The sequence below is a fragment of the Companilactobacillus suantsaicola genome, assembly GCF_004745525.1.
Taxonomy (GTDB): Bacteria; Bacillota; Bacilli; order Lactobacillales; family Lactobacillaceae; genus Companilactobacillus; species Companilactobacillus suantsaicola.
Map to the genome: position 1 here is coordinate 1 of NZ_RKLY01000006.1, position 104,846 is coordinate 104,846.

Below are 104,846 nucleotides of genomic sequence, written 5' to 3' on the forward strand. Positions count from 1 at the left end.
TGAACTTTTACAATATCCGGCTTTTCGTCCATTAAAAATACCTCACCATTTATTTTGATGAGGTAATCATATCGCTTATTGTGGACCGAGAGAATACGGTCGGTTATTTACTGCTTACATCCCTAAATCACCATGCATGGCTTCTGTAGCATGAACAAAAAATGATGGGGTCCCAGTACTTGCAAATGTTGCTGCTAACTTTTTACCAATATGACCAGATTTGCCAACACCCATAAAAATTAAGTGTCCTTTTAAATCTAATAAACGACTAACAATCTGCAAATAGTTTTCTTGATTGTGACTAATAAAGTTTTTAACATCAATAATAGCTTCTGCTTCTTCGTCCATTACTTTCTCAAAAACATTTATAGCTTCCATGATTTTCTCCTTTTGAAGTTTTATCTCACTCCAACTGTTAATAAAATATTTGCAAAGACACGGGTCTCGCCAGTATTAATCCCTAGTTTCAAATTAGTAGTTTTCTTACAAGCATCATAAAATTCCTGTCTACCGAGTTTTGATAATTCGTTTATTCCTAAAATTTGTTTAAACTCACCATAAATTTCTGGTTGTTCACCTTCACCTGGTGTCATTACTTCGGCTTTTTCAAAATTTATTTGCGTATTTAAAGTTTCCAAAACATCCGTTACTTTTGGTAAATCAGGCTTCAAAGCTAAATATATTTTTTCAGTTGCATCATTGACGTCAGAGTCTAATGGATAATTACCGTCTGTGATCAATATTTTATCTCCGTGTCCACAGTTTGCGATTGCTCTTAAAATTGCTGGATGTAATAAAGTAGTTGTTAACATTTTTATGTATCTCCTTAAATCTAGAAATCGTTTTCTATTAAAGTAATAAATTTAAATCATTAATTCGTTTAATTTCCGTGGTTTTTTAACAAATCAATCAATTCTTATAGAAAACGTTTTCTTTTTTACAATCCAGAATTTACTATCTTATGTAAGCGCTGTCAATACTGTTAGATAGACGTTATGACCACCTAGATTTTTCTATTTCTAGTAAATAAAATGATGATTTTTTCTAATTATGATATTATCTTCGTATAAACGTATTCACAGAAGGTATCTGATGAAAAAAGCTACAATAAAAGATGTTTCTGATTTATCTGGATATTCAATTTCGACAGTTTCAAGAGTACTGAATGGAAATTACCCCGTAAAAAAGCAGACCAAAGAAACTATCTTAGAAGCTATCAATAAATTACACTTTACTCGAAATTCTGTAGCGAGAAATCTTCGAACTAATAAAACTAATATTATTGGTTTAGTCGTTGCAGATATTAATAATCCTTACTATTCCAAAATTGCTAAAGCTTTGGATGACGGCCTTTTTAAAAGAAATTACAGTCTTTTAGTCTGTAACACTGATGAATCTGAGCAAAAAGAATGTAAAATTTTAGAGACACTCATCGATAAGGGTGTAGACTTCATTATCATTTCTCCAGTTAGTAAGAACGCTGAACTACTTCGAACTATAAAAAATAATGGCATTAACGTAATAATAATTGATCGGAATATCGGAGTAAGCGATTTTCCGTTCGTTGGTAGCGATGATTTTAAAGAAGCTAAAAAATTGACTGAATATTTAATCACCCGGGGACATTCTAAAATTGCATTTATTACTGGAACCCAAAAGGCGACCACTTCACAAGAGCGTTTGTTTGGATTTCGAGCAGCTTTGGTAGAAAACCACTTAACATTTTCAAACGAAAGTTTAATAGAAGGATTGTACAAAGAAGAAATGGCATATGAAAATATCACTAAATTCTTAAAAAGAAATCAACATAACATTCAGCCCTACACTGCTATTTTCAGTTCAAATAATTTAATGACTCTAGGCTTAATTAAAGCCGCAAAAGAGCTAAGTATCTCAATTCCTAATGATTTATCAATTGTTTCCTTTGGCCAAATTGAATTACAGGATATCATTCAACCAAATGTAACTTGTATTAAACAAAATATTGACTCAATGGTTGAATTAATCTTCAAAAATATTGATCAACTAGCTGATGATCCAACTGCAACTATCAGTAATGATTTCATTGCTAATTCTTTTTTACTGGGAAATTCTGTAAAAAAAATCAAATAAAAAAATGCTGTGCAGAAATTAATCTGACACAGCATTTTTTTATAATTTAGTAGTCTTTTTAGTTTGACCTTCCCAATCGCTAAAACGGTCCTCTAACCACTTAACGTCAGTAAAGCCATACTTCTTTGTTAATTTAATTGCAGTACGAACACAAATATTCTTACTATCTCCATACAAATAAACTGGAAGATCTGGACGCAATTCGCTCTCATTGTACTTTAATTGCGTATATGGGAGGTTTCTTGCTCCAAGGATATGTTTTGCATCGAATGCATTTTTTTCTCTCAAATCAACAATTTGAGCTTTTCTCATTGTTTTTTCAAAAGTCTTTTGGTCAATTGAGCCACCCATTTGTCTACCTTTATACCAGTAGTACAACCAAGATCCTACCCAATAAACTATGAAACCAATGACAATAACATACAAAACTGCATTTAATACTTGCATTAACACAAACCCCTAATCAACTTTAATCAATGAAGCTGCACCAATAACACCAGCACCGTTACCAAGACTAGCAAGTCTTAATTCAGTTGAATCTTTGATAGTAGCAAATTCGTTAGCACGCATAGCTTTATCAACTTTGTTCAACAAGAATTCACCAGCAGCTGAAACGCCACCACCGATAACGATATATTTAGGATTTAAAGTATTGGCGATGTTACCAAGAACAAATCCAAGTGAATCACAAACGTAATCAGCAACTATAAGTGCCAAATCGTCGTCTTTCTTAGCTAAATCGAAAACATCTTTGGCTGAGATATCTTGTCCATCATCAAGCATAGCTTTAAGTTCTGAACTACCAGCGTATTCTGATGCACGGTCTCTAGCAACACGAACGATACCAGTTGCTGAAGCGATTGTTTCTAGACAACCTCTCTTACCACATGTACACATAAATCCATTAGGATCAACTGTAACGTGGCCAATTTCACCAGCAGCACCGTTTTGACCTTGAATCAACTTACCGTTAGCGATGATACCACCACCAACACCTGTTCCAAGTGTTACGAAAACAACATCGTCAGCATTATTACCAGCACCTTGCCATCTTTCACCAAGTGCTGCAACGTTAGCATCATTTTCAATTACGACAGGAAGACCTGTACCTTTTTGAATATCGCGAACTGGGTAAACTTCGTCAGTCCAGTTAAGGTTAAAAGCACCTTTGATCGTACCTCTTTCATGATCAATTGTACCAGGTGAACCTAAACCAATTCCGTCAAATTGATCGATATTCATATCGTACATCTTAATGTGATGATTGATTGAATCAATGATATCAGGAATAATCAATTGTCCATCTGAAAGAATATTTGTTTCAATACTCCATTTTTGTTGAATCTCACCTTTATTAGTAAGAATAGCAAATTTAATTGTTGTACCACCAAGGTCAACACCGATTAACTTTTTCTCTGTCACTTTGATCTGTCCTTTTCTTTCTCTTCTTCTTTTCTATGCTCGCGTTTTAAGACCAATTGAGCACTAATAAAAGTCTTTTTGTCGATCATTTGACTCTCATACAAGCGTTTAACTTCTATGAACATTAATTCTATATCCCAAATGCGTTTACCAACATGGACATAGGTTCCAAATCTTTTCAGCAGTTGTTGAACGTCATAAAGAGTCGTAAAACTCATTCTATCATCCATAAACTATCATACCTTTTGTATACATATAGTAAGAAACAGCTACAACTAATACTAAAGCCAATATCCGAATGTAAATTTTTGGACGCTTGATACTAGGTAGACTCAAAGCATATGCTAGCAAGAACCCACCAACAGCACCACCGAGGTGACCCCAAATATCAATCCCTGACATTGTCAGGTCCATCAACAAATTAATTACGATCAATCCTAGAAAGCTTTTTCCCAATTCAGTTAAAAAACGATTCTCACGATAAATCATAGCTAATGCCAAAAAGGCCGCAAACATTCCGAATAAGGAAGTACTAGCACCAGCTGAAATAGCATTACTGTCCCCAAAAGCAAAACTAGCCAAATTACCAGTAATACCACTCAAGAGATAAATTACTAAAAAGCGCCAATGACCAACCATGGGTTCCAATATTTGACCAACATATAACAGTGTAAACCCATTCATGAAAATATGGAAGATGCCAATATGTAAAAATATCGGTGTAAATAATCTCCACCACTGACCAATTTGAATACTATTATTAGTCTTTGCACCTAACATCATTAATGTATTAATGTTTTGTGAGCCACCCATTAACGTTTCAAGAAGAAAAACCGCAATGGTAATAATTAAAAGAATCCATGTCACATATGCGTTACTTCGTCTATTAAACATTTTCATTACCCGAAGTGATAATCTTATCGACTGGCTTATCTAAAACATAAACCGGCCATGGAGTTTGGGAATAATATTGCTGTGACAAAGCCAAAGCTAACGTTTTAGTAGGAAATTTAGCCAAGTAACGGTCAAAATAACCGGCACCAAAACCTAAACGATTCTTATCAGCCGAAAAAGCCAATCCAGGAACAATCAACAGATCCGGTGGATCCATTAAATTGTTGTCATATTCTTTAGGTTCTCTAACACCAAAATTATTTTCAGTCAATTCAGTGTCTTTAGTATATTTAACAAAAGTCATTGAATAATCTGGAAAAGTTTTTGGAACATAGACTTCCTTACCCATTTCAAAAGCTTGATTGATAATTGGAAAAGTTGGTATTTCATCATTCATACTCAAAGTAATTCCAATAGTCGGAGCATTTTGAAAATCTAAATCGTTAAAAAGCTGAAAATAAATATTATTGATCTCTTTTTGAGCCTTATCAGATTTCATAAACTGACTGACTAAATCGATCTGCTTTTTTCTAAAGCTTACTTTATCCAACTAATCACTCCCAGTCCTAGTAAAAAAAAACAACAGGGATTTTAACCTGTTGTTTATTTTGTTTCACGATGCAATGTAACAGTACGTTCGCGTGGACAATACTTCTTAAGTTCAAGACGATCAGGATTGTTACGTTTGCTCTTGTTTGTTAGATATGTACGTTCATGACATGAAGTACATTCCAATGTTATATTAACTCTCATTTTAGGAACATCCTTTCATAAATACTTAACTAAATTCAACTAATTAAATATATCATTTTTTCGGATATTTTAAAAGGTCAAATTAGGATTATTTCTGTCCTGTAAGTTTAAAGTAGTCCGTATAGATCTGTTTTGCAAGTAATTGGGCATAACTTCCCTTTTCAGAAGTTAGATTAGGAAAGACGATAGCCATCGCAATATTAGGATCTTCATAAGGTCCAAACGTTACCAAACTTGTGGTAATCGTTTCTGGTGGATCTGTGGAAGGATTTTCTGGATTGTAATAGAAAGATTGAGCTGTACCAGTTTTAGCAGCAACAGAAGGTGAAATATCAGCTAGACGCGTTGCTGTTGTCCAATAACCACTACCATGAACAGCCGCATACATACCTTTTCTAACGACATTCAACTCATCTTGGGTAAAACCAACCTTGTTCAAGATGGAAGGCTTCGTAACTGATGTTAGTGCACCTTTAGTCCCATCATTTTCAGTCTTTTGAATTGATTGAACAACGTATGGTTTCATTCGATAGCCACCGTTAGCAATCGTGGAAATATATTGAGCCATTTCAATCAACGTATAGGCATCGTAGTTACCATAAGACAAATCCAGTGCTGAACCAGTCTTTAACGCACCATCACTATTAGTTGTGGCACCTTCGATACCAGTTGTTTCACCAGAAATATCAATACCTGTTTTGACACCTAGTCCAAATTGATTAAAGTAACCTCTCAATTTTGAGAAAATGTCTGAATCCATATGAATATATGAATGTGGCGTATATTTTGCATTAGCTTCTTTCATTGCCAGAGCCATCATGTACTCATTAGATGAAAATTGTAAGGCTTGAACCGCACTCAAACTGCTAAATGTACCAATTGGGTAAACAGATTTCTTAACTGGTGTACCTGGTAAGTAAATTGGATTATCAGCTAAAGTGTTATTTGATGGTGAAATAACGCCATCCATCATCGCACCTAAAACTGTGGCACCCTTAACTGCAGAACCCATAACAAAGGTTCGGTTGATAACACCTAAAGCATCTTCAGTCGTCTTACCCGTTTGCGGATTATTGTGAATTCCTGCCATGGCCAAAACTGCCCCGGTCTTTGGATTCATTGCAACGACGTAAGCACCATCAGAATATTGAGTAATACCAGCTGATTTAGCAGCACTATACTGTTCTTCCAAAGCACTTTGAACTTGCTTTTGGAACTTCGAATCAATCGTTAAATTAAGGTTTCCACCTTTTTGGCCCTTATATACGACTTTACTCTTCTTAATTTGATTATTTGAACCAACTTGAACGTCACGGATACTCTTAGTACCAGAAAGAATTGATTCATAACTCTTTTCTAGGTAACTAGTTCCGACACGATCATTTCGAGAATATCCAGAAGCTAACATCGTGTTCAATTCACTGTCAGGAATACCTTGTTGCTCAGTTGATACCCCACCAATGATACTTTCGATTGATTTACCTTGTGGATACTCTCTTTCCCAGTTACTACCAATACTTACACCGGGCAATTCTGTTAAATGTTCACTAACTTCAGCAATTTCTCGAGCGGTTAGATCCTTATCTTTCAAAAAAACTGTTGAAAGCGAATAGGCCGAACTCATTTTTTTGAATAAAGTTGCCCTTTGAAGGTCTTTATCATTCAAATGAATACCTTGTTTTTCGATATATTTAACTTCATTGGCGTAAATTTTATTAGCCGTCAGAGCATCCCCATTTGAGTCAACTCGATATGACTTAGGCATTTGTTTCGTAACCTTAGTCGACATACCAGGTTCGGCTAAAATGTAGTCAGCTTTGTCTCGACTACTCAAATTTGTTGTTTCAACTGTTAAATATTTGGTTAGTCGGTTAACGATTTGATAGATATCACTCGACTTGACACTACCACTTTTAGTATATGTGATAGCATTTTCGGTTGAATTACCCACCAAGAGTCTACCTTTTGAATCATAAATCATTCCACGTGGAACACTGCCTGTCATTTCTGTCTTGTCTGTTCGATCAACCTCAGCCTGGAACTTACCACCATAAACTATTTGGAGATATGCTAATTGACCAACCAACATTGCAAATAAGACAAAGACGATAAAGAACAGCAAGTTTAACCTAAATGGAATGGTAGACCGTGCCTGACTACCTGTTCTCTTCTTGATTATATCTAGTATTCTTCTCATATTATCCTTCAAAAAAGCGAATAGTTATTCATTAGATTTAAAAATATATTTTGGTCCATCAAGTTTAGGATCATATTCCACTAACAAGTCATATCTCTCAAAAAACCAAGTATCACTGTCAGTAATGAAATAAGTGATTCCATTGATCACTGTACTGGACTCTGGATTCACTGGTTTTTCCTTACGCATAGCAATTGAAAAGCCCTCATGAACCATTGTTTTACCATAGACCTTGCCATAGAAATGGATCCCATCCCCAGGTACCAAGTCTAATTCTTCTTCAAACCACTTTGTTGCTTCATCCGTCAATTCTATTTTCATAACATTCACCTCAATATTTTATACGGTAAACATAACAGAAAACGTATTCATTACGCAACTTCAACGGACTTAACAGTCAAATCATAGCTACCAACTGGCGTTTCAACCGTTACAACGTCACCAACACGTTTGCCAATCAAAGCTTTTGCAATTGGTGAATCATTTGAAATCTTACCTGCATCAGGATCTGATTCAGCAGCACCAACGATAGTATAAACGTCAGGTTCTTCGCCGTCTTCTTGAACAGTTACTTTCTTACCGATTGAAATTTCATCGCTAGCTACTTCATCAGTATCAATAACATTGGCATAATGAAGCATGTCAATAATAGTTGAAATACGTGACTCAACGACACTTTGTTCATCCTTAGCAGAAGTGTATTCAGAATTTTCCGATAAATCACCAAAACTTCTAGCAATCTTAATCCGATTGATAACTTCTGGACGTTTAACTTTCTTTAGATTTTCCAATTCTTCTTCCAGCTTTTTCTTTCCTTCAGCTGTCATAGGATAACTTTTATCTGCCATTTTTATAACTTCCTCGTTTCAAAATCATTTATTTATATTCTAATTTTAAAATGTCATCTAATCAACCAAGACTAGATGACATTTTATTATTATTCAATTATACCTTATTGTCCGGTACTTGCATAACCACTCTCATGTTCAGCAAGTGTGTGTGAATATGTAACTTTACCTGTCTTCAAGTTTGCATAGAAGTAGAGATAGTTTTGACTTCTATCTGATGGATTCAATGTAGCCTCGATTGACTGAAGACTTGGAGTATTGAAAGGTCCAGGTCCAAAACCAGTATTCTTATACAAGTTATAAGGTGATTTTACACTAGTATCTTTATTAGTTAATTTAGTCTTATGGGTATTTAGAGCATACATAACTGAAATATCTGATTGTAATGGCATATCGATAGCCAAACGGTTAAAGAAGACACCGGCAATCTTTTTACGATCAGTCTTTGTGACACCTTCTCGCTCGACTAGTGAAGCTAACGTCAAGATATCTTGAACTGTATAACCCTTTTCCTTAATAGTTGAATAATAAGGTGTTAATTCATCATTTTCCTTTTCAACCATTTGGTTAACAATTTCTTTCAAACTAAAACCTTTATAAACATTATAAGTTGCTGGGAACAAGTAACCTTCCAAATGATAACGAACATTCTTTTGCTTCATAGTTGAATCAAGTAATTGAGGATACTTCTTTTGAAGTTCTTTCATATACTTTTCATCTTTCATTAAAGCTAAGAATTGTTTCTTCGAATACTTAGTACTCTTAGCAATCTGAGTCCCAATCTGATCAATTGTAACACCTTCACGAACTAACACCGTATTTGATGCTGTTCCGGTTGGTTGAGCACTACCACCCTTTTGTAGCTGTTTAACAATTGAACTCAAATCCCAAGACTGTTTGAATGTGTAATATCCAGCTTGAAAATTAGTATAATTTTGCGCTTTTATGTAAAAATTGAAAACAGTGGCACTCTTAATAACCTTATCTTTTTCCAATTTTTTCGCAATATCTTTACTTGAAGAACCAACTGGAATATTGACGACAATATCCTCTTTGCTATTCGCATTATATGGTTGGAGTGAGCTATTCACATAATTAAAGCCAATTATCGCCACGACAACTGCCAAAACAGCAATCACACCAACAATCCAGTAAGCAATATGGTTTGCTACTGAACGTTCATTGGCGCGAGTTTTGATTTTGTCATCCGACTCTTGCTTTAATGCTTCTTTTTTTTCATCCTTTTGGCTCAAGACACAGCCTCCCGAGTTAATTTATTAGAATTATACCATTAGTTACGGAATAATTATCTAATTTCCACATTAAATTTTTGAACTAAACTGTCTTTAACTAGAGAGAATGCTTTTTCAACTTCCTCATCAGTCAACGTATCATTAGGGTTCAAAAACTCTAAATGGTATGCCAGTGATTTATAGTTGGTCTTAATATTTTTACCTTCATAAACATCAAAAATAGTTACATTGTTCAAGTATTTGCCACCATTAGCATAAATATCGTCGATGATTTCGCCATTTTGGACATCACTCTTAACTAAAATAGCAAGGTCACGACTGATACTTGGATACTTAGGGGCACTTTGTGATTGAACATTTCTAGGATTCAAGTCGAATAAAGCATCGATGTTTAATTCAAAAACAAACGTATCATCAACACTTTGACTCTTTTGATACTTAGGATGTAGTTTCCCAATCAAACCAACAACTTGACCATTTGCCAAAATCTTGGCTGTTTGACCAGGATGTAAATTGGTATAGTCACTAGTTGCGATATATTCAAATTTTGCATCAGCGTTAGTGAAACTCAATAATTCGTCAACGATACCCTTGAGATAATAAAAATCAGTCTTTTGAGCTTTCGTATTCCAAGAACCATTGACAACATTTCCACTAACTGCTCCACCAATGTATTCAACTTCTTCTGGACGAGCAACACCTTTTTCACGGTTAAAGATTCTAGCTTGTTCAAAAATGCCAAGATCATTTTCATTACGAGCTTGATTATAAGCCACATTACGAACTAGTCCAGGAATTAAGCTGTTGCGAAGATATTCGTGGTCTTCAGTCATTGGGTGCAATAGTTTAGTATATTCAGAATGAATTGTATTAAAATCATCAACTTCTTTTTTGCTCAAAAGTGAATAGTTGATAACTTCATCCATCCCTTCACCCAACAAAACATCGCGTAACTTATTACTGAACTCACGCTTCTTACTGTATCCGCCACGAGTTTCCATACCGGCAGGCAAAGTATTTGGTAAGTTTTCATAACCGTAAATACGATTTACTTCTTCAACGACATCGGCTTCAATTGCCATATCCCAACGACGAGTTGGAACTGTGACAGTTAACTTATCACCTGTTACTTCACTTTCAAAACCAAGTCGATCTAAAATCTTAACGATTTCATCAGTTGAAAGATTCAAGCCCATCAAATGATTGATATGCTTGATACTACCGTCGATGACAGTTGGTTCTGCTTTAGTATAATTACCAACGATTTCCTTGGAAATTTCTTTAGCTGTACTGAATTGATCGACTAATGAAGTTGCACGAACCAAAGCTTCGGAAACGATGCCGTTATCAACACCTTTTTCAAAACGGTTAGAAGCATCATCTCGAAGGTCATGTCTTTGAGCTGCCTTTCTAACACTAGCACCATCAAAGACGCCAGCTTCAAGCACAACATTCTTAGTATTTTCATCAACACTCGCTAGTTTGCCATTAACGATTCCTGCTAAGCCTAGTATTTTGTCACCTGAAGTAACGACTAAGTCATTGTGATTCAAGACCTTATCTTCATCGACTAATTGTAATTTATCACCATCATGGGCTTTCTTTACAGTCAATTCACCTGCTAATTTATCTAAATCATAAGCTTGGATTGGTTGACCATATTCGATCATCACATAATTAGCCGCATCGATCACACTGTTTACTGGACGAATGCCTTGATTCCAAAGTCTTCTTTGAACCCAAAGAGGACTCTTACCAACAGTAATGTCTTTTAATTCACGAACTAGATAGTCAGGTACTAAAGCTTTTTCTTCAACCTTAACTGACAGATTATTTGAATCCTTGACCTTAGTATCATCTAATTCAGGCTTTTTAAAACTAGGTTTTTCATCGTAAGTAGCACCAATTTCCCAAGCAGCCCCACGCATACCCAAAGTGTCAGCACGGTTAGGTGTGATGTCAATATCGATCATTTGATCCTTTAAACCTAATAAGTCGTAAACTTCTTGACCTGGTGTTTCTGGTTGGTCGAAAACATAAATACCATTTTCAAATTCCTTAGGCATGTATTGTGCGGGAACTCCAACTTCATCAAGACCACAGATCATCCCATTTGACTCTTGACCACGTAATTTACCACGCTTGATTCTAACGCCATTTGGCAAGTGTGATCCGTGTTTTGCCACGATAACGTATTGATCTTTGGCCACATTAGGAGCACCACAGACGATTTGAATATCTTCATCTTCACCAACATCAACTTGGCAAACTTTTAAATGGTCTGAATCCGGATGTGGTGTCACGCTAGTGATATGTCCAACTACTAAGCCAGTTAACTCTTCACCTAATTTGACGGGACCTGATTCGATACCTGTCAAAGAAATTTTATCAGCCATTTCCTCCACTGTATGAGTAACAGGGATGTATTCTTTTAACCAATCAATCGAAATTTTCATTTTCTTAATTTACTCCTTTGAATTGTTCTAGGAATCTGACGTCATTTAAGTAGAAATCACGAATATCATTGATTCCATATTTAAGCATGGCAAAACGTTCTGGTCCAAGACCAAATGCCATTCCACTGTATTCATTAGGATCAATTCCTGACATTTTCAAAACATTAGGATGAGTAAGACCAGCACCTAAAACTTCGATCCATCCAGTGTATTTACAAATACGGCAACCTTTACCACCACAGTTGAAACAAGAAACGTCAACTTCAACCGAAGGCTCAGTGAATGGGAAGTAACTTGGTCTAAAGCGAATTTCACGTTCATCACCAAAGACGTGGCGACAAAGTGCTTCTAGTGTTCCTTTAAGATCAGCCATACTGATATTTTTATCAACTACTAGGCCTTCAATTTGGTGGAATTGATGTGAATGAGTGGCATCATCATCATCACGACGATAAACAACACCTGGTGAGATCATCTTCAAAGGACCTTTAGAAAAGTCATGAGCTTCCATATCACGACCTTCTTGGGCAGAAGTTTGAGTTCTCATCAACAATTCATCTGACAAATAGAAAGTATCTTGCATATCACGGGCTGGATGATCCTTAGGGATATTCAATCTTTCAAAGTTGTAGTGATCTTCTTCAACTTCATAACCTGGAGCCACTTCGTAACCTAAGCCGATAAAGAATTGTTCAATATCTTCGATTGTCTGGTTCAAAATATGTTTTGTACCTTGAACTTGCTTAGTTGCAGGTAATGTAACGTCAATTTTTTCTTCTTCTAGTTGATGAGCAACTAGTTTTTCATTTAATTCAGTCATTTTTTCTTCAATGGCTGCTTGAATATCATTTTTAACATTGTTAGCTAAAGTACCAATTTCTGGACGCTTTTCAGCAGGAACATCTTTCATTCCACGTAAGGCCTTAGTAATCGGGCCTTTCTTACCTAACAAATTTACTCGTAAATCATTTAATTCTTGAAGTTTTTCGGCACGTTTTGCTTCATCGATACCATTTTCTCTCAAGCTTTTTAACTTATCATCTAATGACATATTTTCCTCCTGCACTGCTTTATTTTCGAAGATTTTGAGCACTAAAAAAATCCTCATCCCAAAATAAGGGACGAGGACTCGCGGTACCACCCTAGTTCATGTAAAAGACATGCACTCAAGCGGTTATATAGTGACCAACTTTTAAACTCAGAAAGTGAATTCATCATTTCATTCATTAAGTCTTCTCAGTTATCGACTCTTCCTGTCATGAAATTCGTGATTACTATTTTTCATCAAAGTTTAATTTTATTTTCATATGGTTAATTATACAAAATCTCAAAAGTTTCGCAAGTTTTTACAAAGTTTGTAATCCATACATCAAGACTCCGGCAGCCACAGCCACATTGAGTGATTCAGCTTGACCAAGGATTGGAATATAAATATTTTCATCGGCTTGGTTTAAGACGTCTTGACTAACGCCGTGAGCTTCATTTCCCATGATCAAAGCAAATTTATCTTTCTTAGCCAATTCATTGTATGGTTTAGCTTGATCGTTAACTTCTGATCCATAAATCGTTAAATCAGATTCTTTAGCCAAAGTTATTGCATCATTAATATTCATTCGATAAATTGGTAGGTGGAATTGACTTCCTTGCATGGAACGTTGAACTTTTGGTTGATAGAAATCAGCAGTATCTAAACTTGTGATTACACCGTCGTAACCGGCAGCGTCTGCTGTACGAATAATCGTACCAACATTACCTGGGTCTTGAACATCATCCAACATGACCCATTTACCATTAATTGCTGAAATTTTATCAGTGTTATTAACTTTTAGGACGGCAAAGATTCCTTGAGGTGTTTTCGTTTCTGATAATTCTTTAGCTACATCTTCAGAAATGGAAACGGCAATGTCGTGATATTTCTTAACTAGACGGTCTTCAGTATACTTTTCAGTAACCAATAGTTTTACAAATTCTTGTTCGTATTGATCAGCTTCACGTACTAGATGGAAGCCTTCTACGACATAGGTTCCTGTTTTACGAATATTTTTAGTTAATGCTAATTTCTTTAATTGCTTGATTTCATCATTTTTTTTAGATTCAATATATTTCATAAGTCCCATCCCTCTTGTTCTATAATATAAATATTAACACATTAGATGATTTGAGGTGATCAGTAGTGAAACATCTTTCGATTAATGTCGACGGTTTAGTTCAGGGTGTCGGTTTTCGTTATTCAACCCTGCAAGTAGCTGTCGATTTAGGCGTCACAGGTACAATCAAGAATGAGTTAGACGGTTCAGTCTCAATTGAGGCCGAAGCTGAACAAAAAATTCTTTATATTTTCTTAAATCGGGTTAAATCTTCACCATCACCCTTTGGAAAAGTTAACAAATTGGACTATACTTTTTCTGACGACTTGCAACATTACAAGAAATTCACCGTGATTGGTTGAAACGTCAAATTAGTTAACGTATATTACTGTATATACATTAAAAGGGTGGTTTATTTAATTGAAGAAAAAATACGTCAAATATCTATCAGTACTGTCACTAGCTATCGTACTGACACTAGTTTTGACGGGGTGTGCGCAATCAACAACGAATTTACACGCTCCAACTAGTGGGCCATACGGATTTATCTATAAATGGCTTGGAACTCCGTTTCAAAATTTAATTCTCAAGACAGCGCAAACAATTGGTGGGACTAACGCTTATGCTTGGGGAATCGTCATCATTTCCTTCATTGTTCGTATCGTGCTTGTACCGTTGTCATTAAATCAACAATACAAGTCCACAACACAACAAGAAAAAATGCGTGCTGTACAACCTCAATTGAAGCTGATTCAAAAAGCTCAAAAAAAGGCCAAAGATCCTGCAGCACAACAACAAATCAGTGCTCTGATGATGGATGTTTATAAAAAGAATAATTTGAGTTTGACCGGTGGTATGGGCTGTTTACCACTACTACTACAAATGCCAATTCTGGTTGGTATTTATCAAGCCGTACAATATTCTAAACAAATCGGTACTGCAACATTCATGAGTATTCCTCTTGGTAAACCAAGTATTTTAATTGCTATCGTGGCTACTTTATTCTATGTAGTTCAAGGTTGGATGTCCTTACAAATCGTTGCTCCTGAACAAAGGAAACAAATGCAAACGATGATTCTCATGAGTCCAATGATGACATTCTTCATTTCAATGATTTCTACAGCTGCCTTAGGTCTTTACTTCTTAGTTGGTGGTGTTGTAATTGTAATTCAACAATTGATCACTAACTTCGTTATTACTCCTAAGATCAGAAAGAAAACTGATGAGGAACTTTCTAAGAACCCTGTTAAGGTCGTCGTTACTCAAGAGATGCTCGATGGTATTCTCGGTGGTAATAGCAGTGTTTCTCCTGCCAACAGTGCTAAACAAGCTGAAAAACAAGAATTCCATGAAAGTATTCGTGAATTAAACAAGAAGAGACAACAACAAAACAAAAAGTAAATAAAAAGCTGAAAAATCGAATTTGATTTCTCAGCTTTTTTTGTAGGTGGTAATATGCCGTCTTCCGCAACAAACTCGATTTTGGCCGGAACAATGTGGGCACGACTTGAACCTACCGCAAAGAACGCGGCATTTCCAAGCTCGGCCTTTCAGTAAGTGCTAAAGCACTAACTGAAATTTCACATTTGAGCCAAATCGAGTTTGCTGCTCCAGACTGAATAGTGAATCTATGATTTATTTCTTTCTAATATTTTAAGAATAGTAATTCTCTTCAAAGTTGTTTGGTGTATTGTGACGATAAAAAAGAAGCTGTATTAATGCAAATCGCATTAGTTCAGCTTCTTTATTTAATTTTAGATTTAAATATGAGTTAAATAGAACCATATTCGAAGCTTAAGCTCGACTACATCGATGGTTTGGAATGAACTACATAGCCATTTGGATAAATTGTCCAATCATCCCCACTATTGCCTGAGTTTGAATCCCCGGAATTTCCACGTATCCAATAAACTGAATCGCCATTTTTATCTTTAACTGTATCAGTGCTTCCGCTTGAGTGATTGATGACTACTGAGTAATTACTATCACTGGATTGATTTTGACTCTTGATTAAATTGATAGCGTCTTGTGAACTGTTTACGCTAGTGGAACTACTATCATTTGTTTGTGTTGTACTTGAATCAGCTTCGGAATTGTTACTTGAATCATTTTCTGTATCCGAAGTAGTATCAGGTTCACTTGAAGCATTTGCCTCAGTTTCATCGGTTTCTTCTTTTTTATCATCAGACTCTGTTTCTTTTTTCTTGGTTTTCGACTTATAAGATTTTTTCAAAGTCGTATTCGTCAAATTTGATGAGCGTGACACTAACTTACTAGTTTCACTGTATGCTAATTTATTTTTACTGTTTCGATACTCAAATAATCCGACCGTTTGAAAATTTGTTGCCGAAAGATTCGTGAACAATCCTTTAATATTTTTAGTGCTATTTGATTTAATTGAAATTTTACCGCGTTTTGAGGCACTAGTTTTATCATTTTGTCCGTGCACTAGCATAATATCGGAAAATACTAAGCCAACATTTTTATTTGTCCGATTGATCACTTTCAAATCGACGTTTGAAGCTGAACTATTTCTCGTGAATTGAAAAGTCATTTCATTTTTTTCTGAATCACTTAAATTTACATATTCTACAGTCTTATTGGTAGTCTCATTAGTTAATATTGTTTTTTCATCACTACTGGTGCTGACTTTTGAACAGCCACTGACGACTAGAACTAGCGCTAGTAAGATCAATAATCTGAGTTTTTTCAAGGCGCTTCCCCCCTAATAAGATTAATAATAATATACCCTTTACAACAACGAAAAAAAAGGGTTGTACGATAAAAGTGCCCAATTAGTGACCACTGGTGTCATTTTTTTCACAAAAAAACCGCCCCTACACAGAGAGCGGCTCATATCAAGTTAGGGAATTACTTGCCCAACTTAACCTTGTTTGTCATGTTTAACTCGTCATCGAAGTCGTCAATCACTGGTTCACCAGTCGTCGCTTCAAGATTCGTGATGCTCCATCGTGCGGCCAAGTTCTAACTGATTCCTATCAACAACCACTAAACTAACGATGGCTTTACCCCAAGCCTAGCGTTGGCTTAAGTTTAAAATTAGTTTTGCAATGGCTGTGGCATCTGGTGGACACGTTATTGCTTGGGAAACGGGGGTCAATTCGGGTTTACTCGTGACCCAAACTGCTTGCTGAGCACAAGCTAACATGTTCCGGTCGTTTTCATCATTGCCAAAAGCAATATAGTGTTCGAAACCAATGTCGGCCAAGGCGTGGGCCTTATTAATACCTTGAGCGGTGATATCTAAACTGCCTTCACCACTATGCTCAATGACGACTAGATTTAGTGTTATGAGTAATCGTTTGATCTTTGCGCGCAACGCCGGAGCTAGGTTTAGTAAAATAACTTTAACTGGATCATTTAAGGAAGCTAATGACTGACGTTGGGCTAATCGTTGGGGGTCAAGTTGACGTAAAATTGGGTTATCATTGGAAACATGACAAGCATAATTCCACGTGCCGTCCATAACATAATCCAAGTGGTGCCTTTCTATGAGCTGCTTCAACTGTTGAACAGCAATCGGTGGTAATGGTTGGAGCACACTTAACTTTCCAGAAACCTGGGTCATAACACCGTTACCACCAATTAAGGGCTGCTGGTCAAGTCCTGGGATAATGGGCAGTAAATCACGAATTGGTCGGGCAGACGCAAAGGCAACTTTGTGGTGATCTCGAATTAAGTTGGTTAACACCTGTGTAATGGCTGGGGCGATGGTCCGACCATCAAAGCTTAACGTACCATCAATATCAAAAACAAAATTCATGATAAACTCCTTAGATGAAATTCAGCGAGTGTCCAGTAATCTCACTTTTTCCAGTAATAGATAAGATTGAGTATACATGTAATAGTATTAAAAGACTATCTTTAATTTTGGTGTTGCAATAGAAACCGATTTAATAACAGAAAAGACACAACAACTTGATTTGGCCATTGTGTCTTCAGAAACTTATTATTTTGGACAAACACGTGCTCGTTATCCAGCACATTCTGAAATGCTACAGTGTTCAACATCCAGCTAGGCCGGAACGCCTCCACAATGGGGCATAGGAGTATAGAAAACACCCACCAACTCTGCTAAGAAGTCGGCGAACTTCTTCAGTTTTCACTAATATTGCCATTTTTCATACCTGTTTTTCAGGTTACTATCCCTGATTCACATAACCCCCATGTAGTTTCCGCAAAGCCACACCATACTAACTGTAACAGGTTGGCAAAAACTACTTAACGTAATCTTGCGTCTTCTTTAGCGTCCACATCGGGCAGTACAACTGGTATTTACCCGGATTAAACCGAGTATATAGATAGGCCATTCAATCCCTTGGGATAACCCACCAAGTACTCTTTGCTTTTTCCATTTACCTTAGTGACATATGTGATAAAGGGCACCCCATCACCCAAATCATGTGTCCCAAACAGCCAAAAAAAGTAGATCAACAAAATTAAGATCTACTTTTTAGTCATTTTTCTTTGTTTCATTTTCATCGTCTTTTTCATCTTCTTGAACTAGTGGTAGTTCAATCTTAAAGACTGTTCCTGAACCTACAACACTTTCGACTTCCAAACTGCCATGATATATTTCAATCAAGCGTTTAGCGATAGAAAGCCCTAATCCGTTACCTCCACGTTTTCTAGAGCGTGCTTTGTCAACTCTATAAAAACGATTAAAAATCCGTTTAAGGTCGTTTTTTGCGATTCCTAAGCCATAATCTTGCACAACCACTTCTAGCAAAGCTGAATTAGTTGAAGCCGCAAAATTGATTTCTTTGCGTTCAGTTGAATATTTAAAGGCATTATCCAACAAAATAACTAAAACTTGCTCCAGGTGATTTCGATAAATTCTAACTTTACTACCCTCACGGATATCATCATCAAAATTGATCACAAAATCTGGATGCAACATTTTAAAGTCATTATAAACTTGAGTAAACAAAGACTTCACTTCAGTCGTTTGCTCCAAATAAGCACTGTCAATTTGTTCAACTCGCGTTAAATCTAACATTTCCTGGATCAATGACTGCATTCGTTTCAACTCTTGTAAAGATGAGTTGATTGAATCATTCAAAACTTCCGGATCATCTTTGCCCCAGCGTTGCAACATACTTAAATGTCCTTCCAACACTGCGACCGGTGTTCTCAATTCGTGAGAAACGTCTTCAACAAATTCTTTTTGTTGATTGGTATAGGCCTGCATTCTATCGAGCATCTTATTGATGTTGACTGTCAAATCATACACTTCATCATTACGTTTCCGGAGTTTGATTCGTGAATCGGAGTCAGGCTTTTTATTCAGGTCATCAATGGTCTTATTGATTTTTTTCAAATCATTCAAAACTGATGTCACCGCAAAAAAGCTTAACAAGACACCAAGTATGAAAACTACTACCCCACCAACGACCAATTTCGTAGTAAAAGTATTGATCTCATTCACAGATGCCACGTGTTGAACGGTTCGCATCGCCAAGACAGCCACAAAAATGTAAGCCATCAAAATAACGATTGAAATTATTGCTGTCCACTTGAATCTAATGGAAATTCTCATCGTCTCATCACATATCCTTTACCACGAACGGTTGAAATATAACTTGGTGCACCAGCACGATCAATTTTATTTCTTAGATACTTAATATAAACGTCGACAACGTTAGTTTCAGTTGATGAACCAGTACCCCAAACACGTTCTAACAAGTCATCACGACTAAGAACAGTTCCAACATTCTCCATCAAAACGCTCAATAGATCATATTCACGACGTGTTAAATCGATCACTTCACCGTTACGCTTTAGAGTTTGAGTAGTCTTGTCAATCACCAAATTCTTATACTTGAGAACTTGATCATTATTTCTCGTTACATCGATATCTAAATCAATTCGTCTCAACAAAGCCCGAATTCGAGCCAACAATTCTTCAATAGCAAATGGCTTTACGATATAATCGTCAGCGCCATGATCCAAACCAGAAACACGATCAATGATTGAATCACGGGCAGTCATCATAATGATTGGTGTGTTCTTTTCTTGGCGAACACGTCGACATACTTCGATACCATTTAATTCTGGCAACATCAAATCAAGTAAGATTAAATCCCAGTCTTCTGATAGTGCTGCATCTAGTCCAGTGCGACCGTCTCTTTCAACGGTTACTTCGTAATTTTCATGTTGAAGTTCAAGTTGAACAAATTTTGCCATGTTCTCTTCGTCTTCAATAACAAGTATTTTAGCCATACTTTTCTCCCATACATAAATATTAAATTATCTTTAATTATTGCTTAATCATTAATTTGAATTTGCCATCGGTTTGGCAATGCACTAATGATTTTAACATATAGCAAAAATTAAAAGAAGACAAGCTTTTATTTTTATTTTTTTAGAAAATAAAAAAGAGGCGAATAATTCGCCCCAATTTGAAATAATTATTCCAATTATTGTTCCTTATACCAAGTATAATGGAAGATTCCTGGCTTGTCATTTCTCTCATAAGTATGAGCACCGAAGTAATCTCTTTGTGCTTGGATCATATTTGCAGGAAGAACTTCTGAACGATATTGATCGTAGTATGAAACGGCAGCCATAAAGCCAGAAACAGGAATACCTGCTTGGACTGCATAGCTAACAACGTCACGTACATCTGATTGATATTCTTCAATAATCTTCTTGAAGTAATCGTTCAACAATAAGTTATCTAGTTTTGGATCTTCGTCATAAGCATCAGTAATCTTTTGTAAGAATTGAGCACGAATGATACAACCAGCACGCCAGATTTGAGCAATGCTACCGTATTGTAGATCCCAATCATAATGATCAGAAGCAGCTTTCATTTGAGCAAATCCTTGTGCATAACTAATGATCTTACTGAAGTACAATGCCTTACGGATTTTTTCAACTAATTCTTCTTTATTAACATCAGGTACATTTGTAGGAGCAGGCAATACTTTACTTGCTTTAACACGTTCGTCTTTGTAAGCGGAGATGTAACGTGAGTAAACTGATTCAGTGATAAGTGATTGTGGAACACCTAATTCCAAAGCACTTTGTGAACTCCATTTACCAGTACCTTTGTTACCAGCACGGTCAAGAATCTTGTTAACGATATAATCGTCTGAACCTTCATCGTCTTTTCTAGTTAGGATCTTAGCAGTGATATCGATCAAATAACTTGAAAGTTCACCTTTGTTCCAATCGTTGAAGACATCAGCAATCTTTTCAACGTCATTGTTGTACAAATGTTTCAACATGTTGTAACTTTCGGAGATCAATTCCATATCACCATATTCGATACCGTTGTGAACCATCTTTACATAGTGACCAGCACCGTTTGGTCCGATATATGTAACACATGGAGCACCATCTTCGTCAGCTTTAGCCGAAATTTGTTCCAAAATAGGAGCAACCAAGTCGTAAGCTTCCTTTTGACCACCAGGCATCAATGAAGGACCGTTCAAGGCACCTAGTTCACCACCAGATACACCCATTCCGATAAAGTTGATTCCTGACTTATCTAATTGTTCGCTACGTTTAATTGTATCTTCAAAGAAGGTGTTACCACCATCGATCAAAACATCACCTTTATCTAGTAAAGGCAATAATTGCTTGATAACGGCATCTGTACCTGCACCAGCTTTAACCATCATCAAAATACGACGAGGTTTTTCTAGTGAATTTACAAAGTCCTCAATTGTATAACTTGGAACTAATTTCTTTTCTGGATGTTCCTCAACAACTGCTTTAGTCTTTGAACCTGTACGGTTGTAGATAGCAACTTCATATCCACGACTTTCAATGTTTAGGGCAAGATTCTTTCCCATAACAGCCATACCAATAACACCAATTTGTGGTTTTGCCATTAATAATTACCTCCGATTTTTGTTCACATACTAAGTTTAACAAAAAAATAAAAAAGGAGCGCATAAAAGCTCCTTTTTAATCAAATTTTTGTATAAAAATATAAAAAAATGTAGGAAAATTGTTTAATCCTGTTTGTCGTCATTAAAAAGATTCTTTAATTTAGCAAATTCTGGATTAACATGTTCTTCTTCTTTTTGCTTGTTGAATTCATCCTCTGAAATAACACTCCAGTTTTTCCCTGAAGGCATGATGTTTTCAGCCTCTTCTTTTTCAGTCAAAACTTTAGTTGGTATACTCAACAAAATATTATCAATGATCGATTCATAAACATTGATAGTTGGATTATCATCGTCAATTGGAATTACAACATTGTAATCTTCCAATTCTTCATCCGAAACATTATCAATATTATATGCTTCATTGATTCTAATGTTAATTGGTAATTCCACTGGTAACAAGCTACGTGTTGAAGGCACCGTCAAGGTTGTCTCGACTTTAACATCAGAAATAACTAACCCATGATCATTGAATAGTTGACCTGCAACTTCGACTGGCGCAATTTTTAAAATTTCGTCCGTACGATTTTGCATCTCCTTAGTTAAATCTAGTGTTTCTTTAAATTCAAAAGGCTTGTCTTTGTAACGACGAACATCTTGAACATCCCAATTTAGCATTAACGTACCCCTTTCATATAAGGTATTCTTCCAAAATTCTGCTCAGAAAAATCAACCAGCTGACGAATCGAATCCGCCCGTAGTTCTAATTCCAAAGCAGTTTTTTCTTTTTTCCCTACTCGCGTGATAAAGGTTTGATCATTTTGTTTTAAGAAATTCAAATACTTCTGTCCAACTTGGTCAAAGCCTAAGACCCGCAAATAAGGGTTTTGATAAACATTTTTAATTTCCGACTCCTTAACATTTAACAAAGTGTAAATCATTAAACGTCTGAGTCGGGCCATAGTATAACGCTTTGATTTGACCCGTTCAATGAATTCTGTGAAATTCTGACTCGAATCAAGCTCTTTTTTTAATTTATATTCTAAGCCCTCAACCATCTGATAATCTTGTCGTAATTCAGTTTCAGAATGACTTAGAATCTGAAATTTTAAATAGTTAAAAAAATCATCCCAAGAAACCGAGCGCTCTTTTTGAAAAGCCGACCAAGTTTCTGATGGAACTAAATCTGAAAAATCTTTTTGTTCAGAAAAAAGTTGACGGATCGACGTGGCACTATAGTCATCACGCTTGCGAATAATCGTTTCAATCCCAATATCATAGTGATTCTCAACAATTGAACGAGCGTAATTCAACCCTAATAACTGGTTAGGGTCATGTGTCACAACCAGTCCGTTATAACGATAAAAGTCTGTCAAATTGGTCGCTGAACTTTGAGAATAGTCTTGTTGAAATTTTCCATCTAATTGCAAAGATTTATTGGCTAAAGCTTGAAAATCAAGGTCCGACTCTGAGCCAAAGACAATTTTATCAACTGATAAAGCATTCAACAACTTGATCGCGCCACTAGCAAAGTATTGCGCCGGCTGAACTGCATAAGCAAATGGCAATTCAATTACTAAGTCGACACCATTTTCAATCGCAATTTTAGCTCGCTGCCACTTATCTAAGACGGCAAAATCACCCCGTTGTACAAAATTACCGGACATAACGGCAATTAAAACATCGGGATGATATTTTTGTTTAATTTTATCAATAAATAACTTATGTCCATTGTGAAATGGATTGAATTCAGCGATAAAACCGTAAACTCTCATAACTACCTCTATTTTTCTGCAGCAAAGAACCAACGATTAGAATCATCTTGTATTGCTGATTTACCAAAACCGGCACTGACCTGGATGTTTTTGAATCCAACGTCAGATAAAATCAACTTGAAGGTCTCAATCGGATAAGTTCTTTCCTTATGTAACTCAGTATTGACTGAATAACCTTTTATCTTATCGTTCCAATTGAAGAAAGTCAGTTCATGCTCGATACTGTGAGGATACTCTCCCTCATAACTATTCCACATAAACGCTGAATCTTCAGTGCGGTGATTGAACATATAGCCTGGGAAGACTTCATCCATTTGATACAAAGAGTGAGCATCAAATAAATACTTTCCTCCCTTATTCAAATGTTGATAAGCTTGATCAAAAGCAATTGCCAACTCATCTTCATCGGTCAAATAACAAATTGAATCGTCAAAACAAGTAATCACATCAAATTGTCCGAAGTTATAAAGATCCATCATATTACTAGGTTCAAAGGGAATCTCTTTTTTAGCTTTAGTAGCTTTTTGCCGCGCAATTTTCAACATTTCTTCTGACAAATCGGTACCCGTGACATCGTATTTATCAGCCAATAAAATTGTCAAATCACCAGTTCCACAAGCAACATCCAGTAATTTTTGATCAGTTGGAACTTGTTGTTGAACGTAGTCAGCCCACTTATTGTAGAGCGTATCGTCCATTAACTCACTGTAGACACTAGCAAATGAGTTATAGATCATGCTTCAGTTACCAAATCGGAAATATCAACTTCTGTTGCATTTGACCAAAGTTTTTCCAAGTTGTAGAAGTCACGTTGTTCAGAAGTGAAGACGTGAATAATTACGTCATGTAAGTCAATCAAAACCCAGTCAGAGTTACGATTTCCTTCAACGTGTCCAACATCAATCTTATTTTCGCCAGCTTTGTCCAAAACAGATTGAACAATCGCATCGACTTGACGTTGAGAACTGGCATCCATAATGACGAAGTAATCAGCCATAATACTTACTTCACTGATATTTAAAACTTTAATGTCATTAGCGTGCTTTTCGTCAGCTGCTTTTACAGCAATTTCCATTATTTTTTTTGAGTCCAAATTATAAGTCTCCTTTTGTAATCCAATAATTATAACTAATAAATGTTTCGGGATAAATCTCTCTATTTTGATCGATCAAGTGTGCCAATGAATGCTTCAATTCATAAGCCACTGCTGAATCAAGTGATTTTTTAGCATATTCTCTAGCTTCGGTGATACCAGGGAAATCACGCTTAGGTTCGATAAAATCAGCCACAAAGACACATTTATCAACTTGAGTCATGTTAGTTGAACCAACTGTATGTCTGCGAATAGCATTTAAGACATCTTCATCATAAATACCAAGTTCATCTTTGACAATTTCAGCTCCAACAACACCATGCCAAATGGCGTTATTGTATTTCAAGAGTTGGGGGTCAAGCTGCTTTTCCTTAATTACACTAATAAATTCTTCATCGCTACGTTCTTTAGCATAATCGTGCAAAAGGCCTGCTAAACCAGCTCTTGAAACGTCGCCACCAAATTTCTGTGCCAATTGTCGACTAACTTCTTCTACTCGCAAACAATGGGTGAAACGAAAATCACTCAAACTATTTTTCATACGTTTTAAAATTTCATCACGATCAATTCCTGGTTTAATTTCACTATAATTAAATTCAGTCATTGTAAAGCCCCCTGTCTTTAATATACCAAGCAACATCATCTGGAACCAAATACTTGATTGATTTACCCTTTTTGACCCGTTCACGAATCATGCTAGAACTAATTTCAATTTCTGGTGTATTTACCCACAAAATGGGATATTTAGACTTTTTCTCAAAGCCCTTGCGACATACACCGACAAAATGAACCATCTGCATCAATTCATCAATATGGGACCACTTAGGAAGATTTTCGACCATATCTCCACCAATAATAAAGTAGTATTCAGTATTAGGATTGTACTCTTTTAACAGTTTAATCGTCTCAAAAGTATAACTAACCCCGCCCCGTTTAATATCAGTCAAATCAAGGTCGAAGTGCATATTATCCCTAATAGCCAATTTGATCATATTGATTCGGTCATCACTGTTGATTGAGGGAATAGTTTTTTCCACACCACGATGAGGCGGAATCTTATCTGGCAAAAATAAAACTTTGTCGAGACAGAGTTGTTCATAAACCTGTTCGCCGATCAATAGATGTCCCAAATGGATTGGGTTAAAGGTTCCACCCAAAATACCAACATGTTTCTTTGGTAAATTACTGTGAAATTCCAATTTTGCTTTAGTTAATAATTGTTTTTGAGTATCCATTTTCATCACTTTTAATTACATATTCTCTAATTCGATTGAGTATTTACGATTCTTGATCTTAGGTGCTTTCTTATAGAAAACCATCTTCGAACCGATTGTTTGAATGTGAACTACTTGGTCGTCAAATTCATTTAATGCGTCGATTAAATCTTGTGGTTCAACCATCGTATTTTGTAACAACGAAATTTTGATCAATTCAGCTTTGTTGATCAAGATTTCAAATTGATTGAGTAAGTTTTCACTGATGCCATCACGACCAACTTGTAGAGCTGGTTTCATAACCGCCGCTTGACTTCTCAAATAACGATTCTTTTTTCCTTTAATTATCATTGATAACTCCTTAAATAATAGCGTTTCTGATTGAGACGTGAACACCTTCAGGAACATAAGTCATAACCTTTGTTCCCGCGGGAATTGTGATCCAGCCTAATCCATAGATAACAATATCTGACTTCTCATGAGCTGAGAAAATTTGTTGTTTCAATTCGGGGAAATCTTTAACATCACTAGGAGGATTTAAAATATCACCCAGATGTTTAGCGTAGAACTCGTCAGCATTTTGCGTCTTCGTTCTATGCAATGGCAAGCCTTGATTGACATAAAATGTGACGTTTGTTCTGTCGTTTAAGAAATCAAAACGAGTCAAACCACCGACAAAAATAGTTTGGCCATCACGTAATTGGAAAGTTACTGGACGCAATGGCTTTTTAGGCGTAATAGCTTTCAAATCCTGAGCATTCAAGTAGTGTGCCAATTGATAATTGTGAATAATTCCCGGTGTATCGATCAAATTGTGTCCATCGTCTAGAGGAATATCGATTCGATCTAAAGTTGTTCCCGGAAATCTGGATGTTGTGATCAAATTCTTAATGTCAGAATTAGAACTGATGATACGGTTGATCAAAGTTGATTTACCAGTATTAGTTGTTCCGACAACGTAAACATCTTTACCATCACGGTATTTTTCAATCATTTCCATCAATTCATCAATATTAGTTCCCTTAACCGCTGAAACTAGAATTTGATCGGTTGACTTGATACCATTTTCTTTACTCTTTTGTTGTAACCAGTTTAAAAGTCGATTTTGATTGACTGAATGAGGCAACAAATCGACCTTATTTCCGACAACTAAAATCTTCTTATCGCCGACAAAGCGTTGCAATCCTGGGATCACACTGCCCTCATAATCAAAAATATCGACTACATTAACTACTAGAGCATCTTTTTCTGAAATTGAATCCAACAATTTCAAAAAGTCATCATCAGATACATCAACATCTGTGATTTCATTATAGTTACGAAGTCTAAAACATCTTTTACATAATAATTCTTTAGAATCATCCTCAAGATATTTCTTCAAGGTCGATGCTTGAATAAAACCAGGCTTATCTTTATCTTCGGTCTGTAGCTTTGCCCCACAACCTATACAGTACAACTTTTCATCAATTTCTGTCATTTAATGAATCCTTCCAATATAAATTCTTATCACGTTTTTGCATTGTTTTTAAAATCGGACGTTCAAAAAATCTATTTACACGCGTCTTTTTAGCGTCTGTCTCTACTAGTGGCTTGACCAAAACAGTCTTTAAACCAGCCATATTACCGGCTAAAACATCTGTCATAACTTGGTCGCCAACAAACAAGACACTTTCTGGGTCAATATGTTCTTTATGAATGTGATTTAAGATAACAAATGGGAGTGGTTTGACCGCTCGAGCGACGATACTAACTGGGAGTTCATGGACAGCTTTTTCAACTCGTTCATAACTATTGTTAGATACGATCATAACCTCAATTTGATTCTTCGCCATTTGGTTGAGCCATTTTCTTAATGAGAGGTCGTATTCATTACTGTTCCATGGTAAAAGTGTGTTATCAAGGTCAGTCATAATCGTAGTGATACCTAATTGTTTTAAGTCACTGACTTCAATATCGGTAATTTTATCAAGCATAATATATGGTTTAAACATTTTTAATCCTCATTATCCGCTCAATTAGTAAAAAAACGTAATTTGGGTTATCCAAATTACGTTTGTTTTTACAATTAAGCTAAAGCTTTTTTAGCTGTATCTACTAAACTTGTGAATGCCTTTGGATCTTCAATAGCGACTTGAGCCAACATCTTACGGTTAATGTCAACGTTTGCCAACTTCAAACCATGCATCAATTTGCTGTAGCTGATTTCGTTCATTCTAGCAGCAGCGTTGATTCTAGCAATCCATAACTTACGGAAGTCGCGCTTAACTTGGCGACGATCACGGAATGCATAACGGTATGAAACCATGATTTGAGTATGAGCTGCTTTAAAAGTGATATGTTTTGAACCACGATATCCTTTAGCTAATTTTAAAACTTTCTTACGACGTTTGCGAGTTACTGTTCCACCTTTTACACGTGGCATAATGACTCCTCCTTTTGATTAAAAAAAATAAATAATTAGTATGTAGCTAACATTTGTTTGATACGTTTCATATCACTTGAACTTACCATACCTGGCTTAGCCAATTGACGACGTTGCTTCTTTGTCTTACCGTGGAAACGGTGACTTGTGTAAGCATGCATTCTCTTCCAACCACCATTAGCAGTCTTCTTAAATCTCTTTGCTGATGCGCGGTGTGTTTTTTGTTTAGGCATGAAAATCCCTCCACTATTTCTTCTTTTTGTTATCTTTTGCATTAATTGGATCAAGCATTAAGAACATACTACGACCGTCCATCTTGGGCTTAGTTATCACATTTGCGATATCTTTAGTAGCTTCTCCGACACGGTCTAAGACTTCCTTACCTATCTCTTTATGAGTAATTGCTCTACCCTTAAAGCGAAGAGAAACTTTGACCTTATCACCCTTAGATAGAAACTTACGAGCATTATTAAGCTTAGTATTGAAATCATTTTCCTCAATAGTAGGACTTAAACGTACTTCCTTAACACTAACGGTTTTTTGTTTTTTACGTGCTTCACGATCTTTCTTTTGAAGATCAAACTTATATTTACCATAGTCCATAATTCTGGCAACAGGTGGTTTAGCACCTGGTGACATTAGAACTAAGTCCATATTTGCAGCATCAGCTAAACGTTGTGCTTCTGCCTTTGGTTTAACACCAACTTGATCGCCATTTTCAGAAATCAATCGTACTTCTTTCGCACGTATTTGATCATTTATTAATAAATCTCTTGCTATGAGTAGTCACCTCCGAAGTAATTTAGCCCACAAAAAAAGCGGGCCGCATAAGCATGCCCACTATGTATTTACGCAATCGTATTAACCTAGAGGCGAATGCATAGGTGAGAAGCGGGCGCTTCTGCTTAATCTCAACAGTTAATAAGTATACTATAATAAATCGCTCTGTCAATACAATTTACTAAAATAATACCGTTATCCTGAAAGAATCAATACATTAAATTTACCATATTTTACTATTTACAACAAACATTTCAACTCAGAACCTCATAAAAGGCATTTTCGTATCAGTCGCCAACTGCTTCAATTTATCAGCATTGATACTTCCTTTAGGTATATCGACCTTAATCTGTTGATAGACCTTCAAAATCCCATCAGGAACCTTTTTATGATGAGCTGAATAGTACTTAGAAAAGCCATGAGTCAACTTCGTGATAACTTCAAAATAAACCTTGTCATCATTGTTACCCATTAGCGGACGCGCACATTCTTCAACCGTCTTTTTCAATAGCGTATCCGTCTTAAACTCCTGATCAGAATAAATTTTACTCAAAATCTTAACTAAATTTGAACTCTTTTCATCCATAATCATCCCTTCTTCGACTTTATTATAGATAGAAAATTTCAAAAATGTAAAAAATTTGTTTTTTAGATAACAGCTACGATTTTTCCTTCAGTTTTGTGTTCTTTAATTAGTTTCAAACCGTTGGGAATCTCAGCAAATTTAATCCGCTTAGTTATCAGCGGATCGATTACGCCCTCACTGACTAGCTTAACTAACGAATTTGCCATTGTCGCCAAATCATTTAATTGATTCTTATTGCCACCACGATGCGCTCCGCCTAGATTGACACTCAAAACACTTTGACCTTTTGCACCTAGATCATAATTAGTTAAATCAGGTGTATTCAAAATATCCACGACTGCACCATTATAAGTCAATCGGTCGAGGTCCTTTTGTACTTCAATTCCACCGACCAAATTAATGATCAGATCCAGACCTACTCCATGAGTAAGTTTTTTAACAACCTTTGTTGTGTCTTCTTTTTTATAATCAATCACAAAATCGGCTCCGAGTTTTTTAGCGAATTCGACTTTTTTAGTTGAAACTGTGGTAAAAACTGTCAAACCAAGATACTTAGCTAGCTGGACCGCTATACTACCAACTCCACCAGCGCCGGCGTGAATCAAGACTGTCTTCTTACCGGTTAAATTCATTTTTCTAAATAATGCCGCATAAGCAGTCAAACCACTGCAAAGAATAGCTGCTGCCGCTTCAAAGCTGACGTTGTCAGGAATCTTGGCAATGACGTTGGACTTAGCTTTGGCATATTCGGCAAAAACGCCATCTTTAGCTAAATCCCCATGGAAAAAGACCCGCTGACCTTTGGTGAATGGTTGCTCGCAGTTTGTCCCTACCTTCTCAACGATTCCAGCTGCATCTAAGCCCAAGACGTGTGGATCATCCCAACTGTCAGGGTGATTTTCAACTAATTTATAATCGACCGGATTGAGTCCTACAGCACAAACCTTGATTAGCACTTCATTGTCAAGGACTTCAGGAATTTCAACTTGTGACACTTTGATGTCTGCAATTGAATTATCATTTTTTGCAATCGTTAAAGCTTGCATATTTTCCTCCAAAAAAAAATGTAAACCCACAATGTGAATTTACATTTTACTATTAATTAATCTTTATCAGTAACGTCTTTACGACTGTAGTTTGCAATATCAGCAACAACTGAACTTACGAACATCTTAGCATTTTCTGAAACTGATTCTTCTTCACCATATTTTCTAACTGAAACTGTGGCATCTTTAGTTTCTTCATCACCAACAACGACTGTGTATGGAATCTTCATTGTTTGTGAATCACGGATCTTGTAACCCATCTTTTCATCACGGTCATCAATTTCAGCACGAATGTTCTTAGCACGTAATTCTGCCAAAACATCATTTGCATAATCCATATGAAGTTTTTGGTTAACAGGGATAATACGTACTTGTGTTGGAGCTAACCATGTTGGGAAGGCACCCTTGTAAATTTCAATTAGGTAAGCAATAAATCTTTCCATAGTTGAAACGATACCACGGTGAATCATAACTGGACGGTGATCTTCGCCATCTGAACCAACATATGTTAGTTGGAACTTCTCTGGTTGCATGAAGTCAAGTTGGATAGTTGACAATGTTTCTTCATTACCTAGAGCTGTCTTTGTTTGAACATCAAGCTTTGGACCATAGAAAGCAGCTTCACCTTCAGCTTCGTAATACTTCAAACCAAGATCATCCATGGCTGCTTTAAGCATTGATTGTGACTTGTTCCACATTTCATCGTCATCGAAGTACTTTTCAGTATTTGCAGGATCACGGTAGCTCAAACGGAATGTGTAATCATTGATATCAAAGTCTTTGTAAACTTCAACCATCAATTGTAGAGTACGTTTGAATTCTTCTTGAATTTGGTCAAGAGCAACGAATGTGTGACCATCGTTTAGAGTCATTTCACGAACACGTTGTAGTCCTGACAAAGCACCTGATTTTTCATATCTGTGCATCATACCAAGTTCAGCGATACGAAGTGGAAGATCTCTGTATGAACGGTTGTGGTGCTTGTAAATTTGAATATGTGAAGGACAGTTCATTGGACGAAGTTCTAGCATTTCGCCATCACCCATATCCATTGGTGGGAACATGTCTTCACGATAGTGTGCCCAGTGACCTGAAGTCTTATAAGCATTTAAGTTCATCAAGATTGGTGTATAAACGTGTTGGTAACCCCAAGCAACTTCCTTGTCGATGATATATCTTTCGATAACACGACGGATTGTAGCACCATTTGGCATCCAGTATGGAAGACCAGCACCAACTTCTGGATCAACGAAGAATAAGTCAAGGTCACGACCAATTGTTCTGTGGTCACGTTCCTTAATTTCAGCACGACGTTTAAGGTCAGCTTTTAGGCCATCTTCTTTATAGAAGGCTGTACCATAAATTCTTTGAAGCATTGGGTTACTTGACTTACCTTGCCAATAAGCACCAGCAACTGAAAGCAATTCGAAGTGTTTCAAAGCTTTAAGGTTGTTTAGTACAGCATCGTAACCAAAGTCAACGAATCCATCAAGTGTGTAAACTGGAATTTGAACAGAATCAATTGCACCAACCAATGAAGATTTGTATGGATCATCTTTGAACATTTCAACTAATTCTTTCTTGTCCATCATTGATCTTTCAATCTTGTCATTGTTCTTGATGATCTTGTTCATCAAAGCAGAAATTTTTTTCAATTCATCAACACTGATTTGGCCTTCTTGGCTATCAGTATCAACATAAAAACCATCATCATTTGATTGTTTTTCACCGAGGTGAAGATCTTCCTTAAAGCTCTTAGCAGCAGCACTGAAAACCAAAGCAGCTGTGTTTCTCAACACCTTCAAGGCATCTTCTTTATCTTCACCAGAAATGATTTCGATCTTAGCATCTTGTTTGATAGGACGTTCAAGATCAACTAAAGTGTCATTTAATTTACCAGCAACAGCTTTTTTACCCAATGATGTGCTAATTGATTTAGCAACGTCTAGTGTAGTTGTGCCTTCATCAAACTCCTTAACAGAATCATCTGGGAATGTTAACTTGATTTTTGACATTTACTATATTCCTCCTAAAATTAGACAACAAAAAAATGCGTCTCTGAAGTACAGACATATTCAAAATATGTACATACTTCAGGGACGCATTCGCGCGGTTCCACCCACTTTAAAACTGTATAACAAAAAAACAGTTTTCACTCATTTGGTTATAAAGTAACCGTCAATTATACAATTTTGTATGGAAGTGGTAACTCCAGTAATGGGTAAGCTTTCAGTAATCGTACCCTCCCTGAATAGAACCGAAGTGTTATCTTTCATGGCTTTATTGAAACATTAATTATTCTAGAATGCAAGTTATTTATTCAATCTTCTGTTTCTGCCGGTCACAATTACTTCACGTGAAAGGTACTTAACCCGCTCCATAATCCGTTTAGCCTTAACTGGTTCTTCTTCTCCGCGTTGATTTACAGCTAGGTGTTGCTCTAATTCTTGCATTGAAAAGTTGGATGAAAAAAAAGTTGGCAAGTTTTCCTGCATCCGATATTGCAAAATAACTCCTAAAACCTCATCCCGAATCCAACTAGACATCGTGTCTGCTCCAATATCATCTAGCATTAAAATGTCGGCCACCTTGATCTTATTTACCTTACTCAAGACATTATTCTGACCGATTGAATCTTTCATTTCAATCGCAAATGTTGGGAAATGCATCAAAGTAGTTCTAACGTCATGCTTAAATAATTCATTAGCAATCGCACCTAATAAATAAGTCTTCCCCACTCCAAAATCGCCGGCTAAAAATAATCCTGGTGTAAAGGTATCAGAATTCAAATAATTATCGATGAAATCTAAAGCTTGAGCTAAGGCATCTTGTCTGCCATCACCATCATAGTCGTCGAGCTTGGCTTTTCTAATATCAGGAGCCATATCCATCAAGACAAAACTAGATTCATATTGACTGCGTTTTTCTCGATTCTGAGTTCGTTCATTAGGATAATACGCTACCTCGATATTGTGATTGCTAACAATCAATTTAGGGTAATATCCTTTTGACAATTCACTCTTATGATGCTTGTTATTGTAAAATTCATAAATACTAGCGGCACTGGCTGACAAGGCGTCGGAGTTAATTTTATCGTTATTTTCTTTTAAGAATTGTTGGACGTCTGGATCATTTAGGGCATTGTTAAGAAGACGGCGATAATCCTCCGTCAAATTTTTCGAATTCAAATACTCTGCTAATCTACTACCTAAATTTTCCATACTTAATTGTCCTTATTTCTCAATTTTCTCAAACGATCTTGCAGATCACTCTGTTCCTTAGTTGGACTGGCCTTCTTAGGAACCTTAGCTTTAACTTTACTCCAGTCAGTCGCCTGTTCGACTCGACGGGGTTTATTGTAACGCCGTTTAGGATTACGAGGGCGACTTTGAAAGTCACGGATTCTCTTTAATGCATCTTCTGGTGTTTTGACATCATTTTGTTGCCAATCATTAGCTACTGTTTCCATCAACGGTAGTTGTAAAGTTGGTGAGGTTTGCAAAATATAGTGCACCAAAATATTTAAGACTGACGTTGGCAAAATATCTTTCATCGCCATATTTCTTAAAGCATTAGATTCAACTGTACCTGTGAAGCCACCACTCTTTTGTTTCTCAGCTGCCAAAAACTCTGCTGGACGTAATTTCTTAGCTTGATTCAGCAACAATTGTTCCGAACGATTGAAATTCTTATCATCAGTCGTCGGAGCAACTGTTTCATTAACTTGTTGACGAACAGAAATATTGGCATTCTTTTCAAATCGATCTTGAACAGCTTTTTTCAAGCGAACTGGATCGATTTTATTCGTCACAATATTGGAAGTACTCCCAATCAAGTTTGACAAAACATTTTCATCAATATCATAAAAAGCATGCAAGCTCAAAATCAATTCCTGATTCTCCAACAAATCATCAGCACTGATTTTATACAATTGACCAACTCGATCAACCAAAAACTCCCAATCCAGTTGGGGAACTTTGTCAGTATCTAAAGCTACTTTTTTATTCTGCGGTTTCTTGGTAAAATCCGCTTGAATACTTGCCACTTGTGAAGGTGTATTGATCAAATCATTATTGTTCAGTTTGAAGACTTCGAGAAAATCTTTAGTTATTTCATTGGACCCTTTCAGGATAGAGTCCGACTGTGCATACTTTTGAGCCAACAATTTATACTTCGTTTCACCAATCTGTTCGTACAAAAAGATACTCAACAAATCATCCTTAAAGAATTCTTCAGCCGTTAATGGTTCTATCAACTGATAAATGTAATAAGGCCCAATCTCATCCTTTTTTTGAAAGGTTCGAATCAATCCTAAAGCTTCAGCTTTGATCCGAGCTTGGTAAAACCTTCTCAAATCAATCCCTAAAAGGCTCATTAAATCAGCGTGACTTTTTCTTTGTGAAACTAGTTCTTTATTAGGAACCTTTTCCCAAAGCAATAAGTACAAGCTAAATGATTCAATTCCTAAAATTGGCAAATACAAATCAGTTAGGATATGACGATCATCGTCATTTAAATGACCGCTAGGCAAACACCAATAGCCGACTAGTGACGTAAATTTATCCGATTCAAAATTACTTGCGGGCACTTAAATTCTCCTTACTTTTTATCAATTTTTTTACCATTCGACATCATTTCTTGGACTTCCTCCATGAAACCATTCATGTCTTTAAATTCACGGTATACACTGGCAAAACGAATGTACGTCACATCGTCAACTTTTGAAAGAATCTTCATAACATGTTCGCCAATAACTTGTGATCGAACTTCACTTTCACCAGTTGATCGAATGGCATTTTCTACCTTATCAACGATATCGTTCATTTGGTCCATTGTAACTGGGCGTTTTTCAGCAGCACGAACTAAACCACGAAGTAATTTTTCACGGCTGAATTCTTCTCGATTACCATTTTTCTTAATAACCAACAGTGGAGCTTTTTCTAACCTTTCAAACGTTGTGAAACGAGTCCCACAGTTCTCGCACTCACGACGTCTTCTAATGGCACGTCCTTCATCACTGGGACGACTGTCAATAACTTTTGATGAATCATGATGACAATGTGGACAAATCAAAATTCCAGCCTCTTTTCTTTATTAAAGTTGCGATACTAGTTTATCAAATTCATTTTGTAAGTGGTTCATATCGCCCGAATTATCAATCACAAAATCTGCACGACGCTTTTTCTCATCCATCGACATTTGCGAATTGATCTGTTCTAAGGCAACTTTTTTTGAAATACCATTACGTTGCATCAATCGGTGCAATTGAATCTGCGGTTGAACGTATAAACTAATCACGCCATCAAAATAGTTCTGATAATTGCCTTCGAACAATAAAGGTATTTCAAAAATAGAAATATCTGATTGCGTTGACTTTTTAACATCAGAAACTGTCTGTAATATTTCTTTTTTAATCAATGGGCGTGTAATCTGATTAAGCTTTTCAAGCTGTGTCTGGTCACTAAACACAATTGAACTCAACTTTTTGCGATTCAGAGTTCCATCAGCTAACAAAACACTGGAGCCGAATTGCCCAGTAATCTGTGCTAGGCCAATTGTGCCTAACTTAACCACTTCACGAGCTACATAATCAGCATCGTAAACAATAAACTTATTTTGTCTGAATAAATTTAAAACAGTTGATTTACCAGAGGCAATTCCTCCAGTCAAACCATAGATCTTACTCATTTTACTACCTGGCACTTTGGACAAAAATGGGTACCGCGACCGCCAACTTTAATCTTTTGAATCTCGGTACCACATCTTGGACAAGGTGTTCCTTCTTTTCCGTAAACTTTTAGATTATTTTGCATATTGCCTTTGTGACCAGTGGAATCAATGTATGAACGGACAGTTGATCCTCCTGACTCAATGGCAAGTTTCATTTCTTCATTTGAAGCATCAATTATTTTTTGGATCTCAGTGTCATTAAGATGATTAGCTGAAGTCTTGGGATGAATTTTAACTTTCCACAACACTTCATCAACATAGATGTTTCCTAACCCACTCATGACTGATTGGTCGAGCAGCACCGTCTTAATATCTTTACGATGTCGCAAGATCCTTGGTTTGAGATTATCAAACGTGAATTCTTTTGACAATGGCTCGGGACCAAGTTTTTTTAATGATTTATTATTTGCAAGTTCTGCGGTCGGCCAAAGTTGCATCCGACCGAATTTGCGAACATCATTATAAATCATTTTTTCGCCATTATCTAAGGTAAAAATGGCGTGTGAGTGCTTGTCAATAGCACTTGGATCAGCAGAAATTCGATAACGGCCTTCCATTCGCAAATGACTAATAATTGTATATCCATTATTCAAATGAATCAACAAAAATTTTGCCCGCCGACCAATATCTTCAATCACGGCTCCAGTAGTAAATTCAATGAATTGATCGACTGGACCAGTGATCAAAGCTTGGTAACGAATTTCAACATGGGTAATTTTACGCCCTTTAACTTGAGCTTGTAAACCACGTCTAACAGTTTCTACTTCTGGCATTTCTGGCATTCTATCACCTACTATTTAGCTTCATACCAAGTTTTCCCATGTGCCGTTTCAACTTTTAGTGGAACATCTAGTCTTACAGCAGAATCCATCACACTTGGCACTAATTTTTCTAAAGTTGGAATTTCTGATTTTGGTGCCTCAAAGATCATTTCATCATGAACTTGTAATAATAAGTTAGCTTGTAATTTTTCTTTTTCCAGCATCTTTTGCATATTGATCATGGCAACTTTGATAATATCAGCAGCACTACCTTGGATCGGTGTATTCATCGCTGTTCTTTGAGCAAAGTTACGCACATTGAAGTTCTTTGAATGAATATCTGGCAAGTAACGACGACGGTGCATGATGGTTTCTACATAGCCGTTTTCTCGGGCATATTTAACAATATCATCCATATATTTCTTAACGCCCGGATATTGTTCAAAGTAAGATTCGATAAAGGCAGCCGCTTGTTTTCGACTAATACCGATATTTTGTGATAAACCATAATCACTAATACCATAAACGATTCCGAAGTTTGTAGCTTTAGCTTGACGACGCATATTTGGCGTCACTTCATCAGTACTATCCAAACCAAATATTCTCATGGCTGTATGAGCATGAATATCATAGTCCTCATTAAAGGCTTCTTGCATATGTTCATCCCCAGAAATATGAGCTAGAACTCGCAATTCCACTTGAGAATAATCAGCCGAGAAAATTTCCCAATCTTTATGTTGTGGAACAAAAGCTTTTCTGATTTGTTTTCCTTCATCAATTCGAATCGGAATATTTTGCAGATTTGGTTCGATCGATGACAAACGGCCAGTTTGCGTCAACGTTTGAAGATAGATGGTGTGAATTTTGTTGTCCGGTTGAACAAACTTTTGCAACCCCACTACATAAGTCGATTGAATCTTCGAAATTTGTCGATAGTCAAGTACCATTTGTACAACCGGTGATTTATCTTTTAATTTTTCTAGAACATCAACCGATGTCGAATAACCAGTTTTAGTCTTTTTGATAACCGGTAGCTTCAAATCTTCAAACAAAACTACTCCCAATTGTTTAGGCGAATTGATATTAAATTCTTTACCAGCTTCTTGATAAATCTTTTGTTCAATTTCACTTAATTTAGTTGCAAAAGTATTTTCCATTTCCTTTAATTTAGGAACTTCAACGGTGATACCTTTGATTTCCATCTCAGCCAACACATTTGACAATGGCAATTCAATCTCATCATATAAGCTATCTTGATCGTTATCTTTTAATTCAGCCATCATCTTATCTTTTAGATCGAAAATGACTTTGGCCTTTTGAGCGAGGAAGTTCAACAGAACATTTTCATCTTCGGGAACAGCTTTTTTGACACCCTTACCATAAAATTCTTCTTCACTTGGCAAATTAATATTATAATTCTTTGCTACCAAACCAATATCTTGTTTATTATCGTTAGTATCAAGCAGATAAGCCACTAGTAGCATGTCAAATGTCACACCACTTAGGTCACAGCCATAACGATGCAATAACGCTACAGTCGCCTTATTATCAAAGAGATACTTCTCTTTGGTACTATCACTTAACCAAGCTTTCAACTTCTCATTCTCTAAAATAGCAAAATCGACTGTTCCATAAAAATCAGTTCCATCAGAAATCAAGAGACCGACAATTGGGTCAATATGATAATTATTACCAAATCCTTCAACGATTAAAGTATGAACCTTGTCACTTTGAACTATCTTCTCAATTGCAGCCTCATCCAAGGCTTGAACCTTGATCTCTTTTAAATCTTCAGCACTATCTTGAGGTACGTCCATTCGATCTAAGAAAGTTCGGAAATTCATTTTTTGATAAAATTGCAGTAATTGTTCTTGATTATCCCCTTGATACTCCAAATCACTTAAATTCAGTGAAACTGGTGCATCTAAGTCGATGGTAGCCAACTTTTTACTCAAAAAGGCTTTATCTTTATCATTGATCAAATGCTCTTTTAACTTACTCTTCTTCATCTCATCAACGTGTTCGTAGATTCCTTCAACACTGCCGTATTGATTGAGTAACTTAATAGCGGTCTTTTCACCAACTTTTTCAACCCCAGGATAATGATCAGATGCATCACCCATTAATCCCTTCATATCAATGATTTGCTTAGGAGTAAGGCCTAATTTTTCCTTAACATGTTCAGGGGTATAACTTTCTGTTTCTGTAACACCTTTGACGTTTACTTTAACCGTAATTTTATCAGTTGCTAACTGAGTCAAATCACGATCTCCTGTGATAATCGTGACATCCATATCATCCAACTGAGCTTTATGAGCCATGGTACCAATAATATCATCGGCTTCATAATCAGGTAATTGATAAGTTTTAATACCACGATAATTCAGCATTTCCTGAATCAGAGGCAATTGTTCCATTAATTCTTGTGGAGTCTTATCTCTAGTTCCTTTGTACTCATCAAACATTTTGGTCCGAAAAGTCGTTTTTCCAGCATCAAATGCCACCAATGTGTGCGTTGGTTTTTCATCTTTTAAAATTATTTCCAACATGTTGTTAAAAGCATATAAGGCATTCGTATGTATTCCATCACCATTGACGAACTTATCTAAAACATTGTGCATGGCAAAGAAAGCTCGAAACGAAACACTATTTCCATCAATTAAAAGTAATTTTTTATTTTTTGACATATTTTCTCCAATAGACACGAAATTAACTATTTCTATTTTAACAAAACAAAGACCGTTGTAACAGTTTCAGGGAAACTTAATAGGTGATTAATCCTTCGAAAAAATGCAAATAGCAGCATCAATTTTTTTCATATCGAAAATAAACATAAATCACCGAAATTAAAACTAAGCATGACAAAATGGTTAACAAGAAGAAGTCATTTTTAGTACCTAAAACAGTTTTAAAGTTTGAATCACTAGTTAAAGCCGTTGCCGAAATAACAACCGATAAAACATTTGTCCCCAGCGAACCGGCATACTGTTGCATCATACTGAAAAGTGAATTTTGGTCCGACTTCTGAGGTCCTTGAACTTGCATACTACCATCGGAAAGTGATGGGCCAAAACCAAAATTGAATCCCAATCTGACAACAATATAAATTATTGTAATACTAAACAAGCTTAAATTAGCACTCTTAAACCAAAATATAGCTGACCCAATCGTGATTAAAAAGCCGCTGATCAAAAGTGGCATCGTTGCACCTTTTTGATCATACAAATGTCCGGCATATGGTCCCAAAATTGCTCCCAAAAGTGACCCCGGTAAAAGCATCAAACCAGCTTGTGCCGAATCTAACTTCAAAACGGTTTGTGCAAATATTGGTAACACAAATGACAAGCCAATATTGATAAATTGCAGACTAAAGTAACTAAATAATCTTAATCTTAAAACTGGTAATTTTAGAATCGAAAAATCAATTAACTGACGTTTACTTTGATGGTTATACCAAACAAATATTCCTATGAAGGCAATGTTTACAATAAGGGCTATCAAAAATTGTTTTGATAAAAAGCTATGACTTCCAGCTTGATTGAAAGTAAATAAAATCATTGAAAAAATAATTGCCAATCCTAAGACACTCAAATAGTCAAAAGAAATTCCTTGAGTACCACTTGCTTTACCTTTAATAGAAAGCCATCCAATAACTGCTAACAAAATAATTAATGGGACTACGCCAATAAATATTTCACGCCAAGTCCATATTTTATTAATAATCCCGCCATAAGTTGGCCCTAAGGCTGGAGCTAATGAGATAACAACTCCCGCTAGACCAGTATATAGTCCCAGTTTTGAGACCGGAATCTCTTCAAAAATCAAATTAAACATTAATGGCGTTGATAAACCGGTCGCAATTGCTTGTAATAATCTACCAATCAGTAACACAGAAAAGTTTGGAGCTAGAAAACAAATCATTGAACCGATTAAACACAGTAAAGTCGCAAATAAGAAAATTTTTAGTGGCTCAAACTTTTTTAAAACGTAGGCAGTTGTACTCATAACGATTGTCGTTAATAATAAATATCCAGTCGTTAGCCACTGAACAGTGTTCAAACTAACATTCAAATCCTTTGTTAGAGTCGGAAAAGTTACATTCATAGAAGTCTCAATTAAAATTCCTGTGAACGACAATAGTCCGACTGCCAAAATTGATAATTTGACGCGTGTTGATACTTCATCTTTCAAATTAATACCTCTTCCACAAAAAAAAGCTATGACAATATGCTCTGTCATAGCTTCGTTTTTAATTTTATTGTTGATTAGGATTTAAGGTACTCAATAATTGTTCATAAGCAGTTTCATACTTTTGAACATCACCGGCACCCATAAAGATCATAACGGTATTATGATACTCCAATAATGGTGACATGTCATCAAGTGTTAGAACTTTACCACCCTTATGAATCTTGTTGCCAAGGTCTTTACTTGTAATATCCCCATGAGCTTCACGAATGGAACCGAAGATATTAGTTAAGTAAACTTCATCCGCTAAATCAAGTGACTTAGCAAAGTCGTCCATCAAGGCTAAAGTTCTAGTATAAGTGTGTGGTTGGAAGACTGCGATAATTTTCTTATCAGGATATTTTTGTCTAGCAGCATCAATTGTAGCTTTGATTTCTTGTGGATGGTGAGCGTAATCATCGATGATAACTTGATCAGCTACCTTCTTTTCACTGAAACGTCTCTTAACGCCACTGAATGTTTGGAGTTCACGATTAATCAAAGCGTGATCCAATTTTTCCATGTGACCGACACCAATTACGGCTAATGAATTCAAAACATTGTGTTCACCGAATAATGGAACTTGGAAGTTACCAATATTTTCACCATTAATTGAAACATCAAATGATGAACCTTTGACAGTACGTTTGATGTTAGTTGCACGAATGTAATCTGATTCGTTTAAACCATAAGTATAAATTGGTGTATCAGCTTGGATAGACTTAGCATGTTTATCTTCACCCCAGATGAAAATACCTTTCTTGGTTTTTCTTGCTTCGGATTCAAAGGCATCAACAACGTCGTTGATTCCACCAAAGAAGTAATCGGGATGATCAAAGTCGATATTAGTGATGATCAAATAATCAGGTGAGTATGCTAAGAAGTGACGACGATATTCATCGGCTTCAAAAACAAAGAATTTCGCATCCTTAATACCTTTACCAGTACCGTCACCGATTAAATAAGATGTTTTAGCAATTCCACTCAAAGTATGAGCTAATAAACCAGTTGTACTCGTCTTACCATGTGAACCGGCAATACCGATTGATGTGTATTCTGAAACTAGTTTACCAACTAATTCTGGATATGTAATTACTTGTAAATGCATATCATTAGCTTTTTTGATTTCTACTTGATCATCGTTAAAAGCGTTTCCTTTAACAATAGTTAAACCTTCGTGAATATTCTTTTCATCGAAAGGTAAAATTTTAATACCTGCTTGTTCAAGACCACGTTGAGTAAATGTGTATTTATCAATATCTGATCCTTGAACTTCATATCCTAAATCTTTCAAGATAAGTGCTAAAGCACTCATTCCTGTTCCTTTAATTCCAACAAAATGATAAACTGTCTTTTCCATAATAGCTCCTAATTGAACAAATTCTTTGCTTCTTCAAAATCAAATGCTTGACCAGCTTGACCATGATCAAGTACTAGAATACCACGTTTTTGTGGTGCATTAGGAATACCTAATTCACGAGCAGAACAAATCATCCCAAAACTGTCAACTCCACGTAACTCACCTGGCCAAATTTCTTTACCAGTAGGCATAACAGCACCTGGTAATGCGACTACAACTAATTGTCCTTGGTCAATATTTGGAGCACCGCAAACAATTTGAACTGGCTTATCCAAACCAACATCGGTTTGAGTGATATGCAAATGATCTGAATCAGGATGAGCTTTCATTTCATCCACATGTCCAATTACAAACTTAGGACTTTCATCAGCAACTAATTTGTCAGAAAAACCTGCTTTAGCAAGAGCCTCATTTAAAATGGCCACTTGCGATTCATTCAGAAAGACTTGACCGGATTCATTTTGAATTCCCAATTCTTTCCCTAAACCGAAGAAATTAAAACCAATGGCTTCATCATTTTCTTCGTTAAAAATACGTACTACATTATCTTTTTTGGTACTATCTTGAGTTTTGACGTCAGTATTTGTCTCAACAATTAAGATATCACCTAAAACTTCTGGATTATAAAAGCTTAATAGCAAGTTTTTCCCCTCACTTGATTAATTATTTGTTAATTACACTGTTAATAAAGGTCTCAACTTCTTCTTTAGTTTTGCGATCTTTATTTACTAGTCTACCAATTTCTTTGCCATTTTCAATAACAACAAAGCTAGGAATACCCATAATTGATAAATCTTGAGCAGCTTCCATGTTGTTATCACGATTGAAACTGATCCAAGTAAAATCAGAATATTCTTGTTCTAGTTCTGGCATCTTTGGTTCGATAAATTTGCAGTCTGGGCACCAGTCAGCGTGGAAAAATAGGACATACTTTCCTTCCTTTACTGCTTCATGCCAATCTTTTACATTATAATCTTCAATTTCTTTCATAATTAACTTCACCTCTGTCAATAAGATACTTTTTATTTTTAAAACGGTCAATTAAATGTTCTTGAACCTTTGAATGATATATAATAGTGGTAATATATCATTAAATCGAAATCAAGGAGTGATTTTTTATGAGTAAAAAAGGTATCGGTTCATTAATCGTCGCTGGTTCTGTACTTGTAGCTGGAGCTTGTGCAACAGTTTTAGTAAAACACCATCTAGATAGCGAAAAGATTATTGATAAAGTTAAGTCCGTTTTGGGCGAAGATAGCAAAGTCATTGGTTCCTGGGTTGAGCCATTCTACCAACGTGTTGACGTCAATGGACGTTCTACTTGGGGAATCGTTGGTGGCGTAACGACGATGGATGAATTTGACGTTGCTCAATATCACTTCATTGCTGATGCTATTACCGGTGAATTACTAAATATTAAAAAAGTACAATAATTAATAAACTAATTTTCAAAATGGGCTTTCAGGTAATTAATCCTGAAGCCTTTTTTTGAGAACTTTTCTTCGTATTCAGTTTCAATATTTTGGGCATTCATAACTTCATCATTATGTAAATCTAATGATAGTTCATCAAATTTCATACCAAAATTATTCATACTGATCAAAGAATATTCAAAAAGGCCTTGATTATCAGTCTTAAAGCGAAGATAACCATCATCCTTTAAAATATATTGATATTGTTTCAAAAAGCTCTTATAAGTCAAACGACGCTTTTCGTGACGCGTTTTAGGCCAAGGATCAGAGAAGTTCAAGTAAACTCCGTCAACTTCACTTTCCGCAAATAATTCTGATAAGTCAGCACCATTCGCCAAGAGTAATTGCAAGTTGGGCAATCTTAACTCAACTTGCTTTTTTAGTACCAAGGCAATTGCACCTTCTTGAACATCCATCGCAATATAATTATTTTGTGGATTTTGTTGGGCCAACTCAGTGATGAACTTTCCTTTTCCTGAACCAACTTCAATAAATAGTGGTTGTTCTTTTGCAAAACGGCTTTGCCATTTACCTTGCATACCTTCAGGTTGAACTGCAATTAGGTCAAGGTTTTCGTTGATCATATCCTTGGCCCAAGGTTTGTTTCTTAATCGCATAAATCAAAATTCTCCATTAATCTAGATATTTTTTCAATTGTCTTGGCATGTAAAAATAATTTACAAATACTAAGACGGCTAAACCAGCAATAATAATGATAAGACTATTAGTACTCATACCAAACTTATAAAGAATGGCAAAAGCACTGATGATCCATTGAATAGTCAAAATGACAGTACTCAATTTAGTAAATGAAGCAATCTTCTCTTTCCCAGAAATTGGATAAAGACGTTGCATCAAATTTTGCATCACTTCTTTGAAGTAAGGCTTCAATTGGAAACCAACCAAATAAATAAATAGCATTTCGACTATCAAAGAAATGTAAAAACTGTCAATCAAACATAGCATGATTGCTTGAATGATCGTCAAACGTAAAAATAGACCGATATATTCATTATTTCTAACAAATCCACGAGCAAAGAGGAATAAATATGTATTCCTCTTTTTTGGTTTGATGAAATTGAACAGACCGTCTAACCATTTCCGACGTTTAATTTTACTATTAACGCCGGGAACATCAGTAAAGAGATTATAAAATCGCTTGATACGAAACATTCGTTGATTTTCAGTAGCAATTGCATATTCCCAACGCAAGCGACCACTAGTTTCTAATGGTTTTACCCGCACATTCAAGAATAAGTAATAAACTAGCGCCACAACTATCATTGTTGCACTAAAGAAATATGTTGAAACAATCAACGATACCACTAACAAAATATTTGAAAACAATTTCAAATCTAAACTACCTAAATGATTCTCACCGTACAAAGCCATGAAATTAACATTTAGAAAACCTAACTTGAAAACGATCAAACCGATGGCTATCAAAACAATATCAATTATTTTTAATCCTGCTGCCCTAGATGCGAAAGCCGACAGCAAAAAATTGACCAAAGCTAGTGTCACGATTGGAATAAAGACACTGTAATTTTTAGCTGCTTTAAAATAACGATAAAATTGTTTTTCTTTTACTAGTAAGAACGTACTATCGGGATCTTCCAACAACGTCGCGATTCCACCGATTTGAACTGCTAAAAATAAAATCAGAATCACAATCGGCTTTCCCAATACTAATTGATGATGAATCGTACCCAAAAGATTAGAATACCAAAATCCTAAGGCCCCAATCAATACAATAAAGGCCAAAACAAAATTATCATTGAAAATCAAACGTAAATATTTAAACTGATTAAGCTGATGTCTTCTTAATCGTTTTTGCCAAAGATCAGTCATTATAAGTCCTCGTGTGACATCTTGATATAAATATCATCAAGATTAGTGTCTGCTTGCATGTTAAATTTCTTCTTCAATTCATCAAGCGTTCCATCAGCTCGAACTTGCCCCTGATTGATCAAAACAAATTTATCCGCATGATTTTGAACTGTAGCTAGAATGTGAGTTGACATCAAAACTGAACATCCCGCTTTCTTCTTAGCTTCAACAATATTTAATAAATCATTGACAGCTAATGGATCTAGTCCCGTAAATGGTTCGTCAATAATGAATAGTGATGCATCAGTCATGAAGGCACAAACAATCATAACTTTTTGTTTCATACCTTTTGAGAAATTTTGTGGGAACCAATCTAATTTATTGTCCAAACGAAATGTTTTCAACAATTTATTAGCATTCTCCCAAGTTTTATCATGATCCAAGCCGTAAGCCATGATCGTTAGGTCAATATGTTCTCTCAATGTTAATTCTGGATAAAGGATCGGCATTTCAGGAACATAGGCAATCTTCTTACGATATTTTTCTACATCATCATGCAAACTGATGCCATCAATCAAGATTTGACCACCACGTGGTGTCAAAAGTCCGATGATATGCTTGATCGTAGTTGATTTACCGGCCCCGTTTAGACCAATTAAACCAACGACCTGTCCACTTTCAACGGTGAACGTTTCTTTCTTTAAAACTGCTACTTGACCGTACCCTCCGGTCAGTTCTTTTACTTCTAAAGTCATGGATTAAACCACCTATTGTCTGTTTTTAATAATGTTAATATGATAGCATTGTAGTAAATATATTGCTGATTTTGAAAGGAGATTTTTTACATGGATGATTGCGTTTTTTGTAAAATTATAAACAACGAAATTCCAAGTACTACTATTTACGAAGATGACGATATCAAGGCCTTCTTCGATATTTCACAAGTCACACCTGGACACACTTTAGTAGTTCCTAAAAAACACGTTAAGGATATCTTCGCATATGACGAAGACTTAGCAGAACGTGTTTTCAAGAAAGTACCAATGATTGCCCGTGCTATTAAAGCTTCTAATCCTAAAATTATCGGAATGAACATTTGCCAAAACAACGGCGAGATTGCTTACCAAAGTGTTATGCACTCACACATTCACCTAGTTCCTCGTTACTCCAAAGATGATGCTTTCTCAATGCATTGGGGTGACAACACTGGTCTAGCTAGTGCTGAAGAACTACAAGAGCGTGCCGACAAGATCAAGGAAAACTTGGAGGATTAACATGAAATTTTTTAGTGGATTTGTAATTGGTGCTGTTTCAGGTGCCGCAATTCATCTTGTCCAATCAAAAGATGCTATATCTAGTGTTTATGATACCAAGATATTCCAGAATATAAAAGATTTTAAAGATATCTTAGTTGAACTACAGAAGAATTCAGCTCAAGTTCCCGAAGTCGTTTCTGGAATTTCTGATGACTTGAATAATTATACTAGAAGTATTAAACCAGATGTTGAAGAGCTACAAGCTTCAATTGCAGAAATGAAAGAAAATCTCGATAAATTCAAAAAAGACTAAGTTTAAATATGAATTTTTTGTGATTTTTTCCTAAAATGACACTCTTTTAACAACATTTTATGGTAGTCTTTTCAATTGTAGATATATTAATTAAGGATGTGTAAAGATGAATAAACGATTAACTAAATGGATCTTGGCACTTGCTGGTCTGTTAATGGTAACTGTTGTTGCTGGTTGTTCTGACAATAAAACTGTTGCCACAATGAAGGGTGGAAAGATTACCCAAGAAGAATACTACAAGGAAATGAAGAGTTCTTCTCAAGGTAAGCAAACACTTCAAACAATGATTATCACAAAGGCCTTAGAAGACCAATATGGTAAGGACGTTTCAACAAAACAAGTCACAAAAGAATACAACAAGTACAAGAGCCAATACGGTTCTTCATTTAGTTCAATTCTTCAACAAAATGGTATGACAACTGCTCAATTTAAGAAGAATATCCGTACTAATCTTCTTACAAAAGTTGCTTTGAAGAAGAACAAGAAAGTTACTGACAAACAACTAAAGAAAGAATGGAAGAATTACCAACCTAAGATCACTGTTGCACATATCCTTGTAAGCAAGAAATCAACTGCTGAAGAAGTTATTCAAAAACTTCAAGACGGTGGCGACTTCACAAAACTTGCTAAAGAATACTCAACAGACTCAGCTACAAAGAACAAAGGTGGTAAATTAGCTGCCTTTGATAACGATTCAACAAGTATCGATACTGACTTTAAGACAGCTGCATACAAGCTAGACAAAGTTGGTGACTACACAACTACACCTGTTAAGACAAGTTACGGTTACAGTGTTATCAAACTTCTCAAGAAACCTGCTAAGGGTACTATGAAGGATCACGAATCAGAACTTAAATCTAAGTTATATGCTTCATGGCTACAAGATTCAACAGTTATGCAAGGTGTTATTTCTAAAGTCTTGAAGAAGGCTGATGTTTCTATCAAGGATAGTGATTTGAAAGACGTTCTTTCAGGTTACGTTTCATCATCTTCATCAAGTAAAAAATAATCAATAAATTAAAAGAACTCTAGATTTTTTCTAGGGTTCTTTTTTGATTAGTGATTAACTGCCGTCTTCCCTATTCAAAAATAAGGAAGAATATCGACAAAAAAGAGAATCCTACTTATTGCAGCAATTCACTGCAGTTTAGTAAGATTCTCTTTTGCATTTCTATCAACTCAAAAACTTAACTATGTTTATAGAACGAACGGTTATCTAGTCCGAAAATTCGTTCAGAGAAATTGCCATTTTCGGTTTTATCCAATGCTTTGGTAATCATATTGATCGAAGCATCCATCATATCAATGTTATGCAATACTTCAGCCTCTAACAACTTAGGACGCTCTGGTGAACCATATTCTAATAAGCCGTGATGAGACAAAATCATATGTCTTAGAAGAATCATGTCTTCGCTATCCAAACTAATATCTAAATCAGTTGCTGCTTTAACAATTTCTTCATCAACAATAGTAATATGGCCTAACATATTACCTTCAAATGTATATTCAATATCCAAACTGCCTGACAATTCAATGATCTTACCAAAATCATGCAAGCAGGCTCCAGCAATCAATAAGGCACGATTTATTTGTGGATACAGATCTGCCATCTTTTCAGCAATCCGCACCATACTTAATGTGTGATAGGCCAGGCCGCCTTGGAAATCATGATGATTGCTTTTGGCAGCGGCACTGGTGAAGAATTGGTCATGATACTTCTTAAATAAATAACGCACGATTCGATTCCAAGCGCCATTAGTGATCTGTAAAAAGACATCATCAAACTCATCTTCCATATCCTTGCGCTTCATAGGAGCCGTTTGAACGAATTGTGACATATCAACTGTCTTTTCGTCTAAAACGCCGAGACGAGTAATATTTACTTGCGGTTTACCTTGATAGAGATCACGCCGACCTTCTAGTTGAACTACTGCTCCAACGTGGAATTTCTGGGCATCTTCTTGACTGGCATCCCAATATTTCCCGGGAATCTGCCCTGATTTATCTTCAAAGACCAATGATAAAAAATTCTTGCCATTCTTAGCCAAGCGAAAATCTGAACGTTTGATAATAACTTCCAAACTCATATTCTCACCTTTATTAAAGTCAATAATATGTTTGGCCACTATTTATTCTCTCCTTCCAAATTTAAGATGTGATCGTAAGCTACGTCAGTTGGTTCTTGTGCTGTTACATAAATCACTTGATTAGTTTGTGCAATTTTTTTAATCAGTTTCAAAACATTGTCCGTTCTAGTAATGTCAAAATCAACAAAAGCATCGTCAATCAAAATTGGTAACTTGATCAAATCTGAAATTTCGGTCACGAATGCTAATCTCAATGATAAATAAAGTTGAACAGTCGTTGCTTGTGATAATTCGTGAACGTCAAACTGATTCTTATTTGTACTCCAAACAACGATACTATTATTCTTGAAATCAATTCTATTATAATTTTTATTCGTCAATAGTGAGAAATACTGTGTAGCTTGGGCAATCATCTTAGGATAACGATTTTCAGTTGCAATATTTAGCATCTCTTTGATCCATTGACTAGCCAATTTCTTAGCTAACCAGTCATCATAGTATTCAATGATATCAGTCTTATTTTGAGCTAATTGATCGACTACCTTTTGATACTGCTTATTGTCAAAAATCTGTTGCATTTGTTCCTTTAAAGAGCCCATTTGTCGACTCAATTGATTATTTTTCTCCGTCAATTCAGTCTTTTGAGCAACCACTTGATTCAAATCATTAATCAATGCATCATGATTGGAATATTGTTGCAAGTTGCTCAAATCATCGCCTAAAAAGGCTTTATCTTGTTTAATTTGATTGAGAGTACTTTGATTTCTGACTTGTCTAGTGTGCAGTTGAACAAATGATTCAACGCTAGGTAATTGATATTTGGCGACAATTTGATTGATCTCTTCATTAATAGTTTGCAATCTCTGATTACGATTATCCGTCATTTTCTGAGTGGCAGATTCATTCTGTTCGTTTAAATCAGCTCGTGCTTTAATTTGATCTAAGTTTGAGAAATACTTTTCGATTTGTTCATTATAATTATCTTTTTTATATGACTTATCTAAGACATTTAACTCAATTAAGATATTACGCCACTTATTCAAATCTACTTCAATCGCATCGATACCATCGACTAAACTCTTTTGCGAAGTTCGAAAGTTTGCCAGTTGGATAACTGTACTTTGCAGATTCAAAATATTTTCTCGGGTTAAGTTCAAATAACCTTTTTGTTGTAAGAATGGAAAGTTACCATCACTTTCCAATTTCTTATTACGCCCTTGATACCAATACCAAACGCCACAGGCAATCGCCACTACAGCAAAGATCATTTTTAAAGGATTACTAGTAACAAACATCAAAATAACCGCTGCAATAGTAATTATCAAAGGTAAATTATAATTCTTGGTATTTGGTTCTGGGGTAATATCCTCTAATTCTTGACTTGTTAGCGGTTGCATATCCTCGGACAATTGCGGATTATCTTTAAACAATTGATCCACTTGTGCATCAACTTTTAACAACTTAGCTTTCATATCGTCACGATGAAATTGCAGATTTTGTAACTCAAATTTCTGATTACGAATATAATCCAAACGTTTTTGGTGTTGACGATAATTTTCCAAAATTGCTTTTTCAACATTGTTTAAGGTTGCTACTCTACTGGTTGTTGAAGTTTCCGCTAACGTACTGAGTTCTTGGTTATCAGTTAAAAAGTTTTCCCAGTCCTCACTACTAATTTGTACCTCTTCATCAACTGGACTAGCCATCTGAAATTGTTCATAACGAACCCATTTCTTATCTAAATTACGTAAACCATTCTCTTTTTTACTGATTGGTTCCAATAACTTCTCGTTAGTGTCAAAATCATTTTGAGTCTTCGCTAGTTGTTCAGTAACTCGTTTATAAGCAACTTGCTGATTATCAAATTCAGCTTTTTCAGCTAAAAGATCATCTCGCTCTTTTAATTTAGCAACCAACGGTTGTTTCTGACCACGTTTCTTATAAATAGTTTCAGCAGCTTGATTAAACTTATCTGCTGTCGCTAACCATTCTTTACTACCGACTGCACCGACGGACATGATTTCTGTTTCTAATTGATTTTCATCCAATCCATAAATAGAAAAGATATTCTTATCATCGAAAACGTGGGTATTTTCAAAATCATCTTTGGTGAAGCTACCAACAATCTCCTTAATTAAACTATCCGGAACATGTTGACCATCGTGAAAGAGACTTAATTCTCCATCACCTTTCCCCTCGATCCTTTTGACCAGCCAATGACTTTGATCATCAGAGAGAAACTCCAGTTCACCACCGTATTTACTACTGTTCTTAGGCTTGTACTGTAAAAATTTATTTTCCCCACGACCAGAAGCAAATCCGAAAAGAATGCTTTTAATAAAGTTTAAAAGAGTTGTTTTACCTGCTTCATTGGAACCAAAAATAACTTGATAATCCGATTTAAAGTCGAATTCTTGATCGACCCATTTACCAAAGCCATAAATTTTTGCTTTAACTAATTTCACGATTATTCTCCAGTATATTTTTGATTAATTGTATTTTTGGTTAATTCAATTATGTGTTTTAAAAAGTCCGGTTGATTGATATGCTCTCGAATTACATCAGAACTGTATAGTTTGCTATCAAAATCTTTGATTCTATCCAAGTCAATCGCCTTTTCTTGGGCCTGATCCCAGTACTTTTGGTCGATTGCCGACAATTGAGCATTCTTGTTGAACTTTAAATTGATTTTATACAACAATCCTGGCGTATTAAACGTCAAAATCTGTAGTAACAATTCATTGCGTTCGATTGTCTTTAAAACGTCCTGGTGTAATTCTTGTGCATCGTCGATCGTCAAGGTCAATAACTGCGGTTTTGCCAAAAGATCAGTTATTTTGGCAATCAACGAATCAATCGAGTCCTGACTATCAACAGTCAAGGATTCTTTAGTCCAGGTATAAATGCTGCTCTGGACAAACTTCAATTCGGTCGTATCGTTGGTAACTGAAACTAAATAAAAGCCTTTAGGAGTAGTTTCGTTTTGATTACGACCTTGAATATCACCCGGATAAACAATCGTGGGATTAGTATGTAAAACCTCTCTTTTATGGATATGTCCCAAAGCCCAATAGTCGTACCCTTTAGTTAACAAATCACTGATGGTAAAGGGCGCATAATTATTATCAGCGACACCTGCATGCAAGATGCCAATCTGATAATCAAAATCACCGTGCTCAGGATAATCTCGAACCACATTTTGATTGATATGTTGTTGAGTATAACTAAAGCCAGTAATACCGACAGTCTTTCCATCCCTAGCTGTAAGTACCTTTGTCTCAGGGGTTGCTCCGAATACGAAGACGTTGTCAGGAAAATTAACGACTGAAAAATTATTTCGGTAGTAATCGTGATTTCCATAAATCATAAAAACCTTGATTCCCGCCTGCTTCAGTTCTTCAAATTGAGCCTTCAAAAACATTTGTGCCTTCAAAGAACTGTCAGTATCATCAAAAATATCCCCTGCCAGGATGACAAAATCGACCATCTCATCGATTGCCGTTTGAAAAATCTTCTTGGCAGCTTCATAGGTGGACTCTTTTAATTTAGTTTGTAAATCTTTAGAAAAATTACTGATTCCAACAAATGGTGTGTCCAAGTGCAGGTCAGCTGCATGCAAAAACTTCATTCTAAAACTCCCCCGTAAAAGAAAAGGACTTGAGCAAAAATACCTAAGCCCTAAGTCCTTATTATTTATCTTGATAAATTTCAGCGATTGGCTTTGAAATGATTTTATTCAATTCATCCATCATGGAATTCATTTTTTGTTCTTTTTCCATCAAGTTTTGAATTTCGCTGTAGTTTGAAAGTTGATCTGTCAACTCACGCATGGCATTGATATCATCATCGGTGATTTCTTGACCTTGCATTTGTTTTTGTTGTAATTCAAATTGTTTGTTTTGAACTTTATCAAAAAGTTTGTAGGCTAGGTCGTTAGCTTTAACTGCTTCAAAAGCTAATTTCAAGTCTGAAACCTCTGTCGTCTTTCTCAAATCTTGTTCGAGTTGGTTGGCGCTATCATAAATGTTCATACAGTCCTCCTATTGACCAAAAAAATTCTTAATATCATTATACCATTCTGAGGCTTTATCTTTAATGTTTTCTACACCATCTTCGATAGTTTTTGTAATATCACTACTGTCAGAATCATCTTGATTATCAGTTGCTAAACTTGAAGCGTCTTTAACTCCAAAACTAGTTTGTTTAGTTTGTGGCAAGATGTTTTGCATTTCATTTTTAAAGAGTGATGCCACACCATTTTCACTGTAGCTGTGAAGGAAATGATTTTGATCACTAGAATCAAAACCGATCCAACTGGCAACGACGACATCAGGTGTGTAACCAATCATCCATTGATCCTTAGTACCGGCGTAACCCCAATTGTCAGGGACTTCAGTACTACCGGTCTTACCAGCAATTTGATAACCAGCGGGTTTAGCTGTTTTACCAGTACCTTCGTTGTAAACTCCTAGCATCATACTAGTCATTTCTTTAGCAGTATTTTTACTGATGATTTGCTTATTCGAAGTGTTGGTATTGTTTACAATCACGGTACCAGTTGAATCAACAATCTTAGTAATGAAGTGAGTCGAAGCCAATTTACCTTCATTGGCAAAAGCTGTATAAGCACGAGCCATCTGTAATGGTGAAACACCAGTTTCCAATCCACCTAATGCCAAAGCTAAGTTACGGTCATTCTTGTGAACATCGATTCCAAAGTTTTCCACTGAGGAAACACCTTTTTTAACGCCAATTTTATCTAGCAACGCTACGGCAGGAACATTTTCACTCTGGACTAATGCCTTATACATTGGAATCGTCTTCGAGTAAATACCATCAGCGTTAGTTGGGGTATATTTATTTTTCCCAAAACTAGTTACCTCATTTGGCAATTCTGAATCATAACTGTAGCCATTTTCAATCGCCGGTGTATAAACTGCCAACGGTTTAATCGTTGAACCTGGCTGACGTTTCATCTGAGTCGCACGGTTGTAGCCTCTAAAAGTATGCTCACCACGACCACCGATTACCGCTAAAATACCACCCGTTTTTGGATCAACCGCAATTGATGCTCCTTGAACTTTGGTACCATCAGCTGCATTGGCTGGGAATAAATAACTGTTATCAAAGGAATTTTGCATCTTCGTTTGAATATTTTGATCCAATGTAGTGTAAATCTTATAACCCTTATTCAAAATATCGTCTTCTTTAAGGCCATACTTATTAACCGCTTCAGAAATTACCGCATCAAAGAAGTAAGGATATTTATAAGAACTATTACCAGAATAATTATCATTTAAATAGATTGGTGTATTCTTGTAATATGAAGCTTGCGAACTCGTCAATTTGTTATTTTCAACCATCAAGTCTAAGACTAAATTACGACGAGCTTTGGAATTAGTCATGCTATCAATTGGATTGTAATTATTAGGAGCCTTCAAAATGGCAGCTAACACTGCGCCCTCAGCAGGATTAAGTTCTGAGGCATTCTTACCAAAATACTTTTCAGAAGCATCTTGGACACCCCAGACACCATTACCAAAATAAGCGTTGTTTAAATACATCGTCAAAATTTCTTTTTTAGAATAGACACGATTGATCTCAATCGACAAGAATAACTCCTCACCTTTACGAGCAAGTGTCTGCTTTTGGGTCAAAAGTGAATTCTTAGCCAATTGTTGCGTCAACGTACTACCACCACCTGTGATACCGTGATGAATCAAGTATCCCAGAGCTGCTCTAGCGTATCCTTTAATACTAAAACCTGGATTAGTCCAAAATGTTCGATCCTCGGTCGAAATTACCGCATTTTGAATATTTGTTGAAATCTTATCGTAACTAACATAAGTACCCTTGTTAGCATAAAGTTCACCTGCATCATCACCATCTTTGTCCAAGACAGTTGTCTTTGTTTGTAGCGATGACTGCAAATTTTGAACATTAGCAGTTTTGGCTTTATAGGTCCAGAAACCACTTAAAACTAAAATCATTGTTAAAATTAAAAGAATGATCCAGCGCGTAATCTGGAATCTCTTCCAATACTTCTTAATGAAAGTCCAAGCAATTTGTAATTTCGGTTTGAGCCAATCCCAAAACCTGTTGTCATTATTCATTGTTTAAATACCTCTGTATAAGAACAAATTTTATCACATTATCGAAACTTTTTTTAATTTACTCACCAATATTTAAGGAGCCCACAATTAATGTATCAAAAAAATATCGTATACCATTCCCAGTCAAAAGACCAATTAACTTTGCGACAATTATTGCAAAAATGGTTGATACCAAAGAAATGGCAGCACTTTTTAAGAATTCAGCATGACGTTTTAGTCAACGGAATTTACCAACCATTCAATACTATTATCCGTGAAAATGACCAAATTACTCTTAATTTTAATTTTCCACCCCGGAGTCAACAATCATATTTACCAGGGACCGACAAAATAGACGTCGCCTATGAAGATGACGACATCATCGTGGTAAATAAAGCCGCCGGGAAAAAAACTCATCCCAATAAAACTGACGAATCGGATTCACTCATGAATGATGTGGAAAACTACTTAAAAAACGGTCATCCCTACATGGTTCATCGCATCGATATGGAAACTTCCGGTTTAGTCCTGATCTCAAAAACTCCTTACTTGGTGCCGATTTTTAATCGTCAATTGAGTTCTAAAACTTTACATCGCCAATATTTAGCTTTAGTTAAGCTTAACAAACCAATTCCTAATTCAGGAACAATTGATTTACCTATCGCCCAAGATCCTAACGACGTTCGCAAACGAAAAGTCTCAGCCGATGGACTTTCTGCCGTCACAAAATTTGAAGTCGTTAAAAAAAATGAAAAATATGCTCTATTAAAATTAAATCTTTTGACTGGCCGCACCCATCAACTACGAGTTCACCTGTCATATATGGGTTGGCCAATCGTCAATGATCCACTATATAACGCCGATTTGAAGCGTGATAAGTTATTTTTATTCGCCGACGAACTAACTTTCCAAGAGCCCTTTAGTGAAAAATCTAAAAAAATTAAGGCAAAATTACCTAAAGATATGTATAATTTACTATGTGCTTATTTTAAGCAACCAAAAAGCTCATCTAATCCCGACAATTAGATGAGCTCTCTTTTTGTCCAAAAAAGTTTAGGAGTGAGTTAACTTTTCTGGTTTTTAGTAACTAAAAGATGGACATAATCAATTTTATAATCGCCCCGACAGCAATTAATAAAATATATCCCACAGCCAATTTAGTTACTGCTTTGATTACTAAAGGATACGTTTGCGTCTTAACTTGCTCTTTCAAGTAAGGTCGCAAATCATCCCAAATATTTGGATAAAGTAGTACGAGAAGAAGTGTAATGTAAGGTACTACTTTTAAAATTGCCATAATGGGAATTAGCAGGAAGGCTAAGGCCCAACTAGCTTTGAATAAATCTAATGCATTGGCTTTCCCAATTGTTCCGACCAATGTATGACGACCATTTTTCACATCTGCTTCTAGATCACAAGTTCCGTTAGCAAGTTCTGCACAAAAGGCAGCAAATGTATTTGGTAGACTGACCAAAATCACCGAAATTGCGGTACTAGAATCAAATTTACCGATCCCGACTAAGCCTAAATAGACATAAGTCAAAGGAATCAGTTGGGTTATGGCAATAGCCACCACTGCTTCTCCAAACATTGTAGAGTTAAGTGGTTTGGGTCCTGCTGAGTATAACAGACCAATGCCAACTCCAATGACACCGAGTGCCAAAGTAAACCAACCGGTCTTATATACTAAGAAGGCTCCAATTATTAATGGAAAAATGGCCAAACCGTACATCCATTTTTTGACTACTGCCAATGATTCACGATTAATTCCAATCGTACTGATTTTTTCACGATATTCTTCACTCTTTGAATTGCGATAATCCATCAAATTATTGTGAAAATTGATGAACAGATGAATGAAGAAAACCGCGATAAAACCTAAAATTCCGTAAAAGAAATTGAAAGTTTCGTAATTTAGATAAGTAAAACCTATTGCTAATATCAACCACGCTAAATCAAGCGTGGTCGTTTTTATCTCTGATAGTTCGCTAAAAAGTTTTCTATCCAAAATTAATTCACCCTACATTTCTTCTGGAGCTTTAACACCTAGGAGTGCTAGAGACATTTGTAATACTGTTGAAACTGACTTAACTAAGGCAAGTCTAGCTTTCAAACCTTCGTCGTCGTTAAGGATACGACTGTGTGCATAGTATTGGTTAAAGCTCTTAGCAAGCTTCAAAACATACTTAGCAATTACTGAAGGTTCATATGAGTTAGCCGCACGTTGTACAACATTAGGGAAATCAGCCAACATCTTCAAAGTATCCCAAGCTTCAATGTCAGTAACGGCAAAGCTGTCAGCATCGCTATAGTCAACATCAGCTTTTCTCAAAATACTCAAAGCACGGGCATTAGTATATTGAACGTAAGGACCAGTTTCACCTTCAAAACGAACAACTTCTTCAAGGTTGAAGTCAAAACTATCACGACGATCATTCTTCAAATCATGGAAAACAACCGCACCGACACCAACAGCTTCAGCGACAGCATCTTTGTTCTTTAAGTTAGGATTCTTTTCTTCAATTTGTTTCTTAGCTAACTTAACCGCGTCATTCAATACATCTTCAAGCAAGATAACGTTACCCTTACGAGTTGAAAGCTTCTTACCACCAGTTGTAATCAGGCCAAATGGAATATAAACAATATCGTCAGCCCAGTCGTAACCCATCTTCTTTAGAACAATCTTCAACTTAGTGAAATGTTCTGCTTGTTCACTACCAACAACGTAAAGTGATTTCACGAAGTCAAAAGTATCTTTACGATACTTGGCAGCAGCCAAATCACGCGTGATATATAGTGTTGCACCATCAGTCTTCTTAATCAAAGCTGGTGACAAGTCATATTGTGATAAATCAACGATTTCAGCTCCACGACTTTCTTCAAGCAAGTTCTTGTCTTCCAAAGTCTTAACAATGGCATCCATCTTGTCGTTGTAGAATGATTCACCAGTAAAGTGATCAAATTCAACTCCTAAACGGTCATAGATTGTTTGGAATTCTTTTAATGAAAGTTCCTTAAACCAAGTCCAAAGAGCAAGTGCTTCTTCGTCGCCATCTTCCATTCTCTTGAACCAAGCACGTGCTTCGTCATCAAGTTCTGGTTTTTCTTCAGCTTCCTTGTGGAAACGTACATAATATTTCAAAAGATTATTAATTGGATCAGCTTCAACTTCTTCGACTGAACCCCATAATTTGTAACCAACGATCAACTTACCGAATTGAGTTCCCCAATCCCCCAAGTGATTGATTTTAACTGGTTGATAGTTCAATTTTTTAATAATGTTAGCAATTGAATTACCGATAACAGTTGAACGCAAGTGACCCATTGACATAGGTTTAGCGATGTTAGGTGATGACATATCGATTGGTACGTTACGTCCTTTACCTAAATTATCGTTTCCATAATTATCTTTTTGATCTAAAACTTCTTTAATAACATCTTCTGAAAAAGCTTTTTTGTCTAAGAAGAAGTTAATGTAAGCTCCTGTATTAACAACTTTTTCAAAACCGTCAGTGTTGATTTGACCAACTAATTCTTCAGCAATAACTTTAGGATTCTTGTGTAATGATTTTGCCAAGATGAAAGTTGGAAAAGCATAATCACCTAAATCTGAAGTCTTAGGCTTTTCAATTAATTTTGTAACTTGTTCCTCAGTGATTTCGTCTGGTAAAACTTTGACCAATGCGTCAACTACTTGTTTCTTAAAGTCCATATTTTCCTCCTATTGGATAAAAAAAACGCCTCTTCCAATACAATACTAGTATTGAAAGAGACGAGATTTCCCGCGGTACCACTCTAATTGATTAATATCCACTCATTATTTAATGTATTAAATTTATATTTAATTAAGACGGGATGCGACTTAGCTTCCGAAATGGTCAACTCACACCAAACTTGACCTCGCTGAAAATCGAATCACTAATTAGTCCCTCTTTTGCAAAAATATGATAGCACATAAAAACTGCAATAACAATCTTTATTTACGATTATCATTACACCAATTTCCTAATCTTATAGGAAACAATTATTTTTTTCGTCTAGAACTTTATCACGTAATTTAAAGACATGCGCTAAGAAAACGCCACCTAAAGTTCCAATTAAAGAGCCTGCCCTAGTTTGAAATTTGAACATACTACCCCGCCTTTGAAACGTTTTTACTGGTTTTATTTTAGACGTGATAATGCCTTTTTGCAATGGTTAAGTCTGTCGCGTTCTGCAAAAAAAACAGCATCTATTTTTTTGCGTGATATCTCATCCGCATTATAGTAGACACTGTTTTCTCAGTAAGTTTTAAAAATTATTTACCGTTCTTTTGAACAGCTTTAACTGCTTGTTTGTGTGTTCCGTTATAGAGTTTCCACTTCTTACCATCAGGAGATTTGATTGTTGTCTTACCAACTTTAACGAAGTTCCATTCAAAATCAGGTTCCTTTAAAATTCTAAAGCCGTCAATCTTGAATTTCTTAGGATTCTTTTTGTTGAGAACCAGTTTAGCCTTCTTAAAATCAGTGATAGCTTTTTGTGAACCGTTTTTGCTTACACGAACAAATTGAACAGTCTTCTTATCTTTACCAGTAAAGAAAGTTAGGTATTGATCTTTATTGTCATCACTCACACCGACATAATCATGACCTTTAACTTCATCTTTAGTGATCTTTTTAGCAGAGTGCTTTTCAACTTGTTCAGTATTTTTAGTATTGGTTGAGCAACCAGTAGCAACTGTGGCAAATCCACCCATTAATGAAACAGCGGCTAATAAAGTAACCAATGTTTTTTTCATTATAATCTTCTCCTTGACGCAATATATCGATAGAATTCTACCGTCAACTTTGATTCTATGGTAAGGATAATTAAAAATCAATTTATATTGTAGTTTTACAAGGGAATTTTAAATAAAACTTATCTTTTTGGAATAATGTGTTGTATAATTAAATAGTTGTGATAAATGCGAACTTAGTTTAATGGTAAAATACCAGCTTCCCAAGCTAGTGTCGCGAGTTCGATTCTCGTAGTTCGCTTTATACGGTTCCGATAAGTTTCGATAGCTTATGAAAAGCCTATAAATCAACGTTTCTATTTTCATAAGTTTCGATAAGTCCCATATATAATACATAAAAGTGTGTCACGTGTGTGTCACGAAAATATTTTGTGAGAGCATAAGTTTTATCGTTAGACAAATTGTCTAGCGATTTTTTTGTGCAAAAAAAGTCCACATAAATTTGTAGGCTACTTATCTAATTTGTTTCATCATAAAAATCGGCTAGTGCTTTTACTATTTCGTATTTGGCCTTGTCTAGATCATAAACACCATTTCTATAATTATTGATCATCATTCGACTAACGCCAACTTTTTGAGCCAACTCTTTGTCTTTAATGGACTTGTTGCCTAAAATCAACCGCGCTTTGTCGATTGGCTCAACCGTAAGGAAATCTCTCCAGTATTCAACAAATTTATTTAAAGCCTGTTGTTGTTTTTCCTGGTTAGGATTACCAACTATAAAACTGTCTTCGGCTCCGTCATTGTTCAAACCATAATAAGTCACAACAATATCATTATCTTTGACATCTTCGGGGCTTACCATGTTCCCGCCTTTAACCCATTCATCTTCGTTGTTATAGAAATAATCATAGTCATCTTTATCAAAAACATTGGCGTTTAAAATTTGGTTAGTTTTTCCCTTTAAATTAATGTAGTCACCACGTCTCTTGTTGTCTAAAAATTCTTGAATCTTTTCAACGTTTTTCATTTTTGAATCCTCCACTTTTTAATTAAACCAGCCACTCATATTCACTGTGTGAATAATCATAAAATTCGTTACCACCAACGTTATGATCAGAAATTCTAATTGATATTTCATTATTCTTTGAATTTCCATCAAACGAAGTATCAAAGTATTTTTCGTATTTTTTGATGAAATCATCAGAACGTTTAATTGTTAGATATGTTGAAATTGTCTTGTGAGAAACTTCAATGTTTAAAATCTCAAAATCCTTACTGATTATATAAATGATGTCTTGAATTTCATCAATTTTATTTTTCAGTTCATCTATTTCATTAGATTGTTTATCAACGTCACTAATTGTGTCAGCGATTTCATCTTGCATGCCATCATCAATATAATCGTGATACAAATCAACAGCCTCATCATAATCTAAAGCTTTGGAAACTTCTCCATCTTCAAATGCTGATTTTAAAGGTTCAAAGCCTTCTTCAACAGCCGTATCAATATAACCGTTAACTGAATCAATAACATCTTTCTTACTATCAACTAATTCTTCATTTTTTAAGTTTAAAACATCATATTTTAAATCAGTCATTTTGATGACTTCCTTTCCTTGATTACAAGTACATTATAAAGCACGCTTTATAAAATGTAAAGTATACTTTATAAAATAACCAAAATAAAAAAAGCTCTCACAAATGAATGTGAAGGCTCCTTTCATATCTATATTCTTTAATTACTATATTTAAAATACTTTTTATTTTATTATCTGTATAATTGTAAAAAAAAAAGTCCCTTTCCCAGCCAACGGCAAAAACTAGGAGAGAAAAGGACAGACGATACGAGCAACCTATCTGTAACCAACAGATAGAGACAACACTATTGATTAACCAAATCAATAGAGGATATAACACTAATGTTCATATATAATATAATACACATTATACAAATTGTAAACCGAACACGTAGTGTAAAGTCAACAGTTTTAGACAAACAAAAAAGCCCTCATCTAAATTAATAGATGAGAGCTAAATGATTGTCTAACCAGAATGGTGTGTTTAAAGGCTTGATGTGCTTTTAAGCACTCTTTTAATATACACAACAATTTATTAAATTAATATAATCAGTTTTGCTATTTTGTCCAATTAGCCTTTGAAACCTGAACCTTGAGCGTATTCAATAGGCAAGAACATATCTGTAGCGATTTGGTAACACCAGCCAGCACCGGGAATATTAGACATACTGCCAAATTTCCAAGCTGAGCCACCAACTAAATCAATATTAACCACTTTGCCTGTATGATCCACAGCGTGGACTGGAATATCAGAGTTAATAGCTACTCTATCATTGAATGTGGTAATTGATTGAGGGATGTAAATGTTACCACCAATTAAGTAATGAGGTTTACCGTTAATCATCTCGATACCGGCTGAAATCCAACCAGTACCAGGTCCAATGTTGGTTGTTCCATTTGCTGAGCCATCTTTCTTATATGTGGCGTAAGCCTTAACGTTGCCGTTTAATACGGTAACAACGTTATTGATATTAGTAAACGTCTTCTTAGGTGCTACTGGCTCACTGATACCGCTTAGAATATCCTTAGCTAGCTGCTCATGTGTGATTCCCCAGAATGGCTCTAAATAGCTATTAACGGGATCAGTATGTGAACCCCAGATATTATCTGAAATCCACTTATGAGTTTTAATTCCGTTTCCATAAGCATCTAGTGTGGTGGGAATGCCAAATTCTCGGGCTTTGGAACGTGCAAAATTAACAAAAGTTGCATAGTCTTTCTTAAAAGTAGCTTTATCAGTCGTACGAGCAAGTTCAATTTGTACTGGCGAATTGGCGTTTGCATAAGAACCAGCTCCCCACGCTTGATATCCGTCAGCACCAACTTGATAAATCTTTCCACCGTCACCAATGACGTATTGGACATAAGTTTGAGTTGTTGACCAATTATTTTTGAAGTAACTCGCATTAGCTTTGGCACCAATATTTGTTGTTTCATGCAAAACAATAAATTTGTTGGCTGTTCGTGTGGATGAACCTTCATAAGTTCCTAATGCAAAAGCATTATCGACATTGAAATTCATTATTTGTCCTCCTTATTTTCGTTTTTAGGTTCGCCATTTTCAGCGTAATCGCTAAGCTTATTAAGCCTATCCTTGATAAAGTGCGGTAATGGTAAGCCCATCTGTCCTACGTTCTCTGTGATTGACGTAGCATACATAAATATCCACAGCCATAAAACTGCGTCTCCTACCCACTCATATCCAATGGCGATTGACCACGGATATAATAGCCACACTAGCAGTATGATCGTGATATGAATGGCGAATCCTTTTTTTCCGATTGAGCTATCGGTTGTAGATGTTACTAATGACTTTGAAATCCCAGTTATTACATCGGCTAAAATTAAAACTGCCAGTGTAAAAAGCAGCGGATTTGTGTCTAAGTGTTCCATTGCATAGACCCAATTCATTAGGCCGACGTTTGGTAATGGTGCATACATATATATTTCATCTCCCTAATTTTTTGTAAAAAAATAAGCCTATAAGGCTGTGGTTTTAGTTATTTTTATATCTCCTATACCAAGTTTAAATAGCTTTAATTAAGAATACGCGATCAATACCAGAATCAGAAGCATTTAGCCTATATTCTCCGTCAATAATAGACCTTGATACAGTTATCGAATAATAACTATTTATGTCATATTTTTTTCCTGTATCTAAGCTTTTAAAATCATCACTATAAATCCGAGCGTCAATAATGTTGATGTTACTTTTATCTTGACGGACTTGAAAATGAATGCCATCGATATTTGACCAATTCTTTGTAGTGTTTAACAAGTGTATGTTTTTCAAACCTGTTTCAGCTCTCTCAGAAATATACAAAATTGTTCCCGGTTCTAATTTAGATGCTCCACCAAACTCTTGACCGCCATACATAATTTTACCCACGCTATTACCTCCAATTTTTAAATTCATTTAGATACCTCCTTAAGCATCCGGAATTACATATAAAATTTTTGGATCAACGGTACCGGCACTAACTAACTTATCGTAATCAGCTTGACTGATTGAAGTAATCATAGTTTGAACGGTATTCTGTAGTGCTGTAACGTCCGTCTTGTCGGCTTTCTTAGTAATCCCTTCGTTGATAGCTTGAACACCGTCTTTATTTTTAGTTACGGCATCCGCTAGCTCTCCGATAGTGTCCAGCGTATCAGGAGCAGCACCGATAATATCCTTGATACTTTGTTCGGCGTATGTTTTCGCTTGTCCAACACCTGTAGCAATCTTAGAATCGACATTCGCTGTCGTGGAATACGACTTCAAAGCATCTGTTAATTTGGCTTGAGTTGCGTACGAATTTAACTTTGTATTTAAGTCAGCTGTGGACGTGTAATTAGCGAATTTCTTAGTATTATTAACGACATCAGTTTGAAGTTTACCGACATTGGTAGTATTCGTGTTAACGCTAGTTTGCAATTTACCGATGTTGCTCTTGTTCGCTCCATTGTCAGTTTTAAGACTAGCGATATCTTTCTTGTTGACTGTGTTATCAGCCTTTAATTTATCAATGTCAGCCTTATTTGTAGCCATTTGTGTTAAATCGACATCATGTAAGGTGCTAGCGATTTCGTTAGCTCTGGCTTCCATGGAATCGACATTAGTACCAACGGTTTTAAGCTTATTATTTAAGCTTGTTACGTCGTTATTAATCAAGTCTTTGAAGTCGTCAAAATCGCCTTGCAAAGTCGTTAGAAGTGCTTTAAATCGATTTTCGAAATCTGTTTTTTGCTTGCCAAAATCAGTTTCAAAACCTGACTTTTGACTATTAAAATCACTAGTACGCTTATCTTGAGCGCTCGTGAACGCCGTGGAATTAGCTTTCTGTGAATTAGTGAAGTCAGTGGCTCGCTTGCTTTGAGCTGAATTAAAAGCGGTCTGATTATCCGCATTTTGCTTAGTACCGGCGGATGTAGCACTAGTTAAATCACTCTTTAAAGCATCCACGCTAGTTTGATTATCGGATATAAATTTCTTGAAAGTTGTATCAAAGCCACTTCGTTGGCTAGTTGCGCTTGTGCTGAATCCCTCTGATTGAGTTTTGAAGTCGCTTGCTCGTTTACTTTCGGCACTCTCAAACGTAGTTTGGTTGGCTGTGTTTTGAGACTTAGCAGTGTCCACGGCTGTATTAAACTCGGTAGTAATGTCTTTGAACGTTGCTTTATCATCAGAAATTAGCTTGTTAAATTCCGCATCGAAACCGTCACGCTGCGAAGTTGCTGCTGTCTGTGAACTACTTTGGAATGTACTCCACGCCGCTTTAGCAGCATCTAAGTCTTCCTTCGACTTATCCACGAAACTTTGCATCTTGCCAGTCAGCTCGGTAACTTTATCATCAATCGTTGCATTTCCAGTATCGGCAAAGTCTTTTAAGGCTAAAACATAAGATTCGGCTTCATCAATCAGCGTTTCAAAATCATCAATGTAGCTTCCTGCCTCTTTTATTGATCCGATCCCTTGTAGAACGACTAACTTCACGCTTGATGTGGAATCGTCTCCGACTTTGAAATACATGTTTCTGAATACGCCAACATTTGTATACATTTCATCTGGAAACTTAACCTTGAACGTATTTCCCGACTTATCAGTCACAGTTTGCTTAATTAGTCGTTGGTCGGGCGTTTTGGCAATGAGTTCAATGTCAACTTTAGATAAGTCCGTATATTTTTCGAATGACTTCCCAAGTGTTACTTGTAGCTCGTCGCCTGTGTCGCCTTGACGAATCTTCAAAGGTAACTCGTAAATTGGGGTTGTCTTGTCTGTATCTAAAACAATTGGTTGTAAACTCATTTAATCACCGCCCAGTATATTTTCGATTATTTTTCTATCAAAGTTATAAGGTCTGTGAAGTTGACCATCAAAATATGTATAGTAGTCATGAAGTTTCTCAAACAATGGATATTCTGAATCAATCAAATGGACATAAATATAACCATCATTAATTAACGATTCATCTGGCTTAAAATCATTAAACAGTTTGAAACTATATTCGGAATCGTCATCAGATTTTAAATAATCTGTGACGGCTCCCAAATTATTTGTTTTTATGTAAATCATTGCCATTCAACTTCACCTTCAATTCTTCATTTTCTTCTTTGAGATGTTTATTTTCGATAAAAAGAATAGAATTCTCAACCTGTGTATTAGCTAATTTACCAGCTAAGTCTTTAATTACTTCATTCGCATTTCCTTTATTCTCCATAATTATTTCAAGTCGCTTTCATTTAAAATTCTTAGTCCACCCATGTACAGTTTTCCAGAGCCATCACCGGTTAATTTAGCCCCATTAATCATTAGATATCCCGACTCTATGTTCATTGCTCTAATGCCATCAATTTGATGAACCGTCATATTATTTGTCGAAATGCCATAGCTTGTAATGGATGTTCTATTCGATCCAGAACCCATTGATATATCTGTATCACCACTAATGGTTACACCACTAATTTCTCCACCACGAATATGAACTCCAGTGATATTTTGACCCACAAAATTATCAGCATAGACGTTACCACGGTTATCAATAGCCACAGTTCCTTTTCCATCATAATAGATGCCTTTAGAGTTCCAACGCATTCCGTAGTTACCGCCGTTTTCACTAGCAACAATATCTGTCGGATTTTCTCTATCGGGAAGGAATCTTATGACATCGCGACCGCTTCCGTTGATATAACCCAGCATGTCATCCCTAGTATTGTTAACATTTTTCTTCAATTCGTCCATCAACCGCTGTTTATCTTTATCGCTGGCTTTTAAATCAGAAACATCTTTAGATACTTCAGTAACATTCTTATCAACTGTATCAATATGTTCATTTTGATTACTTTGATAATCAGATGTCGTTGTTGGCTTATCTCCAATAGATACAGTTTTGTATCTATGAAGTAAGCCATCCCACACCGTTTTGATAACTCTAGCGGTTGTATCAATATTCAAATTGGCGAAGAAAACAGTAACTTCATCACCCATTTTTAATTCATCAACAAAACCTAAATCATCTTTGATATCTGCAATTTCAAACGTCAAAGAAACTTTAGGGATGCCCACTTTATTATCAGAAATATATCGATTAGTTCTAGAACGTAATTGATCAACGGTTTCGATTTTATCTTGTGAAAAATCTTTAGTTAAAACTCTTAATTTCTCAAAGTTGCTATTAGTTTTGATAATCCGTTCAGGAAGATATATTAATTTTTCATCATTACCGGAACCCGTTTTAGAAAATGGCTTGATAGCGTTGTAAGTTTCTTCAATATTTTCTTCTTGATTGACCTGGACTAAATCTTTTCCATACTCAATAACTTTTCCGGTTTTAGTACCAATGTTTCGTTCATAATGCACCGTATAATTATCAAATAGGTATTCACCCTTGAACATCTGAAGCAGTGAACCATTAGCACCACCCAAAGCCTTTTTAGCGTTATCAATTTTAGTCATATCCCAACTAATGTTGGTTGTTCCAATGATTGAAGAAATCATTTTTAGTTTTGGTTCGGGCTGTTCCAATTGATTTTTGAGCAAATTAAAAGCAGCTACCGGAGTAACTGCTGAAGCATTAATGTTTTGTTTTAAGGTGTTATAACTCAAATCATTAAGAATATGACTAGCCGTTACTTCGATTTTGTTATCAATCGACTTCTTAACGCTATCAATTCTAAAGAGTTGTTTTAAATAACCTTCACCAACGTCAGCCATAATAATACGGTATTTAATCAACTCATTAGCAATATCGCCAGTTGCAAGGTAATCAAGTTTTAGTTCTGGTAACTCATTAAATTCGTTGGTAACTTCAATGCTTAAACAATCGGTTAAAACGCCAATTCCTTGCGTTGTGAAGTCTGATTCAGAACTTTCAAATAGCACTGGATATTCGAGGTAACTCATATTAACGCCCTCCAATTCAGTAAAATAGAAACTTCAGCTGATTCATTATCCCAGCTAATCGTATTCTTCCCATAATTTAAAACTGGATATTGATAATTGGGAAAAACAGCCACATCGTTTTTTAGTTTTGAATCATCATAAACACGGTGTTTTGTTGAATCAATATAAGTTAGCCCACCAAGTTCGATAATCTTATAAGTTACGCCGTTCAAAGTTAAATTAAATGGTCCTGTTCCTTTTACTTTGATTATTGGATAGCTAGAAAGTGGTTCAGGATTCAAAAGCATATCTCCGGATACAATTGGTTGATAATTCTGTGAATCCACTCTGAATTTTGTCGGTCCAATATCAAATTCAATTGTTAATGTGGCTGTTTCTGGACTTGAATAAGATAAAGTAGGTGTTTTGGATAACCGTGCAAGATAGTAATAATTCTCGTCTAAGTTATCAATCAACTTGGAATATCCGCTGTAATTCTCACTGACTTCTAGCCAATAAACTAAATCACGCTTTAATTCGGATAAATCCTTATAAAACGAGTGATTAAACCATCGAATATCGATGTAACATTCATATTTTAAAGTTCCATTATTATAACGGTTATTAGGATTAACAATATCCAAATTTCTTCCAGGAATGGAAGTATAACTGACATCTGTTCCACCTGGTTCAACTTCAAAATTATTCTGGATCAATAAATTAAAGTCTTTTGAAGTTCTGCCGTTAAAAGTAAAATATCTATCAATCAAATTATCACCTACCTATCTTTCCGTCATTTTTACGCCACGCATCACTTAAATTTCTATCAATATTAGGTGTTAATTCACCAGCCAAAACATTGTTATCCAAAACAACTTGGTAATTTTGATTTTTATTATTCAAGCCATTGAGCAATGACATGACTTCATTCAATTGGCTAACAATGGTTGAATCATTTTTAGCGTTAATATCATCAAATTTCACACTTGAAACCTTGCTGATTTGACCAGGATTAACACCAATGTCATTAATGGAACTGTTCACTTCATCATTAATGAATCCAGACATTGAATTAACATTTGATTTGACATCTTCAAAAGCTGCACTTAGTCCATTATTTAAACCGCCCATAATAGCTTGACCAGCGGGAATCAATAACTTTTTATCATAAGAAATTGGACCTTTATGAGATTTAATCCATGGGCCAATTTTTCCAACGAATGAAGTGATACTACCCCACATTGACTTCAAACCACTTAGAAAACTACTCATGATTGCATGACCGTTTGAATGTAAATCGGCTTTAGCACCAGCCTTAACGGCGTTAGCATTCTTTTTACCAGCATTTTGTGATTTACCTAAACCTTGAAGCAAACCATCAACAAACCAGCCAATTAATTTATTTCCGGAACTGATAATAGTCCCCATGGCTGTACCAACGGATGTAACAAAAGCATGAATAATTTTAGTGGCTGCTTGACTTAATTTAGCTTGATTATTGATGATTGAATCAGCAAATTTAGTGACCAAATCAAGAGCTGCAGCAACAACCCGCCCTAAATTATCACCGACCGATTCAACGAAAGTAGTCACGACACTAACTGCTGAAGCCACAATTTTTGGTAAAGATTGTGCAATTCCATTAAACAAATTAACAATAAATTCAACACCTTTAGCTAAAATTTGTGGTAACCCGTTAGCTAAACCACCAATAAACTTGGTAATAATTTGAACTGATACAGATATAATCTTTCCAATATTTGAATTTATTCCATTCAAAAGTGACATGATCATGTTCATACCGGTAGTTATCAATTGTGGCATCAAAGTGTTAATAGAGGTTAAAATTCCACTTCCTAAAGCCACAAATGCTTGAACAATTAAAGGCATATTAGTAATGACTGAAGTTAGAAAACTTGTCATCATGGTACTTAATCCCAAACCTAAATTGGTAAACATTGGAAGTAACTGACTTGATACGGTAGTTAATTGGACGAATGATTGATTTAATAGCGCAAAACTACCAACCATTAAACTAATTCCAGCAGTAGCAATACCAATACCAACACCAGCTGAAAGCAATGCTGCACCAAATGCTGCAATACCCAAAGCACCAGATTGTAAAGCGGGTGCTGCCAAAGCAAATACTGCAGTTAATCCACCAACAGTCAAACCAAACGCCGCCATTGCAGTTACACCTGCGTCACCGGTACTAGCCAATTGTGTGATTGCTAAAGCTAGTGCTGCTAAACCTGCAGTTGCTACACCAACACCAGTACCAATTTTTAAAATTGAAGTAGCGAACGAAGAAAATCCACTTGCCACTCCTTTAACTACACCAGCCAAACCACTGAAGATTCCAGTGATAGGTTTTAATGCTCCCGTGAATCCACTAAATATTCCAGCTAAAGGTTTAACCACGAAACTTAGTTTGCTGAAGATTCCACCAAGCATTTTTAAACCGGTTGGAACCGTAAAGGCGCCTAAAACAGCAAAAGCAGTTTTAACTGATGCGCCTATATCAAGCTTTGGCAACTTGATGTTCTTAAAAAATCCACCGATTAAAGTGGGAATACCTTTAAGAATATTCCCAATCATTGGAAGAAAATTATTAACAAAAAAGTTGTAAGTAGTTTCTCCAAGTGCTTCTAAAGATGGCTGAATGTCTTGACCTAATGCTAATTTACCAAGTAAGTTTTGTGCTGCTGCTTTCATTGAATCAAACGATCCACTAAAAGTAGAAGCAGCTTCTTTAGCAGTTGTACCAGTAATATCAAGATTTTCTTGAATAGCATGAACAGCTTTATAAACATCAGACAAATTATTGATGTCATATTTAACACCAGTTAGCTTTGTAGCATCTTTTAACAATCTTTGCATTTCTGTTTTGGTACCACCATAGCCTAGCTTTAAGTTATCTAACATGGTGTAATTTTGCTTGGCAAAACCTTGATAAGCGTTTTGGATATCTCCCATATTACTACCAAATTTGTTGGCATTATCAGACATATCAATCATTGCCATGTTGGCCACTTTAGCGGCTTTTCCAGTGTTGCCACCAAGTGACTGCAACAAGCTGGCACTAAAGCTAGTTACGTTTTCCATATAGTCATTAGCGGACATACCAGCAGTTTTATAAGCAACGTCAGCATATTTCTTAACCTTACCGGCTGATTTTTTGAATAGCGTTTCTACACCACCAAGTGATTGTTGTAGCTTGGCACCTTCACTAATAGATGCACCAATAGCTTTAGTTGCCGCTGCACCGATTGCCGCTGCACCAGCCATTAAAGTAGCCTTGATTCCTAAAGACATTTTAGAACCGGCGGATTCACCGGCTGCCGTTGCTTCGGGATCTAACTCATCACCAATAGCACCTGAAATACCTTTAGCGGAAGGCACAATTTGAACGTAAGCTTTTCCTAATTCTGTAGCCATATATTATCCTCCTTTCAAAAGTTTTTTTCTTTCTTTCTCGAACTCCTCGCCAGAATTAAACGCTGCGGTTTCTTTTGAGTCATTAAATATTGATGACCACAACGGTGGTTTATTTCTGCCTTTCTGACCATCCTTAGTCTTGAACCAAAGAAGTAGCGCTAAACGGTCTGAAATGGTCATCAAAATCGTTCTATCAAGTGAAACACGCTGATTATTTAGAATCATCTGTATTCTTGAATCGTCCTTTAAACCACAAGAAAAGACAGCTACCGTTGTCGCTGGTAGCTGTCTATAATCAAAGATTCCGTATGTTTCAGCAAGATCACACTTCAGCGCATCTTCGTCAGTCCTTATCATTTTGGCAAGGATTAAGAGTTTTTTAATTGTGATTGTGCTTCAAAAATTTCTTGAATTTCATTCGACATTTTTTCACTTGGAATCAAACCGTTTTTATCACGAAGATGGTCTTTTAATTTATTAGCTTGCTTTGTACCTAACAACAGATTAACAACTTTAATCAGTTCTAATGGATTGGTTTCGAGTCCACCAATTGCTTCTGCTAATTCATAGTTATCCAAACGTTCTTGTGAAATTTGATAACTAAACCCTGATTTTGTTTTTCCTTTAAGCACTATTATGCCTCCTCACCAGTCGTTGATTTTTGAATGTATTCATAGTGACTATTACCAGATTCATCAGGCGAAGCAGTCAACGTGGTTTCATATCCAACAGCATCCCCATCAGCGTATGTAATATCGCCCATTTCCGAAATAGTACCGTTAGGGATCACGATTCGTTTCGAAACTTTATTCTTTAATACCATATCAACTACCAAGATATGTGGCTCATATTCCTTAGAATTTGATTTGACTGAAATACCAGTTTCCAAATCGCCAGTAATATTATCTTTTCCATAAACTTCCTTCAAAACTTCAACATTTAAAGATTCAATCAATGTATATTGGAAAGTATCTTCTTTACTATTTTGGATAACTGCAACAGTATCACCACCCCAAGCATTAATTGAATCTGAGTCGGGTGTATTTGTATTTACAAATCCATCTTCAGAAATATAGCCTAATTCTTTAAATGCTACATCTAATTCTGATGTCGCATCAGTTGGAACCTTAGTCCCTAATGGTGCTGTATAGATTGCACCACCAATTTTTGGTTTAGCAGTTGAAACATTTTGTGTATCTGACATTTATTCTTCCTCCTAAAATGTAAAATCATAGACCGCTTGATAGCGATATTCTTTTGTTTCTGGATCAGTAAAGTTGTAATCAGTATTTAATTTGGCTTTACTTACATTCGCTTCGTAGATCAGTTCTTCCAAAGCATTTTTTAATTTCTCATTCAAAGTGGCAGCTTCAAACAAAGATTCTGCGTAACTTTGAAATGCCAAAGTTGCCGAATTAATATGATCATTTTTTGAGCTACCAGTTTTTTCAATCAAGATATATTGTTTCGGTGGCTTTTCTGGTCTTTCTAAAAAAGACGGTACATCTAAATGACTGTCTAAATAATTTTTAATTATGACCTCTATCATTTCTGCACCGCCTTTAACAATGTATTATTTTTGTAGTTATCCTTTTTAGCTTGATATGTATCAGCATAAACCATAGCATTAGCACGGCTTTTACCAATATAAGTATCTTGAGCGTAACCATCACCGGCACCGTTACGGATTTCAGTAGCTTTTTCTTCAAGAACATCAACCATTTCTGAAGATTTTAATAATTGACCAACTCCGGCGTGATTAAGCTTAAATTTGAATTTCTTACTCATAACGTTCCACCGTCACTTTCTTGTTCCAATTTAAAGGAATCATATCTTCAATTCCTTCGAGTGGAACTCCGACTGTTCGCCATCTTTGACCAAAGAACTGAACCACTTTATTAGTCCAATCATGATTGTCACCTTTAGGAATCCCTAAAGTATAAACAACCTTTTTACCCGTCAAATTTAGCTGATTAGTAACGTCGTCAGTTGATGCTGGACTAACTAAAACATTATCAATATCAATAGGACGTTCTTCATAAATGGGTTCTCCAAAGCCATCTACGCCAGTTTTGACCTTATCAAATAAAATAACCGTGATTCCATGAATTCGTGTCATAAGGTTCAATCACTCCCATTCTTTGACGTTTAAAACCTAATCTGGCTAATTCTGAATTTTTGATGAATAATCCGCCACCTGGAACTAAATATGAACCGCTCCAAGAATATCCAAGTGCTGCTTCACTAGTTTGTGTCATTGGTTCTTGGTCTGTGGATGTCATCAAAGTTCTAGCAACAACATCAACAGTCACGGATTTAACAACACTAGCATAAGCATCATCTTCAACCATTTTATCCAGGTCTTTATTATACTTTTTTGCTTCAACTCTTAGTGAATTAGAAACCACTTCTAAAAGGCTCTTAGCACGTTCTTCTTCGCCTGGCTTTAAAGCTCTCCACAATATTTCTAAGTCTTCTGTAGTCGCGAAATCAGCCATATTAGCCACCTTCAATCATGAGTTGATATAGTTCATCCTTGGAAGATTTAGAATCATATTTGATTCCAAACGCATCTAATTCTTGCATAATTTTGGCTTTAGTAATTTCATTTTTCTTTGCTGGCTCTTTTTTGGCAACCACCTTTTTTACTGGTTCCTTTTTGGTAACCACCTTTTTAGGCGGTATTTTTTTTGGGCTTGGTTTCTTATTAGTTGGCTTTTTTTCGTTTTCAACTAAGGTCCAATTTTCACCAGAAATTTTAGAACTCACATTGATAACAGCGCCAGTCTTTAAATTTCTATATTCCATAATTAAGCCTCCGCTGGTTTAACAATACGGGCGAAACTATTAGCATCCATAATCCCCCAACCAAGATATGTTTCAGAGCGAAGATAAACTTGGTTATATCCTTTCAAATCATTACCTGAATTGTCTGGATCACCATAACGAATTACTTCAAGTGGAATTTGTTTTGTATATCCCCATTTGAATGAGTTAGCAAAATCACCAAGAATAGCCAAATCATCAGTACCACCAGAAACAGTATTATTAATATCTGTTTGTAGTCCATTGATTGAACCAGGGTTGGCACCCCATGCCAATTCAGGGAATAGGCGTACATTATTATCATCTGCAGTTCTCATTTGTGCTAATTCTGCTGAAAATGCTGGGTCCATAGCCATACCAGAAATTGAACCTTCTGCACCTTGAATAAGTGATACACCTGTTTCAATGTTTGTATCTGGATTGCCTTTTGTAAAATCAACAGTTTGAGTAACCTTTTTATCAAAATTGTTATCGCCAATAACAGTTGATGCTTCTTTTGTACGTGGGTTAATACCATGGAAAACCATTAGATCCAAACCACGAGCAAGTTTCTTAGCATAGCCATCATTAAATGATTTCAAGATATCAATCTTTTCTTCATCAGCAGCATACATAAATTCATCAGACACACGCGCACCATATTCTACTTTAATTGGAACGATAGTCATTGGTGCAAGTGATACACCACCATGTGATTTCTTACCGTTTTCAGCAACGATATCAATATCTGAATCCATTGTGAAAGTAAATTCCTTTTGTCCATTGAATGGAATTGGTGCTTGTTTTGATAGTAATGCAAGTGAACTCTTACCTTCGACTTTTGTAATCAAGTCACTTACCAATTGTGGTTCAAATAAATTTCCTTTTGAAAGTGTCATTATATTATTCTCCTTCTAATCCTAAATTATTTAGCATATTTGAATATGCTTCGTTTTCTTTTGATACCGAATCTTTACCAGATTCCGTAGTTTTAAGCGGTGGTTCTGGTTCACCATGCTTCATATATCCTGATAAACGTTCAGCATCAGCCTTTAAACTTTCTTCATCATCACCAACTAACCTACTAGCAAGGTTGTAAGGAATATTATTCTCCATGGCAATTTTAGTTTTAAGATTATCCATCTCATAACCAGAAATCTTTGAATTTAATTCTTCAAGATTCTTATCGTAGTTTGCATACTTTTCCTTATTTTCGTTAATGGCTGATTGAAGTGAAGTATTTTCTTTCTTCAAATTGTCATAATCAGAAAGCTTTTTTTCATAGCTTTCTTTTTGACGATTCAATCTTTCTTGGATGATTTTATCCAATTGTTCTTGTGTTTCAATAGCTTTAAATTCTGACATAATTAAATATCCTTTCTCCCACTATTCCCGGTGGTTCGGTAATTTCGGCAATAAAAAAGACATCTTAAACGTCCTAATATCTCACCTGTTGTTTTTGCTTAGGCTTGTCATTAGCGCAAGCCCAATGTGCTAATAAAGCACTATCCATTAAACTAATATCCACATCATCAAATTGCGACTTATATCCAAATCCACCACTTGAACCAATATTTCTTTTGGCAGTGTTAGTTACCACTAACGTTAATGATGGTTGATCATTATGACAAATCGACTGTTGATAAATCCCTTGTTCCCACATACTGTTGGCGTTGATAACTTCTTTGACTGTTGGTAATATTGGCGGTTTTAATCTAAAGTCTTTCATCTCACTCGCCAAAATATTTTGACCACTAGCACCATCAATAACCACTTGTTTGATGTCAGCGCTTCGCAAGAATTTAACTATCCAACTATTCCCATTTCTGACTGATTGACAATCAATCGATTCAACGAAAACATGATTAGAAAGTGTTTTGACTGCCACACTCATGGCAACATTAGCACCATCATTACCATACTTGATACCAACGTACAATTGTCCTTGAAAAACGGGTAATGAGTGAACTTTCAATTCATTCCATTCATTCTCTGAAATTGCAGACTTTTGATTATATTTAATCCAAAGCCCTAAACGCTGGATATTAAAATCGACTTCATCACTACCGACTTCATCTTGGATGGAACGTTCAGTGAAGATTGTCCCAAGTGATGGATTAGTTTTATACCAAAGTTCACGGTCATGAATATCTGATTGATCTTCAACTGACCATTCAGCCCATCCAGCATTTTCTGTTTTACCTTCCAAAACACTATTTCTAAAATTAACAAAAACGGTTCCTGAAGAAAGTGGCGTTGGTGGTGTTCCACAGAAAATAGTTTGTGGGTTATCACTATCAGTAACGACATATTTCAATGCTGATTCTTGATCAGTCGTATATTCTTGAGCCTCATCAATAACCAACAAATCAAAACCTTCACCAAGTCCACCGGTAGAAGTTCTAGTTCTAAATTCCACACGTCCACCAGTTTCAGGGATATCAATCCGTTCACGTCCGACGGCTTTCAAAGACTTGTATTTAATGCCAGCCTTATCCAACAGTTTCAGAACTCTTTCCCAAGATGAATGACTAGTTGTGGTTCTATGAGCTGTATGAAGAATCTGTTCGCCGTTTAGAAGTCCTTGAATTTCACGAATCACAATTAATTCTGTTTTCCCGTTACGACGTGGGATAGAGTAACCAAATTTCGTATGAACCCAAAGACCGTCATCGTTAACCGCGAATAAATCCTTAGCAAGTTCTACTTGCCATTCTTGAGCTTTACGCCCTGATTTCTCATAATTTTCAATCGCATTTTTATATAAGGATTTAGTAAATGGAAGAATTACCGATTGAGTGGGAATCTGATTACCTAATTTAACTGAAGTATTCATCATCTTCCCCTTTCAATCTTGTTACCCGCCTTTTTACGACTTGCTTGGGTCAAAATTTTAAATCTCGTATACAAAACCCAATAACTTACTCATATCATATTGAGCTTTTGACTGATTACCAAATTCATTCCAATAATAGAATTCTAAGGTTCCATCATGGGTATTTATTTCTCTGACATTTTCAAATCTCTTTTCAACATCATAATCAAAATAAATTATTAAATTTCTTTTACTCATATGTATTTATCTCCAATCTTTTGACCATACATCTTGTTTTCTACCATCGCCTGGATGATAGTTAACAATGCAACGATCTCTTTCATGTCTTTGATAAATCTCATCAGGTGCTTCGCTATAAAGATATGAACCTGCCAAATTTCGACACCAGTCACAGCCTTTTCCAACAAGCGTTCTTGTGATTCGTGGTTTCAATCCTGCCTTAGATTGGAACTCAATATTTTTTTGAATTGAATCATCAACTATGGATTGCGTGAATGTCACAATTGGCTCATCCAATAACCACGCAACATCATCAAAAGTTTCAGCATGAACCAATTTTTCAATCAAGCCCTTAGCTTTTTCTTGATTAAATTCGGGAACTTGTGCTTTTAAGTGAAGATTAGCTTGTTCATTCAAAGATTTTTGCACGTCCGAAGAATAGCCGGTAACAATACCGAAGTTAGTTTTTAAAGATTTGTTAATTAATCGATTAGCGATATTAAAATAGAACTTCTCATCCGGTAACGATTCAGCATTAACATATTTCTTTAATGCTGCACTCATGTTTTTGCCAATTTCAATCGCTAATTCATTTACTTCTTTGTAGTCAGCTTTTCCACTTTTTTGAAGTTCAACCAATCGCTTTAATTCCTTTGAATTGGCATTCGTTTCAATGAAGTATTGATCAATAGCTGCTAAAAGTCCTGGGACGATGTCTTTATCCATTATCATCACCAGTTTCTATTGGTGCAGAATCAGAACCCTTAACACCCGTTATTTCACGAATTGTTTCCTTATCCATGAATCCAGGTATTGCTTGATTCAATTTAATAGCTCCATCTCCAATTAGTGAAAGCATATTGGCATCAGCTTCAAACAATGGTTCCCACTTTGGCACGGTTTTAACAAATTCTTTACGTTCATAAGAATAATCATCACGTAAACAAGCGGCTAAATAAGCGACATTGAGAAAACCACTTCCAAGTGATCGTTGTGCTTTACGTCCGGCAAGTCTTAAATTTTCATGACTGGCTTTAATGGCTTCAACTGACGATGGATTATCAGAAACAAATCCTAAATCGTCCATTGTCAAACCCATCTCACCAGCAAAACCAGCAGCTGCAGTTTTAAGCTGTTCTGTAAATGGTGTCATGGAAGATGTTGTAAATTGACCAACAACCGGTTTATCTCCGTCGGAGTCTTTAGTAAATTCCAACATACTTGAAACAGTGGCTTTCCATGAATCCATTGGTTCAGAATCCTGACTAGTTCCAAGAACATATTTCTGTGGAAAGCTGTAAAATTCAGCAGTAATATCTGCACGTTCCAAAGTTCGTTTTGCATATCTTTGATAATACATTCCCGCCCTAGTTATCCTAGAACGTCCAAATGGTCGAACCGCATCAGGTCTATGGATAATTGGAACCAATAATGGATGATTTGTTGGATTAGGAACTACCGATTCTACTCCATTAATTAAAAATCTAGTTTCAGTTGGTAAAAAATAGGCTTCGGAAATTGGATTTCCAAAGTCATCACGTTTCAAAACCGCATATCCTTCAGTTAGCAGATTGGTAATTGGATCAATGATTCCAGTCGCATTACTTGCTTCAATTACTTGTAGTCGAACCTGGTAATTAGCCTTTGATATATAAATGAATGAACACGAACCAATGAGCGCTGATAAAACTGCAGAATCAAAAAATACATCAGGATTATTAGCACGGAAGATTTCGTTAACCTCAAAATCATCATTATCAAAATCCCTAAACACTAATCTATCCGCCAAAGAATCAACACCTTTAGCACACCATCCAAGAACTGAACGATACTTAGATTTAATTTCAAGCGGAATGGTAACGCCTGGATCTAAATCTTGCCATTTCATCGCGTATTGTTTATATCTCATATTCACCCTAGAACGCCTATTTGATAGCTTATTTCTAAGGTAATCAATTCCTTTATATGCCATTCCATCAACTCCTTTCAAAATTCATGAAAAAATATGTACAGTGACGGCGTGAACCACGGCTAGAACGCCGTAGGGGTCCCTATGCCCCCCTCTAATCGTCATAAGGTTCAATACCTTTAAAGCCTCCTAAAATCCGTCAGGAGTGATAGGAGGTCCAATTAATAGACTGCGGCAAGTTGCGGTTACCAACCACTTTACTATCTTTTAAATTAATTTCTTTATTGTTAAATAACTTATCTGACTTCTGTCTGTTACATGACCAATGAGCGAGCTGCAGGTTGTCTATGTCGGATGGATGACCACCTTTGTTTATCGGTATGATGTGATCAATAACTGGACTCATTGGATCAGGATACTTCAATCGTTTATCAACGGGGCGTCCACAAATGCCACAAACATTCTGTGTCTTCAGGATTATCTTCTTGTTCTTATCGAATGCAACTCTATGTTGTCCGGTCTGGTCTGCTCTACGCTTTGCCATATGGGTAGGCTCCTTTCTATATGGGTGGGAGTTAATTATGTATGGGGGTATTAAAAAAGACCACCGGTCTAATTGATAGTGGGTGGTCCAAACAATGATGGGGGTGGGTCTATTTAAAAGCGGGTACCAGGGTTCGAACCACCAATAAATAAAAAGTCACCCCGTTAAGAGTGACTTAGTTAATATGTGGATATCCGGAATCGAACCGGATTGCTAAGTCTTAGAAACAAGTTGGTATTCAAAAAAGGAATGTCTACAATTATTATGTAATGATCCAAAGGGCGAATTTTTTTGCTTAACAGTAGCCATGCATCCACATAGCATGACCAGCTTTATCATCACCAGTCATTTATGAGGATTTTTATATCGAAATTTAACAATATTTTGTGTGTTTCCACACAACATAGATGCCAGGAGTCGAACCTAGACTGATAAGAGCAACGATATAATTAATAGTATCGTTATGTATTATTTGACCTCTATCAGTGTCACCGTGACCATCTATACTCAATATTAGGTTTCCGTAGCCTAATATTAAATGTCGTTTAAAAAGTTTGATTAAAGGGACATTATTTATTATTTGAATGGCTGGTATCTCTATCAATCATCCATGTTACTAATTTACTACTAAAAGTACCGTCGAAAAGCTCACGTTTGGCTCAATTTAAAGCATTAAGGTTCAAACATGCCTAGCTTTTCAGATAACTCAATTAAAAATCTAGTTCTCAAACGTTTAGCGGTTGCTATCGACACGTTAACTTTTTGATTAATCGACAATCCACTGATCGTATACGTCGGATGTTTCTTGAAATACAATTCTCTAATAATAGTCCTCGTGTCCTCGTCAGTTTCTAAGTAGCAATCAGTCACTGCTTTCTTCTGATTCTCTAGCATTCTTAAACGCATATCCTGCTCTAGCGTAATAACGTACGTTTCTTGTGGGCGTGATATTTTAGAATTTCTACCGCCCCCAACATTCTCGTCATCTTCGTGTGGTTGGCAAGCAAGCTCACGTTTTCTATCTAAAATATAGCCATCTACGCTAGGATAGTCCCTGAGAATACTTTCACACCTACTTCTTATATCTGGTCTTAATTTAATAATGCTCACTCTCCCCATTATTAACGTTTGAATTTCACTTAATCTATTTGGAAAGACCTATTATTTTGCTTCACTTATTAGTCTTCCTCCCAAACGACAGGTGTGATAGTTTTATCGAAAGCATCAACGGGAGCTAATATACTTGCACGTTTTATAACTTCATCCACCTGCCAATCATCAATATCAAACTGATCTAAGAGTTCTTCAACATCTTCTTCACTAATACCTATTGTCATCTCGTCGCGGATGTTACAACGACTATTTAGAATTGATTTCATTGGAATTGGTGCTAATTTTTTTGCTTTCATTTCTCCACCTCTTCCATAAATGGCACAAGTCTTGGATCAATAGCAACAACTTCGTCACGTGTAAACTTGGTTTTCCCGCCGTTAATTTCAAGACGGCTGCCTAATCCCAATACTCCATCTGGATTAATAGTTAGATAAGAGTTTTCATTGACTTTAATCAGTTGCACATAATACTTTTGCTCAGGAAATTTAGCATTACCACAGTAGAAATCTACAATGTCCTTAGCTAATTGATTATCCTCTTCAGAACATTCATTCATATACTTATTATTCAAAGAGGTACAGTCATCGTCGTCAATAGCGATTCCGCGAATTAAATCAATAGCATTATCAAAATTGTTGTCTTTAGCTTCCTCTAGTTCCTTACGTTCTCGCTTACTATATCCTTTTAAAATTCTCATATTTTTATCCTCCAATTTAATCGATTTCTACAAGTCGGTATCTAATTCTGTGGTTTCTCTTCTTATATTCATTAGTTCTAAAGCCTTTAAGACTGCTGACTGAAATTCCTGTCAATGCTGAAATTTCTTTCATCGTTCCACGCATTTGATAATCACCATTTTTATAAAACACATATCTACAAGTTTTTGGGTCAGACTTATTTTTCAACCACTTCGAATCATCGAGCACTCCTTTATAAATCAATCTATTAATCTTATAGGGCTTAGTGTTGAGAAATTCAGCGATGTCCTGTTTATAAAGTCCTTTATCAAGCATCTTTTGAGCAGCGTCTACATCAAAATCAACTTCGATATTTTCGAATGGATCAACACCGTGATTTAGAAATTTTCTAGCTTTAACTAGTCGTTTATCATTGATAGGCGTTTGTTTGATACTTCCAAACTCAGCTTCACACTCCGCAACTAGCGGTACTATACTTGTCATTATTCAGTCACCTCTTCTCTCTCGAATTGGTCGGGGTCCATTTCATCTTCCCGCAGAATTGATTGAATTATTCTGTTCTTAGTCTGATCACTAAGCTCTCTGTCGGCATTTCGAAACTCTTTTGGCATGGCATAAAAATGTTTTTGGATATACATGATAGCTCGAACAATATTGTGGCATTCATCACTAAATTTTGACCTTATGTATGACTTATAGATTCTTTCATAATTCATTGTTTGTCTCCTTGCCCGCTTTCCACTTTGTGTCGTCTAAAATCCCCATCTTAATATCACGTATTAACTTTCCCGGGCTAATTTCAAACATCTCACAAATTTTTTTCTTCTGCATTTGTGTATCCAGCAATTCTTGAATTCTTAGAATATCAGTTTCTGACAAATTTTTCTTTTGTTTATCGGGATGATTTATGTACCACTCATGTATTTTTTTCAATCTGATATCATTTTCAGGCCAAAGTGTATAGTCTGTTCCATAATCAGCTTCAATCGCTTGAACCATCTTCAATATTGAATCAGTCATTTTCTTGTTCCTCCACACTCATTATGATTTGAATCCATATCCAACCAACTCCTCATCAATTATTTTTAAAGCATCTTCTGGGCTTCGTGCTATACCGTGAATGATATGATCAGACATCAATTGATTATGAAACTGTATTTGGTCTGGTCTAGGTCTACCGGTCGGTGTTTTAATTTCAAGATAAAACATTTTACCGTTTGAAATTTTATACCCGTGTAAATCTGGATAGCCAGATGGTAATCCAGTTTGAAAATATCGACCGTTTGGTAATCGAATACTACCAACGTTGGCTCTAAACACCTTGCAATGGTCTAAACTCACAGCAACACGGATATCATTTTGAATTTCTTGCTCTGATTTATTCATAAGTTGGGTTACACTAAGAAATCGCATTGCATCAGTACTTACAGCGAAAGGTTACACTAAGTTACACTAAAGGTTACACATGCTTATCCTTACTCGCTCAATGGATTGACCCTTAAAAGTTACGGTTACACTAAATTTTCTTTTCCCTTGTAGTGTGTACTTATATATAAATATATAAGTTATTAAGTATAATTAGTGTAGTTAGTGTAACCTCTCTTAGTTTACACTTAGAGTACCAATGCTTTCAGCGGTTACACTAAGGCACTTTTTAGTGTAACTTAGTGTAACCTAGTGTAACTTTTCATACCCTCTTTTCGTTTTACCATTATTTTTTTTTACGACAGCGGACCAATTCGACTTGTTATCCATCACGTACTTAATCTTTTTCGATAGTCTACGATTTTTAACAAGATTGTCTTCGCCAAGATATTTACCTATCTGTTTACTGCTAACAAAACTATCTGGATAGCTTTGAAGAAATTCTTCAATCTGTGCTTCTACTTCATCTACATACATGAAGTTTTCACGATGCTTAGACAGAATAGATTCTTGTGTCTTAGTTAATCCAAACGTAAATCCATGCTGATAATATGAAACAAATTCGCCCCATAACTGATTAATAAGTTCATCATCCAAATCATCGAACGGGGTCTTTTTTTGTTTGCTTGCATTTACTTTGACGGGAAGGAATCTACGTTCACCCGTTCGGTCCTTTAGATAAGTCATTTCGTTAGTAGTTCTTGCTAAAACGAAGTTCTTGTCGTATCGAATTGATTCATGTCCATACGGTGGACGGAACTCTAACTCTTGTGCTGATACAAATTTCTTCAATGATTCGAAACTACTATTGTTTGTTGCGGTCATTTCGTCATCGTTAGCAATCAAAGACCGTAACATGACACTGAAATTATCTTTATCCTTGAAATCAGTGAACTGGTCTGTATACCATTCGCGAGCCATTTTTTTAAGGAATGTAGTTTTACCAGCTCCTTGTCCTCCTACTAGATCAAGAACAAAGTCAAACTTAGTTTCAGGTTCATAGGCTTTTGAGACAGCTCCGGTAAAGAAAATCTTTGTGATCAATGTTGTAATATCTGATTTTTCAACCCCAAGAAAATCGGGTAGTAAATCGGCTACACGTTTTTTTCCGTCCCACTCCGTGTATACAAAGTCGAAATAATCGACTACCGGATTATATCTTCTCTTTCTGGCGTCATTGACTATTGCCATTTGCAATAAACTACGATTAAAAAATATCCCATAATTGTCTTCAATGTATCGAAGTATTGAAGGGTCGTAATCATCCAACATTTGTCCCTTATCAATGTGAAGTGATGGAACATCTTTGACTACTCCAATTTCATGCGTGAAGTCGTTGAATGCAAACACCGCTCTTAATGTTTTATCGTGTTCTAAAATCAAACCGACATTTTTTATACTGTTTGCTTTCACATCACCCTTTGCATTCAATGCGAAATTTATCGGCATTTTAACAACTTTATTCTCTTTTTGCATTTTGGATAATTTATCCATGCTTTGTTTCAACTCTGGATCCAATTTTAGTAGCCATCTCCCTTCTCTTTAATTCTTTGTTGACCATCGATTTAAAAGTTCTTTCAAACTCTTTTGGTGGTAATGACTTAGGTGTATTGTTATTAGCCAATTTACCTAATTCATAAGCTGTTTCTACTTCTACGTTTCGAAACAGTAACCCGCCGATGAAACTGGCTAGAGCGTTGTTTCTTCCACCCGTTTCGCCCAATCCATTAACGATCTCTTCAAACAATTCTGATGTGGCAGTTTTCTCTGTCGAATATGTTTGTTTGCCGACATAATGCGATGTACCTGTGGCACGTTGATTTATTAGTTCAATTAATTCTCGGCTTGGAGTTACGATTGGATTTTGATTCAACCATTCGTATTTCTCGCCCCTATGTTCACTTGGAGCAATAACAATGTAATTGTTAACATGTGCCTTAACGTCAACACCTGGTAACCATCCGATGTTTTGCGACACATCAATATCCTTACGTTTGAAATAAATCATCTGCCTACCACCGCTGGCTGTTTTCTGTTCGAGAGTTGGTATCAATAAATCCTTGTGTTCAAACTCATCAATTGATTTAAATCCATCTTTTCCATGAGCATCGGCTGTATCAATGTCGATAACAAAAAAATCAGTAGTTCTTATTGCTATTTGAGCAAACGGATACTTTTTCCATAATGAACGGATTTCCGTTTCATTCAGGGCAGGCTGATCAGCGAATTTAATCAATGGTTTCTTATTAAACATAGGGAGTACGCTTAAGCCTTTGTGCGCATATGCCACTGCATAATTAACTAAATTTTTCATGTTTCCTCCCCGCTTGGGCATTCCACCCATTCGGCATGTTCAAGTGATACTGCACTTGTTAATTTCTAAAATGGACGTTCGCCATTTTCATCAAGTGGAGCCTGCGGTGTATCTTCCTTTGGCGTGTTGCCAAATGGTAATTCTTCTTCTGTTACATCTGGTGTTGTTTGTTCGTAAGGGTCTTCGACAACCTCTTCAAATTCATAAGTCTTGTATGGATATGCAGGATTGTTCCTGTTTTCTTTAAGTTTTAGATCCATATTGAATTGTTTACCTTCACCTTTTTGGAACTCGTCAGCCATTTCTTGAATGTCATCCCATGCTTCGTCCGATAGTGCTACGCCTAACACTGCTGCCAAACTTGCAATTGTTTTAATATTTCTATCAATAATGAAATCTGGTAAAGGTTCACCATTTCTCTTTGTTTCATCTAAGCTGACATTGATGAATTCGTTTTGTCCGCTGTGTTCCCCTTCGATTACTTGTGCTCTAACTGATAATTGACCAAATTTAGAAGGTGAAATTGCTTCTGTCAGCATGTGATATTTGCCTGCTGGTAGTCCTTCATATCCATTGATTTTGTCTTTCTTAGGATCAAATCCTTGTGCTTCCAATGCGTTCTTTCTATCTCTTAAACTCATATTTATTTACCATCCTTATTATTTGTTTGTGTTTGTGCGGGCACGTCTTTGACTAATGCTCCTGGTATTGCCATTAAAATTCTTAAAATCTGTGGATCATCAATTTCAGATTGTTTATACTTTCGTCTGATATCAGTAACTGTTTGGATATAGTTCTTTCCTAAATGTTGAGTTCTGATAACTAAATCACAGTTACCATTTACAACGTTGTAATATTTTTGTTTTAACGCAGGAACTGGTACTGGCTGTTCGTTATTATCAGAACGTGTATCTTCACGACTAATATAAACTACATTCATAGGTAGTGCTTTAAGGTTCATAACCAATTCTTGGAGCATAGAATTAAACATTGAGTATCCTTTTCCATAAGGAATGTCGGACAATGACTTAACATGAGCTTCCATACATATTGCCTGTTCAATCAATACTGTTACGTCTTCAATGACATCGATCACTACAGTCTTGAATGTATTCTGTTCAGTGCGTAAGGCGAGAATATACTTATCCAAAATATCAATTACAGACGTAGTAATTTTTCCTTGAGAATTAACCTTATTAAGTAATGCAATAGTTGGACGTGTTCCAGAGTTCTTCTCGTTGCCGTCAGTACTGAATACAATTGAATCTGGAAAATATGAAGCTAAATAACTTTTTCCACTCATAGTGGCACCCCAGATAAAGAAGTTTCTCGGGGTGTTGTGCGGTTGATGCGGTTCGTTTTTTGGTAGTATAGTCATTTAATAAATCCTCTTTTCTTTCCGTAGTAATAAATCCATCCTTTTTTGTAATTTTTGAATTCAGCAAATGCTTTTATCTCTGCCATATTCTTCAATTGGTTTGGCGTCTTATCTGCTACTTTGGCAGCTAGACCACCGTTCATAATCATGTGTGCTTTTCGAAGTCGTTCTTCTTTGACCTTTTCAAGCTTGGCGTCCTCAACTACTTCTAATTCTTTTTCTTCTACTAAGTTAGCTCCACAGAACGGGCATTTATCACCCTTACGATAGAATGTTGCAAAGCACATAGGACAAGTTGTTACCGGTTTGATTTCATCTCTGGAGTGATCAGACTTTTCTTTTTTATTTCCTTCTAATTTCCAATGATGTGGTTCAGTCGGTAGTCCAAACCTATTAACATTTCCAACGTGGTCAATAATGATTGCTGTCTTACCTTTGCGTGGGTTCATACAACGCATAGCGAACTGTAAATAGAGTGATAGTGACTGCGTAGGACGTAGCATAATTACTACATCTACATTCGGTAGATCTAAGCCTTCCGTAAAAAGTTCAGCATTGGTAACTACTTGAATCTTTCCATTTCGGTAATCATTAATTATTGAATCCCGTTCATCTTTGGGAGTGTTTCCACTAACGGCTTTTGCTACTACTCCATTACTATTCAATTCACTTGCCAGACGTTCAGCACTTGCAACATTGTACGTATAAGCAATAGCCTGTTTATTGCCACCTAACTTCTTGAAAGTTTTAACGGCATTGCCATAAACTTTAGGCTTGAATGCTTCCTCAATAGATTTTTCATCAAACTCACCATTACGTTTTACTTTTAATTGGCTAGTATCTAATTGAACCGGGGCATAGTAATCGACTGGTGCTAGGAATCCATCCTTAATCAATTGTTTTATTGAGTTCCCTAGTATCAAATCATCAGCGACACTTTCAAATCCTTCGCCATTTAATCTGTATGGTGTGGCTGTGAACAATAGTTTTAAGGCTTGTGGGAATTTATCAAGGATTCGTCTATAACTCTTAGCGGTGGCATGATGGCCTTCATCAACAAATATGATTTTGGGAGTTTGTAATTTATCCACTCTTCTAGTTAATGTCTGAACCATTCCGATAGTTGCGAGATTCATGTTTACACCCTGGGACGTAAAAGTATTAATTACCTGATCTACGATTTCCTTACGATGGACCATGAACAATATCCGGTTGCCCTTGTCTGTTGCACGGCGGGCGATTTCGGCCATTAAAACTGTTTTTCCAGTTCTAGGGAGGGGATTGTACAATTATTGAACGATGTCCATGATCAAATGAATTATAGATTTTTTGTAGTTCATCTAATTGGTAATCTCTTAATTGAAACATTATTTAAAAATCACCGTCTGCTTGACTGATTCGATTACTCCAGGAATTTTCTTACCAGCTTTTACATCATTTTTGACTTCGGCTTTGCTTAAAATGTATTTAGGCTTATAATACGAAGCTGGAATCTTATCTTCTTGATACTCGTAGTGTTTTCTTTCAGTCGTAAAGATAGTTGTATCGTCTGTTTTAATATTTCTGATACCAGCAGCATTCATACCATTCAATACGCTGTCTTTTAAAACATCTCTCTTACTTTGAATAGTCTTGATTCGAGATTTTAAAACATCAGTTTTCTTATTGATTCCATCAATTTTGGCTTGAATAGCCTTTTGTTGGATATCTAGTTCGTCATCAACCTTCTTAATATTGACGGCTTTTTCTTTAATCGGTTCCCTTAAAGAATCTAAGGTGTCATTAAAAACAGTTGGATCAATATCCTCAGCGTGTTCAACTAGTGATAATGCTTTACCAGTTAAATCCCACATAGTTTCACTCATCTTTATTCCCCTCTCGTGGTATAATTAAATTGAATTTATTTAATGTATGCGCCTTTACTAATTGCCGTTAGACAGGCGTTTTTTTGTTGCTCTAATTTTCTAGCAGCTTCATGATATTTCTCACGATTACGATCAGACATAATCCATCGAAATAAAAGTTGTCTGTTGCGGTAGTGGATTGAAGCCATAATCACCCTGTTGACGTGTTCACTGATTGTTACCATGCTCTCACCTCCATTCTATGAGTAGTAGTGTTCAAACGCTTCTCTAACTACTGTTTCAGCTCTAGCCTTATCAATCATCAAGTCATCCCTATGATGTTTTAAACGCTCGATATTATAGTGAAGTGACTCGTTATTAATTCCTTGTACACTTTCCACGTAGTGATCAGCTTCATATGATTCAATTTGTTCAGTTGTTCGTCCAATCTCTTCGCCAATTCGAACGAACTCATCTAAGGCATTCTCAATCGCTGTCACGTCTTTATTTATTGCCATTAGCTGCCTCCTCAAATAATTTAACAATTGATTGTTCAATCAAATCACATTTTCTCTCGTTTCCGTCTGATTCTTCTTGAAGTCTGAGAATGCTATTGAAATAAGCTTCTCTGTCATCATCAGTTTCAGCATTAGCATGAAGCTGTCGCTGTTCACTCATCAAACAGCCATCATATTCAATCGTTCTGCTGATACGTTTGTGTTCATCAAGTAACTTACTTAATTCTTCCATTGTGATATCCTCCTAAACTTCTTCTTTTATGAACTTGTCGATTGAAAATGTTTTGTTAAGAATGATTAACTGATTTTCTGAGAATTGTTGAGCCTTTTCCTTGTTAACAATTTCAAATTTTCCATCTTTAGTCTTTAGATATTGATTGTCAGAAAACTTTAATCGAAATTTTGGCTCTTCAAACTCAATTTGGCTTGAATAAAAAATATTAACTATGAGCTTGTCCATTTCTCGTCTTGACTTACCGTTGTTTCGCATACTTTCGTAATACATTTTGTTAAGCGGTGAATTGCGATCATACCTGTCAGCTATGAATTTAAAAATGTAAGACAGCTCAGTGTTACGATTTTTATACTCAATGACTTTCTTTCCCAAAGCTTCAAACTCACGTGGAATTAATAAAACACGATTGCTAGCCGGTTTATTCTGAGCTTTCAAAGTAGTTGATTTCCTCTGATTTCTTGACATATATTTGTCAATCACACTTTGAACTTCACTTGGTTTAGTCATTTTTAATAATTCAGATTTGCTGATATTTGACAGAATCACTTTTGCACTTTGAGGCTCCATGCTTCTGTAGACTTTATAAGCTGAATTTCTAACTCGTAAGCTTTCCTCAAAGGTTTGACACTTCATTTTTCTCTGGCCTTTTATTACTTTTGGAAATGCTGCTACAAAGCCATTGCTCATTTTGTCCAAGTAAACTCCTGGCACGCCAGTTTCTGAATCAATTGTTTCGAAAATACTTTTCATTTTTGGCCCTCTCATTTCGTTTATCCTCCGTTAATTTATCGTCAATCATTACGTCATAGGCTTCACAATCGCCTACTTCGTTTACTTCTTGTGATTCTTGTGGCTCATCTTGTAGCCAGTCATCAAATCCATTCATTCAAAACCTCCTATGAATAGAAATCTGTATATTTTTTTAGCCACTTTTTTAATCCACCAGCCTTAGTAAGCTGGTAAGTCACGAACCAGACTAAGATTGGTAACCATATAATCATTGGTACTGGAATACTTCTCATAAAATTTATACTCCCACGCTAGTTTTTTTAATTTAAGTTTTTGATGTATTCGTCAATTTCGTTCGGATCATAAAGTTTTATTGTGCCTACCAGATGAAATGGTAATCCTGGCAAGACTTCTCTAATTGTGCTATCAGCCATATTTAAATAGCCTGGTAAGTCTTTAGTTCTTAGCCATTTACGTGATACAACTTGAACGACGATTTTCTTTAGCTCGCTAAATTGTTCATCGTTTAGCCCTGGCTGTCTTGTTTGTGTGGATTCCATTAGTATTCGTTCTCCCAAACTTTATTTTTAATAGCGAAATCTTTAACTACAGACATATAGATTTCTTTAAGTCGCTTGTCACCATCAATTACATCCAGCCTATTAGTCTTATCTACTTTGCTTCTTGACATCCCATTTGCCAGTCGATTTTTCTTCAAATTTGTAAGTCGAATCTTCAAATTAGCTCCGGCACGTCTATCAGTTTCAGCGTAAGCATCACTAGCAACTTCTTTGTAAGCTCCGTAACCACCTTGAGCTAAAGCAATCTTTCTAATAATTGATTGAGATGTCTTACGCCAATCGGTTGTATTTAATGAAACGATTTCAGCGATATTATCAACTTTATGATTAAGTTTCTTATTTTCTAACTCTTGATTGGCCACTGATTTAAAGATTTGATTGAACATTTTAAGTTCTGGGCTTAATTCCTCTGTGTCAATTTGGTGTTGCTTATGCTCTTCTTCCAACTGATTGAAAGCTTCAATATATTTAAGTTTGAATGTATCTGCCTTAGCTCCTGTAAATCCCATAGCGATAAATGTAAAACCATCTCTGTTCATGTAATACATTTTTTGATTTCTTCCACGAGTATCTTGATAAGTTCCTTCGCAAAACATCTTTTTGTAATCGGCCGAATTTTCGGCTGATTGAATTTTGTTATCAATCGCTTCTAAAACATGCTTGTGACTCTTTTCGAAATTCTCTGCCACTTGTAAACTACTAGTTACTGCTTGCTGATCTTTCATAATTACTAAGTTGTTCATTATTTATTTTTTCCCTTCCTAAAACTTTTGATTCGCAACTATATTTTTCAATCAATGAATCCGTTCTTTATTGGGAACGTCATTTGTAAAAAAAATCCCGAGCTCATCCCTTGAGAATCCAAGGATGGTGGCCATTTTAGCTAATTCATCAGCACCAATCGATACGAAACCATTTTCACGTTTTGCATAGGGTGTTCTTGTGCTCCAGCCCATGTAACTCGCCATTTGATCTTGTGTGATTCCTTTTGCAATTCGTTCTGCTTTTAATCTTCTCAAATTGATTGTCATTGTCAATCACCTCCGTTCTCTTTCGAGTACGATACTTACTATAAAGGTTATGTTCTCGTTTGTCAACACCTTTTACTAAATTAAATACATAAAGATGTTTTATTCCTATATATTGGATTCTTTTGGGAACGATGATATAATAGAAACATATTAAGGAAACATAGTATTTAAATAGTTTTAGGAGAAAATTATGAGAACTAACAATGAAATTATGAATATATTAGATGATTTAAAATCAAAACAAAATTTATCTATAAGTGAAATAGCACGCAGAACCGGTATGGCTAAATCAGCTGTTTCCAGATATTTTAATAGAACAAGAGAATTCCCTTTGAATCGCGTAAATGATTTTGCCAAAGCATTTCATATAGAACCTGATTATTTATTGAATATCGATAACTCTCAATCTCCTAAGCATAAAACTGTAATGATTCCTATACTAGGCGAAATTGCATGTGGAGATCCAATAACTGCAGAAGAAAATATAGAAGGATATTTGGAGGAGCCTGAGGACTCGCTCCCAAGTGGTACCGTATTTTACTTAGTAGCTAAGGGACATTCCATGGAGCCTACCATCCCTAATGGCTCCAATGTCTTAATTAGAGAGCAACCAGAAGTTGAGGACGATGAAATAGCTGCAGTCCTAGTTAATAGTGACACTGAGGCAACTTTGAAAAGAGTAAAACACCAAGGCAATATGATTATGCTAATGCCTGATAATAAAGATTACAGTCCAATTATTATTACTTCAGATAATCCCGTAAGAATTTTAGGCAAGGCCATTCGCTATACTACTAACCTCTGATATACTGAACTCATTAAATATATATTTATGGAGGAAATTATGAAAAATAAAGGTTTAGCATTAACGGGGTTAACTATTCTTTTAGCTTCAACATTGGTAGCTTGTTCCGGTGGCAACGAATCGTCTTCAAAATCTGATACAGCTGATAAAACCGTGAAGGTTAAAAAGAAAGCATCAACTTATTTCAAGGATAATAAGTTAGTAACCAAGGATTACGATATTGATATTACTCAAACAAAAGTAATCCAAGTTGGCGAAACTGGAAACGAATATGGTGAAAAACCTGTATTGGCATTTTGGTTCAAAGTTCATAATAAGAAAGCTAAAGACTTAGATCCAAACGGGGCTTGGATAAGTATTTTCAAAGCAATTCAGGATAATAATAAAGATTCAGTCAATGAATTGGATGTTGGTTCACTTCCTGATGATAGATTTTTAGATTCACAATCTGAAGAAATTAAAGTTGGTGGAACCGTTGAAATGGCTGTTTCATATGAATTAGATGATACAACCACACCGGTTAAATTAACTGCTGAAAATATTGTTACTGGTAAAAGTCTTGGATCAATGACATACAAGTTAAATTAAAGACAAAATAAAAAAGCCATATCCCTCACCGACCAAAGTAGATGGGATATGACTTAAACGAAATCTATACTAAATGGGCTAAAACATTCAGGAAATAAAGTAACAATCAAATTTAATGACTTGACCTGGAAGGGTCAAATCCAGTAATTTCAACAAAAATAAATCTAAGTCTCAAGTAGGCTTATTTATTTTTCAAAAATTTAAGGAGGTGATGCCTGTTTAAACTCTAAAATTTATGCTCCCACGCTAAATTAAGGAGTAAAAAAACTATGGCAACAATTACAAAATATGAATTAAAAAATGGCAAAACGATGTGGAGATGTGTCTACCCTAGTAGCATTGACCCATTAACTAAGAAAGTAAAACGTACTACTAAGCGTGGTTTCAGGACTAAAGCCGAATGTCAAAAATTTCTTAACGCTAAATTATCAGAGATTGATAATCACGGATATTCAACTGATAACGATTTAACTTATAAGGATGTTTATGGCTACTTTCTTGATTCGTACAAGAACACGGTTAAGGAAAGCACGTTAAATCGTGTTAAGGGACTTTTTAAGCACCATATCATCCCCTCTCTTGGAAAGTATGAGATTAAAAAAATAACCGCTCCTATGTGTCAGGAAGCGGTTAATAAGTGGTCTTTAAAGTTCTCATCGTTTAAGATGATTAAATACTACGCAAGCATGGTTTTTAAAGAGGCTATTCGATTAAGAATCATCTTTGAGAATCCAATGGATCTAATCATCATGCCAAGAAAAAAGCCCAAGGTTGATGACAAGCCCTTAAACTTTTGGACAAAAGAAGAAACAACTAAATTCTTTGACCAACTTTATAAGACATATTCTGATCATAACCAGAAAGCCATTGCAGCATTTCGAGTGCTATTCTTCACAGGCATGCGTAAAGGAGAATTACTAGCCTTGCAAGTTTCTGATATCGATTTTAAGAATAAGACTTTATCAATCAATAAGTCCGTTAGTCGTGGCATTGACAATGTACCAATTATTGCAACACCAAAAACTAAGACTTCAATTAGAACCATTGGACTTGATGAGCAAACTTTGAAGATTCTTAAATCTTGGATTTCATTTCTAAGAAAAGACATGCTTGCACGTGGATATAATATTGATACTGAACCTAACCAGCTATTATTTCCCAACACAGAAAATAAATTACTTAGTTTAACTAAAATCAACAAATGGCTACAGTCCATTATCGATGAATACAATAAAACTCATAAAGATGAGTTGAAACGTATTAACGTCCACGGAATCAGACATACAGCATGCTCGCTCATGCTTGAATCTGGATCAAGTATCAAGGCTGTTCAACTTCAACTTGGACATTCTGATACATCTCAGATAATGAAAGTCTATTGGCACATCTCTACTAAAACACAATTAGATACGGTTAACAACCTAGCTAAATTCGTTAATTTTTAAAGTGTGTCACGAGTGTGTCACGGATATATTTTAGTAGGCTGTAGCCCTTGTACCTATTGCTATTAAGGCATTTTGACCATTGAGGGTATAGTCCTCGTAGTTCGCTTAAATAGAAATTCGCTTAAAGTCGGTCAGTGATGATCGGCTTTTTTTTCGATTAAAATACAATGCGTTATTAAGAACAAAACCAACGCTTTTAAATAAACGAAAAGTAATAAATTGTCTTTCAGTCCGAATCAATAAAATCGATTTTGTTGTGGAAGACAGCATACTTGATTTTTTCATTGAAACTATAAATTCACAACAAATAAAAAACTCACAGCGACAAACTGTGAGCTATTTATTAACTAATATTTAAAAATAATTTGTTATTTAAACAGTTTTTAATTTATTGACTGCTTCTTCAATTGTTTTACCGTTTGCAAAAAGCTTAGTACTTGTATCTACAACGGTAAACAATTGAGATTTTGTATTTAGACTAACTTGATATTTCATTTGTCTACCTCCCAATTTTTCTTATTAACTCAACGGATGTAACTAATTATATAATTAATTCGATAAAAAGCAAGCCCTTACATTTTTAAATTTTCTTCTAAAAATAACAGGCTGATGGTAGAAATTTTTAACGATTGTGATTATAATTGAATTACCAAATAAGGAGAAGATGCAAAATGAAGAATATGTCCAAAAAAGAATATCCGTCGTGGAACCCTCGTAAACGGGGGCATAACACAGTAGAGTTTAGTATACCTGACAGGTGGTACGAATGGTCGGCCATTCTTGATATTATCTTTTTTGCGATTTTTTTACTTATAATAAATCGATAAACGACATTTAAATAGCAAATACCCATCAGCTCAAATTGAGTTGATGGGTATTTTTGTATGCATTAATTTTAATAGTCTGAATTCAAATATTGATTTTAAACATCATATTGGGTTTCATGAATACCAGCATTCATTAAGTCATACGGTGTCTTCATTGTAGATGAATCCCAAGAAGCGATTCCGACCACCATAGAAATTGCCATGTTTGAAAGTGAATCACTGGATTTAACTTTCTTTTCAAAACCATCCTTGATTCGACTAGTAGCGATTCCCGCCCCTTTAGCATCCGTGTACAAAAGGATAGCCCAAGTTGGATCATCATTATTTAACAAATAAGTAATATCATTTGTCCGCGTCTTCTCTTTGATAGCATCCGTTGTTAACTTCAACAACAGTTTCATCTGATTAGGACTCATCATTCGTTTCAAATCATTGAAATAACGAATTTTGATAATAGCTGTTGTTACAGGAATATCGAATCTACGATTGGTTTCGGCAAACACCGCTATATCTTCAATATAAGCCACTGTCGTCCGCAAATTAGTTTGCTCATCAAATGCTCCACGTTCAATTAAAGCCGTTCTCAGCTCACCGTTTGACTTCTGAAGCTCAATTTGATTTTTGGTCATTTCATAAAGTGCCAGGCAAAGTAAAATTGGCATTACCATCCAAAAACTAAGCTGCCAAGGAATTCTTTTCACCTGAACAACATACTGATAAGTCATAATTATAGCTTGTAAACCAATAAAAATAATATTGGCAATCAAACTTGGTAAAACGCCAAAGAAATATGTAACCATCAATAACAAAATTGTACAAAACAAGTAAATTAGATTTAGCAAAATATTACCCGAGAGGGACATTAAAACTGCCGCAATACTAAAAAGTGAGATAAAAACCAACAATCCTACATCTTGTAAGAGAGACTTTTTTTCGTCATTATTGTTTTTCATCTTTTTTGCCCCCATTCAGACGCGCTTGTTTTCGTACTGTTAAAATAACAGCTAAAACAATTAATAGAATAACTATGATAGCTAATCCTAAATAGATGATTAACTGAGAGTTTTTACTAAATGTTCGCTTATTTTCCAATGATTTATCAATTGCCTTATTTTTCTTAAAGCGATATCCGTAATGAGCATTGTTCATATCTACAACAATCGCATCACCCGTAAATTGTTGAATATTCTTCTGAAAATTAATTTGAGTACTAGCAATATAAGTATCTAAGGAATTAACTCCAGTTACAACCAACATCCCTCTTTTATCATTATAAGGTGAACGTATTAGTTGAGCTGTACCAATCTGTTTTCCATAATCCTTCTCAATACTTAGTTTTTCATTTGAAACAATTCGATTGTAATTCTTTGAATACTTGAAATACAAATTAGGATTCAAGCTTTTAATCATTTGATTATTGCTTGGTGTTCCCAAAACAATTACATTACTGTTCTTCAAAACATTTTTACTTGGGACCTCATTATAGAATTTAATTGTCCCAGTATTACTTTTAGCAAAGTTACCAATTAGATTAAAAATATTCGTTAATGACTTAAAGTCGTTTTCATCCAAATCTTTTGGAGTCACAACCGCGATATCATTATAAGTTTCGTTAGAAATAAACATTGTTGGATAATTTGTAAATAATAGGTCGTTACTTCGTTCTGATTTTACTAACATTTTTGAACTTGGATCTACAAAAGCCCATGGAGTGTTACTGTCGTCTGAAGTATCTTGATCTTTCATTTCCAAATCAAAAGCGACCCGAACAGTAAAACTGCTCCCCAATGATAATCCTCTAGGAAGCTTCAAGGTCAAAGTATCTTTATTTGCTTTGACTTTCGTTAATTTTTTACTTCCGACCACTGTGTTATTAATATAAATGGTCACAAGAGATCTATTAAAGTTTAAATTTTTACTATAGTTAAAGTGCAAACTCACTTGAGAACCATCCGCATTAGAACGATCATTTGGTAATTGAACCAAATAACTTGTCTCTCTGTGCCCAGCTCCTTGAATTTGATCAGGAGTCGTCGTTAGAAAATGAGTCCCATTATCATGAAGCGAAGAAGTATACGTATCAGTCGATTCATCAACATCTTCAGATGATTTATTAGTTTCTTTCATCAATTCTTCGTTTGCAACAAAGCGAGCAGCCTTTTTCAAAAGTGAACCTGTCTTTGCAGTAACGATTAAGTAATATTTATTATCTGTATAATACGTTTTAATTATCGCCCGATCATTTAACGAATTGGGATCGATCTGCTTTTGTAAATCTCTAGGCAAACTACTATATTTAGCGATTACTAACATATAATCGTTTTTCTTAGCATCTATGTGTTTAGCCTGCAAAACAGGTATCTGATCATTTTCAGTTGTAATAATTCTAGACTCTCCAGATAGTGCTATCATGCTTGCTGTTGATTCATCAGAACTGGGTTTATCAGCTGTAATAATTTTGGATCTTTGATAAGCTATTGTATCCTGTCCAGAAAAGTGTGCATAAAAAGAACTCAAAGTATTCTCGGCCTCTTTAAGTTGATACTCAAAATTAACATTAGACCCATCGCCAATCGTTAACCAATTTGCTGGAGTCTGTTGTAATTGATAGTTTTTATTGTCCATCTGATCTAAAATTTGTCCGTTAATTGTTAATTTATTACTCCCGCTTAACAGTTTTAACGGAACGTCAATTTTCTGAGTTTGAAACCCTGTTTTATTGCCAGGGCGAAAAGAATAAAATTTAACTCCATTTAATGAGACAGTTATATCTGATGCATTACGATTAGCCAACTGTGAAACTTGATAATTAAAATTGAAAGTCAGCTTTTTAACATCCCAATAGTCCATCTTAGTAAAATACATATTTGACTCTACAGATTTTCCTGATAGCGTTGTAATACTATTTTGAAACTGTTGAGTATAAGTTTGATTATCTGCCGCTTTTACTGTCGTTGGATTTGAAAAAATCAATAGTAGAAAAAGCACTAAACAAACATTAACCAAATTATTTATAACGTTTCGTTTTATACCATTTTGCTTGTTTATGAAATACTTGTTCACGAATATACCCCACCATTCCGTATGCAGCTACTGCAAGCCACATTTGACTATAGACTAAATACATAAATACAATTAACAACAGATTACTAAAGGTCAACTCACCGCGTTCTGTTGTTATCGTAACAAAAGTACTGACTACAAACATCAATACCGCAAAAAGCCATAGGTAATTACTGAATCCTTGTAAATCTGAATGAACTATTCCTGCTACTGACAAAACAAAAACTGAATCAGATAAAACAAGCGACGTCATCAACAAGAAATAAATTGTCAAAAAGTAAAGTAAGTCAAACCTGATTGGTCGACCTTTCTTTTGAAACAGTAACTTAGCATTTTTGATAATTACATAAATATTTCCTTTGACCCACCGAGTACGCTGATGAAACCAAACATCAAGAGTTTGTGGCTCTTGTTCCCAAGTGACTGCTCGAGGTTGAAATTTAATCCGATATCCCATCTGATATATCCGAAAACTTATTTCAGTATCCTCAGCAAGAGCCTTAACATCCCAGCCTCCTACTTTCTCAATGACTGACCTTCTAATAACATAATTAGTTCCAGGTATGGTACAAAGGTGAAATAGTTGTTGCCGACCGGCTTGTGCCATCCACTGGAATGACAATGTTTCAATATTGATAAATCGTGTCAAAAGAGTGGCATTCTTATTTCTAGTCCTAAATTTCCCAATTACGGCAGCAAGTCGATCATCCTCGAGAAGCTCTGCTACCAAAATTCTCAGTGCACCATGTTCTGGTGTGTTGTCAGCATCATAAATCGAGATCAAACTACCCTTAGCACTTTTTAAGCCTATATTTAAAGCATTTGATTTACCTTTACCACCAGTTTTTTTATCAGTATTAATAACTTTCAAACGGTGATAACCAAATTGCTCTTGAAGCCCATTCAATAATTCAGCTGAATTGTCACTAGAGTTATCATTAATCACAATCACTTCATACTTATCTTGCGGATAATCAAAACTTAATAAAGATAAGACCGTCTTAACAATAACTATCCCTTCATTATGAGCTGGAACTAAGATCGATACAAAAGGAGGATCTTTTGGAAGTTGTGGATCTGGTTTAGGAACATGTCTTAGATACCACGTATACCCAGCCACAGTTAAAATAAGATTTACTACTAAAGTTCCCCAGATGGAAATAACTGCAATCATTAGAAAAAAGTCTAATACTGAGATACTTACATCCCCTCTCCAATTACTTACGTCTGAATCTGTTCCAATAAATCTTTTGACCAATAAAAATGAAAATCAGTAGAACAATCATGATTACAACAAAAAATACTGCAAGAATATTACCTTGAACTCTAAAATATCCGCTAAATAAAGCTGATGATTTCCCATCAGAAAACTGTTTATTCAAGTCCGAACTTGCTGGATGTATATCTTCTATTTTACCATTAACTACATATTGTCCATGCTTATATTGTAAGGCTGTCGTTTCTGTATTCAACGTTGTTCTAAGATCATCATCAACTGGATCAAACCAATTTAGATTCAAACCCACGATTTCATTTTCAACATGTTCTAACTGCTTCTGACTGTATGGCATCGAAATAGTTAAAGCAGTTGGAATATTAAAAGAGGTTTCATCATTCTTTTTAACGTTGTTCATTGACGAAACTGACATTCCAAAAAAGGTTTTTTTAGAGATTTAGGCATCATTATCCTCATTAACGTAGTTTACTTTTTCTCCATTCGGTAATAACAACCAATGATCCGCAAATTTTAGAGAATTTGTTCGTAAAATTTTATCCTGATTCCAAAAGCCCTCAGAACTAATGCCTACTGGAAAAACTTGTTGTCTTGCCAAACTAACAATGTACGTCAAAAAATTCTTATTGATGATCTGTCCATCCGAATCGATACCCGAACTTACAGTTGGTGTCTGTAGGAAAATAATCCCACCGCGATTCTCTACATTTCTTAATACTGCAGTAAATCTATCAAAAGCCTTCATTTCAGCATTATCACTCACAGATGTCATACTTACGGCAAACGGGATTTCTTTCTTGTAAAGAAATAAACTTAATTTATCTAACGTTGCCAAATTCGTGTAGGGTGTAACATTTGTAATCGTCAAAAGGGGTTGATACTTCCCGATCCGATTAAACAATTGAGCAATCATCTTAGTTTGAACCATCAAACTTAATCCTTCATTTGAAAAAAAAGGTAAATAGCCTTGTTTTCCATTGATATAACCAAATGGATACCTCTTTTGGTTTGCTTGTTGAGTTGATAGCAAGCCAATTTGCTTAGCTGATTTATTTACCTTTGTTACCACAGTAATACTCTGCTTAAAAGGCAGGGTTTCTTTATCATGTCCATCTGATAATATCAATTGCTGCTGATAAATTTTTTCAACTTGAGAATCTAACTGTTTTATTTCCGTTGAGGTTAACCCTTCCCCAATATGTAACTTTATACCTGAAAAATTATCTCTATCACGGATAAAGGTTTGATTGGTCAATCCGACTTGGCGCCAATTGACCATCGTAATAACCCCCAAATACTTTTTATTACTCAACATACCTTTTTTATAATCCGATTGCTGTAAAGTTTTTACCCGCAAATTCATACTAGTTAAACTACGTTGTAATGCATCAATATTAACCTTGTCATTTTTAACATCATTTTTAGAGTCATAAACTAATAAAACACGATTACTAGTATCTGAAGCTTCAACACTTTGAGGAAAAGCTAAGTCTATCGCAAAAATTGCAAGTAATACAAAAATTAACAGAATTCTTCTTTTAGACACTTGCCTTATCCCCCTTCGTATTCCACAACGTATGGTTGATCAAATCTGAAACAAAAACTAACAATGACATATTTAAACTTATCGGAATCAAAAATAAATGTTTAGCTAAATCTGCATCCCCATCACCAACAATTGAAACAATTGGTACAAAAATAACTATTGTCATTAATCCAAAAATCAAAAAGAAACGCAATATACCCATATATCGATTGGATTTAAAATCTAAATACAGACCAACACTATAAACGGCTATAAATCCAATTGCTAACAAACAATCGAAAGCATACTTTCCTGGGAAAAAAGCCCCCACCAAAGAACTATAGAAGGTAAAATATTTAACCTGCTCGCCCGGCTTATGATTTGAATTCCTAACAAAATCACCGACAGCTCTTGGTTGAACGGCCGTAATATCTTTCGCGGCTAAATCTAACAAATTATTAAATTGTTTTAAATTAGCGGCATAATAACGAATAATCCATCCAAAACCCGTCTTATTCATTAAATGTTTTTCAACGTAGGGGCTACTTGGATCCAAGGTGGCATAATCTTTGGAATAATAATTTTCATTCCTCATCAAAGCAAATTGACCATCAACACCACCACGTTCAATTTTTTTAGTTGGATCACCCGTTTCCAACAAAGTTCCATGAGAAAATGTTTGAAAAGTATTGGCACCAACAATTTCAGAACCGATTGATTTATAAATACCTACGCCTGAAAGTAAGACAATAATAATTCCCAATGCAGTGGCCATTCGTCTTGCTTTAAAATGTGGTAAAAACATAATACCAATTGCAACCACACCAAAACTCAGTGCCAAGGGAGCATTTTGTTGCTTATTAGTAACTAATAAAACTGTCGATACGAAAAATAAAGTTATCATCGGCCATCTTTTTGAATACACATTTCTTGCTAGTGAAAGAATTGCGGCACAAATATAAACCATTAAAACCAGCATTCCAGGTTCCGCAAAGAAAGAATTAAAATACAGCGTGTAGGCGGAGTCAGCAAAAATTAATACAATTAATAGTGCAAGAAAGTAATGTTTTAATTTTCTAAATGGATGAACCAGAGCATTGATCAATAAATATATTCCACCCAAATAAAAAAGATAATAAACTAATCCCATAAATTGAATCGTAAAAATACTTTTACTATAAAAAAGTTTATTTAGAATTAATGCTAATTGAATAAACAGCGTTTGAGATGACAAAACAGAAACATTATTTTCATTAAAATATTGCATAATCCCAAATTTGGGAATCACGTAATCACTATATTGACTGTAACTTGTTGGTAGTCGATAAATTCCATTACTTAAAATCGAACGATAAAAGTCCCCATTATCGGCCAATCCATGAATTGGTGGTACAAATAGAATAAACCCACTGATCAAAGCAACCAATATTGTACCGAACAAGGCAGGAGAAACCCATTTGGAAAAATTGATAAAACAAGTTTTAAAAAATTTTTTCATTAATTTTTTTACTCCTTTGTACTAATAATTGGCTGCTAGTAATGTGGTCAAATTATTAAAAGAATAAGCTTCATTTTGGTGTTCAATACCAATAGCACCATAAATATCAGAATTTTTATCTAAAACCTGATATTTCCAAACAAGTTTCATTGCCTTTTGATACATCTTTTTATCATGCTCTGTTGCAAAAATCATCGCCGCAATTGCATAACTACCTGCAGAATGAGAACGATTAACAATATTGCCATTTACTGAATAAGTATTATAAAGAGTATTATTTTTTACTTGACGCGTTAACCAATTCAAGGATGCTTTTTGAAGCTTATTAATTTTCGCCAAGTGCAATAGAGTTTCCATTGCTTCAGAAGTATTCAAATCGTTATTGCTGTATGATTTACTTTGCCAATTATAGCTAGAAGCATACAACGGAAAAGCATCTCCTAAATAGCCATTTTGAACAACAGACAATTGTTGTTGATACATTTTCCGACCACTCTTAGTATCTTCAAAATACTTTAAAATTTGAAAATCATAATACGCTAAGGATCCTTCTGCACTTTGTTTCTTAGAATCCGTATCATAAAAGCTTGCTATCTTACCCTTGCTCATTGTATTTCTTTGTAACATAGCAAAACGTGTGGCCGCTTCTTTTTTATATTTCTTATTTCCGGTAGCTTCTCCATACATTTGCAACGCTTTAATTATTCTCAAATCATCTAAAGTGGCATTTACCGAAAACTTTTTGTTTTTGCTAGGAGTGTAACGATAACTAAATTGCGTTTTTAAATCGAAAGTCTTCTTAGTTTCCTTATAAAATTCTCTAAATTCTCGATATTTATGATTGTAGGCCAAATATTCTAGCCACATTCCTGAAGACTCAGATAACAATTCATGGCCACGAGCAGCATTTTCCTTAAACGATTGCTTCTTAAAATTAGTATAAATTCCAGACTTAGTTAAAAGTCCGTTTTCAATAAATGATTTTAATTTCTTTTCCTGATTAGGATATTGGCCATAATCAGTTGTCTGTGAAAAACCACTTTCTCCATTAGGGGTAGTTACATGAATCTCTTCTCTTGAACACCCTGTGAGTAATACAGAAAACAAAACCATAAAAATCAGCTTAATACTTCTTTGCAACAATACATCCTCCAATACCATTAATTGAAGTTCTCAAGTTAATTATAATATTTTTAGGTGTATTTTTGTGTTTTTGTTATAATCAAATTTAAGGAGGCGGTTTCATGGCTATTCAAATAAATTTAATCAACGGGAAAAATATCGAAGTAACAGATGACACATTCATCACTGCTTGGAAATATCAATCATCTGTCATGGCAAGCAATGCCGATCACTACTATCTCGATTGCATTTTTCAAGGCAAATTCGAGGACGGTAAAGTAACTGAAGATGATGAAGAAAACAAGTTGGAAGGTTTAATTAGTGCTAGCGATTGGATGACTTTTGGGAAAAATAAGAATTCCATTAAATCAACTGCTGTTTTAGGAATCACACGTGAATAATTAATTTAAACTCAAAAAAAGAGTTTGGGACAAAAGTCCTAGATGACAAAAATAAGGTCCAGAAATCCTAATGATTTCTGGACCTTATTTCTATATACTAGTAAAGAAACGTCTTCAGTCGTTTCACCGCCAAGT

At 35.6% G+C, this 104,846-nt stretch carries 122 protein-coding genes, 1 tRNA gene and 1 pseudogene; 13 read left to right on the forward strand and 111 right to left on the reverse strand.

Translation table 11 applies throughout. The features are described from left to right. Positions 1-117: 117 nt before the first annotated feature. Together EGT49_RS03145 and EGT49_RS03150 are read right to left on the reverse strand one after the other, a co-directional pair. Positions 118-369, reverse strand: a pseudogene (locus tag EGT49_RS03145) (SIS domain-containing protein); the annotation flags it as partial. A 29-nt stretch (positions 370-398) separates the two neighbouring features. Next, on the reverse strand, positions 399-812 hold the full coding sequence (locus EGT49_RS03150; RefSeq protein ID WP_135371512.1) for an RbsD/FucU family protein: 414 nt from the start codon (positions 810-812) through the stop codon (positions 399-401). A 280-nt stretch (positions 813-1,092) separates the two neighbouring features. Here EGT49_RS03150 and EGT49_RS03155 point away from each other — a divergent pair, with 280 nt between their 5' ends. Further along, complete coding sequence (locus EGT49_RS03155) at positions 1,093-2,112, forward strand: LacI family DNA-binding transcriptional regulator (protein WP_167849738.1); 1,020 nt, start codon at positions 1,093-1,095, stop codon at positions 2,110-2,112. Positions 2,113-2,151: 39 nt separating this feature from the next. Here EGT49_RS03155 and EGT49_RS03160 read toward each other — a convergent pair whose 3' ends face one another. From EGT49_RS03160 to EGT49_RS03220, 13 genes are all read right to left on the reverse strand, one after another. Then, on the reverse strand, positions 2,152-2,559 hold the full coding sequence (locus EGT49_RS03160; RefSeq protein WP_135371514.1) for a rhodanese-like domain-containing protein: 408 nt from the start codon (positions 2,557-2,559) through the stop codon (positions 2,152-2,154). 12 nt (positions 2,560-2,571) lie between these two features. Continuing rightward, on the reverse strand, positions 2,572-3,534 hold the full coding sequence (locus tag EGT49_RS03165) for an ROK family glucokinase (protein WP_135371515.1): 963 nt from the start codon (positions 3,532-3,534) through the stop codon (positions 2,572-2,574). Further along, the gene (locus EGT49_RS03170) at positions 3,531-3,764 is read right to left on the reverse strand and encodes a YqgQ family protein (RefSeq protein WP_135371516.1); all 234 of its coding nucleotides are present in this window, start codon (positions 3,762-3,764) and stop codon (positions 3,531-3,533) included. Before EGT49_RS03170 ends, EGT49_RS03165 begins: the two co-directional genes overlap by 4 nt. Next, positions 3,757-4,428 carry a rhomboid family intramembrane serine protease gene (locus EGT49_RS03175; RefSeq protein WP_246013790.1) on the reverse strand — a complete coding sequence of 224 codons (672 nt, stop codon included), beginning with the start codon at positions 4,426-4,428 and terminating at the stop codon, positions 3,757-3,759. The genes EGT49_RS03170 and EGT49_RS03175 overlap by 8 nt, the downstream gene beginning before the upstream one ends. Beyond that, positions 4,421-4,978, reverse strand: a complete 558-nt coding sequence (locus EGT49_RS03180; RefSeq protein WP_135371518.1) for a 5-formyltetrahydrofolate cyclo-ligase — start codon at positions 4,976-4,978, stop codon at positions 4,421-4,423. Before EGT49_RS03180 ends, EGT49_RS03175 begins: the two co-directional genes overlap by 8 nt. A 53-nt stretch (positions 4,979-5,031) precedes the next feature. Then, positions 5,032-5,181 carry a 50S ribosomal protein L33 gene (gene rpmG / locus EGT49_RS03185; RefSeq protein WP_083477753.1) on the reverse strand — a complete coding sequence of 50 codons (150 nt, stop codon included), beginning with the start codon at positions 5,179-5,181 and terminating at the stop codon, positions 5,032-5,034. Between the two features lie 88 nt (positions 5,182-5,269). Then, entirely contained in the window at positions 5,270-7,378 is a 2,109-nt protein-coding gene (locus EGT49_RS03190; RefSeq protein ID WP_135371519.1) for a peptidoglycan D,D-transpeptidase FtsI family protein, read from the reverse strand. A 24-nt stretch (positions 7,379-7,402) separates the two neighbouring features. After that, positions 7,403-7,699, reverse strand: a complete 297-nt coding sequence (locus tag EGT49_RS03195) for a HesB/YadR/YfhF family protein (RefSeq protein WP_135371520.1) — start codon at positions 7,697-7,699, stop codon at positions 7,403-7,405. A 50-nt stretch (positions 7,700-7,749) separates the two neighbouring features. Further along, a complete protein-coding gene (gene greA / locus EGT49_RS03200) occupies positions 7,750-8,226 on the reverse strand; it encodes a transcription elongation factor GreA (protein ID WP_135371521.1) in 477 nt (158 codons plus the stop codon). A 104-nt stretch (positions 8,227-8,330) separates the two neighbouring features. Then, positions 8,331-9,479, reverse strand: coding sequence for an endolytic transglycosylase MltG (mltG, locus tag EGT49_RS03205; protein WP_135371522.1), 1,149 nt, complete (start codon positions 9,477-9,479; stop codon positions 8,331-8,333). Positions 9,480-9,532: 53 nt separating this feature from the next. Then, positions 9,533-11,935, reverse strand: coding sequence for a phenylalanine--tRNA ligase subunit beta (gene pheT / locus EGT49_RS03210; protein WP_135371523.1), 2,403 nt, complete (start codon positions 11,933-11,935; stop codon positions 9,533-9,535). Between the two features lie 4 nt (positions 11,936-11,939). Next, the gene (gene pheS / locus EGT49_RS03215; RefSeq protein WP_135371524.1) at positions 11,940-12,986 is read right to left on the reverse strand and encodes a phenylalanine--tRNA ligase subunit alpha; all 1,047 of its coding nucleotides are present in this window, start codon (positions 12,984-12,986) and stop codon (positions 11,940-11,942) included. A gap of 295 nt (positions 12,987-13,281) precedes the next feature. After that, a complete protein-coding gene (locus tag EGT49_RS03220; RefSeq protein ID WP_135371525.1) occupies positions 13,282-14,043 on the reverse strand; it encodes a TrmH family RNA methyltransferase in 762 nt (253 codons plus the stop codon). Positions 14,044-14,108: 65 nt separating this feature from the next. Between EGT49_RS03220 and EGT49_RS03225 the strand changes: the two genes are divergently transcribed. Together EGT49_RS03225 and yidC are read left to right on the forward strand one after the other, a co-directional pair. Beyond that, positions 14,109-14,384 carry an acylphosphatase gene (locus EGT49_RS03225; RefSeq protein WP_135371526.1) on the forward strand — a complete coding sequence of 92 codons (276 nt, stop codon included), beginning with the start codon at positions 14,109-14,111 and terminating at the stop codon, positions 14,382-14,384. A gap of 58 nt (positions 14,385-14,442) precedes the next feature. Then, positions 14,443-15,423 (forward strand): membrane protein insertase YidC, encoded by a 981-nt coding sequence (yidC, locus tag EGT49_RS03230; protein ID WP_135371527.1) that lies wholly within the window; start codon positions 14,443-14,445, stop codon positions 15,421-15,423. 403 nt (positions 15,424-15,826) lie between these two features. Here yidC and EGT49_RS03235 read toward each other — a convergent pair whose 3' ends face one another. The 30 genes from EGT49_RS03235 to EGT49_RS03385 form a co-directional block, all read right to left on the reverse strand. After that, positions 15,827-16,735: a hypothetical protein gene (locus EGT49_RS03235; protein WP_135371528.1), complete on the reverse strand. Its 909-nt coding sequence runs from the start codon at positions 16,733-16,735 to the stop codon at positions 15,827-15,829. Positions 16,736-17,059: 324 nt separating this feature from the next. Continuing rightward, complete coding sequence (locus EGT49_RS03245; protein ID WP_135371529.1) at positions 17,060-17,806, reverse strand: HAD-IIB family hydrolase; 747 nt, start codon at positions 17,804-17,806, stop codon at positions 17,060-17,062. A 690-nt stretch (positions 17,807-18,496) separates the two neighbouring features. Then, complete coding sequence (locus tag EGT49_RS03250; protein WP_135371530.1) at positions 18,497-19,582, reverse strand: sensor histidine kinase; 1,086 nt, start codon at positions 19,580-19,582, stop codon at positions 18,497-18,499. After that, positions 19,579-20,265, reverse strand: coding sequence for a response regulator transcription factor (locus tag EGT49_RS03255; protein ID WP_135371531.1), 687 nt, complete (start codon positions 20,263-20,265; stop codon positions 19,579-19,581). Before EGT49_RS03255 ends, EGT49_RS03250 begins: the two co-directional genes overlap by 4 nt. A gap of 197 nt (positions 20,266-20,462) precedes the next feature. After that, on the reverse strand, positions 20,463-21,884 hold the full coding sequence (gene gndA, locus EGT49_RS03260; RefSeq protein WP_135371532.1) for an NADP-dependent phosphogluconate dehydrogenase: 1,422 nt from the start codon (positions 21,882-21,884) through the stop codon (positions 20,463-20,465). Positions 21,885-22,007: 123 nt separating this feature from the next. After that, positions 22,008-22,559, reverse strand: a complete 552-nt coding sequence (locus EGT49_RS03265) for a YceD family protein (protein ID WP_135371533.1) — start codon at positions 22,557-22,559, stop codon at positions 22,008-22,010. Further along, a complete protein-coding gene (locus EGT49_RS03270; RefSeq protein ID WP_135371534.1) occupies positions 22,559-23,656 on the reverse strand; it encodes a nucleotidyltransferase in 1,098 nt (365 codons plus the stop codon). Before EGT49_RS03270 ends, EGT49_RS03265 begins: the two co-directional genes overlap by 1 nt. 8 nt (positions 23,657-23,664) lie before the next feature. Then, positions 23,665-24,393 carry a class I SAM-dependent DNA methyltransferase gene (locus EGT49_RS03275; protein WP_135371535.1) on the reverse strand — a complete coding sequence of 243 codons (729 nt, stop codon included), beginning with the start codon at positions 24,391-24,393 and terminating at the stop codon, positions 23,665-23,667. Beyond that, positions 24,390-24,749 carry a ribosome silencing factor gene (rsfS, locus tag EGT49_RS03280; RefSeq protein WP_179949614.1) on the reverse strand — a complete coding sequence of 120 codons (360 nt, stop codon included), beginning with the start codon at positions 24,747-24,749 and terminating at the stop codon, positions 24,390-24,392. The genes EGT49_RS03275 and rsfS overlap by 4 nt, the downstream gene beginning before the upstream one ends. A 1-nt stretch (position 24,750) precedes the next feature. After that, the gene (gene yqeK, locus EGT49_RS03285) at positions 24,751-25,353 is read right to left on the reverse strand and encodes a bis(5'-nucleosyl)-tetraphosphatase (symmetrical) YqeK (RefSeq protein WP_135371536.1); all 603 of its coding nucleotides are present in this window, start codon (positions 25,351-25,353) and stop codon (positions 24,751-24,753) included. After that, complete coding sequence (locus tag EGT49_RS03290) at positions 25,346-25,984, reverse strand: nicotinate-nucleotide adenylyltransferase (RefSeq protein ID WP_135371537.1); 639 nt, start codon at positions 25,982-25,984, stop codon at positions 25,346-25,348. The genes yqeK and EGT49_RS03290 overlap by 8 nt, the downstream gene beginning before the upstream one ends. A gap of 15 nt (positions 25,985-25,999) precedes the next feature. Continuing rightward, positions 26,000-26,314, reverse strand: a complete 315-nt coding sequence (locus EGT49_RS03295; protein WP_135371538.1) for a YhbY family RNA-binding protein — start codon at positions 26,312-26,314, stop codon at positions 26,000-26,002. 10 nt (positions 26,315-26,324) lie between these two features. Continuing rightward, on the reverse strand, positions 26,325-27,440 hold the full coding sequence (yqeH, locus tag EGT49_RS03300; protein WP_135371539.1) for a ribosome biogenesis GTPase YqeH: 1,116 nt from the start codon (positions 27,438-27,440) through the stop codon (positions 26,325-26,327). After that, the gene (locus EGT49_RS03305; protein WP_135371540.1) at positions 27,427-27,954 is read right to left on the reverse strand and encodes a YqeG family HAD IIIA-type phosphatase; all 528 of its coding nucleotides are present in this window, start codon (positions 27,952-27,954) and stop codon (positions 27,427-27,429) included. Before EGT49_RS03305 ends, yqeH begins: the two co-directional genes overlap by 14 nt. 74 nt (positions 27,955-28,028) lie before the next feature. Continuing rightward, on the reverse strand, positions 28,029-28,385 hold the full coding sequence (gene rplT / locus EGT49_RS03310) for a 50S ribosomal protein L20 (protein ID WP_025084494.1): 357 nt from the start codon (positions 28,383-28,385) through the stop codon (positions 28,029-28,031). Between the two features lie 35 nt (positions 28,386-28,420). Continuing rightward, complete coding sequence (rpmI, locus tag EGT49_RS03315) at positions 28,421-28,618, reverse strand: 50S ribosomal protein L35 (protein ID WP_025084493.1); 198 nt, start codon at positions 28,616-28,618, stop codon at positions 28,421-28,423. 13 nt (positions 28,619-28,631) lie between these two features. Next, complete coding sequence (gene infC / locus EGT49_RS03320; RefSeq protein ID WP_135371541.1) at positions 28,632-29,165, reverse strand: translation initiation factor IF-3; 534 nt, start codon at positions 29,163-29,165, stop codon at positions 28,632-28,634. A gap of 259 nt (positions 29,166-29,424) precedes the next feature. After that, positions 29,425-29,751: a bacteriocin immunity family protein gene (locus EGT49_RS03325; RefSeq protein ID WP_167849739.1), complete on the reverse strand. Its 327-nt coding sequence runs from the start codon at positions 29,749-29,751 to the stop codon at positions 29,425-29,427. Between the two features lie 62 nt (positions 29,752-29,813). Next, a complete protein-coding gene (locus EGT49_RS03330) occupies positions 29,814-30,797 on the reverse strand; it encodes a zinc-binding dehydrogenase (protein ID WP_135371543.1) in 984 nt (327 codons plus the stop codon). A 56-nt stretch (positions 30,798-30,853) separates the two neighbouring features. Continuing rightward, entirely contained in the window at positions 30,854-32,812 is a 1,959-nt protein-coding gene (gene thrS, locus EGT49_RS03335; protein ID WP_135371544.1) for a threonine--tRNA ligase, read from the reverse strand. 297 nt (positions 32,813-33,109) lie between these two features. Beyond that, positions 33,110-34,018, reverse strand: coding sequence for a primosomal protein DnaI (gene dnaI, locus EGT49_RS03340; RefSeq protein WP_135371545.1), 909 nt, complete (start codon positions 34,016-34,018; stop codon positions 33,110-33,112). A 2-nt stretch (positions 34,019-34,020) separates the two neighbouring features. Next, complete coding sequence (locus EGT49_RS03345; protein ID WP_135371546.1) at positions 34,021-35,385, reverse strand: replication initiation and membrane attachment family protein; 1,365 nt, start codon at positions 35,383-35,385, stop codon at positions 34,021-34,023. Positions 35,386-35,396: 11 nt separating this feature from the next. Next, on the reverse strand, positions 35,397-35,870 hold the full coding sequence (gene nrdR / locus EGT49_RS03350) for a transcriptional regulator NrdR (RefSeq protein ID WP_135371547.1): 474 nt from the start codon (positions 35,868-35,870) through the stop codon (positions 35,397-35,399). Between the two features lie 21 nt (positions 35,871-35,891). Beyond that, the gene (coaE, locus tag EGT49_RS03355; protein WP_135371548.1) at positions 35,892-36,485 is read right to left on the reverse strand and encodes a dephospho-CoA kinase; all 594 of its coding nucleotides are present in this window, start codon (positions 36,483-36,485) and stop codon (positions 35,892-35,894) included. Continuing rightward, positions 36,482-37,309 carry a DNA-formamidopyrimidine glycosylase gene (gene mutM, locus EGT49_RS03360; RefSeq protein WP_135371549.1) on the reverse strand — a complete coding sequence of 276 codons (828 nt, stop codon included), beginning with the start codon at positions 37,307-37,309 and terminating at the stop codon, positions 36,482-36,484. Before mutM ends, coaE begins: the two co-directional genes overlap by 4 nt. A gap of 11 nt (positions 37,310-37,320) precedes the next feature. Next, positions 37,321-39,975, reverse strand: a complete 2,655-nt coding sequence (gene polA, locus EGT49_RS03365) for a DNA polymerase I (RefSeq protein WP_135371550.1) — start codon at positions 39,973-39,975, stop codon at positions 37,321-37,323. Positions 39,976-40,093: 118 nt separating this feature from the next. Beyond that, the gene (locus EGT49_RS03370) at positions 40,094-41,485 is read right to left on the reverse strand and encodes an MFS transporter (RefSeq protein ID WP_425456244.1); all 1,392 of its coding nucleotides are present in this window, start codon (positions 41,483-41,485) and stop codon (positions 40,094-40,096) included. A 58-nt stretch (positions 41,486-41,543) separates the two neighbouring features. Then, positions 41,544-42,875 (reverse strand): UDP-N-acetylmuramate--L-alanine ligase, encoded by a 1,332-nt coding sequence (gene murC, locus EGT49_RS03375; RefSeq protein ID WP_135371552.1) that lies wholly within the window; start codon positions 42,873-42,875, stop codon positions 41,544-41,546. Between the two features lie 8 nt (positions 42,876-42,883). After that, complete coding sequence (gene ytpR / locus EGT49_RS03380) at positions 42,884-43,516, reverse strand: YtpR family tRNA-binding protein (RefSeq protein WP_135371553.1); 633 nt, start codon at positions 43,514-43,516, stop codon at positions 42,884-42,886. Between the two features lie 22 nt (positions 43,517-43,538). After that, positions 43,539-43,865, reverse strand: coding sequence for a thioredoxin family protein (locus EGT49_RS03385; RefSeq protein ID WP_135371554.1), 327 nt, complete (start codon positions 43,863-43,865; stop codon positions 43,539-43,541). A 128-nt stretch (positions 43,866-43,993) separates the two neighbouring features. Between EGT49_RS03385 and EGT49_RS03390 the strand changes: the two genes are divergently transcribed. Further along, complete coding sequence (locus EGT49_RS03390; RefSeq protein ID WP_135371555.1) at positions 43,994-44,308, forward strand: hypothetical protein; 315 nt, start codon at positions 43,994-43,996, stop codon at positions 44,306-44,308. 8 nt (positions 44,309-44,316) lie between these two features. Here the strand turns inward: EGT49_RS03390 and trmB are convergent, their stop codons facing one another. From trmB to EGT49_RS03405, 3 genes are read right to left on the reverse strand one after another with little or no spacing between them, the layout of a single operon-like run. Beyond that, positions 44,317-44,964: a tRNA (guanosine(46)-N7)-methyltransferase TrmB gene (gene trmB, locus EGT49_RS03395; protein WP_135371556.1), complete on the reverse strand. Its 648-nt coding sequence runs from the start codon at positions 44,962-44,964 to the stop codon at positions 44,317-44,319. A gap of 16 nt (positions 44,965-44,980) precedes the next feature. Then, positions 44,981-46,198, reverse strand: coding sequence for an ABC transporter permease (locus tag EGT49_RS03400; protein ID WP_135371557.1), 1,218 nt, complete (start codon positions 46,196-46,198; stop codon positions 44,981-44,983). Further along, positions 46,198-46,932 carry an ABC transporter ATP-binding protein gene (locus EGT49_RS03405; protein WP_135371558.1) on the reverse strand — a complete coding sequence of 245 codons (735 nt, stop codon included), beginning with the start codon at positions 46,930-46,932 and terminating at the stop codon, positions 46,198-46,200. The genes EGT49_RS03400 and EGT49_RS03405 overlap by 1 nt, the downstream gene beginning before the upstream one ends. 90 nt (positions 46,933-47,022) lie before the next feature. On the opposite strand from EGT49_RS03405, the gene EGT49_RS03410 reads away from it, so the two are divergent. The 3 genes from EGT49_RS03410 (at position 47,023) to EGT49_RS03420 (ending at position 48,755) form a co-directional block, all read left to right on the forward strand. Continuing rightward, on the forward strand, positions 47,023-47,451 hold the full coding sequence (locus EGT49_RS03410) for an HIT family protein (protein WP_135371559.1): 429 nt from the start codon (positions 47,023-47,025) through the stop codon (positions 47,449-47,451). A gap of 1 nt (position 47,452) precedes the next feature. Then, positions 47,453-47,746, forward strand: coding sequence for a hypothetical protein (locus tag EGT49_RS03415; RefSeq protein WP_135371560.1), 294 nt, complete (start codon positions 47,453-47,455; stop codon positions 47,744-47,746). Between the two features lie 106 nt (positions 47,747-47,852). After that, complete coding sequence (locus tag EGT49_RS03420; RefSeq protein ID WP_135371561.1) at positions 47,853-48,755, forward strand: peptidylprolyl isomerase PrsA; 903 nt, start codon at positions 47,853-47,855, stop codon at positions 48,753-48,755. A gap of 178 nt (positions 48,756-48,933) precedes the next feature. Here EGT49_RS03420 and EGT49_RS03425 read toward each other — a convergent pair whose 3' ends face one another. The 5 genes from EGT49_RS03425 to EGT49_RS03445 form a co-directional block, all read right to left on the reverse strand. Continuing rightward, positions 48,934-49,875 (reverse strand): 3'-5' exoribonuclease YhaM family protein, encoded by a 942-nt coding sequence (locus tag EGT49_RS03425; RefSeq protein ID WP_246013794.1) that lies wholly within the window; start codon positions 49,873-49,875, stop codon positions 48,934-48,936. Beyond that, entirely contained in the window at positions 49,872-52,298 is a 2,427-nt protein-coding gene (locus tag EGT49_RS03430) for an ATP-binding protein (protein WP_167849740.1), read from the reverse strand. The genes EGT49_RS03425 and EGT49_RS03430 overlap by 4 nt, the downstream gene beginning before the upstream one ends. A 2-nt stretch (positions 52,299-52,300) precedes the next feature. Beyond that, positions 52,301-53,461, reverse strand: a complete 1,161-nt coding sequence (locus EGT49_RS03435; protein WP_135371564.1) for a metallophosphoesterase family protein — start codon at positions 53,459-53,461, stop codon at positions 52,301-52,303. A gap of 61 nt (positions 53,462-53,522) precedes the next feature. Beyond that, entirely contained in the window at positions 53,523-53,864 is a 342-nt protein-coding gene (locus EGT49_RS03440) for a YlbF family regulator (RefSeq protein ID WP_135371565.1), read from the reverse strand. Positions 53,865-53,873: 9 nt separating this feature from the next. Further along, entirely contained in the window at positions 53,874-55,946 is a 2,073-nt protein-coding gene (locus EGT49_RS03445; protein ID WP_135371566.1) for a PBP1A family penicillin-binding protein, read from the reverse strand. 90 nt (positions 55,947-56,036) lie between these two features. Between EGT49_RS03445 and EGT49_RS03450 the strand changes: the two genes are divergently transcribed. Beyond that, on the forward strand, positions 56,037-56,951 hold the full coding sequence (locus EGT49_RS03450) for an RluA family pseudouridine synthase (protein ID WP_135371567.1): 915 nt from the start codon (positions 56,037-56,039) through the stop codon (positions 56,949-56,951). Between the two features lie 61 nt (positions 56,952-57,012). On the opposite strand, the gene EGT49_RS03455 is transcribed toward EGT49_RS03450, so the two are convergent. The 3 genes from EGT49_RS03455 to EGT49_RS03465 all read right to left on the reverse strand — a co-directional run bounded on the left by EGT49_RS03455 (position 57,013) and on the right by EGT49_RS03465 (position 60,705). Continuing rightward, positions 57,013-57,933: a prenyltransferase gene (locus tag EGT49_RS03455; RefSeq protein WP_167849741.1), complete on the reverse strand. Its 921-nt coding sequence runs from the start codon at positions 57,931-57,933 to the stop codon at positions 57,013-57,015. Between the two features lie 12 nt (positions 57,934-57,945). Next, a complete protein-coding gene (argS, locus tag EGT49_RS03460) occupies positions 57,946-59,637 on the reverse strand; it encodes an arginine--tRNA ligase (RefSeq protein ID WP_135371569.1) in 1,692 nt (563 codons plus the stop codon). Positions 59,638-60,222: 585 nt separating this feature from the next. Then, positions 60,223-60,705 carry a hypothetical protein gene (locus tag EGT49_RS03465; RefSeq protein ID WP_135371570.1) on the reverse strand — a complete coding sequence of 161 codons (483 nt, stop codon included), beginning with the start codon at positions 60,703-60,705 and terminating at the stop codon, positions 60,223-60,225. 167 nt (positions 60,706-60,872) lie between these two features. Here EGT49_RS03465 and EGT49_RS03470 point away from each other — a divergent pair. After that, positions 60,873-60,943, forward strand: a tRNA-Gly gene (locus EGT49_RS03470). Between the two features lie 216 nt (positions 60,944-61,159). Here the strand turns inward: EGT49_RS03470 and EGT49_RS03475 are convergent. The 47 genes from EGT49_RS03475 to EGT49_RS03690 form a co-directional block, all read right to left on the reverse strand. Beyond that, positions 61,160-61,672 carry a helix-turn-helix domain-containing protein gene (locus EGT49_RS03475; RefSeq protein WP_135371571.1) on the reverse strand — a complete coding sequence of 171 codons (513 nt, stop codon included), beginning with the start codon at positions 61,670-61,672 and terminating at the stop codon, positions 61,160-61,162. Positions 61,673-61,694: 22 nt separating this feature from the next. Beyond that, positions 61,695-62,243: a hypothetical protein gene (locus tag EGT49_RS03480; protein ID WP_135371572.1), complete on the reverse strand. Its 549-nt coding sequence runs from the start codon at positions 62,241-62,243 to the stop codon at positions 61,695-61,697. Between the two features lie 550 nt (positions 62,244-62,793). Further along, a complete protein-coding gene (locus EGT49_RS03485) occupies positions 62,794-63,744 on the reverse strand; it encodes a peptidoglycan recognition protein family protein (protein ID WP_135371573.1) in 951 nt (316 codons plus the stop codon). After that, positions 63,744-64,163 (reverse strand): phage holin family protein, encoded by a 420-nt coding sequence (locus EGT49_RS03490; protein ID WP_135371574.1) that lies wholly within the window; start codon positions 64,161-64,163, stop codon positions 63,744-63,746. Before EGT49_RS03490 ends, EGT49_RS03485 begins: the two co-directional genes overlap by 1 nt. Before the next feature lie 85 nt (positions 64,164-64,248). Next, positions 64,249-64,638, reverse strand: coding sequence for a hypothetical protein (locus EGT49_RS03495; protein WP_135371575.1), 390 nt, complete (start codon positions 64,636-64,638; stop codon positions 64,249-64,251). A 12-nt stretch (positions 64,639-64,650) separates the two neighbouring features. Beyond that, positions 64,651-66,513 (reverse strand): AAA family ATPase, encoded by a 1,863-nt coding sequence (locus EGT49_RS03500; protein WP_135371576.1) that lies wholly within the window; start codon positions 66,511-66,513, stop codon positions 64,651-64,653. Then, positions 66,514-66,786 carry a hypothetical protein gene (locus EGT49_RS03505; protein ID WP_135371577.1) on the reverse strand — a complete coding sequence of 91 codons (273 nt, stop codon included), beginning with the start codon at positions 66,784-66,786 and terminating at the stop codon, positions 66,514-66,516. Then, positions 66,758-66,925, reverse strand: coding sequence for a hypothetical protein (locus EGT49_RS12420; protein ID WP_167849742.1), 168 nt, complete (start codon positions 66,923-66,925; stop codon positions 66,758-66,760). Before EGT49_RS12420 ends, EGT49_RS03505 begins: the two co-directional genes overlap by 29 nt. A 2-nt stretch (positions 66,926-66,927) precedes the next feature. Further along, positions 66,928-68,607: a phage tail spike protein gene (locus EGT49_RS03510; RefSeq protein ID WP_135371578.1), complete on the reverse strand. Its 1,680-nt coding sequence runs from the start codon at positions 68,605-68,607 to the stop codon at positions 66,928-66,930. Next, the gene (locus EGT49_RS03515; RefSeq protein WP_135371579.1) at positions 68,604-69,356 is read right to left on the reverse strand and encodes a hypothetical protein; all 753 of its coding nucleotides are present in this window, start codon (positions 69,354-69,356) and stop codon (positions 68,604-68,606) included. The genes EGT49_RS03510 and EGT49_RS03515 overlap by 4 nt, the downstream gene beginning before the upstream one ends. Positions 69,357-69,360: 4 nt before the next feature. Further along, on the reverse strand, positions 69,361-72,024 hold the full coding sequence (locus tag EGT49_RS03520) for a phage tail protein (protein ID WP_135371580.1): 2,664 nt from the start codon (positions 72,022-72,024) through the stop codon (positions 69,361-69,363). Between the two features lie 3 nt (positions 72,025-72,027). Then, entirely contained in the window at positions 72,028-72,249 is a 222-nt protein-coding gene (locus EGT49_RS12770; protein ID WP_342772225.1) for a DUF5361 domain-containing protein, read from the reverse strand. A 143-nt stretch (positions 72,250-72,392) separates the two neighbouring features. Beyond that, positions 72,393-72,656 (reverse strand): hypothetical protein, encoded by a 264-nt coding sequence (locus tag EGT49_RS03530; RefSeq protein WP_135371582.1) that lies wholly within the window; start codon positions 72,654-72,656, stop codon positions 72,393-72,395. Positions 72,657-72,658: 2 nt separating this feature from the next. Continuing rightward, positions 72,659-73,228, reverse strand: coding sequence for a phage tail tube protein (locus EGT49_RS03535; protein ID WP_135371583.1), 570 nt, complete (start codon positions 73,226-73,228; stop codon positions 72,659-72,661). A 12-nt stretch (positions 73,229-73,240) separates the two neighbouring features. Beyond that, entirely contained in the window at positions 73,241-73,573 is a 333-nt protein-coding gene (locus EGT49_RS03540; protein WP_135371584.1) for a hypothetical protein, read from the reverse strand. After that, positions 73,570-73,812 carry a hypothetical protein gene (locus tag EGT49_RS03545; RefSeq protein ID WP_135371585.1) on the reverse strand — a complete coding sequence of 81 codons (243 nt, stop codon included), beginning with the start codon at positions 73,810-73,812 and terminating at the stop codon, positions 73,570-73,572. Before EGT49_RS03545 ends, EGT49_RS03540 begins: the two co-directional genes overlap by 4 nt. Next, on the reverse strand, positions 73,805-74,143 hold the full coding sequence (locus EGT49_RS03550; RefSeq protein ID WP_135371586.1) for a hypothetical protein: 339 nt from the start codon (positions 74,141-74,143) through the stop codon (positions 73,805-73,807). The genes EGT49_RS03545 and EGT49_RS03550 overlap by 8 nt, the downstream gene beginning before the upstream one ends. Then, positions 74,106-74,522: a phage Gp19/Gp15/Gp42 family protein gene (locus EGT49_RS03555; RefSeq protein WP_135371587.1), complete on the reverse strand. Its 417-nt coding sequence runs from the start codon at positions 74,520-74,522 to the stop codon at positions 74,106-74,108. The genes EGT49_RS03550 and EGT49_RS03555 overlap by 38 nt, the downstream gene beginning before the upstream one ends. A 1-nt stretch (position 74,523) precedes the next feature. Beyond that, positions 74,524-74,832 (reverse strand): hypothetical protein, encoded by a 309-nt coding sequence (locus EGT49_RS03560; protein ID WP_135371588.1) that lies wholly within the window; start codon positions 74,830-74,832, stop codon positions 74,524-74,526. A 2-nt stretch (positions 74,833-74,834) separates the two neighbouring features. After that, on the reverse strand, positions 74,835-75,728 hold the full coding sequence (locus EGT49_RS03565) for a phage major capsid family protein (RefSeq protein ID WP_135371590.1): 894 nt from the start codon (positions 75,726-75,728) through the stop codon (positions 74,835-74,837). Between the two features lie 4 nt (positions 75,729-75,732). Then, positions 75,733-76,194: a capsid assembly scaffolding protein Gp46 family protein gene (locus tag EGT49_RS03570; RefSeq protein WP_135371592.1), complete on the reverse strand. Its 462-nt coding sequence runs from the start codon at positions 76,192-76,194 to the stop codon at positions 75,733-75,735. A gap of 73 nt (positions 76,195-76,267) precedes the next feature. Next, entirely contained in the window at positions 76,268-77,665 is a 1,398-nt protein-coding gene (locus tag EGT49_RS03575) for a terminase large subunit (protein WP_135371594.1), read from the reverse strand. 57 nt (positions 77,666-77,722) lie between these two features. Beyond that, complete coding sequence (locus tag EGT49_RS03580) at positions 77,723-77,902, reverse strand: hypothetical protein (RefSeq protein WP_135371596.1); 180 nt, start codon at positions 77,900-77,902, stop codon at positions 77,723-77,725. 6 nt (positions 77,903-77,908) lie between these two features. After that, positions 77,909-78,610 (reverse strand): hypothetical protein, encoded by a 702-nt coding sequence (locus EGT49_RS03585; protein WP_135371598.1) that lies wholly within the window; start codon positions 78,608-78,610, stop codon positions 77,909-77,911. Next, on the reverse strand, positions 78,603-79,856 hold the full coding sequence (locus EGT49_RS03590; protein WP_135371600.1) for a hypothetical protein: 1,254 nt from the start codon (positions 79,854-79,856) through the stop codon (positions 78,603-78,605). Before EGT49_RS03590 ends, EGT49_RS03585 begins: the two co-directional genes overlap by 8 nt. A 136-nt stretch (positions 79,857-79,992) precedes the next feature. Next, a complete protein-coding gene (locus EGT49_RS03595; RefSeq protein ID WP_135371602.1) occupies positions 79,993-80,337 on the reverse strand; it encodes an HNH endonuclease in 345 nt (114 codons plus the stop codon). 672 nt (positions 80,338-81,009) lie between these two features. Continuing rightward, positions 81,010-81,456 (reverse strand): transcriptional regulator, encoded by a 447-nt coding sequence (locus EGT49_RS03600; RefSeq protein ID WP_135371604.1) that lies wholly within the window; start codon positions 81,454-81,456, stop codon positions 81,010-81,012. Positions 81,457-81,515: 59 nt separating this feature from the next. After that, positions 81,516-81,746 (reverse strand): hypothetical protein, encoded by a 231-nt coding sequence (locus EGT49_RS03605; protein ID WP_135371606.1) that lies wholly within the window; start codon positions 81,744-81,746, stop codon positions 81,516-81,518. Beyond that, positions 81,743-82,147 carry a hypothetical protein gene (locus tag EGT49_RS03610; protein WP_135371608.1) on the reverse strand — a complete coding sequence of 135 codons (405 nt, stop codon included), beginning with the start codon at positions 82,145-82,147 and terminating at the stop codon, positions 81,743-81,745. The genes EGT49_RS03605 and EGT49_RS03610 overlap by 4 nt, the downstream gene beginning before the upstream one ends. Positions 82,148-82,163: 16 nt before the next feature. Beyond that, positions 82,164-82,631, reverse strand: coding sequence for a hypothetical protein (locus EGT49_RS03615; RefSeq protein WP_135371610.1), 468 nt, complete (start codon positions 82,629-82,631; stop codon positions 82,164-82,166). A gap of 222 nt (positions 82,632-82,853) precedes the next feature. Next, the gene (locus EGT49_RS03620; RefSeq protein WP_135371612.1) at positions 82,854-83,168 is read right to left on the reverse strand and encodes a hypothetical protein; all 315 of its coding nucleotides are present in this window, start codon (positions 83,166-83,168) and stop codon (positions 82,854-82,856) included. 21 nt (positions 83,169-83,189) lie between these two features. Continuing rightward, the gene (locus EGT49_RS03625) at positions 83,190-83,534 is read right to left on the reverse strand and encodes a VRR-NUC domain-containing protein (RefSeq protein ID WP_135371614.1); all 345 of its coding nucleotides are present in this window, start codon (positions 83,532-83,534) and stop codon (positions 83,190-83,192) included. Between the two features lie 288 nt (positions 83,535-83,822). Then, positions 83,823-85,067 carry a virulence-associated E family protein gene (locus EGT49_RS03630; RefSeq protein WP_135371616.1) on the reverse strand — a complete coding sequence of 415 codons (1,245 nt, stop codon included), beginning with the start codon at positions 85,065-85,067 and terminating at the stop codon, positions 83,823-83,825. After that, positions 85,060-85,887: a bifunctional DNA primase/polymerase gene (locus tag EGT49_RS03635; protein ID WP_135371618.1), complete on the reverse strand. Its 828-nt coding sequence runs from the start codon at positions 85,885-85,887 to the stop codon at positions 85,060-85,062. Before EGT49_RS03635 ends, EGT49_RS03630 begins: the two co-directional genes overlap by 8 nt. Positions 85,888-85,952: 65 nt before the next feature. Then, positions 85,953-86,528 carry a hypothetical protein gene (locus tag EGT49_RS03640; RefSeq protein WP_135371619.1) on the reverse strand — a complete coding sequence of 192 codons (576 nt, stop codon included), beginning with the start codon at positions 86,526-86,528 and terminating at the stop codon, positions 85,953-85,955. 2 nt (positions 86,529-86,530) lie between these two features. Further along, positions 86,531-87,265 carry an AAA family ATPase gene (locus EGT49_RS03645; RefSeq protein ID WP_135371621.1) on the reverse strand — a complete coding sequence of 245 codons (735 nt, stop codon included), beginning with the start codon at positions 87,263-87,265 and terminating at the stop codon, positions 86,531-86,533. Beyond that, on the reverse strand, positions 87,262-88,515 hold the full coding sequence (locus EGT49_RS03650) for a DEAD/DEAH box helicase (RefSeq protein ID WP_135371623.1): 1,254 nt from the start codon (positions 88,513-88,515) through the stop codon (positions 87,262-87,264). The genes EGT49_RS03645 and EGT49_RS03650 overlap by 4 nt, the downstream gene beginning before the upstream one ends. 117 nt (positions 88,516-88,632) lie before the next feature. Next, a complete protein-coding gene (locus tag EGT49_RS03655; protein WP_135371625.1) occupies positions 88,633-89,130 on the reverse strand; it encodes a siphovirus Gp157 family protein in 498 nt (165 codons plus the stop codon). Between the two features lie 35 nt (positions 89,131-89,165). Beyond that, positions 89,166-89,354 carry a hypothetical protein gene (locus EGT49_RS03660; RefSeq protein WP_135371627.1) on the reverse strand — a complete coding sequence of 63 codons (189 nt, stop codon included), beginning with the start codon at positions 89,352-89,354 and terminating at the stop codon, positions 89,166-89,168. A 15-nt stretch (positions 89,355-89,369) separates the two neighbouring features. Further along, positions 89,370-89,627 carry a hypothetical protein gene (locus tag EGT49_RS03665; protein ID WP_135371629.1) on the reverse strand — a complete coding sequence of 86 codons (258 nt, stop codon included), beginning with the start codon at positions 89,625-89,627 and terminating at the stop codon, positions 89,370-89,372. Beyond that, complete coding sequence (locus EGT49_RS03670; RefSeq protein WP_135371631.1) at positions 89,614-89,859, reverse strand: hypothetical protein; 246 nt, start codon at positions 89,857-89,859, stop codon at positions 89,614-89,616. Before EGT49_RS03670 ends, EGT49_RS03665 begins: the two co-directional genes overlap by 14 nt. A 12-nt stretch (positions 89,860-89,871) precedes the next feature. Continuing rightward, on the reverse strand, positions 89,872-90,558 hold the full coding sequence (locus EGT49_RS03675) for a hypothetical protein (RefSeq protein ID WP_135371633.1): 687 nt from the start codon (positions 90,556-90,558) through the stop codon (positions 89,872-89,874). Between the two features lie 28 nt (positions 90,559-90,586). Continuing rightward, a complete protein-coding gene (locus EGT49_RS12425) occupies positions 90,587-90,748 on the reverse strand; it encodes a hypothetical protein (protein WP_167849744.1) in 162 nt (53 codons plus the stop codon). A 10-nt stretch (positions 90,749-90,758) separates the two neighbouring features. Then, positions 90,759-90,884: a hypothetical protein gene (locus tag EGT49_RS12700; protein ID WP_281275444.1), complete on the reverse strand. Its 126-nt coding sequence runs from the start codon at positions 90,882-90,884 to the stop codon at positions 90,759-90,761. A gap of 27 nt (positions 90,885-90,911) precedes the next feature. Beyond that, positions 90,912-91,151 carry a hypothetical protein gene (locus tag EGT49_RS03680; RefSeq protein WP_135371635.1) on the reverse strand — a complete coding sequence of 80 codons (240 nt, stop codon included), beginning with the start codon at positions 91,149-91,151 and terminating at the stop codon, positions 90,912-90,914. Beyond that, a complete protein-coding gene (locus tag EGT49_RS03685; RefSeq protein WP_135371637.1) occupies positions 91,151-91,915 on the reverse strand; it encodes a Rha family transcriptional regulator in 765 nt (254 codons plus the stop codon). The genes EGT49_RS03680 and EGT49_RS03685 overlap by 1 nt, the downstream gene beginning before the upstream one ends. 51 nt (positions 91,916-91,966) lie before the next feature. Next, complete coding sequence (locus EGT49_RS03690; protein ID WP_135371639.1) at positions 91,967-92,203, reverse strand: helix-turn-helix domain-containing protein; 237 nt, start codon at positions 92,201-92,203, stop codon at positions 91,967-91,969. 190 nt (positions 92,204-92,393) lie between these two features. Between EGT49_RS03690 and EGT49_RS03695 the strand changes: the two genes are divergently transcribed. The 3 genes from EGT49_RS03695 to EGT49_RS03705 all read left to right on the forward strand — a co-directional run bounded on the left by EGT49_RS03695 (position 92,394) and on the right by EGT49_RS03705 (position 95,041). Then, positions 92,394-93,008, forward strand: coding sequence for a LexA family protein (locus EGT49_RS03695; protein WP_135371641.1), 615 nt, complete (start codon positions 92,394-92,396; stop codon positions 93,006-93,008). A 39-nt stretch (positions 93,009-93,047) separates the two neighbouring features. Continuing rightward, entirely contained in the window at positions 93,048-93,596 is a 549-nt protein-coding gene (locus EGT49_RS03700; protein WP_246013791.1) for a DUF5067 domain-containing protein, read from the forward strand. 269 nt (positions 93,597-93,865) lie between these two features. Next, on the forward strand, positions 93,866-95,041 hold the full coding sequence (locus EGT49_RS03705) for a site-specific integrase (protein WP_135371645.1): 1,176 nt from the start codon (positions 93,866-93,868) through the stop codon (positions 95,039-95,041). Positions 95,042-95,413: 372 nt separating this feature from the next. On the opposite strand, the gene EGT49_RS12705 is transcribed toward EGT49_RS03705, so the two are convergent. From EGT49_RS12705 to EGT49_RS03740, 8 genes are all read right to left on the reverse strand, one after another. Then, positions 95,414-95,536: a hypothetical protein gene (locus tag EGT49_RS12705; protein WP_281275445.1), complete on the reverse strand. Its 123-nt coding sequence runs from the start codon at positions 95,534-95,536 to the stop codon at positions 95,414-95,416. A 427-nt stretch (positions 95,537-95,963) separates the two neighbouring features. Continuing rightward, a complete protein-coding gene (locus EGT49_RS03710) occupies positions 95,964-96,821 on the reverse strand; it encodes a GGDEF domain-containing protein (RefSeq protein ID WP_135371647.1) in 858 nt (285 codons plus the stop codon). Continuing rightward, positions 96,808-98,883, reverse strand: a complete 2,076-nt coding sequence (locus tag EGT49_RS03715; RefSeq protein ID WP_167849746.1) for a cellulose biosynthesis cyclic di-GMP-binding regulatory protein BcsB — start codon at positions 98,881-98,883, stop codon at positions 96,808-96,810. The genes EGT49_RS03710 and EGT49_RS03715 overlap by 14 nt, the downstream gene beginning before the upstream one ends. After that, positions 98,876-100,105 carry a glycosyltransferase family 2 protein gene (locus EGT49_RS03720; RefSeq protein ID WP_135371651.1) on the reverse strand — a complete coding sequence of 410 codons (1,230 nt, stop codon included), beginning with the start codon at positions 100,103-100,105 and terminating at the stop codon, positions 98,876-98,878. Before EGT49_RS03720 ends, EGT49_RS03715 begins: the two co-directional genes overlap by 8 nt. 43 nt (positions 100,106-100,148) lie before the next feature. Beyond that, positions 100,149-100,565, reverse strand: coding sequence for a hypothetical protein (locus tag EGT49_RS03725; protein ID WP_135371652.1), 417 nt, complete (start codon positions 100,563-100,565; stop codon positions 100,149-100,151). A gap of 39 nt (positions 100,566-100,604) precedes the next feature. Beyond that, complete coding sequence (locus EGT49_RS03730; RefSeq protein WP_135371654.1) at positions 100,605-101,711, reverse strand: hypothetical protein; 1,107 nt, start codon at positions 101,709-101,711, stop codon at positions 100,605-100,607. Continuing rightward, on the reverse strand, positions 101,704-103,188 hold the full coding sequence (gene wsfD, locus EGT49_RS03735) for a glycan biosynthesis hexose transferase WsfD (RefSeq protein WP_135371656.1): 1,485 nt from the start codon (positions 103,186-103,188) through the stop codon (positions 101,704-101,706). The genes EGT49_RS03730 and wsfD overlap by 8 nt, the downstream gene beginning before the upstream one ends. 21 nt (positions 103,189-103,209) lie before the next feature. Next, positions 103,210-104,328, reverse strand: a complete 1,119-nt coding sequence (locus tag EGT49_RS03740; protein WP_246013793.1) for a hypothetical protein — start codon at positions 104,326-104,328, stop codon at positions 103,210-103,212. A gap of 104 nt (positions 104,329-104,432) precedes the next feature. Between EGT49_RS03740 and EGT49_RS03745 the strand changes: the two genes are divergently transcribed. After that, positions 104,433-104,711 (forward strand): hypothetical protein, encoded by a 279-nt coding sequence (locus tag EGT49_RS03745; RefSeq protein ID WP_135371660.1) that lies wholly within the window; start codon positions 104,433-104,435, stop codon positions 104,709-104,711. Positions 104,712-104,846: the final 135 nt, after the last annotated feature.

Coding starts and splice junctions, on each gene's coding strand:
- EGT49_RS03585 (WP_135371598.1), bottom strand. CDS start 78,610: ATGGATAAAGACATCGTCCCAGGACTTTTAGCAGCTATTGATCAATAC.
- argS (WP_135371569.1), bottom strand. CDS start 59,637: ATGGACTTTAAGAAACAAGTAGTTGACGCATTGGTCAAAGTTTTACCA.
- EGT49_RS03490 (WP_135371574.1), bottom strand. CDS start 64,163: ATGTATGCACCATTACCAAACGTCGGCCTAATGAATTGGGTCTATGCA.
- EGT49_RS03605 (WP_135371606.1), bottom strand. CDS start 81,746: ATGAAAGCAAAAAAATTAGCACCAATTCCAATGAAATCAATTCTAAAT.
- EGT49_RS03170 (WP_135371516.1), bottom strand. CDS start 3,764: ATGGATGATAGAATGAGTTTTACGACTCTTTATGACGTTCAACAACTG.
- EGT49_RS03440 (WP_135371565.1), bottom strand. CDS start 53,864: ATGAACATTTATGATAGCGCCAACCAACTCGAACAAGATTTGAGAAAG.
- EGT49_RS03535 (WP_135371583.1), bottom strand. CDS start 73,228: ATGTCAGATACACAAAATGTTTCAACTGCTAAACCAAAAATTGGTGGT.
- EGT49_RS03195 (WP_135371520.1), bottom strand. CDS start 7,699: ATGAAAATAGAATTGACGGATGAAGCAACAAAGTGGTTTGAAGAAGAA.
- EGT49_RS03650 (WP_135371623.1), bottom strand. CDS start 88,515: ATGGCCGAAATCGCCCGCCGTGCAACAGACAAGGGCAACCGGATATTG.
- greA (WP_135371521.1), bottom strand. CDS start 8,226: ATGGCAGATAAAAGTTATCCTATGACAGCTGAAGGAAAGAAAAAGCTG.
- EGT49_RS03725 (WP_135371652.1), bottom strand. CDS start 100,565: ATGAACAACGTTAAAAAGAATGATGAAACCTCTTTTAATATTCCAACT.
- thrS (WP_135371544.1), bottom strand. CDS start 32,812: ATGTCAAAAATCAAGTTAACATTCCCAGATGATTCTGTTAAGGAGTTT.
- EGT49_RS03685 (WP_135371637.1), bottom strand. CDS start 91,915: ATGAACAACTTAGTAATTATGAAAGATCAGCAAGCAGTAACTAGTAGT.
- mutM (WP_135371549.1), bottom strand. CDS start 37,309: ATGCCAGAAATGCCAGAAGTAGAAACTGTTAGACGTGGTTTACAAGCT.
- EGT49_RS03565 (WP_135371590.1), bottom strand. CDS start 75,728: ATGACACTTTCAAAAGGAAATTTATTTGAACCACAATTGGTAAGTGAC.
- EGT49_RS03220 (WP_135371525.1), bottom strand. CDS start 14,043: ATGAAATATATTGAATCTAAAAAAAATGATGAAATCAAGCAATTAAAG.
- EGT49_RS03600 (WP_135371604.1), bottom strand. CDS start 81,456: ATGGGGAGAGTGAGCATTATTAAATTAAGACCAGATATAAGAAGTAGG.
- EGT49_RS03555 (WP_135371587.1), bottom strand. CDS start 74,522: ATGGCTGATTTCGCGACTACAGAAGACTTAGAAATATTGTGGAGAGCT.
- yqeK (WP_135371536.1), bottom strand. CDS start 25,353: ATGACTGAATTTAATTATAGTGAAATTAAACCAGGAATTGATCGTGAT.
- EGT49_RS03560 (WP_135371588.1), bottom strand. CDS start 74,832: ATGGAATATAGAAATTTAAAGACTGGCGCTGTTATCAATGTGAGTTCT.
- EGT49_RS03500 (WP_135371576.1), bottom strand. CDS start 66,513: ATGAGTTTACAACCAATTGTTTTAGATACAGACAAGACAACCCCAATT.
- EGT49_RS03270 (WP_135371534.1), bottom strand. CDS start 23,656: ATGAGAGTTTACGGTTTTATCGCTGAATTCAATCCATTTCACAATGGA.
- EGT49_RS03465 (WP_135371570.1), bottom strand. CDS start 60,705: ATGAAAAAAACATTGGTTACTTTATTAGCCGCTGTTTCATTAATGGGT.
- EGT49_RS03745 (WP_135371660.1), top strand. CDS start 104,433: ATGGCTATTCAAATAAATTTAATCAACGGGAAAAATATCGAAGTAACA.
- EGT49_RS03620 (WP_135371612.1), bottom strand. CDS start 83,168: ATGACTGATTCAATATTGAAGATGGTTCAAGCGATTGAAGCTGATTAT.
- EGT49_RS03385 (WP_135371554.1), bottom strand. CDS start 43,865: ATGAAAGAAATTGAAGATTATAATGTAAAAGATTGGCATGAAGCAGTA.
- EGT49_RS03700 (WP_246013791.1), top strand. CDS start 93,048: ATGAAAAATAAAGGTTTAGCATTAACGGGGTTAACTATTCTTTTAGCT.
- EGT49_RS03160 (WP_135371514.1), bottom strand. CDS start 2,559: ATGCAAGTATTAAATGCAGTTTTGTATGTTATTGTCATTGGTTTCATA.
- EGT49_RS03420 (WP_135371561.1), top strand. CDS start 47,853: ATGAATAAACGATTAACTAAATGGATCTTGGCACTTGCTGGTCTGTTA.
- EGT49_RS03720 (WP_135371651.1), bottom strand. CDS start 100,105: ATGATTGCAGTTATTTCCATCTGGGGAACTTTAGTAGTAAATCTTATT.
- rplT (WP_025084494.1), bottom strand. CDS start 28,385: ATGCCACGTGTAAAAGGTGGAACAGTAACTCGCAAACGTCGTAAGAAA.
- EGT49_RS12770 (WP_342772225.1), bottom strand. CDS start 72,249: ATGATTCTAAATAATCAGCGTGTTTCACTTGATAGAACGATTTTGATG.
- coaE (WP_135371548.1), bottom strand. CDS start 36,485: ATGAGTAAGATCTATGGTTTGACTGGAGGAATTGCCTCTGGTAAATCA.
- EGT49_RS03625 (WP_135371614.1), bottom strand. CDS start 83,534: ATGAATAAATCAGAGCAAGAAATTCAAAATGATATCCGTGTTGCTGTG.
- EGT49_RS03175 (WP_246013790.1), bottom strand. CDS start 4,428: ATGTTTAATAGACGAAGTAACGCATATGTGACATGGATTCTTTTAATT.
- gndA (WP_135371532.1), bottom strand. CDS start 21,884: ATGGCAAAACCACAAATTGGTGTTATTGGTATGGCTGTTATGGGAAAG.
- EGT49_RS12705 (WP_281275445.1), bottom strand. CDS start 95,536: ATGAAATATCAAGTTAGTCTAAATACAAAATCTCAATTGTTTACCGTT.
- pheT (WP_135371523.1), bottom strand. CDS start 11,935: ATGAAAATTTCGATTGATTGGTTAAAAGAATACATCCCTGTTACTCAT.
- murC (WP_135371552.1), bottom strand. CDS start 42,875: ATGGAAAAGACAGTTTATCATTTTGTTGGAATTAAAGGAACAGGAATG.
- EGT49_RS03635 (WP_135371618.1), bottom strand. CDS start 85,887: ATGAAAAATTTAGTTAATTATGCAGTGGCATATGCGCACAAAGGCTTA.
- EGT49_RS03615 (WP_135371610.1), bottom strand. CDS start 82,631: ATGACAAGTATAGTACCGCTAGTTGCGGAGTGTGAAGCTGAGTTTGGA.
- rpmG (WP_083477753.1), bottom strand. CDS start 5,181: ATGAGAGTTAATATAACATTGGAATGTACTTCATGTCATGAACGTACA.
- EGT49_RS03410 (WP_135371559.1), top strand. CDS start 47,023: ATGGATGATTGCGTTTTTTGTAAAATTATAAACAACGAAATTCCAAGT.
- dnaI (WP_135371545.1), bottom strand. CDS start 34,018: ATGGAAAATTTAGGTAGTAGATTAGCAGAGTATTTGAATTCGAAAAAT.
- EGT49_RS03155 (WP_167849738.1), top strand. CDS start 1,093: ATGAAAAAAGCTACAATAAAAGATGTTTCTGATTTATCTGGATATTCA.
- EGT49_RS03450 (WP_135371567.1), top strand. CDS start 56,037: ATGTATCAAAAAAATATCGTATACCATTCCCAGTCAAAAGACCAATTA.
- EGT49_RS03485 (WP_135371573.1), bottom strand. CDS start 63,744: ATGAATTTCAATGTCGATAATGCTTTTGCATTAGGAACTTATGAAGGT.
- EGT49_RS03400 (WP_135371557.1), bottom strand. CDS start 46,198: ATGACTGATCTTTGGCAAAAACGATTAAGAAGACATCAGCTTAATCAG.
- EGT49_RS03435 (WP_135371564.1), bottom strand. CDS start 53,461: ATGAAGTTTTTGCATGCAGCTGACCTGCACTTGGACACACCATTTGTT.
- EGT49_RS03670 (WP_135371631.1), bottom strand. CDS start 89,859: ATGGAAGAATTAAGTAAGTTACTTGATGAACACAAACGTATCAGCAGA.
- EGT49_RS03570 (WP_135371592.1), bottom strand. CDS start 76,194: ATGTCAGAATTTAAAGCTATTGAAACACAAGAACAATTGGATAAAATC.
- EGT49_RS03550 (WP_135371586.1), bottom strand. CDS start 74,143: ATGACACGAATTCATGGAATCACGGTTATTTTATTTGATAAGGTCAAA.
- EGT49_RS03520 (WP_135371580.1), bottom strand. CDS start 72,024: ATGGCTACAGAATTAGGAAAAGCTTACGTTCAAATTGTGCCTTCCGCT.
- EGT49_RS03330 (WP_135371543.1), bottom strand. CDS start 30,797: ATGCAAGCTTTAACGATTGCAAAAAATGATAATTCAATTGCAGACATC.
- EGT49_RS12700 (WP_281275444.1), bottom strand. CDS start 90,884: ATGAGAAGTATTCCAGTACCAATGATTATATGGTTACCAATCTTAGTC.
- EGT49_RS03540 (WP_135371584.1), bottom strand. CDS start 73,573: ATGATAGAGGTCATAATTAAAAATTATTTAGACAGTCATTTAGATGTA.
- EGT49_RS03265 (WP_135371533.1), bottom strand. CDS start 22,559: ATGCTAAATTGGGATGTTCAAGATGTTCGTCGTTACAAAGACAAGCCT.
- EGT49_RS03660 (WP_135371627.1), bottom strand. CDS start 89,354: ATGGTAACAATCAGTGAACACGTCAACAGGGTGATTATGGCTTCAATC.
- EGT49_RS03655 (WP_135371625.1), bottom strand. CDS start 89,130: ATGAGTGAAACTATGTGGGATTTAACTGGTAAAGCATTATCACTAGTT.
- EGT49_RS03630 (WP_135371616.1), bottom strand. CDS start 85,067: ATGGATAAATTATCCAAAATGCAAAAAGAGAATAAAGTTGTTAAAATG.
- EGT49_RS03690 (WP_135371639.1), bottom strand. CDS start 92,203: ATGACAATCAATTTGAGAAGATTAAAAGCAGAACGAATTGCAAAAGGA.
- EGT49_RS03705 (WP_135371645.1), top strand. CDS start 93,866: ATGGCAACAATTACAAAATATGAATTAAAAAATGGCAAAACGATGTGG.
- EGT49_RS03290 (WP_135371537.1), bottom strand. CDS start 25,984: ATGGATACTCAAAAACAATTATTAACTAAAGCAAAATTGGAATTTCAC.
- EGT49_RS03150 (WP_135371512.1), bottom strand. CDS start 812: ATGTTAACAACTACTTTATTACATCCAGCAATTTTAAGAGCAATCGCA.
- EGT49_RS03575 (WP_135371594.1), bottom strand. CDS start 77,665: ATGAATACTTCAGTTAAATTAGGTAATCAGATTCCCACTCAATCGGTA.
- EGT49_RS03665 (WP_135371629.1), bottom strand. CDS start 89,627: ATGGCAATAAATAAAGACGTGACAGCGATTGAGAATGCCTTAGATGAG.
- EGT49_RS03255 (WP_135371531.1), bottom strand. CDS start 20,265: ATGGCTAAAATACTTGTTATTGAAGACGAAGAGAACATGGCAAAATTT.
- EGT49_RS03680 (WP_135371635.1), bottom strand. CDS start 91,151: ATGGAATCCACACAAACAAGACAGCCAGGGCTAAACGATGAACAATTT.
- EGT49_RS03245 (WP_135371529.1), bottom strand. CDS start 17,806: ATGAATTTTGTTTTTGATATTGATGGTACGTTAAGCTTTGATGGTCGG.
- EGT49_RS03305 (WP_135371540.1), bottom strand. CDS start 27,954: ATGTTTAAACCATATATTATGCTTGATAAAATTACCGATATTGAAGTC.
- EGT49_RS03590 (WP_135371600.1), bottom strand. CDS start 79,856: ATGGCATATAAAGGAATTGATTACCTTAGAAATAAGCTATCAAATAGG.
- EGT49_RS03545 (WP_135371585.1), bottom strand. CDS start 73,812: ATGAGTAAGAAATTCAAATTTAAGCTTAATCACGCCGGAGTTGGTCAA.
- EGT49_RS03415 (WP_135371560.1), top strand. CDS start 47,453: ATGAAATTTTTTAGTGGATTTGTAATTGGTGCTGTTTCAGGTGCCGCA.
- EGT49_RS03475 (WP_135371571.1), bottom strand. CDS start 61,672: ATGAAAAACGTTGAAAAGATTCAAGAATTTTTAGACAACAAGAGACGT.
- EGT49_RS03190 (WP_135371519.1), bottom strand. CDS start 7,378: ATGAGAAGAATACTAGATATAATCAAGAAGAGAACAGGTAGTCAGGCA.
- EGT49_RS03595 (WP_135371602.1), bottom strand. CDS start 80,337: ATGGCAAAGCGTAGAGCAGACCAGACCGGACAACATAGAGTTGCATTC.
- yqeH (WP_135371539.1), bottom strand. CDS start 27,440: ATGACAGAAATTGATGAAAAGTTGTACTGTATAGGTTGTGGGGCAAAG.
- EGT49_RS03445 (WP_135371566.1), bottom strand. CDS start 55,946: ATGAATAATGACAACAGGTTTTGGGATTGGCTCAAACCGAAATTACAA.
- EGT49_RS03510 (WP_135371578.1), bottom strand. CDS start 68,607: ATGAGTTACCTCGAATATCCAGTGCTATTTGAAAGTTCTGAATCAGAC.
- polA (WP_135371550.1), bottom strand. CDS start 39,975: ATGTCAAAAAATAAAAAATTACTTTTAATTGATGGAAATAGTGTTTCG.
- EGT49_RS03390 (WP_135371555.1), top strand. CDS start 43,994: ATGAGTAAAAAAGGTATCGGTTCATTAATCGTCGCTGGTTCTGTACTT.
- pheS (WP_135371524.1), bottom strand. CDS start 12,986: ATGTCATTAGATGATAAGTTAAAAAGCTTGAGAGAAAATGGTATCGAT.
- trmB (WP_135371556.1), bottom strand. CDS start 44,964: ATGCGATTAAGAAACAAACCTTGGGCCAAGGATATGATCAACGAAAAC.
- EGT49_RS03645 (WP_135371621.1), bottom strand. CDS start 87,265: ATGACTATACTACCAAAAAACGAACCGCATCAACCGCACAACACCCCG.
- EGT49_RS03325 (WP_167849739.1), bottom strand. CDS start 29,751: ATGGATGAAAAGAGTTCAAATTTAGTTAAGATTTTGAGTAAAATTTAT.
- EGT49_RS03610 (WP_135371608.1), bottom strand. CDS start 82,147: ATGAGAATTTTAAAAGGATATAGTAAGCGAGAACGTAAGGAACTAGAG.
- EGT49_RS03250 (WP_135371530.1), bottom strand. CDS start 19,582: ATGAGAATTTCCATTAGATTCAAGTGGACAGCAATAATTTCAATCGTT.
- EGT49_RS03480 (WP_135371572.1), bottom strand. CDS start 62,243: ATGACTGATTTAAAATATGATGTTTTAAACTTAAAAAATGAAGAATTA.
- EGT49_RS12425 (WP_167849744.1), bottom strand. CDS start 90,748: ATGAATGGATTTGATGACTGGCTACAAGATGAGCCACAAGAATCACAA.
- EGT49_RS03640 (WP_135371619.1), bottom strand. CDS start 86,528: ATGAGTTTAAGAGATAGAAAGAACGCATTGGAAGCACAAGGATTTGAT.
- EGT49_RS03275 (WP_135371535.1), bottom strand. CDS start 24,393: ATGATCTATAACTCATTTGCTAGTGTCTACAGTGAGTTAATGGACGAT.
- wsfD (WP_135371656.1), bottom strand. CDS start 103,188: ATGAAAAAATTTTTTAAAACTTGTTTTATCAATTTTTCCAAATGGGTT.
- EGT49_RS03295 (WP_135371538.1), bottom strand. CDS start 26,314: ATGATAATTAAAGGAAAAAAGAATCGTTATTTGAGAAGTCAAGCGGCG.
- EGT49_RS03580 (WP_135371596.1), bottom strand. CDS start 77,902: ATGAGTAAAAGAAATTTAATAATTTATTTTGATTATGATGTTGAAAAG.
- rpmI (WP_025084493.1), bottom strand. CDS start 28,618: ATGCCTAAACAAAAAACACACCGCGCATCAGCAAAGAGATTTAAGAAG.
- EGT49_RS12420 (WP_167849742.1), bottom strand. CDS start 66,925: ATGGAGAATAAAGGAAATGCGAATGAAGTAATTAAAGACTTAGCTGGT.
- EGT49_RS03405 (WP_135371558.1), bottom strand. CDS start 46,932: ATGACTTTAGAAGTAAAAGAACTGACCGGAGGGTACGGTCAAGTAGCA.
- EGT49_RS03710 (WP_135371647.1), bottom strand. CDS start 96,821: ATGAAAAACAATAATGACGAAAAAAAGTCTCTCTTACAAGATGTAGGA.
- EGT49_RS03505 (WP_135371577.1), bottom strand. CDS start 66,786: ATGGCAATGATTTACATAAAAACAAATAATTTGGGAGCCGTCACAGAT.
- EGT49_RS03695 (WP_135371641.1), top strand. CDS start 92,394: ATGAGAACTAACAATGAAATTATGAATATATTAGATGATTTAAAATCA.
- EGT49_RS03495 (WP_135371575.1), bottom strand. CDS start 64,638: ATGAATTTAAAAATTGGAGGTAATAGCGTGGGTAAAATTATGTATGGC.